The organism is Trinickia sp. Z7, assembly GCF_056498045.1.
Map to the genome: position 1 here is coordinate 57,672 of NZ_JAUEQW010000002.1, position 115,343 is coordinate 173,014.

Sequence of the window (115,343 nt, forward strand, 5' to 3'; positions counted from 1 at the left end):
ATTGACCTGAACGAGCATGCCCGCCTCGCTCGATTCCACGAGCTTGAACTTGCCTAGGCCGAATTGATTGGCGTCGATCATCTTCTTGATGAGCGCATTGCCGTCGTTGCCGGGTTCGATACCGTAAATGCGGCCGCCGAGCTTATCGGCATACTTTTGAATATCGGCGAATGTCTTCAAACCGCCGTTATAGACATAATCGGGCACGGCGAGCGTGTATTTGGCTCCGGTCAGATTCGGCGTGGAAAGCACTTCGATTTGCTTCGCTTTGACGAACGGTTCGATCATCGGGTCCATGGTTGGCGACCAATAGCCGAGAAAGACGTCGATTTGTTTGCTCTTGATGCCGGCGAACGTGATCGGCACCGAGGCGATCGTCTTCGTCGGGTTATAGCCGAGCCCTTCGAATACCGTCGATGCGAGTCCCGTCGTCGCGGCGATGTCCGTCCATCCCACGTCGGCGAATCGCACGTTGCGACATGCGGCCGGATCGGCTGCAAAGGCGCTCGTCGTCATCAGGACCGCGGCTGCAGCAGCCAAACCGCCTTTCATCAAGCGATGGTTCATATACTCTCCTCAGTTTGCACAGTTATGTCGGCGCTTCGCCGTTTTCGAGAACATCGACCAAAATTAAAGGGACGCCTGAACCTTCGCGGCCGCAATCAATGCGCTTGCCGGCGCTCCCGGCTTGGCGCATAGCCGAATTGGGCGCGATATGCCTTGCTGAAATGACAGGGTGATTGAAACCCGCAAACCGAGGTGACGCGCGCGATCGACGTATCGGTCGTTCTGAGCAAATCGCGCGCGCGCCGTAGCCTCAGCGAAAGGTAGTAATGCGTTGGCGATACATCGAGGTACACCTTGAACATGCGCTGAAGGTGACGCTGCGAGAGCCGCACGAGGCGCGCTAATTCCTCGAGTGACAGTGGCTCTTCGATGTTGGCCTCCATCAGGCGTACGACTTCGATCAATTCGGCTCGCGAAAAACCGATGCGCGCATCGACTGGAATCGGCTGATGATCGGACGCGCTGCGAATTCGTTCGAGAATGAACTGGGCCGAAACCTGCGCGGCGAGATTGCGGCCGCACCGCTCGCCCACGAGATGCAGCATCAAATCGAGCGGGGCCGTTCCGCCGGTGCAGGTCAAACGATCTCGATCGATGACGAAGAGTTCATCGGAGAACTTCACGCGCGGAAATTCCGCGTGCAACGCCGACATGTCCTCCCAATGCACGGTGCAGCGATAGTCGTCCAGCAAGCCGGCGCTCATGAGCGCATAAGCGCCCGTGCACAGCGCCCCGAGCGGCACGCCGCGCGCACCGAGATCGGCAAGCAGCGCCTTCACGCGCGTATCGACCGCGCTGCGAATTTGCGTGCCTCCGCAGACGATCAGGACGTCGGGCACGCCGACTTCCTCGAGGGTACGCGTGGGCGTGACCGTCACGCCGTTGCTGGCGCGCACAGGCACGCCATCGGCCGAGATGACCGACCAACGATAGTGCGAGGCGCGGCCCACGTAGTTCGTCATTCTGAGAACTTCGACGGCGCTCGTAAAAGCGATCATCGAAAAGTTCGGCAGCGTCAGAAACCCGAAGTGGACGGGTGCGAACTGAGCCGCTTCAGGCTGCATCACGGTGGCGGGCGTCATGCTGGCCTCGCTCGTCTCAGCTTTGGGCCGCGGGCTGCTGCGCGCCTGCGCGCAGCCGCATCACACTGCGCAACCCTTTGAAACGCGGCGCGGTCGCCATCCCGGGCGTGCGGCCGAAGCTTTCGGTAATGCGGTCGAGAATGATCGCCAGCAACACGACGGACAGGCCGCTTTCGAACCCGAGGCCGATGTCGAGCCGTTGAATACTGGCCAGCACGTCGTTGCCCAGGCCGCCCGCGCCGACCATCGACGCAATGATCACCATCGAGAGCGCCATCATGATCGTCTGATTGACGCCCTGCATGATCGAGGGCAACGCATTCGGAAACTGCACTTTGTACAGCAGTTGCAACGGCGTGCAACCAAACGCCTGCCCCGCTTCGACGATTTCGCGATTGACGTGGCGAATCCCGAGGCTCGTCAGTCGCACCGCGGGCGGCATCGCGAAGATGACCGTCGACAGGATGCCGGGAACGCGGCCGAGGCCAAACAGCATCGCCGCAGGAATCAGATAGACGAACGCCGGCATCGTCTGCATCAGATCGAGAATCGGCCTCACGACGAGGGCAACATGCTTGTCCTTGGCCGTCCAAATGCCCAGCGGAATGCCGAAAACGAGGCTGATCACCGTCGAGGACAAGGTCAGGCCGAGCGTGATGACCGTCTGATCCCAGAACCCCGTCGCGTAAATCAACAGCAAAGACAGCATGGTGAAGAGCGCAAAACGCCAGCCGACCCGCCACAGCCCTATGCCGATGAAGAACGCCATCAGCGCCCACATCGGGATGATTTGCAAGCCGTGTTCGACGAGCGCGGCAAAGGCCTCGATGCCGCGGCCGATCGCATCGAAGGTACGGCTGTCGTGATCGAGCAGGTAGTGGACGGATTGATCGACCCAAGTGCCGAGCGGAATGAGTTCAGACATGGGAGCCTCGCGTGCGGGTGATGGCTTGAAGGACGACGGCCCGATCGACCGAGCCGCAATAGCAGCCGTCGTCGTCGACGACGGGCAAGGCGCGCGCGTTGGCTACGACACGCGAGACGACCTGGTCGAGCGGCGCGTTGCGCGCGATCGACTCGACATGCGTGAGCTCGGGGCTGCTCGCGCCAAGCGCCTCACGCGTGACGAAGCCACGAAACTTGCGCCGGGCATCGAGCACGAATGCGTAATCGGCGCTGCCGTTCAGGGAAGCCGCGATACCGGCGGCATTGAACTGCTTGACGAGCGGCACCGCATCGGTCTGCATCAAATCGCCCGCCGTCAGATAGCGGCTCGTGTCGATACCCTCGAAAAAGGCGCGCACGTAATCGTTCGCGGGGCGGGTGATGATTTCCTGCGGCGTGCCGAGCTGCACCAGGCAACCGCCCTCCATGATCGCGATGCGATTGCCGATGCGCAGCGCCTCTTCCAAATCGTGCGAGACGAACAGAATCGTGCGGCGCTGCTCTTTTTGCAATTGCAACAACACGTTCTGCATTTCCTTGCGCTTGAGCGGATCGAGCGCCGAGAAGGCTTCGTCCATGATCATCAGCGACGGGTTCACGGCAAGGGCTCGAGCCAGGCCGACGCGTTGCTGCATACCGCCCGAGAGCTCGGCTGGCAGCTTGTGGGCGAACGGCGCAAGCCCGACTTGCTCGAGCACCGTCATCGCGCGTGCTTCCCGCGCCTTGCGCGAGAGCCCGGCCACTTCGAGGCCGAACGCCGCGTTCGACAGCACGGTGCGTTGCGGCATGAGCGCGAAGGACTGAAACACCATGCTCATGTCGGTTCGTCGCAACGCGGTGAGCTCGCTGCGCCGCGCCGATGCGATGTCGCGCCCGTCGATCAGCACGTGGCCCGCGGTGGGGTCGACGAGCCGATTGATCAGGCGAATCAGCGTCGACTTGCCTGAGCCGGATAGCCCCATGAGGACGAAGATTTCGCCCTCTGGCACATCGAACGAAACGTTATGCACGCCGACGATCTGACCGGTTCGCGCGAAGATTTCATCCTTCGTGGCGCCGGTGGCCAGCATCTCGAGCGCTTGCTTGGGGTTCGTGCCGAATACCTTGCAGAGCCCCTGCACCCTTACCTTCGGTGAACTCATCTCTTCCGTCTCCTTGCGGCAGGCCGACGCCTGCACAGTCTGCCTACATGGTTGCGAGAAAAATCCCCGGGTGGCCGACGAATTCCGACGCACGCTTGCGAAAATGCGACACGGGCGTCGCCCCGGAACCGCCCTTGCCTCCCGCCGAGCGCCGAAGCATAAGGCCGCGCATCCCAAATGCAAACCGTGCATGCGACCGGCATGTCGCGAAAGCACAAATTTCCGTCCAAAAACGCCTCGGCACGGCGCATATCGGCTGGCAATACTCAGGCAACCGGATCCGCACCCGATAAGCATCCGAGAGAGCTGGCCGGCCATACCGATTACAACGACGACGGAGCGCCTCATGACTCACCCGAAAACGAAGTCACGCTTGAAATCCGCCGCACTGGGCGGCGCGACGCTGTTGGTCGGCTCTTTCTATGCGCACAATACGCTTGCGCAGACAGCAGAGCCAAGCAGCGCGAGTGTGCCGGCCGCAACGGCCACGGCGGCCGATCCGGCGGCAACGGCGGCGAGCGCCCAGCCGGCGGCTCCGGCCGCGCCCGCTGCTTCTCCGTTCACGGCCAACGTCACGCTCGCGTCGCAGTACGTCTCACGCGGTTTTCGGCAGACGTGGGGCAAACCGGCGATTCAAGGCGGGTTCGACTACACGCATTCGAGCGGGCTGTTCGCAGGAACGTGGCTGTCGAGCGTCAGCAGCAAGTTCATCGAAGGCGGCAGCGTCGAGTGGGATTTGTATGGCGGATACGGCGGCGCGCTCGGCGATCTGTCGTACACGGGCACGCTTTACTACTACGTGTACCCGGGCGCGCGCATGTCGGCAAGCAACACGAGCTACAACTATGGGGAGTTCGTCGCGGCATTGACCTACAAATGGTTCACGGCGAAGTATTGGCTGACCTATACGCCGAATTACTTCGGCTATGACAGCCAATCGCTCGGGATCGGCAGCGGTAAGGGCAGCCGAGGCTCCGGCTACCTCGACTTGAATACCAACATCGATCTGACGCACGGCTTCTCCCTGCTCTTGCATTACGGCTGGGAGCGCGTGCAAAACTTCTCGGCGTACAACTGGCAAGACGCGAAGGTTGCCGTATCGAAGACGTTCGACGGCGGCTGGACCTTGACGGGCGCGGTGACCAAGGGCTGGGGCGCAACCAACGTCTACGATCACTACACCACGGGCGCGCCGGATTCCTCGGGCAACATCGCCGTGTCGAACCCGCTGCAAACGACGTTCTTTGCGACGATCACGAAGGTGTTCTGAAGCTAGCCGCGTTCCGTCGCGGCGCACGGACGGCGCTGCGCAGTTCCGCGCCGTCCGCCCGGCTTACATGACACAATGGCCGCGTCTCGTCATCCGCATCTACGCGACAGGCCATGTTCAATTCGATTCGCCGCAGCACGTTGGCGCTAGCCGCTGGCGCCACCCTGATTGCGTCAGGTTGCTCGGTGCTCGCGGCAGCCGATCCCAACGCGCTCTGGCAAATCGTCGATTTCGACTGCGTGCCGGCCGCGCGCACGACGGGCAAGCCCGGCATCTGCGCAACGGTCGACCTGCCGGGCCGCTTCGCCATCTTGCGCGATCGGCAGGGTGTGGCGCAGCATCTCTTGATCCCGACCGATCGAATTTCCGGCATTGAAAGCCCTAGCCTGCTCGCCCCCAACGCGCCGAATTATTGGGCCGATGCGTGGGCTGCGCGAAGTTTCGTCGAAGCCAGGCTGAAGAGCGCACGCCGCGCCCCGCTCGCCGACGACGAAATCGGGCTGGAGATCAATTCGGCGATGCGCCGCTCGCAAGAGCAGTTGCACATCCACATCGACTGCATGCGCGGCGATGCCGTATCGGCGCTCGCTGCGCATCGCAGCGATCCGCCGCGCACGTGGGCTCGCCTCACGATCGACGGCACCCGCTACCGCGTGATGCGCGTGCCGGGTCCCAGCTTCGACTTCAATCCTTTCGACGTCGTGGCCGGCGACAAGACGAATCCGGACACGATGGCCGGCCAGACGATCCTCGTCACCGGCGCCGGCCCTTCGGCCGAGCAGGCGGGTTGGTTGATCGTCAACAGCAGCATCGACACCGAAGGTGGAACGGGCTCGGCTGAAACCCTGCTCGATCATCGTTGCGCCAACGCTTCCTAAATCGGATTTCTGCTAACTCGTCGCGCCCCCGTAGCGATTCGCTCACCCTCGCCAGTTTGCAATTTTTTGCAATTTTCGAATGTCCTTTTTGAATCCATTGCTGCAAAATGCCGCGGCGTCGCGCGCGGCGCGGCGCGGCGCGGCGCCGTATGAAGGGCTGAGGCGCGGGCGAAGCGCAAGGCGTGCTTCATGCTGTCAGATCGTAATAAGCAAAGAGCTATGGATAAAAAGGCAGCGGATATGCAAAAGACAATGCGCCGATTCGCGGCCGCCGCGCTCGTCGCAGCGGCCATGGCCGATTTGAGCGGCTGCAGTTCCGTGTACACGGAAAGCGCCTCGGCAGGCGCCGGTATCGCCGGCGCGGCGCTTGCATCGAAGGTCACCCGCAATGCAGCCGTCGCGACCGGTATCGGCCTGGGTGCAGTCGCCGCCGCCAAAGCGGGCGTGCAATATACGGAGCGGGTCGTGCACCGCGACACGCAGAACACGATTGCCGCAGCGGCCGGGCCGTTGGCCGTAGGCGCGGTCGCACCGTGGACGACTCGGCACAGCATCCCCCTCGACCCCGACGAGCACGGCCGCGTCACGGTTAGCCGCACGATCAGCACGGGTGCGCTGGACTGCAAGGAAATCGTGTTCTCCGTCGATCGAGTCGCGACCAAGAACGACGCAGCTTCGAGCGCGTTTTACGTCGCCTCCGTGTGCCGCGACGGCAATACGTGGAAGTGGGCGTCGGCCGAGCCCGCCACCGAACGATGGGGCGCCTTGCAATGAGCCCCCGCGTGATTTTCGTGGCGCTCGCGTGCGTCGGCGCGGGCGCCCTCGTGAGCGGCTGCGCGTCGATCGGCGCGGCGAGCGGCGCGGTCGCGGGCGTCGCAACGGGCGCGGTCACGGCCAACCCGGCGGTCGGCATCGGGGTGGGCATCGCGGTGCAATCGGCAACCGACGAAGCGGTGAATCGCTACATGCGCGCCATGCATCGAGACCAGCAAGATGCGATTGCCGCCCTAGTCGGGCAGTTGCCCGTGGGCGCCGCGCAACCATGGCGCGTCGAACACACGCTCCCTGTCGAAAACGGTCACGGCGAAGTGCGCGTGACGCGAGAAATCGACAGTGCACTGGCCGCGTGCAAGGAGTTTGCGTTCTCGGTCGTGGACGGCGACAAGCCCGATTCGAAGGTGTACTGGTTCACGGCCAGCGCTTGCAAGCAGGGCGCCGAGTGGAAGTGGGCTTCGGCCGAACCGGCAGTGGAGCGCTGGGGCACCCTGCAGTAGCGGACTTCGCCGGCCCCGGGCACGCGCGCCGAGCGTTTATTCGCGTGAGGAATAAACGCGTTTTATGCCTGTGAAGAATATTCGTGCTGGCGCGCTTATCCAGCACAGCTGGGCAAGCAGCCACGAAGCGAATTGGCGGGCTCGATATTCCTGACACGAATATTTGCAGTTTATGTTTGTGAGGCATATACTGCGTTTATTCCTTATAGGAATATCAACGATGATCAAGGTCAGCACATCGCCACAGCTTGCCCAAGTTTTGCTCTCTGCCCGCAAGGCCAAAGGTCTGACGCAGGCGCAGGCAGCCGTTCATGCCGGCGTCGGGCAGCCGCGGCTATCGTTGCTCGAGACGACTGCCACGGGCACGCTCACCGTGGACCAAATGCTCTCCCTTTTTGCGCTCTATGGGTTGGAGTTGTACATTCAGCCACGCGAGGCGCGGCCCTCGCCAGGCGCGCCTGCCGCTCCGCCGGAGTGGTAACCCATGGGCCGCAAGTCACACGCACGCGCACTATCGGTCTGGGCCAATGGCGAGCACGTCGGCGTATGGGAGATTCCCGCGCACGGCGAAATGCAACTGCGCTACGCCGAGAGTTGGAAACAATCGGCCGTCGGACGGCCCCTTTCGCTTTCTTTGCCCTTTGGCATAAGCAATCTCCCGCTGAAGGGAGCGCGCGTCCAAAACTATTTCGACAACCTGTTGCCCGACAGCGCCGAGATTCGCAAGCGCATCGCAACGCGCTTCAAGACAGAGACGCAAGATGCATTCGATTTGCTCAAGGCGATCGGGCGCGACTGCGTCGGCGCCGTGCAGTTACTCGATGCCGATGAAGCGCCTGCGAACGTCGAGAAGATCGAGGGCAAGCCGCTTTCCCCGGTCGACGTCGAGCGCATCTTACAACGCATGCTCGGCACGGAGCCCGTTTGGCCCGACGATGACGAAGACGAGTTCCGCATTTCACTAGCCGGGGCGCAAGAGAAAACCGCCCTACTGCATCACCACGATCAGTGGTTGCTCCCGCATGGAGCCACGCCGACGACGCACATCCTGAAATTGCCGCTCGGCCTGCTCGGTCGCAAGAAGATCGACTTTCAAACGTCCGTCGAAAACGAATGGCTGTGCCTGGCCCTCCTCGGTGCATATGGCCTTCCGGTACCCAAGGCCGATATCTTGACCTTTGGCGCGCAGAAAGTCTTGTGTGTCGAACGGTTCGATCGCATCGTGGGCAGGAGCGGCGCGTTGCTGCGCTTGCCCCAAGAGGATTTTTGTCAGGCCCTGGGCATTTCCCCGCATCGCAAATACGAAGCGGACGGCGGCCCAGGCATACGCGACATCGCCGCCATTCTGCGGCAGTCGGAACACGCCGAGGAAGACATCTCGAACTTCCTGCGGGCGCAGATCCTTTATTGGATGCTCGCCGCGCCGGACGGCCACGCAAAGAACTTCAGCCTCTGGCTGCTGCCCGGCGGGCGTTTCCGCATGACACCGCTCTACGACGTCATGTCGATTTGGCCCGTGGAAGGAGACGGACCCAATCAGTGGTCGTGGCACAAGGCGTCGCTCGCGATGGCGGTCTGGGGCGCAAGCAAGCACTACCGAATGCGCGACGTCAAACGCAGCCACTTCAACGAGACAGCCCGCCTGTGCCGCTATGGGCGCAATGCTGAAACGCTTATCGCCGATATTCTCGAGCGCACCGAGCCGGCGATCGATTCGGTAGCGAGCGCTCTGCCACCGCATTTTCCAGAGAAGGTAGCGGGCCGGATCTTCAAAGGCTTGCGCCAAGCCGCGCAACGCCTTCACGTCATGAGGGCCGAACGCATCGCCTAACGAGTAGCGACGATTGCCGCGTTATCCAATTTCGTCTTCGCCGTTCGCGGCTTCGATCCCGCAGCGTTGCCAACCGTCCGGTTCGACCGCCCTACTGCGCTTCCATCACGAGCAACTGCGCACCGTCGGCCACTTGATCGCCCACCCCGTAGAGCACCTCGGCAACCTTGCCCGCGGCCGGCGCACCGATCGTATGCTCCATCTTCATCGCCTCCATCACGATGAGCGGCGCGCCTTTCTCCACCACCGCGCCCCGTTCCACGAGCACGGCGATCACTTTGCCCGGCATCGGCGCGGTCAACCGCCCTTCGCCGTGCTCCGCGTCGGCCGCATGAGCGAGCAAGTTCTGCCATTCGAACGCCACCGCCGCACCGAGACAAAAAACATGGAACATATCGCCGTCGACGAACACGCGCCCCGTGATGCGCTGCTCGCCCAGACGCGCCCCGAACGTATGCGGCTCGCCGCCGCGCCACCAGTCGAACGTATCGCGCCCGCCGTCGTGCTCCAACTCGCGCACGTCGCCCTCGCGCGTGTAAGCGATCCTGAAGACGCTGTCGTTTTCAACGTCGCGCCATTCGATCGTTTGACGGTAACTGCCGTTCAAGCACCAATGCGACAGCGCATCCCACGGCGAAGCGCCATGTGCGACGCCGCCCTCGCGCGTGAGCAGCGCCGCGCACGCCAATGCCATCGCCGCCTTGAACGGCCGCTCCACCGGCGCGAACAAAGCATCGTGATGGCGCTCGATGAGGCCCGTATCGAGATCGGCGCTCGCAAACGGCTGGCTTTGCACGATGCGCTGCAAAAACGCCACGTTGGTTTGCGGGCCGACCGCCTCGAAGGCTTGCAACGCACGGCTCAAGCGCGCGAGCGCTTCGTCGCGGTCGGCCCCGTGCACGATCAGCTTGGCGATCATCGGATCGTAAAACGGCGTGATCGTATCGCCTTCGCGCACACCGCTATCGATCCGCACCGGCGCGCGCTCGGGCGCGCCGATCGCAAACTCGACGCTTTGCGGCATGCGCAGATATTTGAGCGCGCCCGTCGACGGCAAGAACCCGCGCGCCGGATTCTCTGCATACACGCGCGCCTCGATCGCATGGCCGTCGATGCGCAACTGTTCTTGCGTAAGCGGCAGCGGCTCGCCGGCGGCCACGCGCAACTGCCATTCGACCAGATCCTGCCCCGTGATCATTTCGGTGACCGGATGCTCCACCTGCAGCCGCGTGTTCATCTCCATGAAATAGAACGCGCTGTCGGTCATGATGAATTCGACCGTGCCCGCGCCGACATAGGAGACCGCCCGCGCCGCTGCCACCGCCGCCTCGCCCATCGCGCGTCGCACGGCGTCGGAGAGGCCGGGCGCAGGCGCCTCCTCGAGAACTTTTTGATGGCGCCGCTGCACGGAGCAATCGCGATCGAACAAGTAAACCGCGCCGCCGTGCCGATCGGCGAACACTTGAACTTCGACGTGACGCGGACGCGTCAAATACTTTTCGATGAGCACGCGATCGTTGCCGAAGCTGCTAGCGGCCTCGCGCTTGCACGATGCCAGCGCGGAAGCGAAGTCTTCCCGCTTCTCGACCACGCGCATGCCCTTGCCGCCGCCCCCGGCGCTCGCCTTGAGCAAAACCGGGTAGCCGATGGCATCGGCTTCACGCTGCAGGAGTTCGGCGTCTTGTTCGTCGCCGTGATAGCCCGGCACGAGCGGCACATCCGCCGCCTGCATCAGCGCTTTGGCCGCCGCCTTCGATCCCATCGCCGCGATGGCCGACACCGGCGGCCCGATGAAAACGAGCCCGGCCGCTTCGCATGCTTGCGCAAATGCTTCGTTCTCCGAAAGAAATCCGTAGCCCGGGTGAACGGCCTGAGCGCCCGTGCGCAATGCCGCATCGATGATGCGCTCGATGCGCAGATAGCTCTCGCTCGCCGCCGCACCGCCGATATGGACCGCTTCGTCGCATGCGGCCACGTGCTTCGCATTGGCGTCGGCATCGGAATAGACGGCGACGCTCGCAATCCCGAGCCGCTTGCACGTCGCAGCCACGCGGCAAGCGATCTCGCCGCGATTCGCAATCAAAATCTTGTTGAACATGGAGTGTCTCGCGGTGAAGTGGCTAGCGGATTGCGCTCAGTGCGCCGCCCAAGCGGGCGCGCGCTTTTCGAGGAACGAGGCGACGCCTTCGCGCCCCTCCTCGCTCGCGCGAATTCGCGCGATGCGGCGGGCCGTGTCGTCGATCAAGGTTTCGTCCAACCCGCGGCCGGCGACGTCCAGCACCAGGCGCTTCGATTCGCGCACCGCCTGAGGACCATTCGCGCACAGCGCGGCAGTGATCTTTCCGATCCGGGTATCGAGCGAATCGGCGGCAACCACTTCATGCACGAGCCCGAGCCTTAGCGCGGTCGCGGCGTCGAACGGCTCGGCCGTCGTGAAGTAGCGGCGCGAGGCGCGCTCGCCCAGCGCACGAACGACGTACGGTGCGATCGTCGCGGCTATGAGGCCAAGCCGCGCTTCCGAGAGGCAAAAGCGCGCCGTGTCCACGGCGACGACGATGTCGCTTGCCGCGACGAGACCGACGCCGCCCGCGAAGGCATCGCCCGATACCCGCGCGACGACCGGTTTCGAAACGCGATAGATGGCCGACAACATATCGGCGAGACGGCGTGCGTCGACACGATTCTCCTCGTCGGAGAACGCGGCCATCTTTTTCATCCAGTTCAGGTCGGCCCCTGCGCAAAACGCCGGACCGTTGGCCGCCAGCACGATCGCGCGCACGTCCTCGCGCGCGTCGAGCTGCCTGAACACATCGGTCAACTCGGCAATCGTCGTCTCGTTGAACGCATTGCGAACGTCGGGGCGATCAAGCGTCACCGTCGCCACATGAGCGGCAAACCGAACTTCCAACATGCTGTACTGCATTGAGCGTCTCCTTGCCTTGGGCTAGGCTGCGTTCGCAGCGAATCCGAGCTTGCGAACGCGCCTTGCCCGCATCACATTCTGAACACGCCGAAGCGCGTCTCCTCGATGGGTGCGTTCATCGCCGCGGAGAGCCCGAGGCCCAGCACATCGCGCGTTTGCGCCGGATCGATCACGCCGTCGTCCCACAGCCGCGCGCTCGCGTAATACGGATGCCCTTGATGCTCGTATTGCTCGCGAATCGGGCGCTTGAACGCTTCTTCCTCGTCGGGGCTCCACGCGCCGCCTTTCGCTTCGATCCCGTCGCGCTTGACCGTCGCGAGGACCGAAGCGGCCTGCTCGCCGCCCATCACCGAGATGCGCGCGTTCGGCCACATCCATAGGAAGCGCGGCGAATAGGCACGGCCGCACATACCGTAGTTCCCCGCACCGAACGAGCCGCCGATGATGACCGTGAACTTGGGCACCTTCGCGGTCGCCACGGCAGTGACCATCTTCGCTCCGTTTCTCGCGATCCCTTCGTTCTCGTACTTGCGGCCCACCATGAACCCGGTGATGTTTTGCAGGAACACGAGCGGGATTTTGCGCTGGCAGCAAAGCTCGATGAAGTGCGCGCCCTTGAGCGCGGATTCGGAGAACAAAATGCCGTTGTTCGCGATGATGCCGACGGGGTGGCCCCAGATATGCGCGAAGCCGGTGACGAGCGTCGTCCCGTACCGCGCCTTGAATTCGTCGAACTCGGAATCGTCGACGATGCGGGCGATCACTTCGCGCACGTCGAACGGCTTGCGCGTATCGACGGGAATCACGCCGTAAAGGCTTTGGGCATCGTAGCGCGGCGGCTTCGGCGCGCGCAGGGCAAGGGGGGCCTGTTTCGTCAAGTTGAGCTTGCCGACGATGCCGCGTGCGAGCGCCAATGCGTGCGCATCGTTCTGCGCGAGATGATCGACCACCCCCGACAAACGTGTATGGACGTCGCCGCCGCCGAGATCCTCGGCGCTCACTTCCTCGCCCGTCGCCGCTTTGACGAGCGGCGGGCCGCCCAGGAAGATCGTGCCTTGATTCTTGACGATGATCGATTCGTCGCTCATCGCGGGCACATAGGCGCCGCCCGCCGTGCACGAGCCCATCACGACGGCGATCTGCGCGATGCCCGCGGCCGACATGTTCGCTTGATTGAAAAAGATGCGGCCGAAATGATCGCGATCGGGAAACACCTCGTCTTGATTGGGCAGGTTCGCACCGCCCGAATCGACGAGGTAGACGCACGGCAACCGGTTTTCGAACGCGATTTCCTGCGCGCGCACGTGCTTCTTGACGGTGATCGGGTAGTAAGTCCCGCCCTTGACCGTCGCATCGTTGCAGACGATCACGCACTCTTGTCCCGCGATGCGGCCGATGCCCGTGATGACGCCCGCGCCCGGCGCCGCGTCGTGATACATGCCGAACGCGGCCAGTTGCGAAAACTCGAGAAACGGCGTGCCGGGATCGAGCAACTGCGCGATCCGATCGCGCGGCAGCAGCTTGCCGCGCGAGACGTGCTTGTCGCGCGCGGCCTGGCCGCCCCCCAGCGCGACATGCGCGACCTTCGCGCGCAGATCGGCGACGAGCGCTTCCAATGCAGCGGCGTTCGCTCGAAATTCGTCCGAGCGTGGGTTCAACTTGCTTTCGATGATCGGCATAAGCTCGGTGCTCCGTCTCGCGGCTTGTGACTCAAAGGTGGATCGAGACCGGTGTCAAACCGTCTCGGCGAACAGCTCACGGCCGATGAGCATGCGGCGGATTTCGCTCGTGCCCGCACCGATTTCGTAGAGCTTCGCATCGCGCCACAACCGGCCGACGGGGTATTCGTTGATGTAGCCGTTGCCGCCGAGAATCTGAATGGCTTCGCCGGCCATCCACGTGGCTTTCTCGGCCGTATAGAGAATGACGCCCGCGCAGTCCTTGCGCACTTGCCGCACGTGCTCCTTGCCGAGCGTGTCGAGCTGGCGGCCCACCGCGTACAAATAAGCGCGGCATGCTTGCAGGGTCGTGTAAAGATCGGCCACCTTGCCTTGGATCAACTGAAATTCGCCGATCGCCTGCCCGAACTGCTTGCGATCGTGAATGTAGGGCACGACGGCGTCCATGCAGGCGAGCATGATGCCGGTCGGGCCGCCCGCTAGCACGGCGCGCTCGTAGTCGAGGCCGCTCATCAGCACCTTCACGCCGCCATGCAGGCTGCCGAGGATGTTTTCCTCGGGCACTTCGACGTCTTCGAACACTAGCTCGCCCGTATGCGAGCCGCGCATGCCGAGCTTGTCGAGCTTTTGCGCGACCGAGAAGCCCTTCATGCCCTTCTCGACGATGAAAGCCGTAATGCCGCGCGGGCCGGCTTCGACATCCGTCTTCGCATAGACCACGAGCGTGTCGCAATCGGGGCCGTTCGTGATCCACATCTTGGTGCCGTTCAAGACGTACCGGTCGCCGCGCTTGTCGGCGCGCAGCTTCATGCTGACGACGTCCGAACCGGCATTGGGCTCGCTCATCGCGAGCGCGCCCACGTGCTCGCCCGATACGAGCTTGGGCAGGTACTTGCTCTTTTGCGCCGGCGTGCCGTTGCGGTGGATTTGATTGACGCACAGGTTCGAGTGCGCGCCGTACGACAAGCCGACGGACGCCGACGCGCGCGAAATCTCTTCCATCGCCACCATGTGCGCCGTATAGCCCATGTTCGCGCCGCCGTATTCCTCCGAAACGGTCATGCCGAGCACGCCGAGTTCGCCGAACTTGCGCCACAGGTCCATCGGGAATTGATCGGTGCGGTCGATTTGCGCCGCGCGGGGCGCGATTTCCTTCGCCGCGAAATGGGCGAGCGTATCGCGCAGCATGTCGATGTCTTCGCCGAGCGCGAATTGCAAACCAGGCACATTGCTCATGGATGTCTCCTCGAATTCCGATTGGGGCCGGACCGCCCCGCGAGCGGCAAACGCGCCCGATCACCGCGCATTTCACGCCACATTTACGTAAGCGTCAATAATTTTTTTGAGGAATGCTCATTTTTCTACGCACCCGCATGCTGCGCGACGATGCCGGTGCTACTATCCCACCCATCACCCGCGCCGATCCGTCGAAATTGAACATGACTCAAGCCGTTGAAGAATCGAAGGCCGAAGTAGGCGCCGCCCGTCGCCAGCCGGCCGGACGCAAGTCGCAGCAACGCGTGAAGGACATTCTTCGGGCCGGGCGCGAAGTGTTCTCCGAAAAAGGCTACGAACGCGCGACCACGGCGGAGATCGCCCAACGGCTCGGCGTGTCCGAGGCGACCGTCTTCAGCTACTTTCGCGGCAAGCGCGAACTGTGCGCGCGCGTGATCGCCGATTGGTACGACGAAATCATCGCAGCCATCGAGACGGGGCTGCCGAGAGAAAGCGGCCACCGCCAACAATTCGCCTTCATCGTTCGCACCCATTTGCGCTTGATGCTCGTGCACGGCACCGGCATGTGCTCGCTCGTCTTGTCCGAAGGCCGCGCGAAACATCACGAACTGAGCGCCGAACTGACGGCGTTGCAGCGCCGCTATACAGCCCCGCTCATGCGTGTGCTCGCGCAAGCGCAACAGGCAGGGCAGATTCGCACCGATGTGCCGCTGCGCTTGATGCGCTCGATGGTATTCGGCCCGATGGAGCACGTGCTGTGGGATGCCACGCTGGGGCAGCGCACGCCCGATATCGATGCGACGGCCGAACGCCTGGTCGACGTTCTCTGGACCGCGCTGCAGCCGCCCGCGCCCGCCGTCACGTCGTTGCTCCGGCTCAAAGACGATTTGAGCGAGGCCATGCGCCGCTATCAAGCGGCCCCCCAGCTCGAGCGAGACGAAAATGAGGCGTGGGCCGCCGCCGACGGCAAGCGCAAAACGCGTCGGGTCAAAACGGGCGATTGAAATGGGGCCGCCGTTGCCTCTATCGTCGAGCGGCCATCGCTCGTCGAATCGTTCCCGCTCATGGCTTGCCGAAGCTTTTGCACCGGACTATCGTTAGCGCACCGGATCTACTGCCCGCCTCGATGACTACCCGACTCACGCCCGCGATCGCCGCCAAGTTCGCCGCCCTCGCACTGGCCCACCTCACGCGCGAATACCCGAACAAGCTCACCCATTCGCTCGCAGGCCCGCAAGACGTGCAATCGCCGCGCGAACTCCATCCGATTTTCTACGGCAGCTACGACTGGCACTCGTGCGTGCACGGCTATTGGTTGTTGTTGCGTCTGCTCGATCGGTATCCCGATCTGCCGCAAGCACCGCAGATTCTCGCCGTCGTCGACGCGCATTTCACGCCGGCCAATGTGGCGAGCGAACTCGCTTACTTGAGTCTGCCTCACAATCGTGGGTTCGAGCGGCCGTATGGCTGGGGCTGGTTGCTCGCGCTCGCCGGCCAACTCGACGCCATGCGCTCCATCGAGGCCGCGCGATGGGCTGCGACGCTTGCGCCGCTGACGGCCTGGTTCATCGAGCGGTTTACGGAGTTTCTGCCGAAGGCGACTTATCCGCTGCGCGTCGGCACGCATTTCAACACAGCGTTCGCACTTGCGCTCGCGCTCGATTTCGCACGTGGAACGGGCAGAACGTCGTTCGGCGCGCTGATCGAAGCCACGGCCCGGCGCTGGTACGAGGACGATGCCGACTGTCAGGCCTGGGAGCCGAGCGGCGACGAATTCCTCTCGCCCGCGCTGATGGAAGCCGAACTGATGCGGCGCGTATTGCCGCTCGACGCGTTCCTCGTCTGGTTCGATCGATTCTTGCCGCGTCTCTCGCGACGGCAACCGGCCACCTTGTTCGCCCCTGCCACCGTCACCGATCGCACCGACGGCAAGATCGCGCATCTGGACGGACTGAACTTGAGCCGCGCGTGGTGCCAACGCTCGATCGCAACCGCCCTGCCCGCGGGGGACCCGCGCAAGCTCGCGCTCGAGCAAGCAGCCGAAACGCATCTGAATGCGGCGCTCGCTCACGTCGCCGGCGATTACATGGGCGAGCACTGGCTCGCGACCTTTGCTTTGCTTGCGCTCGAAGCCTGAGCGCCCCGCGCGCCCTTCTCCGGAACGGGCCAGACCGGTGCCATGCGGTTTCTTTTTAAGCTTTTTTTAAGCGTCGCCGCCTAGATTTCATGCGCATCGGCGTGCGGCGACGAACGATTCGACCGCGCGCCGCACTGCGTTGCTGCTGCGAAGGCAGCAACGCTTTCGCTCATCACGATGAGGTCCAGCCATGTCTCATCCGCAGATTGCATCGCTCAGCCTCGCCTGCCTGGTCGGCCTGTTTCCGCTTGCCGCCCACGCGACCGAAGACACCGCATTGGCCGCACCCAACCCGCTCCTTTCATCGACGCCGCTCACACCCGGCAGCTTCACCGTGCTGCACGTGAGATCCGGCGCGGCCAATGCCAGCGCACGTATGGCGCCCGTCATCTACGGACCCGACTTCGTGCCCAAGTGGCAGATACGCGCAGGCACGCCTCGCACGGGCGCCTCCAAACTGGAAGGCGAACAATTTCGCTTTCGCTGAAGCCCCGCGCGGCGCGCCGCTACAGTATCGCCACGACGCGTGCGTTGCCGTCGCTGGTGGACGGCACCACCTTCTCGCCGACGCGCCGGAACGTGATCGACACCGAGCCTTCGCCGACACGCAGATTGCGCAATTCGAGCCAGTCGATCCCTTCCGGCAGCGCCGGCTGGTCGATGCGCACCTCGCCGTGCACAGCGTCGATGGTCACACCCAGACACGCTTCGAGCATCATGAACGGCGCGCCCGCGGCCCAAGCTTGCGGCAGACAAGCCACCGGGTAGGCGGTGGGCGGCTCGCCGCGCTCGCGTGTGAAGCCGCAGAAAAGCTCCGGCAATCGCATATCGAAGCTGACCGCCGCTTCGAACAGCGCCTGGAGCAAACGCACGGCGGCCTGCTTGTTGCCGTAGCGCGCCAGCCCGCGCGCGCACAGCGCGTTATCGTGCGGCCAAACCGAGCCGTTGTGATACGCCATCGGATTGAAGCGCGCTTGCCCCGCGGCCAGCGTGCGCACGCCCCAACCGGTATGGAACAGGGTCGATTGCAGTTGCCTGGCAACCGCTTCTCCGCGCCCGCGCGAGGGCAACCCGAAGGCGAGCAAGTGCCCGGCGTTCGACGCGAGCACGCGGCATAGCTCGCCGTGCCCGTCGAGAGCAATGCCGTAAAAATCCTGATCCGGCATCCAATACAGCGCCTCCACGCGCTCTCGCAGCGCCGCTGCGCGGGCGGCGTAACGCGCCGAGTCCTCGGCAAGCCCGCGCTGCGCCGCGAATTCGGCCATCGTATCGAACGCGGCACACGCGTAAGCCTGCACCTCGACGAGCGCGATCGGACCGTCGGGCATTCTGCCGTCCGCGTGAAAGACCGAATCGTGGCTATCCTTCCAGCCTTGATTGGCCAAACCGCGATCGGACTCGCACCGATAATCGACGAGCCCGTTGGGATTCTTGTCGCAGACATTCGCGACCCACTGGGCCGCCCGCTCGAGCGCCGGCCACAACTCGGCGATGAAGGCATGGTCTCCCGTGCGAGACGCATAAGCGCCCGCGAGCACGATGAACAGCGGGGTGGTGTCGACGCCGCCGTAATAGAGCGCAAACGGCACCTCGCCCGTGGCGGCCATTTCGCTCTTGCGCATTTCGTGCATGATCTTGCCCGTCGCCGCATCGCGAAACTTCGAATCTTCGCGGGCCTGATGTTCGGCAAGAAACCGCAGCACGCCGCGCGCGAGCCACGGCTGCAGCCATAAAGTCTGCAACGATGTGATGACGGCATCGCGCCCGAACGGCGTCGAGAACCATGGGATGCCCGCATACGGATAGGGGCCCGTCGGCAGATCCGTCGTGAGCAAGCTCAGATCGGCGAACGAGCGCTCGAGCCACGCGTTGAACAACGGATTGCTGGAACGCAGCCGGGCCGTCGCCCGCCGGCGTTCGCGCATCGACAAGTGTGCGTTCGCCAGCGCCGCGCGCACCGCCACCCGCCCCACGCGCGGCCGCATGGCGTCGATCTGCGTCAAGTGCGCCGGATGCGAGCTATGCGGCGGCTGTGCAATTTGCGCATTCGGCGGCTCGGCTCCTTGCTGGGCCGTCAACGCACGGGTATGGGCCGCGACCGACAGGTAAATCGAAACGCAAGCGTGCGCCGACAGTTCGATCGTGTAATCGGCGCGATCGGCGAACAAGTGATTCGGCGTCGGGGCGAATGCGACGTCGACGTGCCGTTGCACCCGATCTAGCCCGACATAGCCCAGCCGCACGTCGTCGCGGCCGACCTTCGGCGGCTCGGTGGTGCCGTGTTGGGTGCGCTTCAAGCCGCGCACTTCGAACATGTCTTTGAAATCGCTGGCGAACGAGATCGACAGCGGCACCACCGCGTCGCTGTAGCCGTAGTTCGTCAACGTAATCGCTTCGTAAAGGATCGTTCCACTCAGAATGCGCAAGCGTTCGACGTGAATCACGCCCTCGGGCGTCCCTTCCCCGCCGATAGGTGGCAGCGGCCGATTCGTGAGATGCGCCGTGAACGACGCATTGTCGTTGCTGACGTTGCCCGAGAGCAGCGATGGCGCCCTGCCGCCGAACGTGAGCCTCAATTGCGACAACATACGCGTATCGTTGACGAAGAGGCCGTCGTCGAGACCGTTGATGTCCCCCAAGGGATCGTTGACGACGAAGGTGTCGCCCGACTTCAAGACATACTGGCTCGTCCGGGCGATGTACGGGTGCTCCGGCGCGATGAATGCGCCGTCCGGTTCGCCCTGCAACGGGGCGCCGGTTTGCGTTGGGGTGTCGCTGAGTGCTTCGGTGTCGAGCATCGTTTAGCTCCTTTGCTCCAAGCCCATGCTTTGCGGTCGTCGGCCTGCCTCGATTGTAGGCGACGCCTGCATAGAACGACCGCACAACCCAAAGTTTTCGCGTTCAGGCAGCGGCGCAAACCAAATGCCTGCGCTGCGCGCCCACCCAAGCGGCGCGCTCAATCCAATTCGCGCAAAAATTCGTCGACGTGGCGATTGAAGGCGCTGGGGTGCGCGAGATTCATTCCATGCGAAGCGCCGCGTATCGTATGGCGCCGCACGTCGGGCAGCCAACCCTCGAGCATGGCGACGTTGCGCCGGAACAAGTCGGGGCTCTTCTCGCCGTCGATCAGCAGCGTCGGGCACCTCAAACTCCATGCGTCTTCCCGCCGATAAGCGGGCAGCGGGTCCTTGAATTGCAGCGGCAGCGTCGAAGCATTGTCCAGCGCCATCGCACGAAATGCCTGCGTGCTCTTGGCCCACGAGCCGACCCGGCTTACCGAATCGACGAATAGCTGCACGCCGGGCTCGGTGTGCCCCTGTTCGATCAAGTGAGCGGCACGCGCACGCAGCGCATTGACCGTATCCGGCAGCACGGCATGGGGCTGCCCCGGCGCCGATAGCGGGCCGCCGGGATCGGCGAGCGTGAGCGTTTGCAGGTGCTGGGGATGGCGCACGGCGAATTGAAACGCGACCGCGCCTCCGCGCGAGTGGGCGACAACGTGCGCAGGGCCGCCGCCGAGCTCTTCGAGGAATTGGGCGAGCTCGTCGGCGTGCCGGCTCCAACTGAACGGAAACGTACGCGGCAGCTCCGGCAGCGGCCAATAGTGCGTCAAGCTCACGGCGACGCAACGGTAGCGGCCCGACAACCCCGCAAGCTGCGGCTGCCAATACCGATAGTCGCAAAGCGACCCGTGCACGAATAGAACGAGCGGGCCGGCGCCGCGCTCGACGTATGGCATACGCAAGCCGTTGTCGAGGGCAATCGAGCGGACTTCATCGACCGGCGCCGCGGATACGCGGCGCGCGCCATCGGAGTGAGCGGTCATGAGCGCGGCCTCGCTCATGCGTCGAATCGCAGTTCGGCGTCGACCGTTTGGCCGACCTCCAATGTACCGCCTACGCCGGCGAGAATGATGGCGTTCTGTCCGAATGTGAGCGCGCCGTCCATGCGGCTGTCGGCGCGGTAGGTGCGCAGCGTATCGGTCGGTTCCGTCGGCCAGCGCGGGTCGGGCATGCCGCGGGCCTGATCGATCGTGGGAATCGGGCACCGCGTGCAAGGCTTGACGATGCGCAGCGCGATCGCTCCGCCCGCCGCGGCAATGGACAGCGACTCGGCATAGTCCTCTTCGTAAGCGGGCATTCCCTCGATGACGAGGTTCGGCCGAAAACGATTCATCGGTATCGGGTCGACACCCTTGCTTGCCAAACGCGCGTTCAAATCGTCGAGCGAGGCCTGGCCGAGTACGAGTAGCGGAAAACCGTCGGCAAACTGTACGTTCGCCGTGACCTCTCCCGTCCACTCGCGGCTCGCCTCCCGTTCATAGCCTGGGTCGAAGCGCACGAGTCGCACCGGCTCGCCGAGGAAATCGGAGAACCAGCGTGCAGCTTCTTCCCCTGCATGCAGCGCCGGCACCGTATCGCCCCAGACCGAAGCGGCCACGACGGGCGAGCGTTCGAGCGCGGCGGCATGAAGCGCAAGACGGAGCGTGTCCATGCCCGGCGCGCCGACAGCCAGCGCGTCGCCTTCGAACGTCGGCTGAACCAGCGCAAGACGCGCATGGGTGCGTTGCGAGATGAAACGGCTGCGCGCATCGATCACCATCCAGTTGCGATCGTACTCGAGGCCGTAATGGGTGAGACGCACGGCGTCGCGCGCAATGGCGGCACACGACTTGATGGGATAAACGTTGAGTTGGCTGATCGAAGGCATAAACGGCCGGCGCACGCGAACGCGAAAAGCGAAATGGGGATGGTACCACCGGCTCCGCCATCTCGCGGGCGCCGCTCCGCCCGGCCCGAATCGGCCCGAATCGGCCCTATCCGGCCGCGCAGCCGCGCGAAGCGCGCCCGAGCGGCACGCGTCCGATCGCGCGTCGACCGCGCGGAATGTCCCGATTACTGCAAGAACGAGGCCGAATCGACGTAGTCGGCCGCCGCGCCCGCCCCACGTACGGCGCACGTGAGCGGCTCGTGCGCAATGCGCACGGCCAGTCCGGTTTCCTCGCAAAGCCGCTTGTCGAGATTGGCCAACAAAGCGCCCCCGCCCGTCAGCACGATTCCGGTATCGGCGATATCGGTAACGAGTTCGGGCGGCGCGTTCTCGAGCGCATTCTTGACCGCGCCGATGACGGTTTTCAGCGGCACGGCCAGCGCCTCGGCCACATCGTGGTTGGTCAGCTCGACCGTGCGCGGCAGGCCGTCGTTCAAGCTGCGCCCGACCGCGCGCATCCGCTGATGCGGCACATCGAGCGTCGCCGTGCCGATCGTTTTCTTCACGAGTTCGGCCGTTTGGTCGCCGAGAATCACGCCGTAAGTGCTGCGCACGTGACTGATGATCGCCGCATCGAATTGATCGCCCCCCACCCGCACCGAGGTTTGGTAGGCGATGCCGCCCAGCGAGACGACCCCCACCTCCGTGGTGCCGCCGCCGATATCGACGACCATCGAGCCGCGCGCTTCGGAGACGGGCAGCCCCGCCCCGACCGCGGCAGCGAGCGATTCGCCGATCAGCGTCACTTTGGCGGCCCCGGCGGCCAGCGCCGCCTCGCGGATCGCGCGCCGCTCCACGGCCGTCGCATTCGACGGGACGCAAATCGTGAACTCGGCTCTGCGGCCGAACAGCGAGCGCAGTTGCGCCATATCGATGAACTCGCGGAACATGCGCTCGGCCGCGGAAAAATTGGCGATCACGCCGTGGCGCATCGGCCGCACGGCTTCCAGGTTGCCGGGCGAGCGCCCGAGCAATTGCTTCGCTTGATCGCCGACCGCGGCCACCCGGGCCTGGCCGGCATCCGCGTTCTTCTGGAAGCAGACGACCGACGGCTGGTTCAGGACGATGCCCTTGCCGCGCGTATAGATGAGCGTGTTGGCCGTGCCGAGATCGACCGCCACGCCTTGCGGGAACAGTCGATCGAAGAATGCATGATGCGACATCGTTGACTCTCTCATGGATGACAACAACGACGTACGTCCCGTCAGGGCAGCCGAGGCGCACGCTGTGCTCGTTGCGGGTAAGCACCGACGGGCCGATGCCCCCTTTACGGCAGGCCGAAGCATAACTTTAGGGTCGGTAGAGCTTTTCTCATTGTGCAGCGCCGCAATCAGCCGCCTTCCGTCGAGCTTTCAGTGACACGCGTGCCTGCACACGGCGAGCGGCTCGTGGCATGCTTGCCGTCCGTAACCATCGAAACGCCTCCGCCCCTTTCATGCGCACTACGTTACGCCGGCTACGCTTACTGTTTTTCGCGCTGCGCTACGGCGTGCGCCTGCTGTGGTCCACAGCACCGCATGAGCGGCGCGTGCATTGGATCGCCACGCTGGTGGTCCGGCTGCACGCGTCGCCGGATGCAAGAGAGGCGCTGCATAGAGCGCTCCCGCTGCTGGGGCCGCTCGCCAGCGCGTTTGCCGCTCAATCGGTGCGCAATCCGCAAGGACTCAGCCGCTCCCTGCACGAAGCGTTCGATTTGATCGCTCGCACCGAAAAGGCGCTCGCCACTGCGCTCCCGCCCGACGCCGTGCTGCCCGCGCTGCGTGCGGCGCTGCCCCGGCCGCCCGAGCTCGCTTTCGCCGCCATCGATCTCGTCGCGCGCGACAGCAGCATCGGCGAGCAGGCGCATGCCGCCCGGCTGGCCCGGGCCGAGCGCACCACGCGCGAAGGCCGCCGTTATAACGATGTCACAATCAAGTTGCTCAGGGTGAAGGAGATCGAGCGCATCGGCGACGACATCGCCGTGCTCGGATGGGTCGCACGCTGGCTCGACCGCTGCCTGCCCGCGGCGCGTGCGCTGCAGTTGCATACGCTGGCACAAGCCCTTGCAGTCGACGTGCAACGCCGCTTCGACCTACGTGCCGAGGCGGCGAATCTGTCGCAGACGGGGCAACATTTCCGCGACGACGAGCGTGTCGTGGTGCCGGACGTCGTCTGGGAGTTGAGCAGCGACCATGCGCTCGTCATCGAGCACATCGAAACGCTGCCGGTGAACGACCTCCAAGGCCTGCGCCTGCGCGGCATCGATCTGGAGCAGTTGGCCGAACGCGTCGTCGAAGCGATCATCGAACAGGCGTTCTCCCGCGGTTTTTTCCATGCCGCTCTCGACGCCGAACGCTTGCGGGTGAGCGTCGAGGCCGCCACGTTCGGCAAGCTCGTGTTCGGCGACGGCAAAACCATGACGACGCTCAGCGAGCCGGAGCGCGAATTCTTCGTTCACGGCGCTTGCGCGTTGTTCGAGCAGGAGTACGGCCAGTTGGCGGCGATGCACCGGCAAGCCGGTCACGTTGCCCCCGAGACGCGCGGCGAAGTATTGGAAGCGGAGTTGCGCACGCGCGCGGAGCCTCATTTCGCCGCAACGATCGACGGACGTTCGGCCGCCGCGCTCTTGCAACATCTGCTCGGCGCGCTCGAGCCGTTCGATGGCGAGGTTTCCGCGGCGCTGGGGCTCGCGCATCAAGCGCTCGCGCGGGCCGAATCGATCGCGCGCACGCTCGCGCCGAGTCTGGACACCTGGGCGATCGTCAAAGGCTCGCTCGAGGCGCTGGCCCGAGAGGATGCCGGCCACCGCGGTTGGATCAAACGCCTTTCGCGCGAATTGCCCCATCTCGCGACGATGCCGCGTCTGCCGACGCTGCTCGCGCAACGCCTTCAGCATTGGCACGAGCACCACGAAGGGCGCGATTCGCTCGTTTGGCTCGCGCAACTGCGGCGCGAGCAGCTTCGCACGCGCCGCTTGCTGTGGGCCTGTGCGCTGGGCGGTGTGCTGCTGGGCGCGGGAGCGATCTGGTTGGGCCGGTGAGGCATGCCGGGCGAGTCGCGGCTTCGTCGGGTTGGGTCTGCGGCCGCTCAGTCGGCAGCTCAGTCGGCAGCTCAGTCGGCAGCTCAGTCGGCGCTCGGTCGGCGCTCGGTCGGCGCTCGGTCGGCGCTTAGTCGGCGCTTAGTCGGCGCTGAACCGAACCTCGGTCACATCCTTAGTCGGCCGTATCGGCGCTACCCTGCATCCGCGCCCGCAGCTCCGGTCGCGGCAGCGCAGACCATGCGGGCCGGGCATGCACTCCCGAATCGATCACGACCAAATAGCGTCCGGCCCATGGGGTGACCGCGCGGTCCGAATGCAAGACCCAAAGGCCGATGCCGGCATCGGCCACCGCCTCGTACTCAGCGTCGAGCACCCCGTGATGATCCAGGAAGCGATCGAGGGAATTGGGGATTCTCACGCACCCCTTCGAGTGGCGGATGCCGAGCAAAGGTTCGAGCTTGTCGGGGTCGGTGGCATGCATTTGAAAACGGATCGACGATATTCCGCCCTTGCCCCACCCGCGTTCGGCGTCGGTCCAGCCAAAATCGAAAATTCGCATATCGCGTGCGCCATAGCCTCGAATGCCGTTTTCGTTCAGCGTGCCTTCGGCCCGAAAATCCATGTTGCTCGGGGTATGCTCGAACACGCCCACCGGCGTGACGAAGTGGTCGTAGCGACCCGGCCACCCCGTGGAGACCGGCGAGGCGCCGATCAGCATCCACTTGCCGGCCGGGTCGCCGCGGAAATAAATGAACAGTGCTTGCACGTTGGGATTGCGGTCGACGAGCACCACGTACTGTCGCGCCAGTGCGCCCAGCCCCTTGCCGGCCAACGCGGCTTGCAACCGCTCCCCGTAGGCCGATTGGTCGGACGGCGGGACCGCCAAGCGCCGCGTCACGTCGCTTTCGAACTGGCTGGCGAGTTTGAGCGCGTCGCGCGGGTCCAGGCGAGCGGCGACGTCGGCCGCCCGCTTGGCGGCGGCCGATACCGCCGCGGCTGCAGCGGAAGCCGCCTCGGCGATAGCGGCGGCTTCTGCTTCGGACGCTGGCGATGCCGTCGACGCAAGCGAGGGCGCGACTGCAGCAGATGCTGCCGCGGTTGGGTGCGTCGTGGACCCCGATGACGATTTGCGTCCCGCCGCCGTTGCCGTCGTCGCCGCTGAAGCGGGATGCAATCTCGATTGAGCAGATGCTGGATACGCCATCGACGCCGACGAACTCGCGTGCGCTGCCGAAGCCGCTGTTGCTGCGTGCGTCGACGATGGCGCTGCGGGTGCGGACGCAGGAGACGTCGCAGATGTTGCTGAAGCCGAACGGGCGCCGGATGCAACGGGCGTGGGCGCTGCGGCGGCCGCCGCAGCCGCGGCCAGGACGGCTGATCGAGCCGCCGCCACGGCCGAAGCGGATGCGGATGCGGATGCGGATGCAGATGCAGATGCCGACGCAGCCGATGCAGATGCCGATGCGGAGGAGGCCATCTCCGCACTCTGGGCAAATAGAGGCCAAGTCAGCAATACGCCGGTGGCCGTCCGAACGGCCACGGCCGAGTAGCGCGATCGTTTGTGGTTTCCTCGATAACTTTGCCTATCCGAGCCTTGGTTGCTCGATGCTCTGCCGTCCAGACGGGACTCCGGACGCCAGCCCGCCATTCTTCCATCGGTCATCAATGTTCATCGCCAAAAGTGCTTACCCTTGGCAACGAAGCAAGAGGCGTGCTCATTGTCGACCCAACCGCACCAGCCGACTCGGCGCCACTTGCCAGCATAAAAAACCGGCAGCGCCGATCAGTATCGGCCCTGCCGGTTCACGCGCCGGCGGGAACTTGGCGACGTCCATTCGATCGCATCTTGCCGCGTCGCTTGCCGTGCTTGCCGTGCTTGCCGTGCTTGCCGTGCTTGCCGTGCTTGCCGTGCTTGCCGTGCTTGCCACCTATGACTTTCTGCTCACCGACGGCCGCTTATGAGCGATTGCGTTGCTGCAACGTCCGCACTCGCGCCATCGCGGGCGCATCGGCGCTCACGGTGTCGTACATCTTTGCAAGATCGGCCTTGAGCGCGGTGCGTGAGCCACCGTCGAGATAAACCATGTGGCCCGACGGGTAAAACCGCGCCGACAAGTTATTGCGGACGGACTGTTCGATCAGCGGCATCTGCTGCAAATCGATCACCGTCTGATAGAACGGCGTCACGAAATCGTAAAAACCGTTGGCCGACAACACCTTCAGATCGACATTGAGCGCCATCACGGCAGCCAAGTCCCCCGCCGTGTACAGGATGATGTTCTCATGCGCGTCCTTGCCCTTTTGCTCTCCCGTCGGGTCCGTGTGGCTGAAATCCCAATACTTGAAGGCCTGATCGTTCAAGTCGGTGAACGATGACGTGGACGTGTACTTCAATTGCTCGTTGAGGTACTCGTTCCACATAGTCGTGTAGACGCCCGAAACGGCCGTCATCGTCGGATCGTTGCCGCCGGAGTTGGGATCGATCTGTCCCGCGATGCCGGTGTCGATCGCCGTCACGCGCCCGTCGTAGGCGCCGAGCGCCATGCCCTTGGACTTGAGCAGCGTCGTCAAAAACAGCGAATTGCCGCGGCTATCGTAGCCGGCAATGTCCAAACTCCACGCAAGCAGCGTCGCCTTGTCGATACCCGTGTACTGGGACAGTTTTTCGACCACGGTGCCGTCGGTCTGCGGGAACTTGCGCAGGGCGGTAAGGTAGTCGGTGCGGGCGAACTGCGCCACTTCTTCGACGAACGCACCGAGATCGGACGGCCGCGGCGCGATACCGAGCCGCTTGTGGTACCAGGCATCGGCCGCCGCGGTCGGCAACGCGCCGACAGGATTGCCCGCTTGCGCGTAATCGAGGATCGACGACTGCAGCGTCACGCCGTTCAAATCGATGCCGTCCTCGTGCAGCATGTACGCGAGCACGCAACTGCGTGCAGTGCCGTACGACTCCCCGAACAGGTACTTCGGCGAGTTCCAGCGATCGTTCTTGGTCAGAAAACGCTTGATGAATTGCTTGATCGAGCGCGCGTCCTGATCGACGCCCCAGAAGTCGCGGTTCTTATTGGGCGCGATCGCCGCCGAGTACCCCGTCCCGACCGGATTGATGAAAACGAGATCGCTGCGATCGAGCAAGCTGTCGGGATTGTCTTCGAGCGTATAAGGCGCCGGAGGCGTGAAACTGGGCATCGACGTCTTGATGCGCTTAGGCGCGAACGAGCCGAGCAGAACGAAGACAGCGGACGAACCCGGGCCGCCGTTATAGAAAAACGTGACGGGCCGCGTCTGTTCCTGCTGCTTGTCTTCGGTGAACGCAACGTAGAACATTTTTGCGTTCGGCTTCGAACTCGATTCGTCGACCGTGACCAAATGGCCGGCCGTCGCCGTGTAGTCGATCTTCCTGCCGCCGATCGTGATGGAGTGGTGGGTGATCGCCGCCGTTTCGCTCGTATCCGTGACGAAATCGTCGGGCCCCTTCCCGTAGGCGAGTTCGTCGTAGAAAGGCTGGTCGCCCTGCTGACGATTCAAGAAAACATGCGGCATCGAGGCTCTGCCCGGCGACGGCGCATGAGCGTTGTGCGGCGACGGTTGCGGGCTGCCCGTATCGGAATTCATCGTAATCGCTCCATCGGTTATGGCCGGCACGCGGGTCCGAGCACATGCACCGGCTGCGTTGGCGAACTACTCCTGCTTGCCCGCGCGACGCGACCCGACGCGCGAACGAGAAGACCTACACCAGAAAACCCATTGATTCGACCCGCTACCGCTTGGCGCCGGATGTGCCACCCGCTGCCGGCGCCGACGTGCCCAAGGCGTCGGCGATGCGACGGCCGTTGGGGCTGCCCAGGCCCGTGCAAGCGTCCCACCCCGGCCCGGCTGCATAGCTGCCGTTATTGCCGGAAGTGATGTCGTTGAACGCATACGCCGATGCATAGAGCTTCGCGTTCAGAAACCCCGCCGCGTTCCCGGCATTCGCGTTGATCCGGGCAACGAGCCCCGCGAAGAGCGGCGCCACGGCGCTCGTCCCTCCGACGGGCGCCCTCCGACCGTCGATGAGCACCTCGTAACCGGAACTGGGCGACGCATCCGCGGCGATGTCGGGCACGCCACGGCCCGTCAACGGCGCCGCCGCGCCATCGACGCGCGTCGCCTTCAAACCTTCCTGCCAGCTAGGCAGCGCAAACCGCGCGCTAATGCCACCACCCGTCGCGCCGCCCGAAGCGCCGTCGTTCCACACGACCTCTCTGGTAATCGACGTCCCCCCCGAGGCCGTCACATGCGTGCCGCCACACGCAAGCACGTAGGGGCTCGCCGCGGGGAAGTCGACGTTATCGGCGCCGTCGTAGGCGCCGTCGCTCGAACCGCTATCGCCCGATGCCGCGCAAACGGTCACGCCAAGCGCCACGGCCGAGCGCAGCGTGTCGTTGAAACTGGTGATCGCCTGCTCCGTCCATGAATGCTCGGGGCCGCCCCAACTGATCGACAACACCGATGGCTTGTTCGAGGCATCGTGCAGCGCGTGCGAGACGGCGTCGATGAAACCGGCATCGCTGTTCGGCGAGAAGTAAACGGCGATCGTCGCCTTCGGCGCAACCGCGCCCGCAATCTCGATATCGAGCGTCACCTCGCCATCGGCGCTGCTCGGATCGCCCGTGGGGTGATTGCCCCCTCCGTCGACCGGCACCGGCACGACGCGCGGGCTCGGCACGCCAAGCCCGCCGAAGTAGGCAGACAAGTCCGACGCGGCGTAGCCTCCGCCCAGTTCGATCAAGCCGATGCATTGGCCCGCGCCGTCACCGTCTGGAAAACCGTAGAGCTCCGCCAACTGCAACGGCGTGAATGCCTGCGCGGCAGCGTGCGCCGTCACGGGGCCGGACACCGGGCGCAGCCGAAAATGCGGTCGCGCTTGGGGCCGGTTGTCGAGCCCCAGCACGGCCGTGACGACTCCCGCAACGGATTGGGGAAGCGTGATCGCGCCCGTGCGACCGCGAAAGCGCCCGAGCGCCGGATGATCATAGTCTGAAAGTTCCACGCCGAAGGCAGCTTGGAAATGCTCGGCGGTCCCGGCCAGCACGGCTTTGGCTGCGCATGGGTCTTGCCGCTCGACCCGTAATTGGTATTCGCGCGCAAACGCTTCGAGCTTCGCGAAATCCTCGGGTGCAACGGCGAAACGCCTTTCGAATTCCTCTCGCGAGAGCGGCTCGGCATGGTCTTGAGCAATGCGCCGCACCAAATCGTCAAGTTCGCGTTCGCTGCGGCGGCGCAGCGTGACGACTACGTGCAGGGTTTCGTTCGGGTCGATGGGACCGAGGCACTTCGAATCCGCAACGGCTGCACGATCGCTGCCGGCAAGCCTCTGTCTCGCTTGGGTCATGTGTGACGCTCCTCACGCAATGGGTACGTCGAAGCTCCGACACGCGCCTTGGCCGCACAGTTCCTGATGCCGCGCGCCACGCTGGCGCGCCACGAAAAAGCGGCCACGCGCCAAGGAAAAGCATTCGTCGGACGACTCATCGAAGTGTAGTGCATCGAAGGCCGTGCGCGGCATGCGCCACGCGACCGTTGGCCGTTCGGTCTACCCTCCGACCGCCCGGCGCGGGCTATGCCATTTGCACTCCAGCAAACATTGCGGCGCCGGCATATGATTGCCGCGCGGCGGCGCAAATCGATTGCCACGCCCCGCCGCCCGGCCCCGCGGCCGACCGTTCGGAAATGCCAAATAAGAAAGGAAGACTCCCGACATGACTCTGTCTATGTACCAAGCATCGGTGCCCGTGTTCGCACGCGGGCTGACGAACCTGCGCGCCGTCCTGCAAAAAGGGCACGACCATGCTTTGACGCAGCACTTCGAGCCGTCGATCTTGCTGTCGAGCCGGCTCTACCCCAACATGCACCCGTTGACCCGGCAGGTGCAGATCGCCTCCGACGCAGCAAAGTTCTGCGTCGCGCGGCTGGCGGGAGTCGAGCCGCCCAAGTACGAGGACGTGGAGACGACGTTCGACGAGCTCTACGCGCGCATCGATAAAACGCTCGCTTATTTGCAAGATTTCGATGCGGCGCAACTCGAAGGCAGCGACTCGCGCACGGTCACGCTGACCGTGCCGAGCGGCAAGCACGAATTCATCGGTCACGCGTACCTGCTTCACTTCGCCGTGCCGAACTTCTTCTTCCACGTGACTACGGCTTACGCCATCTTGCGCCACAACGGCGTGGAGTTGGGCAAGTTCGATTACCTAGGCCGCGCGTAAGCGCACAAGGGTCGGCGCCGTCATGCCCGATATGCTCCGGGCTATCGGGCATGACGGCGTGCGGCCTGCGCAATCGTCTTGGGCTGTCTCGCGGGCTTCAGTCGAGGGACAGGCGCACGGCGAAGCCCAGCAAGGCAGCAGAGAAGGTCCAGCGCTGCAGCGTCTGCGCGAGGGGGTATTTGCGCAGCAATACCGCGATGCGCCCCGCGCCGACCGCATAGAGCGCATCGAACAGCATGCCGACGATCAGCAGCACGATTCCGAGTTCGGTCACCTGCAGTGCGATGGGGCCGGCGGCCGGCCGCAAGAATTGCGGCAGCAGCACGGAGCAGAACAGCAGCGCTTTCGGGTTCAGCAAGTTCGTGAGCAGCCCCTTGGCGAAGGCGTGCCGAAGGGCGCCGCGCTCGTTCGCCTGCGCGCTGGAGGCGCCGCTCGCTTGCAGCGCGAACATCGGCGAACGAAAGATTTGAAGCGCGATGTAAGCAAGATAAACCGCGCCGCCGTATCGAACGATTTCATAGAGCCACGGCGCGGCCTTGAGCAGCGCCGCCACGCCGCATGCCGAAAGCGTCACGTGCGTCGCACGCGAGACGGCCAGCCCGCAGGCGGCGGTCAACCCGGTGCGCGTGCCGCGAGCGATGCTGGTTTGCAGGATCAACGCCATGTCGGGGCCGGGAATCGCGTAGACGACGATGAGCGCGACGATGAAGGTGATGAGCAATTCGGCGGAGACCACGGCAACCTCGGGAAATCGTATGGGGTTCAGGTGCATTCAGGTGCATATTGTGCCGCGCGATGCGGAGCGATTTTCGGCAAAATTCAACGCACACCCAAAGCTGCTGAGGGCTTTCCACCACTAGCAACCCTCTTTTTCATAATTTTCCGCCCCTATGAGTGCGCTTCGTCAAAGATTGCACCGATGCGAACAGTCCCTATCAACCCCTTAGCGAATGCGGGTTTTGCTTATATCGTCAAAACACGATATAAGATTCTGTCAACGGCGATCCTGCCATCGAGTTTTGTGCCCGCTGCACGGACGCCCGGACGTTTGAAATGACGATAGACATAGACGCCATCCACAAGGCCCTGGCCAACCCGGTCCGACGCGAGATTCTCGCGTGGCTGAAGGAGCCGGAGGCTTACTTTCCCGCGCAAGAGGTACCGCTCGAATGCGGCGTGTGCGTCGGGCAGATCAACGCGCGCTGCGGCTTGTCGCAGTCGACCGTATCGGCCCACCTCGCGACGCTGCAAAGCGCGGGACTCGTCACGGTGAAGCGGATCGGCCAGTGGAGCTTTTTCAAGCGAGACGAAACCGTCATTCAAGCGTTTCTCGCATCGCTGCACAACGACCTGTAGGGCCGAGGTCCGATCATCAGCCGGCGCAGCGATGAACCCTTTTGACGCTAGCACCGCGACGCGTTCGACCCGTCGCGCTTATGAGGAAAACTTGCCATGCCCACATTGTTCGATCCGCTCGTCGTCGGCGATTTGACCTTGCCCAACCGCATCATCATGGCCCCGCTCACGCGCCAGCGCGCGGGCGACGAACGCCTGCCGAACGGTTTGATGGCCCAGTACTACGCGGAGCGCGCATCGGCCGGACTGATCATCAGCGAAGCCACCTCCGTCAGCCCCCAAGGGGTCGGCTACGCAGCCACCCCGGGCATTTGGTCGTCCGACCAAGTGGCTGGATGGAAGCACGTCACCGAGGCCGTCCATGCCGCTGGCGGCCGCATTTTCCTGCAGTTGTGGCATGTCGGCCGCGTCTCCGATCCCATCTTCCTGAACGGCGAACTGCCGGTGGCGCCGAGCGCCATCGCGCCGAGCGGCCACGTGAGCCTCGTGCGCCCGCAACGGCCGTTCGTCACGCCGCGCGCGCTCGAACTGGATGAAATCGCCGACGTCGTCGCGGCCTTCCGCAAAGGCGCCGAAAACGCGAAGGCCGCGGGTTTCGACGGCGTCGAGGTGCACGGGGCCAACGGCTACCTTCTCGATCAGTTCTTGCAAGACAGCACGAACCGCCGCACCGATGCCTACGGCGGCCCGCTCGAAAACCGCGCACGGCTTTTGCTCGAAGTCGTCGACGAATGCATTGCGGTATGGGGTGCGGGCCGCGTCGGCGTGCATCTCGCGCCGCGCGGGGATGCCCACACGATGGGCGATTCGAATCCAGCCGAAACCTTCGGCTATGTCGCGCGTGAACTCGGCAAACGGCGCATCGCGTTCATCTGCGCACGCGAATCGCTGGGCGAGAATCGCCTCGGGCCTCGGTTGAAGCAAGCGTTCGGCGGCGTTTATATTGCGAACGAGAAGTTCACGAAGGAAACGGCGCAGCACACGCTCGACGCGGGCGAAGCGGATGCCGTGGCGTGGGGCCAGTTGTTCATCGCGAACCCCGACCTGCCCACGCGCTTCAAGCTCGATGCGCCGCTGAACCAGCCGAACCCCGAGACCTACTACGCCGCGGGCGCTACCGGTTATGTCGACTATCCCGCTCTGGAAACGGCTTGAGCCACGACTGAAAAGACCATGACGCCTCCTTCGGACCGCCTCTCCAAAGCCATCGTCACGGGGCACACACGCGGCCTCGGTGCGGCGATCGTCGATGCACTGCGCTCGCGCGGCATCGACGTGCTCGGTGTCTCACGCTCGCCCGCCTTACCGGCGGCGCGGGCCGCGCGGCGCCCGGGCGGTTTCGATGAGGTGGAGCTCGATCTGTCCGACAGCGAAGCGGTTGCTCAATGGCTCGCCGGCGATCGACTGGCCAAGTTCGTCGGCGGCGCACAGCGCGCCTTGCTCGTCAACAATGCGGGGACGCTGGGACCGGTAGGCCCTTGCTCCGTGCAGCCGCCGCTCGACGTCGGGCGTGCGGTCGCGCTGAACGTCGCCGCGCCGCTGATGCTTTCGAGTGCATTTTGCGCCGCCACGGTGGGAATCCCGGATCGCCGCATCGCGCATGTATCGAGCGGCGCCGCACGCAATCCGTATCCGGGATGGAATATCTATTGCGCGACCAAAGCCGCACTCGATCATCACGCCCGCGCGGCCGCCCTCGATGCCGAGCCCGGCTTGCGCATTGCAAGCGTCGCCCCTGGGGTCGTCGATACGGATATGCAGGCGCAGATCCGAGGCGTCGACGACGCGCGCTTCCCGATGCGCGAACGCTTCGAGCAAATGAAGCGCAACGGGCAATTGACGTCGCCCGAAGAGGCCGCCGGCAACTTCGTCGGATATCTGCTTTCCGAAGCGTTCGGTCACACGGCGGCGGCGGACATCCGCTCGCTGTGATCGATGCTGCGGCGTGCGCGTGAAAGCGCGTCGCCGGTATCGGCGATAATCGCCACGATTTGCCCGATACCGCACGCGCCGCTCGCAGCACCGAACCGTCACGCCCATGAACAAGCCCGGCAGCCCACGCCATATCGATCAACTGCTTCGCGAAGCCATCGAACTTCAGCAAAACGGCGCATTGGCCGAAGCTGAAGCTGTCTACGGCGAAATCCTCGCCCTGCGCCCTCGTCATTTCGACGCGCTGCAACTGTTGGGCGCGCTCGCATTGCAGGCGGGCCGGCTCGAGGAAGGTGTCGCGTGGCTGAGCAAAGCGCTCGCGGTCGATCCGCGGCAAGCCCATGTGCATTCGAACTTGGCCTTCGCACTGAACGCACTCGGCCGCCACGACGCGGCGCTTGCCGCCGCCAACCGCGCACTTGCGCTGAAGCCCGGTTTTGCCGATGCACTGAACAACCGCGGCATGGCGTTGGCGGCGCTCGAGCGCCCCGGCGAGGCGCTCGCCAGCTTCGAAAAAGCGCTGGCTGCCAAGCCCGAGTTTCCCGAAGCGTGGAGCAACCGCAGTTGCGCGCTGCGGGATCTGGGCCGGCCGCAAGAGGCCGTGGCCAGTTGCGACCAGGCGATCGCGCTGCGCCCCAATTATGCCGAAGCATGGAGCAATCGCGGCAACGCATTGTCCGATCTGAATCGTCCGCTCGAGGCGCAGGCGAGCTACGAGCGTGCATTGTCCGCGGCATCGAACCTTGCGGATGCTTGGAACAACCTGGGGCTGACTTACGTCGACATGAATCGGCATGCCGATGCGCTCTCCTGCTACGAGCGCGCGCTCGCGCTTGCCCCCGATGCAGCGGAAACGCATTGGAACCGGTCGCTCGTCTTGCTGCAAACCGGCCAGCTCGCCGCAGGATTCGCCGAATACGAATGGCGCTGGCGGCGCAAGCGCATCGCGCCGAGCCGGCGCGACTTCGACGTCCCGTTGTGGCTCGGCGATACCCCGCTCGCCGGCAAGACGATCCTGCTTCATGCCGAACAGGGCCTAGGCGATACGCTGCAGTTTTGCCGGTACGCTCGACTCGTCGCGGCGCAGGGTGCGCGAGTAGTGCTCGAAGTTCAGCCCGAGCTCGGCCGCCTTTTGGCCGGGCTCGACGGCGTGAGCGAGCTCGTGACCGCTGGCGCGGCATTGCCTCCATTCGATTGCCATAGCCCGTTGCTCAGTTTGCCGCTCGCACTGCATACGACGATTGCAACGATCCCCGCGCGAACGCCTTACCTCTTCGCCGATCGCGCCGCCTCGGCGCGCTTTCGCACCCGCATCGAGCAAGCGGCCTGCACGCCGTCTTTGAAGGTGGGCCTCGTATGGGCGGGCGGACACCGTCCACACGTGCCCGAGCTGCGCAAGAACGATGCGCGCCGTTCGCTCGCTTACGAGCGTTTTGCGCCGATCGTCGAAGTGCCCGGCGTGCAGTTCTTCAGCCTGCAAAAGGACGAAAACGCTGCACCGCAATTGAACGCGATGCGCGAGCGCCACGAGCCGAGCCGGCGCGTCATCGATTGGAGCGCGGAGCTGACCGATTTCGCCGATACGGCGGCGCTCGTCGACAACCTCGACTTGGTGATTTCGGTCGATACGTCGACGGCGCATTTGGCCGGCGCCATGAACAAACCCGTGTGGATTCTGAACCGGCTCGACACCTGCTGGCGCTGGATGCTCGAGCGCGAAGACAGCCCATGGTACCCCAGCGCGCGGTTGTTCAGACAACCCGCGTTGGGCGATTGGGACAGCGTCATCGAATCGATCGCGAGCGCCTTGAGGGGGCTCGCCGCTACGCACGGACGTTGAAACGCGCGCTTGGTCCGGGCGAAGGGATGATCGGCCGCACCGCGGGCTGGCTCGACGAAGGCTTCGCGCTCGCCAAGTCAACTGCGCCGCGGCGCGAACTCACGCCGCGGCCAAATCATCGGCCAGCGCATCCGCCAGCGTGCGCGTGAGCGCCTCGCTCGCCGGCGTCATCGGCGAGCGCAGTTCGTTTTGCAGCCAGCCTTGCGCGGCCAAAGCGGCCTTCACGGGCGCGGGGTTGGGCTCGGACCCCAGCGCCCGCACAAGCGGTGCCAAGCCGTGATAGATCGCACGGCCTTCGGCCAGATCGCCACGCGCCAATGCCCGATACATGGCGACGAAGCGCTCGGCGCGCACATGAGCCGCGGCCGCGATCGCGCCCGCGCCGCCCATGCACAGCGTCGCGAACATCGCGTCGTCGTTCCCCGCGAGCACCCGGAGGCGCCCGTCGAGAATCAATGCGAGGGTGGTGTCGGGGCTGCCGGAACAATCCTTGATCGCCTGGATGCGCGGATGGCCCGCCAACGCGAGCAGCGTCTCGAGTTCGATGCGCACGCCCGTGCGGTGGGGAATGTCGTAAAGCACGATGGGCTTAGCGCTTGCGTCTGCGAGCGTCGAAAAATGCTCGAGAAGTCCCTCTTGCGAGGGCCGAATGTAATAAGGCGCACTGATGAGCAAACCCGCGATCGGCTCGTCGTTCAGGCGCAATACCCGCTCGCGCACTGTGCTTGCCCGATTGCCCGCCACACCGGCCACCACGGGCAAGCCCTCGGCCGCGCGCAGCACGGTCGCCAGCACGGCGTCCTGCTCCTCGCCCGAAAGCGCCGCCGGCTCGCCGGTCGTGCCGAGCGCGGCGAAGCCTGCGACACCCGCGTCGCGGTAGCGTTCGACCAGTGCGGCAAGCGCGCGATGATCGACAGCTCCCGCAGCAAACGGCGTGACCAGCGGAATCCAAATACCAGAAAAAATCGACATCACTTCACCTCGTGAGAAGACCGAATCGAAACCGAGGGAAGGCGCCGGGCAGGCTGGATAAAACTGAAGAGGCGGTGTTGCTGTCCCGTCGCGCGTCCGACGGCACAGCGCACCGGTCAGACGTGCGGCTGTTTTTTGGCTTTGGAAACGGCGAACGCCAGCGCGTCGCTGTACACAGCGCGCACCGCAAACGTCGCTACAACCGACGAAAAATAAACGGGGTTCGTTTCCATTCGGGGAGTGTACACGGCGATCCCGCCGGAAGACAACCATTTTGCGGGCGATTCCTTGACTTCCGCACAGGACGAAGTACTATACGCAACGCGCATACACCGCCCTTTATCGAGGCCGCCCATGACCGTTCCCCAGCAAGCCTTCCTGCGCGACGCCATGCGCCGCATGAACATGACGCGCGATGCGTTCGCCAACCGCATCGGCGTCAGCCGGCGCGCGCTCGATACCTGGCTTCTGCCCGAAGATTCGCAGGAATCGCGCTCCATGCCGGAGATCGTCGAGCGCTTTGTCTCGGAGATCATCGTCAGCGGCACATACGACGGCGAATATACGCATCGCGCACATCTCCCCTCGCTCGCAAGCCAAATCCTGTTCGAGGGCAAACCGCAACTCCTTTCGGTCGATCAGTTTTCGCGCGAATCGGTCGAGGCGCTGTTTCGCGTAGCCGATGTCATGCAGCCGATCGCGCGGCGCCAAAAGATCTCACGCGTGCTCGAGGGCGCCGTGCTCGGCAATTTGTTCTTCGAAGCGAGCACGCGCACGCGCGTATCGTTCGGTGCAGCGTTCTGCCGCTTGGGCGGGTCGGTTTGCGACACGACCGGTTTCACGTTTTCGTCGATGGCGAAAGGCGAATCGATCTACGACACGAGCCGCGTCATGAGCGGCTACGTCGATGCGCTCGTGGTACGGCACCCGGAGCAAGGCTCCGTCGCCGAATTCGCGCGGGCGACGAACCTGCCGGTGATCAACGGCGGCGACGGGCCCGGCGAACATCCAAGCCAGGCCCTGCTCGATCTTTATACGATCCAGCGTGAATTCTCGCGGCTCGGCAAGATTGTCGACGGCGCTCATATCGCGCTGGTCGGCGACCTCAAATACGGTCGCACGGTTCATTCGCTCGTGAAGTTGCTCGCGCTGTATCGGGGGATCAAGTTCACGCTGATCTCGCCGCCCGCGCTCGAGATGCCTGAGCACATCGTCGATCAGATCTCGCGCAACGGCCATGTGATCGAGCAATCGAACGATTTGGCGACGGGACTTCGGGGCGCCGATGTCGTCTACGCGACGCGAATTCAAAAAGAGCGCTTCACCGACGAATCGTTCGAAGGTTACACGCCGGAATTTCAAATCAACCAGCCACTCGTCGATGCAACGTGCGGCCGCGACACGCTGATCATGCACCCGTTGCCGCGCGACAGCCGCCCCGGCGCGAACGATCTGAGCACCGATCTCAATCACGACCCCCGGCTCGCGATTTTTCGGCAAACCGATAACGGCATCCCCATCCGCATGGCGATTTTTGCGGTGCTGCTCGGCGTCGAGCACCTCGTTCAGCATTCGATGCGCGACGCGGCCTGGCGCCCGCCGGCGTTCCTCGGGCCGGACGACGCGGTCTTTCACGGCATCGATTGACATCCGGGCGGCCGCCCGGCCGCCTCGCTGCTCCCGGCAAATTTCCCGCTAGCTGCTATAACGACAGGCACGAGGCTCGCCCGCCCCTGTGCGCGAGCCGACGCGACGCGCCTTGACGCGTCCCTCGGCGCGGCGGCACGCGCGAGGTCGCGCTCGACGGCGACATCGGCGCACGGCGGCTCATCGAAGCGAACGACGTCGCGTCGATCGAAGTCGACGATGCGGGGATCCTCGCCGACATCGATACCCACGCCGACCTGCAACGGCAGCGCTGATCAGTGCACTTCGATTACGAGCTTGCCGAAGGCGCCGCGCTTCAGATGCGCGAGCGCCTGCGGCAATTGCCCGAACGCGTAACGGGCGTCGACAACGGGCGTAAGGCCGATGGCGTCCACCGCGCGCACGAGATCTTCCAGCGCGCGCCGATGCCCTACCCCGATCCCTTGAATGACCGGACGGGTCAAGAACGACGGCACGCTCGGAAACGTCATGGTCTGCTCGCCGAGCACGCCGATCAGAGAGATCCGCCCGCCCTGGCGTAGCGCACGCAGCGACGCGGCGAGGTTCTCGCCCCCGGCGAGCTCGAAAATGTGATCGACGCCGCACCCGTTCGAATACTCACGCGCCAACAGCTCCCATTGCGGATGGGCGTTTCTGTCGATGACATACGATGCGCCCAGATCCAACACCGCGCGCCGTTTCTCCTCGCTGCCGGAGGTAACGATCACTTGCGCGCCATGCGCGCGCGCGATCTGCACACCGAACAAGGCCACGCCGCCGGTGCCTTGCATCAATACGGTCTGTCCCGCGTGCACATGGCCCATTTCGACGAGCGCGAACCACGCCGTCAATCCCGCGCACGGCAGCGTGCTGGCTTGCGCCGCATCGAGCGTGCGCGGCGCATGAACGAGCCAGTCCTCGTGAAGCACGACGTACTGCGCCAGCACGCCCGGAAGTGAACCGCCAAGAACGCGAGCCGTCGGCGGCCAATCGCCGTCGAGCCATCCTGCCCAAAACGTCCCGAGCACGTTGTCTCCGTCGCGAAAGCGCGTGACTCGCGGCCCGATCGCCACCACGCTGCCCGAAAAGTCCGATGCCGGTGTGCAAGGGAACGGCATGGCAGCGCCGTCGTCGCCCTCGATGACACCTAGATCGCGATAGTTCAGCGAAACCGCGCCGACACGAACCAGCACCTCGTGCTCGCCGGGCGTGGGAACCGGCACCGTCTCGAGCGCCAAATGCTGCACACCCGGGCGGGTTACGGTCCATCTCTTCATCGTCGAATTCGTCGAAGTCATCATGTCTTCATCTCCCATCAGTCGATTGAGACGAAGCATACCGACGATCAACTTTCGCCAGTGACGGCAAATATTCGTTTGATTGTAGACTTGCAAGCACCAATCGATTCGCCATGAAATGAGACTTATGCCAATGACCCGCAACACCTCGATCAGGACCGATCGTCTGACAGGCGTCGCCATCTTCGTTCAGGCGGCCGAGGCCGGCAGTTTCGCCCTTGCGGCCGAGCGGCTTCGATTGACGCGCTCAGCGGTAGGCAAAAGTATCGCCCGCTTGGAGGAGCGGCTGGGCGCCCGGCTCTTCCTGCGTACCACGCGACGGCAAACGCTGACGGCGGATGGGCAGGCGTTCTACGATCACTGCGTACGCGCCTTGGCCGAGCTCGATGCGGGCGAGGCCGCCTTGAGCGATGCGCGCCTATCGCCGCAGGGCCGCCTGCACGTGAGCGCGCCGGTCCTGTACGGCCGCTTGTGCGTCGCGCCGGTACTGCTCGAATTGGCATCGCGTTACCCCAAGCTCGAGCTGCAAATGAGCTTGACGGACCGCGTGGTCGATCTCGTCGACGAAAATGTCGATCTCGTCGTGCGCAGCGGCGCCTTGCGCAACGCGCCGGCCGATTTCGTCGCGCGCAAACTCGGCGAACAGACGATGCGGTTATGCGCCAGCCCGGACTATTTGGCGCGCCATGGCACGCCGCGAACCGTGGCGGAACTCGACGGGCATCATGGCGTGTTGTACGCATCGGGCCGTCGCGACGTCGCGTGGCCGCTCAGCGACCACACCGGGTCGATGCGCACCGTCACGCTGCAGCAACGGCTTCGCTTCGACGACCTCGAAACGATCGTCACGGCGATCAAGGCCGGTGCAGGCATCGCGCGGCTGCCTTGCTGGCTGATCGCGGACGATCTGCGAGCGGGGTCGCTCGTTGCATTGCTGCCCGACACCGCGGGGCCGCGCATCGAGGTGAACCTTGCGTGGCGGCGCACTCGGCACTTGCCGACGCGTGTGCGCCTTGCCATCGATTTATTGTCGGAGCGCCTGCCCGCCACGCTCGCAACCGGCGGTTAGGCGGCGGCCCGCCACGCCCGCGTCGGCACCGCTTCGGGCACAGCGCATGCTGCGCGACCCCATTTCGAACGCGCCGCGCAATCACGGCATCCGTGTCCAGCACAAACGGCAGGCAGCGCACTGACGGATGGCCTATAACTGAGTGACGCCGCCGTCCTTTGTACCGATCCCCTCGTCGCCAATATCGATACGCATAAGACCATGGACTATCGCATGCACACCGTACCGATCCCCGATCCCCTCGCCGATCCCACCCGCGATCCGGAAGGCGAGCCAGTGGTGCCTCCCGCGCCCGGTCACCATAACGATGAGCCGCAGCGGCCGGAAGGGCCGCCCGACAAGAATCCGTCGCGAACGTAAGATCGAGCGGCCCTCGACGCCGCGGCGCAACGCCGCGGCACGGCGAACCGCGACAGCGTGCCCTACGCGCCCGCCCCTCAGGGTTTCCCCCCCTACGCCCCTTTAAATGCCGCGTCGTTAAACCGGGTACGCGCGGCTTCGGGGATTTGCTCAGACGAAGCCGTTGAATGACAGATCGACCCTTCGTGAGCGACGCAATGCAGAAAATGACTTTGAATCGAAAGCTCGGATCGATGATCGCCGTCCTGTGGGCCGGCCTCATCCTGATCGCGGTAGCGGGTGTTTGGCAGAACCGCGCATCGATGATCGACGACCGTAAAGACCGGCTGGTGGCACTCGTGCAAGAAGCCAATAGCGTCGCCCAGCATTATTACGACGCAGCACAGCAGCACGCGATGAGCGAGGAAGACGCCAAGAAGCAAGCGATGCAAACGATCGGGATGCTTCGCTACGGCACGGACGGCTACTATTCGATCAACGATTCGCAATCGGTCATGCTGATGCATCCGATCAAGCCGCAGTTGGTCGGCAAGAACTTGGCCGGCTTCACCGATCCCGCGGGCAATCATCTGTTCCTCGATATCGTCAAGGCAGGCAATCAAGAACACGGCGGCTTCGTCCCCTACCTCTGGTCCAAGCCCGGCAGCGAAGAACCCGTGCCGAAGCTGTCGTACGCACTGCGTTTCGCGCCGTGGGATTGGGTGATCGTCACCGGCATGTACATGGACGACGTCAACGCCGCGTTCGTCACGAACGTGATTCGTTGGGTGTCGATCATCGGCGTGCTCGGCACGCTCGCCACGATCGCCATGGTGCTGGTCCTGCGCAGCGTGCGGCGCTCTTTGGGCGGCGATCTCGAAGTGGCGGTCGCCACGGCGCAGCGCATCGCGAACGGCGATCTGACGGGACGCATTCCGGTTCGACACGACGATGAAACGAGCCTGATGGCCGTGCTGGCGCATATGCAATCGGGTATCGCCAATGCCGTCATGCGCGTGCGCTCGGGCACCGAGAACATCAACGTCGGCGCAAGCGAGATCGCCGCGGGCAACACCGACTTGTCGCAGCGCACGGAGCAACAAGCCGCCGCGCTCGTCGAAACGGCCTCGAGCATGGATCAAATGACGACCAACGTCAAAATGAACGCCGATAGCGCCTCGCAAGCGGCCAAGCTCGCCGAGCAAGCGGCCGATGTCGCAACGCGCGGAAGCAGCGTGGTGGACGATGTCGTGCGCACCATGAGCGAGATCACGTCGAGCTCGCAAAAGATCGGCGACATCATCGGCGTGATCGACGGCATCGCGTTCCAAACGAACATCCTCGCGCTCAACGCGGCAGTCGAAGCCGCCCGCGCCGGCGAGCAAGGCCGCGGCTTCGCCGTCGTCGCCTCGGAAGTGCGCAGCCTGGCGCAACGCTCGGCCACGGCCGCCAAGGAAATCAAGGCGTTGATCGAATCGTCGACCAACACGGTCGATCAAGGGGCCGCGCTCGTGGCCAACGCCGGTTCGACGATGGGCGAGATCGTGCAGTCGGTGCGCCGGGTCAACGAGATCCTCGAAGAAATCAGCCATGCGTCTCGCGAACAAAGCGCGGGCATCGAGCAAGTCAATCGCGCAGTGGGCGAAATGGACAAGGTCACGCAGCAAAACGCAGCACTGGTGGAAGAAGCCGCCGCTGCCGCCCAATCGCTGAAGGACCAGGCCACGGTGCTGCGCGAAGCGATCTCGGGCTTCGCCCTGCCCGCCTAGCCGCGCCGCTCGCCGCGGCGCAGCGGCGCCACCGCTCGAGCGCCGCGGCCTCGAGCGAACGCCGCCCTCTTTTTCCGGACCGCCGCTCTTGCGGCGGTTTTTCTTTCGGCCGACAGCGCTCGCGCCCCCTGCACCACGCGTCACGCGCGCATTGACGAAAGTTCGTCGGCCGTTTTTTTACATTTTCATTACAATGACGAGCTTGCGCCGCCCGGCGCGAGATTTCAAACGCTCGTACATTTCGATGACCGCATCGCCAAAGAGACGCCCGGCTCCGTACTCGCCTTCCTCGCTCGCCACTCAGCCCGCGCTCGCTTCGCGCCTGCACTCTAAGCGGTCGGCGCTCGTCATGGGCGTCGTTTCGCTGGCCTTCGCCGGCCTCGCGGCACGCGCCGGTTGGATCCAAATCGTCGAGCATGACTTTCACGTGGCGCAGGGCGAAAAGCGGCATCGCCAAATGCTCGAACTGACCGCGAAACGCGGTCCGATCGTCGATCGCCACGGCGCATTGCTGGCCGTGAGCCTGGCCACGTATGAGATTTGGGTCGAACCCAAGCGCTTCGATCGCGCCGCCGCCCAACCGCTGGCGCAGGCGCTCTCGCTCTCGCCGGAAGCGCTGCGCGAACGCCTCGACACCGGGCGCGTCAACGTATTGATCAAGCGCCACGTCGATGCGCAAACCGCAAGCCGCATCGCAAGCCTGCATGTTCCGGGCGTCACGCGCGTGGTCACGTCCAAGCGCTACTATCCCGAGGGCGAATCGGCCGCGCACGTCGTCGGTTTGACCGATACCGACGACGTCGGCCAGGAAGGCGTCGAGCTCGCCGCCAACGCCCAACTGACCGGGGAGTCCGGCGAACGCGAAGTCATTCGCGACCGGCTCGGCCGAATCGTGTCCGACCTGCGCCCGCTCACCCCCGCGCGCCATGGGCAAACCGTTCGCCTCACCATCGACCGCCGCATTCAGCAGCTCGCGTTTGCGCAACTGAACGCCGCGCTCGAACGCCATCGCGCACAAGCAGGCAGCGTCGTCGTGCTCGACGCGAGCACGGGCGAAATTCTCGCGCTGGCCAATGCGCCCTCGTTCGATCCGAACGCGCGCACCGCCTTGAGCGCACAGTCCATGCGCAATCGCGCGCTCGTCGATACGTTCGAACCGGGCTCGACCATCAAACCGCTTGCGATCGCAACCGCCCTCGATGCCGGGCATCTTCGACCCGATTCTTTGATCGATACCGAACGCGGCCGTTATCGCATCGGCAAGCATATGATCCACGATACGTCCGACCACGGGACGGTCAGCGTCGCCCAAGCGCTGGCGACATCGAGCAATATCGCGCTTGCGAAAATCGCCATGACGTTGCCGCCCGAAACGCTTTGGGCCGCTTATCGTCAATACGGCCTGGGGCTCGCGCCGCAGCTGCCGTTTCCGGGCGTCGCGGCCGGCAAGCTCAGGCCTTGGCAAAAATGGAGGCCCGTGGAGCAAGCGACGATGGGGTACGGCTACGGCTTGTCGACGTCGCTGCTGCAAATGGCCCAGGCCTACACGGCGCTGGCCGGCGACGGCACTTTGCGGCCCGTGACGCTCGTTGTCCCGGACGAGCTTGCCCGCAGCGAGGACGCGGACGCTGGCGTGCGCGTCACGAGCGAACGCACGGCCGCGACGCTGCGCTCGATGCTGGAAGGGGCCACGCTCGAAGGCGGCACGGGGCGCCGAGCGCAAATCGACGGCTATCGCGTCGGCGGCAAGACCGGCACCGCGTGGAAACACGCGGGCGCGGCCACGGGCTACGCGCGCCACAAGTATCGCTCGCTGTTCGTCGGCATTGCGCCCATCGATGCCCCTCGGCTCGTCGTGGCCGTCATGATCGACGAACCCGCGGGCGCGTATTACGGCGGCGCGGTGGCGGGTCCGGTCTTCTCGGCCGTCGCCGCGGGTGCGCTGCAGTTGCTCGGCGTGCCTCCGAGCATGCAAACCGCCCCGCAAACCTAGCGTTCGCATCCGCATTCAACGCGCAAAGAAGCGCTCGCCATTTGCGCCACGCCGCCTAAAATCTGAAAACGAGCACACGGTAGCGCTGCGTGCAAGGCGCTCATCGAGGACATCGATCATGACGACGGCCGCCAGTTTTCAAATCGAGTACACCCAGTTCCTCGATCTTGACGGCGTACCGACGCAACCCCTTCCCGCTTTTGCCAAAGACACCGAAACCCTCGTGGCGTTTTATCGCGCCATGGTGCTGACCCGCGCATTCGACAGCAAAGCCGTTGCGCTGCAGCGCACAGGCAAGCTCGGCACCTTCGCCTCTTCCGTCGGACAAGAGGCGGTCGGCGTGGGACTCGCTTGCGCGATGCGGCCCGAAGACGCCTTGTTTCCGTCGTACCGGGATCATGCCGCGCAATTGCTGCGCGGCGTCACGATGACCGAAAGCTTGCTCTATTGGGGCGGCGACGAACGCGGCAGTTGTTTCGCCGCGGCGCCGCACGACTTTCCGAATTGCGTGCCGATTGGCACGCAGGTGGGCCATGCGGCCGGGGCGGCCTATGCCTTTCGTTTGCGCCGCGAGGCGCGCGCCTGCGCGACGATCGTCGGCGACGGCGGGACATCGAAGGGGGACTTCTACGAAGCCATGAATATGGCGGCCGTGTGGCAAGCCCCGCTCGTGATCCTGGTCAACAACAATCGATGGGCCATCTCGGTGCCGCGCGAACGTCAAACGGCCGCGCAAACGCTGGCACAGAAGGCGATCGCCGCCGGCATCGAAGGCCGCCAAGTGGACGGCAACGACGTGATCGCCGTGCACGAAGCGGCGCGGGCGGCGCTCACCAAGGCGCGAGCCGGCGGCGGCCCGACGCTCATCGAAGCGCTCAGCTACCGTCTGGGCGATCACACGACGGCCGACGACGCCACGCGCTACCGCGATCCCGAACTCGTGGCCAAGATGTGGCAGGCGGAGCCGATCGTGCGCCTGCGTAAATATCTGCTGTCGCTCGATGCTTGGGACAAGGCGCGCGAAGAGGCGTTGATGCAGGCGTGCCAGCGATCGGTCGAGGACGCGGTTCAAGCGTATCTGGCCGTCGAGCCGCCGGATGTATCGTCGATGTTCGATCATCTTTACGCGTCGCTACCGCACGCGCTCGCCGGTCAGTTGGCGAGCGCACGGCAATTTGCGGATCGGCCGGAGAACGGCCATGTCTGAGCTCGCGCTCGTCGAGGCCGTGAATCTTGCGCTCGCTCACGCGCTCGAGCACGATCCATCGGTCGTGCTGCTCGGCGAGGACATCGGCGTGAACGGCGGCGTATTTCGCGCGACCCAGGGTCTGCAAGCGCGTTTCGGAGAAGAGCGCGTGGTCGACACGCCGCTCGCCGAAAGCGCCATCGCCGGCACGGCCATCGGCATGGCCGCGATGGGGCTGCGCCCCATCGCCGAAATCCAATTCACGGGCTTCATCTACCCCGTCATCGATCAGCTTCTGAACCACGCCGCCCGCTTGCGCCACCGCACTCGCGGCCGTCTTTCCTGTCCGCTGGTGATGCGCTCGCCTTGCGGCGCGGGCATCCACGCCCCTGAGCATCATTCGGAAAGCCCGGAGGCGTTGTTCGCGCATATTCCGGGGTTGCGGGTGGTGATGCCGTCCTCGCCGGCGCGAGCCTACGGGTTGCTGCTCGCGGCCATTCGCGATCCCGATCCGGTCGTGTTCCTGGAACCCACGCGGCTTTATCGCTTGTTCAAGCAGCGCGTCGACGACGATGGCGAAGCGCTACCGCTCGACACTTGCTTCACCTTGCGCGAAGGCTCCGATGTCACGCTCGTTTCGTGGGGCGCGATGCTTCAGGAAGTCCTCGAGAGCGCCGATCAATTGGCCGAAGCAGGCATCGCGGCCGAAGTGATCGACGTCGCCACGCTCAAGCCGCTCGACATCGAAACCATCCTTGCGTCCGTCGCCAAGACGGGCCGTTGCGTCATCGTGCACGAAGCGCCGCGCACTTGCGGCCTAGGCGCGGAAATCGCGGCGGCCATCGCCGAGCACGGGCTTTATTCGTTGCTGGCGCCGATCGAGCGCGTGACCGGTTACGACGTCGTCGTCCCGCTGTTCAGGCTGGAGACGCAGTACATGCCGAGCGTCGCGCGCATCGTTGGCGCCGTCAAAAAAACGCTCGAGGCATCCACGTGAATATCTTCAAGCTGCCCGATTTGGGCGAAGGCCTGCAAGAAGCGGAAATCGTCGAATGGCACGTACGGTCCGGCGATGAAGTGAAAGCCGATCAGCCGCTCGTATCCGTCGAAACGGCGAAGGCGATCGTCGACATTCCCGCGCCGCAGGGCGGGCGCATTGCCAAGCTTTACGGCAAGAAAGGCGACATCGTGCATCTGGGCGCGGCGCTCGTCGCCTTCGAGGGCGAAGGCGGCCAAGCCGACACGGGCACGGTGGTCGGGCGGATGGAGACGAGCGAGCGCGTCGTGCATGAAACGCCTCCATTCTCGCCTGCACCGATGGGAGGGATGAGCGTCGGCACCGCGGCGGTCAAGGCGACACCGGCCGTGCGGGCGCTGGCGCGCAAGCTGGACATCGATTTGACGATGGTGATGCCGACCGGTCCCGACGGCATCGTCACATCGAGCGACGTCGAGCGCACGGCAAAGCTGTTGACCGAGCTAGGGCCACCCGAAGCGCTGCGCGGCGTGAGGCGCGCGATGGCGCTGAACATGGCGCAGGCGCAAAGCGAGGTTGCGGCGGCCACCGTGATCGACGATGCGGATATCGACGCATGGAAAGCCGGCGCCGATGTCACGATTCGCTTGATTCGCGCGTTGGTTGCCGGGTGCCGGGCGCAACCGGGGCTGAACGCCTGGTTCGACGGGCGCAGCGCGCGGCGGCGCGTGCTGGCGAAAATCGACGTCGGGATCGCAGTGGATTTGCCCGATGGTCTGTTCGTGCCGGTGCTCAGAGACGTCGCGCATCGCGATGCGGCCGATCTGCGCGCGGGGCTGGACCGGATGCGTGCCGACATGCGCGCACGCAAGATCCCGCCGGAAGAAATGCGCGGCAATTCGATCACGTTGTCGAACTTCGGCATGATCGCCGGCAAGTATGCGGCGCCGATCGTGGTGCCACCGACGGTGGCGATTCTCGGCGCGGGACGCGTGCATGACGGCGTGGTGGCGCACAACCGCCAAGCCGTCGTGCATGCAATCTTGCCGCTCAGCCTGACCTTCGATCACCGAGTCGTAACGGGCGGGGAAGCAGCGCGATTTTTAGCGGCGGTCATTCAAGATTTGGAATCGCCCGATTAGCGCCGCCTAGGATGCCTTGTGAGTTGACGATGGCGCGGGGTTCGAAAATCATCGCTGCTGCAGCGCAATGTTCGAAGCAGGTGGAATGTCGTCACGCCTAAGCCGTTTGTAATGTCGACGAACGGACGGCATCGGCGGCATCCGACAAAAACGACGCAACGCGGTCCAGCCAACGCGTCCGAGCGAAAGCGACCCACCCGGCATACAAGTTGCGGACTTGTTCCCAAGCGGCTCGCGCCGCCTGTCTTCAACCATTTCAAGGGAGGGCGCTATGTTGGGCACGATCTTGCTTGTCATTCTCATTTTGCTTTTGATCGGCGCATTTCCAGCTTGGCCTTACAGCCGCGGCTGGGGCTATGCGCCAACGGGAACGTTGGGGCTTATCGTCATCATCGTCGTCATTCTCGTCGTACTAGGCCGAATATAGCCTGCACGCACTAGCCGGCTCGTCGAAGCATCGCTTGGCCTCACCGGTGGAGCGATGCCGCGACGGCTTCCACATTTGCCCACTGCATCGGGTGCCGATACGCACCCCGTCGTTGCCGCCGATTCGGCCACGTGAGGTCGATGATCGCCGCGCTCGAACTGAGACGACGTGTCGTTCAATCGAGCATCGACCATTGCACCGTGATAGCGCCGCTGGCGCGGCCTAGCGAGGTGAACGACGGCGCCATCAAATGCACGTCGAACGCCTCCTTCCATCGCACGAGAAAGCGCGATTCATACACGCCGTCTTGATCGCTGACGCAGTCGCCTCGCGGCTCCACGGCGCAGCCGATTTCCGCCAGTTGGGCCGTCATCCGGTGCGGACAGTCGGAGCCGATCGGATAACGCAGCGTCAGCCATGCCGCTTTGCGCCGTTCGAGGCGGTGCTCGGCCGCCCCCAACGCCCACAGCACGATCAAGCCCAGCGCCACGCCGCAAGCGCCGAGCGTGTATTGCCCCCCTCCGAAGCACAGCCCGACGACCGTGATGAACCACAACATCGCCGCCGTCGTCACGCCCGTCACGAGTCCATCCTTGCGCAGCACGGCCCCTGCGCCTATGAAGCCCATCCCAGTCAGAATGCCGAGCGGCAATCGCATCAAGTCCAGCACGGCAAAGCTTTCCTTGCCCTTACCGGTTTGATCCAGCAGCGCATTGGCCTGAAGCATCGCGAGGCAAGCGGCGAGACAGGCGAGAATCGTCGTGCGCAATCCGGCGGCCTTGCCCGATTCGCTGCGGTTGATGCCGAAAACGGCCCCCGCCGCGAACGCGCACAGCAGACGCACGGCGACTGTCGGCCAATCGAGTGTGAGCGGCATCGTCTCCATAGGCGTACGGCATCGAACAAATTCGTGCCGCCTTCAGATTCGTCGATGCGAACGAGCGAGCAAGACCCACTCCCGATTGGAGCCACGCCGTGCACGGGTACGTCCCTTGCCAGCCGGCAAGCGGGTCGAACCGGCGATTGCGCCGTACATCGCATCCGTCACCGCATACCTCGAGAGGAGCCCCTATGAAGCGAATCATGCCGCCACCACACTTTGCTGGAAATTCTACTTCTGATCCCGCCTACTGAACGGGGGTATTACCGCCAGAGTGCCTCACCATTCACCAGCTCGATCGGTTTATCTTTCGCAAATTCGATCGCTTGTCGAGTGAACTTTCCTGTGCAGACAACCGACCCTGACGTCGCAGAATGATGCGGGATCAGGCCCATCATTTCTCGTACGATCGGCGCTCCCACCGACGTCGTTCTCCAGTGCTTGCACTGGACCAGTACCGTGGTGTTCCCACGCCGCAAAATGAGATCCACTCCTCCATCTGCGCCGCCTTGAGATCGAGGCGTCACCGCGTACCCCTGGCGGCGGAACAGTTCTTCCACTAGCGTCTCGAACTCTGCCCACGTCAACTCGGCCAAGGACTCGACGCCGCGCTGTCGCTCTACAAGTGCGTTTCTCGCCCGCACCCGCGCTCGACGCTTGGCCAGGATGCCGGCGACGACCGCCATCAAAGCCGCTATCGCAGCGAGCGAAAGCATCGCGATTGCACTGGAATCGAGGTGCGAGCCAAGCCATAAGAGGGCACCCAATCCCACGACACAACCCAGTGCCCGAGTCGCGCTGGGCGACAAGCGACGTCCGTCCGGTAAGCGGATTCCGATGGGCCTGCTCCTCCTACCGCGACGAGATTGTCGTCTCATGACTTTTCCGATCAATCAACGCGCTGCATGTGCGGCAAGTCGAGTCGGCCAGATGCGACCGCCGGATCGTAGCTCACCGCACACTGCAGTTCACCGCCCAGTTTGCTGAGCGAAAAAACGCTGCCACAGGCGACGCAGCTTAAGCGCCGGTCGCCAGACTCGGAAGCAAAGCCGTAAAAACGCAGCGCTTGAGCTGTGCAGTTCGGGCATGCCCCCAGCGGGCGAGGTTTCAGGCCCAGGCGGACGCGCCTTTCCCACTCGCACGTCGGGTCGAGTTCGCGCAACCAAGCTCGAAACTTGGCCGTCCAGTTCGCGATCGCAGTGTAGTCGACGCCCAACTGGTCGGCCGCTTTCGCATACGAAATCTGTTGAGAAAGCAGCCTTACAAAGGCCGGTAGCTTCGTCTCGTGGCGCAGACGTGCGAGCGGCGTGCCTGTGAGACGGTTATAGCGTCGCCGACAGTCGCGGCACAGGAACGTCGGACGGGGCAGGCGCGTATGCGGGCGGCTAGCGAGAATGGTCTCACGACTCCCACAGTGCGGGCATACTGGGGGCACCTCGCTCTTTGAGCGCGCGTCACGCAACGCGCGCAATACGAAGGCGCTAAATGTCCGGTCCTCCGTATCAGGAGGCGGTCGGCCACCCTTCGTGTAGAGGGGCGCGCTCGGATCGAAGCAACGTATTGTCGGCGTCACCTGGCTTTTCCTATTCGTGCCCGCGCAGCTGCTTGAGCGATTCATCCAGCACAGCGGCCGCGCTCGCGTGCAGCTCGGCCGTTGCCTTATCCAGCTCGATGCCCGAGGGCATCTTGTGCGACCCGGCAACGTCCCGTAGCGCGTTGATCGCGAGTCGAATGGCATCGGCAACCGTCAAATCGGGCATAGCGGGTTTCCAACCTGTTCATGGGCCGCCGCTACTACGGCAACGCGCAACACAAACGCCAAGCACGCGCACAGGCCTTCGCGGCCTGGGAAAAGGCTTCGTGCGTCCGCATGCCCGCGTAAGCCGATCCATAACCTTCTCCATTCGCCCTCGCTCCTCCGCCTACCGAACAACTTGACAATACCGTCCTGGCACTACCCCTTGAACGGGTTCAGCACGCGGGCACCTGTTCCGGCGAAATCATCGACGTTCCGCGTCACCACAATCAGGTCGTGAATCAACGCGGTTGCCGCGATCAACTTGTCGAGCGAGTGTTCGGGATGAGGGACGCGCAGGCGTCCCCATAGTTGCCCTATCTCCTCGTCCACCGCCAGAACGTTCGAAGCAAACTCCCGACGCACGCCATCGAGCCAGTTTTCAAGGCGCGTTGCCTGGGGCTTGTCGCCACGATGACGAATGATTTCCACACCGCGCCGCAGTTCGCCAATCGTTACCACCGAGAGGTACAGATCGGCGTCATCCTGCGCCGCCTTTCGGAAGAAGGCCATTACGCCCTTGTCCGCTCGATCCCGCTTCCGTATTTCGCTGATGACGTTGGTATCAACCAAATACATTCGTTGCCTCACCGTCATCCACGCGCGCAAAATCGGCATCAGTTCCGACGTTCGGAATGCTCATCAACACTTCTGCGAACGTCTTGCGCTGTGGAGCGCGTAGCGCCTTTGCCAAAATCTCGCGATGCTCGGCTTCGGCGCTGCGCCCATGGGCTGCGGCCCGCTCACGCAGGCTTTGGACAAGTCTCTCATCCACATTTCTAACCAGGAGATTTGCCATGATTTACCCCAACATTCGAATTGATATCAATGATAGCACTCCGCGCGCGAAGTGCAAGCATTGATAGCAAATTCAGGCGACACGCCATCACGCGCTGCGCGCGAGTGCCAACCTGACAAGTAACGGCTGCAAACGGCTGCGCCTTTAGCGCTCCGCAGGCCAGCCTAGATCACCCCGCTCACAATCGCTGCCAGCCGCACCGGATCGGCCTCGTTGAGGTTTTTAACGGCAGACAGGCTAGAAACGCCGATCAGCGTCCGGATGAGTTTCAGCGACCGACCTTGCCGGTGAAGTTGGACAGCAAAGCTGCGCCGGGCAGCCGAAGCGTTACCGCCCGCGATGCCCGCCTGCTGGTGCAATCGCCGGACAATCTCCGTCAAGGACTCGCATGAACAGCTGATCGCGCCGCTTCCAGTGACGCGCCGCGTGAACGTGAATGGCTCGCCGTCGCCAGCCCTAAGCAGAGGGCTATGAGGGTCGAGCCCGCGATACGCGGCAGGAGTGGTAGTGACGCCATGCCGCGCCACAAGTCGGTACGCGAGGTATTCATCGATCGCTCGGCAGAGCTTCGCGTTTGACCAGATCAACGGGCGACCCTTGCCGTTGAAGGCAATTTCGGGACGCACCGCCGAATCAACGCGGACGGTCCCGTTCCCCTTCAAATAGTCGCTCACAAGTAACTTGCCCGCCTCATTCGGCATCAAGCCAGTGCCGTAAAAAAGTAGCAGGAGCGCCACGTCGCGGATTGGATTTTGGCCCGTCACTGCCGCAACCTTCACCGCATGGCGCAACTGATGTGATTCGATAACTGGAGGCTTTGCCATCGGGTTATTCGTCGGCCCTGCAAAATTCAATGCGCCGCCTTCATTTGCGCCGCTGCGGCAATCGTCGTCGCCAGCAACTCCTCGACGCCGGCCTCGCCCAAGGCTTGCCGAAAGCGCGCGAGATTGGTCAAATCGCAGGGCATGCGCGCCTGAAAGTACTCCTCGCCGCAAAAGAACTGAAAGTACACGTCCTGCGCCCAGCGCTCGCACACCGACTCGTCGCTCTCGTTGTGCGCATGCTTCAGATACAGCAGCCCCACCATCAAGCGGATCGGTAACCGAGGGCGGCCCGCCGCGCTTGCACCAGCGCCGGCCAGCACCGCCGTCGTACCAACAGATCGACGCCTTCCATCATGCGGCCTTCGCGCACTCGGCGCTCGAACATCGGCGCCAGCGTCGCTTCAATCGACGCCCACGGCATGCGGGTGGCCAACACTGCCAGCGGATGGCGAAGGTCGATCATCGTATCCAGTCGGCTGCGGAAAAAGTCGGGGGTGCTCATCGGCGTGGCTCGCAAACTCCCAGAAAACCCATCAGATCAAAGTCGATTATGGGAGTTCGATAAATCGCAATCTCCCTGCAACGTCTTGCTGCGCTTGCCTCGGCTACCTTGTGCAGGGCCGACTTATTAGCGATTTGAGGTATTAAACGCAATGCCGCTAAGCGGACTTAGCGGCATTGATAGAACGCCTAAACGCCCCGAATGGGTCGAGCGCGACGCCCACGGTGGCTCCTACGCCGCTGCGACGCTGGGGCTTCAACGACGCTCCGTTGCCCGGCTAGCGAGCTCGATTCGTCCGTCGACGACGACAAACCGTGGCGCATAGGCCTTCACCCGCACCCGTGCGGCGATCTGGTTGGGCGGCACGGGCGCCGCGATAGGCAATCACCGCGCGCTTACGGTAGTGCGTCAGCCGCAATCCGGGCAGCAGATCGTCGCGGGGCACGCCCCGCGCCGGAAAGGTCGACAAGATGGTGCAGAAGCCCCGAAGCTCGGCGATTCAATCGCCGTGCGTCCATTCGACGTTTGCGCCCACCGAGCGTAGATTCTCGACGAAGTGCGGATGCGCGCGGCGAATCGGCAATGCATTCGTGATCACCGAGCGCCCCTCGATGCTTGCGGCCACCATGAGCAGTGCGATTGCGACGCGAATGATGTAGGGGCTTTCGACCTTCGCGGGGCTCAGGGCGATCCCACCGAACGTAATGAGGCGATGCGGGTCCGACAGGAAAACATGCGCCCCGAACTTCGAGAGTTCGACCGACCAGCCCATCGCGCCGTCATACACCTTGTTCCAAAACATTGCGCTGCCCTCGGCGCGCACACCGAGCGCGATGAAGATGGGCAGCAGGTCGACGGGCAGATACGGCCATGGCGCGGCCTCGATCTTCGTCAAGATGTTCGGGGTGAACGGACGGCGAACCCGCATCGGCCCGTCGCGCAGCGCGCGCGACCACCCGTCGCGATGGACCAAATCGATGCCGAACTTTGCGAACGTGCGATCGATCAACGGGAACTGCTCAGGCGCGCTGTTCTTGACGACGATGTCGCCGCCCGTGATCGCGCCGAGCGCGAGAAACGTCGCGATCTCGTGGAAATCCTCGCTGAAGCGAAACTCGCCGCCGCCCAGCCGATGACCGCCTTCGATGATCAGGCGCGAGGTGCCGATGCCTTCGATCGGAACGCCGAGCATCGCGATGAAGCGGCAAAACTCCTGCACGTGCGGCTCCGAGGCGGCGTTCACGAGCGTGGATGTGCCGGTTGCGCCCGCCGCGCACAGGACGAAGTTTTCGGTGGTGGTGACCGATGCGTAATCGAGCCAGTGATCGTTCGCCCCCATGCGCGAGTGCGCGCGTACGATCAGCGAATCGGGCGAGCGTTCCACCGTCGCGCCGAAGCGCTCGAACACTTCCACGTGCGGATCGATCTCGCGCACGCCGAGGGTGCAGCCTTTCACGTCGTTTTCGAGTCGCGCAACGCCGAAACGAGCAAGAAGCGGCGGCACGAGCATGATCGACGAGCGCATTTCCTCGGGCAAACGGTGTTTGACCGGGTCGAACGACGTGGCGTGATGATGCAGTTCGAGAATGCCCGTGGAGAAATCCATTGCGACGCTGCTGCCAAGCGCGCGGAAGATGTCGAGGATTTTCTTCACGTCGGTGATTTCGGGCACGCCGATGAGCCGCAATGGCTGGTCGGTCAACAGCGTAGCGCAAAGTATCGGCAAAACCGCGTTCTTATTGGCGGAGGGCGTGATCTCGCCGCGGAGCGGGAGGCCACCATGGACGATCAGATCGGACATATTCGGGGGCGAAACAGAATGAAAGGGGTGCGGCGCAGAAACGCAGGCGCATATCATGCCATCGTCCGGCCCATCTTGGTCGACAAAGTTCGCGGCGGATCGCGCGTGGCCCCTTTCCGGCTCGGGCGCCGTGGCCGCACTGCTCGAATGCGACAGTCCGCCACGCGTGTGTGCCCCAAACGCGGACTCGAGCGCAAGGGGCTTTTGCATCAAGGACTTGCGTAGCCTATGAGCAGGTTATTCACAGCCTTGCCAACAAATTCTGTGAATAAGTTCCCGTATGCATGCAGCGCCTTGTCCAGCGCAAGGCTCGCGAGACCGATCGCGGCATAATCGCGAGGTTAACGGGCGCGACCTGCCCCAGGTGACCGATTTTCGCGGCTCGCCCAACCTGACCTGGAAAAACTTCGTCTTGCCTAGCTTCACACTTGCCGCCGCCGTGACGGCCGAACTCGAGATTCGCAAGAGCCGCTTCATCGCCCACGCGATCCCCGTCGCGGATCGCGAAGCGGCCATGCTGGAATTGCGTCGTCTGCGGGACGCGAACCCGGGCGCGACCCATGTTTGTTGGGCGCTGCTCGCAGGTGGTCAGTCCGGGATGTCCGACGACGGCGAGCCGTCCGGCACCGCGGGGCGCCCCATCCTCGAAGTGCTGCGCCATCACGATCTGGATGGCGTGCTGGCGGCGGTGGTGCGGTACTACGGCGGGGTGAAGCTCGGCGCCGGAGGCCTCGTGCGCGCGTACACGGATGCGATCGCGACTGCCTTGCAACTGGCCGAGCGCGTCGAGCGCATCGCTCAGGCGCAACTCGTCGTCGAGATGAGCTATCCCGACGAAGCGCGGGTTCGACGATGGATGGAACAGGAGAACGTCGAACTCGTCGATAGCCGCTACGGGCTGTCGGTGCGGCTATCGCTGCGCATGCCGGCCACGATGCTGGATGCAGCCCGGTTAGCCCTGCGCGATTTGACACAAGGACGCGCGACTTTTCCCGAAGCCGATGAAAACCAGGCCGGCGATCCCACGCTTGGCTAGCAATCCACGCGATGCCGCTTGGGGCAGTTGAGCCCCTTCCCGGTCGCTTTTTTTTGCCCACCTGCGCCTCCCGCGCAATAGCCGCCGCCGATTCCTCGAATTGGGCGCAAAAACGCGCTCCTTTCATCCAATTGGTTTTGGTCGAGCGGACCTACACTGCTTTCCATGGAGCGAGACATCGGCTCCATCCACAAAGCCCTCGCGAGGCCACGTGGCGCCGGACGGTCTTAGCAGTAGCTGTGCAGCGATTCCACTCAGCAGACAGGGTTATCGCTGGTTGGGTCAACACTGGGGTTCGAGCAGAACGTTGTCGCAGTACGTAGTAGTTGAGGGTAGTTCGCCTGAGCAGCACGTATAACCGAGCAGTACGCATCACCGAGCAACGCGTATCACCGAGCAACACGCATCACCGAGCAACACGCATCACCGAGCAACACGTATCACCGAGCAACACGTATCACCGAGCAGCACGCATCACCGAGCAGCACGCATCACCGAGCAGCACGCATCACCGAGCAGCATGTATCACCGAGCAGTACGCATCACTAGCAGCATCGAGTACCTGATGGGTAGCACCGTAGTTTGCAATACTTGAAGTACCACCTCGGATAGCAGCACCTAGCAGTTGCAGCACCCTGGAAGTAGAAGCACCCTGGCAGTAGACTCACCTCACCTCGAAGTTGCAGTAGACGGGCCCTACCTCTTCCCTGGGTGGGGCCCATAGTTTTTGCGCGTGGCTTGCCTCGAGGCGCTCAGTCGTACTTGCGCGCAAACATGGCGTATTCGCTCTCGTTCTTCGTGGCAGACGCAAAGCGAAACGTCGACGATCGTTCGCCCTTGGCGGCGTACATCGCCGCATCTGCTGCGTCGATCAGTTGCCGCAAGTGCTTCACCCGGTCGGGAAACGTCGCGATTCCGATGCTCAGGCCGATGTCGAACCGGCCAGCATATTCGGCTTGCGCCACCGCGTGAACTTGCTCGATCAAGCGGCGCGCAAGCTGCCGAAGATCATCGTCGCCGGCGTGATGCGTAACGAGTGCGACGAATTCGTCGCCGCCCACTCGCGCCAACGTATCCTCGCGCCGCATCACCGCCGACAGCCACTGCGCAAGTCGCCGCAAAAACGCGTCGCCGGCGCTATGCCCGAGCACGCCGTTGACTCTCTTGAAACCATCGATATCGAGAAACAGCAACGCCACGCGCAGCGCGCCGCTATCGGGCCTTGAAGCCAGCGCATCGATTTGAGCGAGCACTCGCCGGCGATTGGGCAAGCCTGTGAGCGGATCGCACCCCGCCTCCCGGTCCATCGCCTGCGAGTACGCGCTGATGTTGGCAAATGCGCGCTGCTCGATGATCAACGCATAGACCAGAAGCCCGCCGACGAAGACCGCGAACACCCCCAGGGCCGCGGCGCAAAACAGCAATCGGCCGCGCGCGTCGTCGGCAACGCGGCGCCGGCGCGCTTCCCAGCGCCCGCGCAACTGGTCGAACTCAGCGCGCAGCTTGTCCATTTCTCGCTTGCCCTGCCCGAGGTTCACGAGCGCGATGGCTGCGCTTCGGTCGCCGCCGCGCGCAAGCTCGATCGTTCGCGCCAGCTCGCCCAACTTGCTTTCGCGCAGGGGGTCGATGCGCCTCAGGATCTCGAGCGAAGGCGCATCGGTCGCCACGAGTTGGCGCAACCGTTGCATCGCATCGCCGACGTCGCGAACACCATGGTCATAAGGCTGCAAGTATGCCGCGGAGCCGACGAGCAAATACCCGCGCTGGCCCGATTCGGCGTCTTGCAAATCGTCGAGCGCACGGTTTGCAACGTCGAGGACTGCAAAGGCCTCTTGCTCCCCGGCGCCATCGCGAACAATGATGCGCGCTTCCCACACGAAGGCAGCAGCCGCGAGCAGCAAGCCCGCGACGAGCACGACATACAACAGGACGAAACGGTTGCGATCGCGACGGGCCGATCGAAAGAGCCTCGCAGGCAAAGCGTTCTCCGCAAAAAGACGTTTGGCTCGGAAGACTTAAGCATAGTCGAGCATCACCGCCGCGCACGAACCGCAGTCAGTTCGCTTGGGCGATCCGCTCGCCGGGTTCGTCGTCCGCCGAAGCCAAGACGACGCAATCGCGCCCTAAGGCCTTGGCCGCGTACAGGGCCGCATCGGCCCGCGCCATGACGTTTGCGAGGGTATCGCGCGGGCCGAATTCGTCAATTCCGGCGCTGAACGTATTGAGCGTGTGCTCGCAAGGCGCAGCGGCGATAGCTGCGCGTAAGCCATTCGTCAGTTGCCATGCTTCGTCTTTGCGCGTCCCAAGAAAAAGGATGGCGAACTCCTCGCCGCCCAGCCGACCGAACAAGTCCCCCCGACGCACCGAGCGCGACACCACCGTCGCGAAGTGCGACAGTGCGCGGTCGCCGGCCGCATGACCATAGCGATCGTTGACGCTCTTGAAATGGTCGATATCTAGTATCGCCAGTGCAAGCGGCTTGCCTCTCGCGTTCGCAGCGGCAACGGCCGCCTCGGCCTTCTCGATGAACGCCCGCCGGATCAGAGCGCCGGTCAGTTCGTCCACCGTCGCCAAGCGTTCCATCCGCTCGGTCAATCGATCATGAGCCAGCATCACCATGGCAATCGACATGAACGGGAAGCTCAAGATGCCGAGCCCCAGAAAGCCGACGTTCAGCGGCGAAGGCTCGAGAAACGCCGTTTGATGAGCGAGCCCGAAGCCGTAGGTGATCGATCGAGCCACATGCAGCATTGCTCCGGCGAGCGCGGCGATACCCAGAAAGTAGTAGTTGTATCGCGGGCGGTGCGGCGGGCGATACCGCAAAGCGGTCCACCCGATCGCGATACGCACATAAGCGAAGTAGGCGGAACTCACGGCAACGCGAGCATCCAAATTCGGCCTAAAGCACGTTAGATAAACCAATGCGACCAATGCGGCTGCGGCGACCGCATACTCGAAGACACACGCCGGCTGCCGTCCGAAGAACTCGCGAGTGCCTTGAAGGATGATCAAACTGCCCGCGACGAAAATCGGGTACGCAACGATTGCGCCGAGCGGCGCCGGCACACGTGGCTCGACGAGCACAACCGCGACGCCGACGGCGAAAAGAGCGTAGGAGGCGCACCACCGCGGCACGCCGCGCAAATGCGCGCGCAACAGCGAGGCGAGTACCGCCGCGCTCATCACGCAAGACATCAGCGCGATGCCGAGGAGGGCAACGGTACTGGGCATGAGTGGGTGAATCACTAGAATTGATCGATGGCGTGGTGCAGGCGACCATGGCGCGCACCCGCACGGCCCCCTCCCCGAATGCGCGTAATCGTATCGCACTCTAGGGTCGGACTGAATAAGTGTTGCGTGCCGGCACATCATCACGGGAACGCCAGTGTTCAGCCAACGGACTTAACAGTCCGGCCAAACTGTTTGCGACTGTGCATGTCGTCGCACTCCCTTTACCGCAACAATCGCGACTGCTTCGGCGCCGGTGCAAGGCCTTTCGCCTTTCGCCTGTCCCGGCTCGATCTCGTCTACCGCCCTACCGGCACTCAAAGGAGCCATTGCCGATGGACACCTCGCAGTCGCGAATGCAAGCCCCAATCCCCTTCGGCCCTGCCGTCAAAATCGGAGCGCTCGTCCCCTTGAGCCGCCCCGGCTGGGTCGACGCGGGCCGACACCTGCTCACAGGCTTGGAGCTGGCGGTTGGCGAAGCCAACGAAAATGGCGGCGTTCTCGGAAGGCCGCTCGAGCTGATCGTCCGGGACACCGCCGCGACCCCGCCAAAAGCCATCGCCGCCGTGGATGAGATGGCGCACCTAGGCGTGGTTGCGCTGGCGGGTGAATATCACAGCGTCGTCGCGCGCGCCGTATCGGCCCGGGCCGATACGATCGGCATTCCATTTCTGTGCTCGTCTGCAGTTCTCGATGCATTGACCGACCAACCATCGGACTGGGTCGCGCGGCTCTGCCCCGTGCAGTCCCACGGCTGGCGAATCTATGCCGACTTTCTGTTGAATACCGGCCATCGCCGCATCGCGGCCGTCGCCGAGCCGAGCCTGTATTGGACATCGGGCATGCGCATCCTACGGGAGCGATTCGCCGAGCAAGACGGCGCCGTTGTCGAACTCGACGCGAGCACGCTTTCACCGGCGGCCGTGTGCGACGGCGTGGCCGGGAATGAGGCAACGGCGCTTCTGCTATTGACCGGCCATCCCGAACCTGCGGTGTCGCTCGTCAAAAGCGTTCGTCGCGATCGGCGGCTCGCGGCGCTACTCATCGGCGCGCCGGCCGGACAGCCCGAGTTTTCCGAGTGGACGGCATTGCTGGGAAACGACGGCCTCGGAATTCCGTTCCTGCGCTATCGTCCGGAGCGCCTCAACGCGCTCGGCGTTCGCGTTGAAGCGGCGCTGCGTCGGCGCCTGGGCGAACCACCGTCGTTCGTCGCGCTCGAGGGCTACGACACGGGCGCCGTCCTCATCGAAGCGCTGCGATCCCACGGGATCGATCGGGCGCTCGGCCCAGGCTCATGGTCTAGCGTCGTGGTGGAGGGAACGCGCGGGACCATCGCGTTTTCCCGCGCGCCGCAGATGCGCGTGTGGCAGTGGGCATGGCCGCCGGTGGAAGTCGTCGATCGCGATCCACAGCAACCCGACCGCCTTCGGTTACTCCACCGCGGCTAAGACGCGAGCGAGTCCCTCACCGGCCGATATGCGCGCCGAAGCCTGCCTGCCCAGGCGCAATATCCTCTTTCAGCGTGCATTCGGGAATGTCGTAGTCGCCGCCATTCTGCCGCCGATAGGGGATCGGGCGCGTACTCCAAAGCTCGTCGAGCCGCCGCCCCAATGCATCGCAGGTTTGCGCAAACCTCGCCTCGTCCATCTTGCTCGTTCGATAGACGACGAACGGCGGCAGCACATCGAAGCCCGGATAGAACAGCACGCCGTGATTGATCGGAAACAACACGTCGTCGATCGGGCCGTTGATCCCGCGCGCGCTGTAGTGGGGCTCCCACCCTCCGGCCGACACCACGAGCATGGCGCGCTTGCCGGCCAAGGATCCCTCGCCGTAACGATCGCCCCATCGATGGTCGGAGTGTTCCCCCACGCCGTACGCGAAACCGTATGCGTACACCCGCTCGACCCATCCCTTCATGATCGCCGGCATCGAAAACCACCACAGCGGAAATTGAAAGATGACCGCATCGGCCCATTTGAGCTTCGCCTGCTCACAGGCAATGTCTTCGCTCTGCGTGCCGCTCTCGAACGCCTGCTTGGACTCCTTCGAGGGATGAAACACGGCCCCGGGCACGTGCTCGGTGCTGTCGCCGGCGTCGAGCACCGCCTTCCACTTCATTTCGTACAGATCGGACACGCGCACCGTATGACCCGCGTCTTCCAATCGCTTCACCGCAAATGCCTTCAGCGCTCCGTTGAAAGACCTGGGCTCGGGATGCGCGTAGACGATTAGAACGTTCATCGCCCTACCTCCTAAATTATCGAAGGCCCAGGCTACGACGCCGCAAGGTATATTAGAAATGAATTCCTAAAATTACAGCTATTGCCGTGGATAATACACTTCGACGCCTCGATCTGAACTTGCTCGTCACCCTTGACGCCTTGCTTAGGGAGTTGAACGTAACGCGGGCCGCTCAGCGCCTGCATTATTCGCAACCTTCGGTCAGCGTCCAGTTGGCCAAGCTGCGAGATGTATTCGACGATCCGCTGCTCTTACCCGGTCCGCGCGGCATGCGTCCGACGCAACGCGCCGAGGAACTGCGCGAGCCTTTGCGCGAAGCGCTCGATGCGCTGGAGCGGGCGGTGGCGCCCGCCCGGCCTTTCGATCCATTGCAAGCCAACCATACCTGGAAGCTCGCCGCGACCGACTACGCGGAATCGACCATCGTGCTACCGGCCCTGCACGGATTGCGTACCAGCGCCCCCGGCTCGCGCCTGGCCGTGGTGGAAATGGCGCCGCCGCGTTTCGAAAAGCAAGCTGAACAAGGCGACATCGACATCGCTTTTCATACGACGATGGGGGTGCCGGAAGGGTTGCGCCGTCGCATGTTGTTCGCGGAGCGTTATGTGTTGATCGGCCGCGCCGGTCACCCGCGCTTGAAACGGCGTCCGACTCTGGCGCAGTTCTGCAAGCTCGAACATGTGATCGTGTCGCCGGACGGCGGCGGGTTTCGTGGCGTCACCGATGAAGCGCTCGGCGAAGCCGGGCTCACACGGCGGGTAGCGCTTTCGGTTCCGCACTTTCTGTTTCTCATCGCCGCCGTGGCGCAGACCGATCTCGTCGCGATGGCGCCACATCGCCTCGTGCGAGACAACGCGGCGCTCACCGTGGTCGAAGCCCCCGTGAGCGTGCCCGGCTACGAGATGTGCATGCTCTGGCACGAACGCGCGCATCGCGATCCGGCGCATCAGTGGCTGCGGGATCATATCGCCGCGTCGGTTCGATAGCCGCTCAGCGGCTGGGATGCTTGCGGCTTGGACGGGTTTTTGGGTGCCAGACGCGATGTCGGCCGCAGTTGCGGTCAAACAGGCCAGATCCCAAGGACCAGCTTCGTCGACACATGGTCCATCTCGGATCTGCTCTAGTGGGCGGCTCGCCAAGCGGCGACGACATCGTGCTTTGCGCGTCCCTATCCTCCCACCCTCAGCGCGGCCACATCCGCACGGCGAGCGCACCGAGCGACGACACCACGGCGAGCGCGATTACGCCGGCCCAGCCCCATTGCGCCAACGCCAAGCTGCCGATACCCGCGCCCGCCGCCATACCGATGAACATCCCGACGAACAACACCGCATTCAACCGGCTACGCGAGGCAGGGTCGATGCCATAGACGATCGTTTGATGCGCGATCAACGTGGCTTGGACGCCAAGATCGAAACCAACCGTCGCGAGCGCAAGCAACACCAACTGCGTATGAGGCGCCATCGTCAAACCCAAAGCCATCGCCGCGAACGAAAGCGTTGCGATCGCGATGCCGAGCCGCGTCACCAACTCCGGCCCGCGGCGGTCTGCCAAGCGCCCGGCAATGGGCGCGGCCAGTGCGCCGGCCGCACCGGCAAGGCCAAATGCGCCCGCCGCCGCACTGCCCAGATGAAACGGAGCGCCGTGCAACATGACGGCCAACGTCGACCAGAACGCGCTGAAACCCAATGAAAGCAGGCCTTGCGCGAATGCGGCGCGGCGCAACGCGCGGTGATGCCACCAAAGATGCGTGAGCGAGCCGATCAGCGCGCGATACGGCAAATGCGTCGTCGGCTTGAACGACGGTAATCCGCGCCAAACAGCCACACCGATCGCGGCCACGCTCGCCGCGGCTGCGAAGAACATCGCCCGCCAGCTCGCATGTTCGGCGACGAAACCGCTGACCACGCGCGACAGCAAGATCCCGAGCAATAACCCCGTCATCACCGTCCCGACGATCTTGCCGCGGCTCGCGTCGGGTGCGAGCGTGGCCGCTGCGGGGACGATGTCCTGCACCATCGTCGCGGATAAGCCGATCGCGAAACTGGCGGCCAACAAGTACCCAATCGAGGGCGATATCGCGGCAAGCAACAAAGCGCCGACGAGCGCGGTCGCCTTGACGAGAATCACGCGGCGTCGATCATACCGATCGCCGAGCGGCGCAAGCAGCAAGATGCCGAGCGCATAGCCAAGCTGTGTCAGCATCGGCACCATCCCAACGGCGCGTGCCGACGCGCCGATATGGGTTTCCAGAATGCCGAGCATCGGCTGGCTGTAGTAAAGCGGTGCAACGCCAAGACCGGCCGCGGCCGCGAGCAGCAACACGAGGCGAGGCCTCAGCGCCACCGCCGCGGCGGGTTCGTGCGCGGTTGGCGACAACGCCGAGGGCGCTGCATGGAGCGTCTGTGAAGTGGACATCGTCAGGTCCTTATTCGTGTGTCGAAGGAATGGACGCGAGTGTGACGGTCCTGTCCCAGTCTCGGTAGTACCGCAGGGCGCAAATTTGTTATACGCTGCACGCATGACCACAAAACCCCGGCATTTCGCCACGCCAAGCCCCCGTTCCCGTGCGCCGGAGAATTTCTCCGAAGGCGCGAGCCAGCGTTTCGAGCTCATGGAAACGTTCGTGCGTATAGTCGAGGCCGGCAATTTGTCGGCCGCCGCAGCCCAACTGCGAACGACGCAACCCACGATAAGCCGCCGCCTGCAAGCGCTCGAGCGCTCGCTCGGCGTGAGGTTGCTGCAGCGCTCGACGCATACGATGCGGCTGACGGTCGACGGAGAACGGTGCTTCAAGCGCGCCAAAGAGTTGCTCGCGAGCTGGGCATCGTTCGAGGCGGACGTGCGCGGGGCGCAGGAGGAGCCCGAGGGCCTGCTTCGGGTTGCGGTGCCCCATGCGTTCGGGCAACACAGATTGGTCGAACCGCTCGCGACGTATTTGAACGATCACCCGCGCGTCTCGGTCGAGTGGTTGCTGCGAGACGATGTGCGAGATTTCATCGCCAACGGCATCGATTGCGCGATCCAAGTGGGCGAACCCAACGATCCCGCCGTGGTGGCGATCCGGCTCTCGAACGTCGCCAGAATCGTGGCCGCTTCGCCGTCGTTGCTCGAGAACGGTCGCGTGCCCACGGAGCCCGAACAACTCATGTCCCTGCCGTGGCTCGCGTTGCGCACGTACTACCGAACCGAGCTGACACTGACGCACGAAGAGACGGGCGAGAGGCGCCGCATCACGATCAGTCCACGCATGAGCACCGACAACCTGTACGCGCTACGCAACGCGGCACTGCTCGGCATTGGGGCATGCGCGAGTTCGGCATGGCTGCTCGCCGACGATCTAGCCGAGCAGCGCCTCGTCCATCTCGCGCCGAAATGGCACGCCGCGGCGCTGCCCGTCTACATCATCTACCCGCACGCGCAGTTCTATCCATCGCGTTTGCTGCGGTTCGTCGCCCTGATGCGCGAGGCCGTTCCGCTTGCGATAAGCCCCGCATAGGGGGGCCTCACGTGCGCGGCCCCTTTTTCTACTGCAGGTTCTCGAAGATAGCGGCAATGCCTTGGCCGCCGCCAATGCACATCGTCACCAGGGCATAACGGCCGCCGATGCGCTGCAGTTCGTCGATCGCCTTCACGGTGATCAAAGCCCCCGTTGCGCCGATCGGATGCCCGAGCGAAATGCCCGAGCCGTTCGGATTGACCTTGGCCGGATCGAACCCCAGCTCTCGCGTGACCGCGCACGCCTGCGCGGCGAACGCTTCGTTGGCTTCGACCACGTCGATATCGCCCACCGCCAGGCCGGCTCGCTGCAATGCAAGCCGCGTCGCCGGCACGGGGCCGATGCCCATGTGCAACGGATCGACGCCGGCATGTGCGTAGGCGAGCAGGCGCGCCATCGGCTTGGCCCCATGCCGCTCGGCCGCCTCGCGCGACATCAGCAAAACGGCCGCGGCGGCATCGTTGATGCCCGAGGCGTTGCCCGCCGTGACCGTGCCGTTCTCGCGGTCGAAAACCGGCTTCAGTTGCGAGAAGTCCTCCAGCGTCGCACCGAGACGCAAGTGCTCGTCCGTGTTGAAGACGACATCCTTTCCCTTGACGCGGCGCGTGATCGGCACGATCTGGCGCTCGAACCGGCCTTCGGCAATCGCACGTTCGGCGCGCCGATGCGATTCCAGCGCAAGCGCGTCTTGGTCGGCGCGCGAGATCCCGAATTTGCGCGCGACGTTTTCCGCGGTCACCCCCATCGGCACGCCGTGGAATGGGTCGTTCAGCGCGCCCAGCATCATATCGACCATTCGCATGTCGCCCATGCGCGCGCCGAAGCGTGCATCGCTCGCGATATACGGCGCACGGCTCATGTTCTCGGCGCCGCCGCCGATCGCGATTCCGGCGTCGCCCAGCAGAATCGTCTGCGCGGCGGACACGATCGCTTGCAGACCGGAGCCGCACAAGCGATTGACGTTGAACGCCGGCGTGGTTTCCGGGATCCCCGCGTTGATGGCGGCAACGCGCGAAAGATAAAAGTCCTTCGGCTCGGTCGGGATGACGTTGCCGAACACGACGTGCTCGACGTGCGCGGCATCGAGGTGCGCTCGCGCCAGCGTTTCGCGCACGACGATCGTCGCGAGCTCGGTCGGGGGCACGTCCTTGAGACTGCCGCCGAATTTCCCGATGGCGGTGCGTACGCCGCCGACAACGACCACTTCCTTGTTCATACGTTCTCCTAAATATCTCGTCTCGCTTGAACGCTGGCCGGCCTCGTGCGCCGCCAGGCAACTGCGCTTCTTCGTCGCGGTTAGAACTGTTCGGCGGTCAAACCGATCCCGTCGCCTACCTGCGCGCTGACGATCGAGGTTTCGAGCGCCGCTGCGTGCGGCAGCAGATGCGTGGCGAAGAACGCCGCAGTGGCGACCTTGGCGCCGTAAAACGAAGGATCCGCGTCGTGTTTGTCCTGCGCAACCAGCGCCGCTCTCGCCATTTGCCACCCGGACAAGACGAGCCCGGCCAATTTCAGGTAAGGCACGCTGCCCGCGAAGACGGCATTCGGGTTGCGTTTTCCGTGTTCGACGACGAAAGCCACGACGCGAGCCAAGGCATCCCGGCCGGCTTCAAGATGCGTCGCGATCGTGCGCAACGGCTGCGCGGCATGCGCTTGCAACGCTTCGATCGTCGTGTCGATTTCGCGCAGCAGGCCCTGAGCCACCGCGCCGCCATCGCGCAGCGTCTTGCGGCCCACGAGATCGTTCGCTTGAATTGCAGTCGTGCCTTCGTAGATCGGCAGAATGCGCGCATCGCGATAGTATTGGGCCGCGCCCGTCTCCTCGATGAATCCCATTCCGCCGTGCACTTGCACGCCCAGGCTCGTCACTTCCAGCGACATCTCGGTGCTCCATCCTTTGACGATGGGCACGAGGTATTCGTAAACCGCCAGGTGTTTGGCCCGCGCCTCTTCACTCACGCCGTGATGCGCGATATCGCTGTGCCCCGCCGCCACGTAGGCGAGAGCGCGCGCGCCTTCCGTCAAGGCGCGCATCGTCGCGAGCATGCGCCGCACGTCGGGGTGATGAATGATCGTCACCGCTTGCTTGGCCGAACCGTCGACGGGACGGCTTTGCACTCGCTCTTTGGCGTAGGCGACGGCCTTTTGATAAGCGCGATCGGCAACCGCGACCCCTTGCATCCCCACCGCGAAGCGCGCCGCGTTCATCATGATGAACATGTATTCGAGCCCGCGATTCTCTTCGCCGATCAGGTATCCGACCGCCCCGCCGTGATCGCCGAACTGCAACACGGCCGTCGGGCTCGCCTTGATGCCGAGCTTGTGCTCGATCGATACGCAATGGACATCGTTACGATCGCCGAGCGCGCCGTCTTGATCGATCAAGAACTTCGGCACGATGAACAGCGAGATGCCCTTCACGCCTTCCGGTGCATTCGGCGTGCGCGCCAATACGAGATGGACGATGTTCTCGGCCATGTCGTGTTCGCCCCAAGTGATGAAAATCTTGGTCCCGAACAGGCGGTAGGCGCCGTCGCTCTGCGGCTCGGCGCGCGTGCGCACGAGCGCCAGGTCCGAGCCCGCCTGCGGCTCGGTCAAGTTCATGGTGCCCGTCCACTCGCCCGACAGCAGCTTGGGCACATACAGTTGCTTCTGCGCTTCGCTGCCGGCCGTCAGCAGCGCTTCGATGGCGCCATCGGTCAGCAATGGGCACAACGCGAAGGACAGATTCGACGCATTGAGCATTTCGATGCAAGGCGTCGCGATCAGTTTCGGCAGCCCCTGCCCGTCGTATTCGATCGGGTGCTGGACGCCCTGCCAGCCGCCGTCGGCGAACTGCCGGAAAGCCGCCTTGAAACCGGGGGTGGCCGTCACGACACCGTCCTTCCAAGTGCTGGGGTTGCGATCGCCCTCGACGTTCAGCGGGGCCAGCACCTCACCGCATAGCTTGGCCGATTCTTCGAGCACCGCTTGCGCGGTATCGATCCCGGCTTCCTCGAAGCCGGGCAGTTCTGCGATCTTGGCGATATCGGCCAATTCTTCCAAAACGAACAGCATGTCCTTGATCGGGGCGGCGTAGCTCATTACGGACTGTCCAAATGAAGAGAGGGAACGTTCAGGTTGGCGGACATGACAATTGCGGCCAGCCTGAAATGGCAATTCTCCGATCGTACCGGCAAACGGGCGTCATGGACTGGCTAAACCGGACCGGGTACTGACATATCTTGCCACCATTTCGATTACCGGCACGTGGACGCGCAGGGCGGCGGCCCTGCGGTGCAGCAAGCGCGGATCGACGGGGAGCCGCGCTAAGCGCGGCGCCGATAGGTGCCGGGCGTGCTGCCGGTCCAGTGGCGGAACGCGCGGTGAAATGCGCTGGGATCGTCAAAGCCGATGTCGCCCGCGATTTGGGTGATCGTCTCGTCCGTTTCCGTCAACCGCGCAATGGCGACGTCGCGCCGCAATTCGTCCTTCAACGCTTGAAACGTCGTATCTTCGGCGGCCAAGCGACGGCATAGCGTGCGCACCGAGCAATTCAGGTTGGCTGCCGCTTGTTCGATCGTCGACAGATCGGGCAAGCGAGCCGCCAAATATTGGCGCACCCGGTGACTGACCAACTGCTCGCTGAACGAACCGAAAATCCAATCCCCCGGGGCGCGCGCGAGAAAGCGGCGCAAGTTGCGCTTGCTCTGCCGAATCGGCAAATCGAGGTAGGCGGCGCTAAAGCGCATCAACGTGGCCTGGCGATCGAAGCTCACGGGGCCGGAAAAGAAATAACGATGATCGAGGGCGTGCGCCGGGCGCGCGCAAGCGAGGTCGACTTGCAGCAGAGGAATATGCTGGCCGATGAGCCAAGAGGCCACGCCATGTGCGAGCTTGAGCATCAGCTCATGCCCAAGCGGCCGGATGCGTTCGAACGCCGGATTCGGCGCCAAGGTCAACTGCGCGATAGGCCCATCGCGCCGCGACGCGATACGGAAATCGTCCAGAACGATATGAAAAAACTGCGAGAAGCGATGCAGCGCCGTTTCGAGGTTGCGCGCGTCGAGCAGGCTCAGGCATAGGAATTTGAGCGTTCCGCTGCGCAGCGGCCGGCTGAAGAAACCGGGCATCTCGTCGTCGAGCGCAATCGCCAGTGCTTGGTACAGCGTCGAAAACTGCTCTTCCGTCACGCGCGCACCGGGCTCGGTCAGCAACTGTTCCGCGATGCCGGCCCGCTCCAGATAGCGGCGAATCGTATCGGGGCGTGCGTCGGCGCCGGCGAGGAAAGCCTTCACCAAGGAGATGGGAACGGTGGCGCTCGGCGGTTCGGGCACGGCATCCAAGGACGGCACGCCCGAACCGCCGCTGACGGGCGAATACATAGGCAACTCCAATGCGAGCGCCAGCAGTATAACGAGCTACGTTTCGCTGTGAGCGGGCACGCTCGCGGGCATGTGGCACAAGCTGCCGATGCGGGCCTCCCGTGCGAAGCCAAGCGCTTCGTAGATGCGCAACGCGTGGTACGACTCGTCGGCAACGATCACGAGCCGATCGCGCATGCCCGCCGCGCGTTGGGCGACTTCCGTCAAGAGCGTTCGGCAGACGCCTTTATTGCGCTGGTCCGCGCGCGTGACGATCGACTGAAAGCGGCCGATGCGCCCGAAGAAGAACAACCCCAAGCTTCCTACGAGCTCGCCGCCGATGAATGCGCCCCACCAATTGCCCAACTGCTTGTCGATCAGCCGGCGATAAGCGGTGCGCTGATATTGGACGCACCGGCGCGACGTCTCGCTTGCCGGATCGGGCATCTCCGCGAGCGAAATGCGCGCCCAATCATCCCAGTCGCGATCGGACTCGAATAGCCGAACCTGAACTGCGGAGTTGACCGCGGCCGCGCGCAACCCTGCGCGCTCGGCGACGAGCACGCTGCAGACGGATGCCGTATAGCCGTGATCGAAGTACGCGTCGAGATCGGCGGGACCGGCGGCATCCTCCGGCCACGAGAAGCCGCAGTGTGCTACCTCTGGCGGCGCGCCGACCAACCGCACGAAATCGGCTTCCAATCGTCCGCGCTCGTCATTCGACGGCCGGTGCTCCAGCACGAGCGCGTTGCCCGCGAAATATTCGGGCGCTTCGGGGGTGCGCATGACGACATACGGCCCCTCGCGCGCCACAACGCCGATTTCCGCATGGAGCAAGAGGTCCGTCGCCAATCCTAGGTTTTGTTCTATTTTTCTCTGCATTTCAAAAAATCGACCGCTTCTTTGCCATTTACGCTCGGCGAGCATAAGACAGGCAATGATAGCGGTCCATCGTCTTTTCCGCTCTTATTCTCATTGCGCTGCAAGCGCGCTCAATATTTCATACGCCGCGCGCACACGCTCGTCGATCGGGAAGTTCTTATTCGCGAGCATGACGATCCCGATTTGCTTTTTCGGAATGAAAGCGACATAAGCGCCGAAGCCATTGGTCGAGCCCGTTTTGTTGATCCACACATCCGAAATCGGCGCCTGCGGCGGAGACAAGCGCGATACCGGCGTGGGATGAAGGATCACGGCGGCCGAGTTGCCTTCCAGCAAGGCACTGAGCGTCACGGGATAGGCGTACTGCTCCCATATCAAGTCCTGCGTCATGGGTCCGACTTGGAAGTAGCCCGTATGGGTGCGCGTGACGGCGCGCTGCAACTTGTCGTCCAGCTCGACGAGGTTCATGTTCGCTTGCATGAAGCGCAGCATGTCCGCAGCGGTCGTCTTCACGCCGTACGCTTGCGCGGACAACATCCCCGGCTTCATGCGAACGGGGGCACCTTGCTTCGTATAGCCTTGCGCATAATCGACGGTCCGGGCTGCGGGCACGTCGATATAGGTCTGCTTCATTCCCAACGCAGGGAAGAGCCGCCGCTGCATCAACGATTTGAAATCCCCGCCCATGGTCGTTGCGGTAATCGCGCCGAGTAGGCCGATCCCGAGATTCGAATAAGTGCGATATGTTCCGGCGGCATAACTCGGTCGCCAGGCTTTCAAGTAAGCGATCAAATCCGCCTCGTTCTCGATTTCATCCGGCACCTGTAACGGAACGCCGCCAGGGGTGTGCGTGCCCAAGTTGACGAGTTCGACGTCGCCGAATTTCGTGCCCGCCAACGACGGCATGTGCTTGCTCGTCGAATCGGACAGCGATAAATCGCCGCTGACCTCGGCATACGATGCCAGCGTCGCCGTCAGCGTCTTGCTGATGGAGCCCAGTTCGAACAGCGTATCGTCGGTCACGGGCCGCCGCGTGTCGATGGATACCACGCCGTAATCGAAGACGTACGACTTGCCCGCTGCGATGACGCCGACCGCCATGCCGGGAATGCGCTCTTTTTGCATCATGGGCTCGATGAGCGCATCGACGGATCGCCTGAGCTCGCTTTGCGTGCCGGCGGCCGCCAAGCCCGTCGACGGGGATAGGCTCGCCGCAAGCGTCGCGGCTGCGATGACACGCAGAACAATACCTTTCATTTCGATAGTTTTCCTAGATGATTGGGACGGAACGAGGTGACTCGGCGCGCGATCGATGCGCTTGCGAAGCCGCATGCACTGCCGGTAATAGGCTGACATGCGCAAGCGCGTCGGGAGGCAATATCCGCCAACTCGGCGGCGCTGACAAACGACGATTAGTTGAGCGAGGGTAAAGAAAATCTAGGACACGGCGCACCGTCAATGCTGCTTGATGAAGTCGATGAACGACCGTAACGGCGCAGGCACGTGCCGATGGCCTGGATAATAGAGAAAAGGACCGGGAAAGGACTGCCACCATGGCTCGAGTACGCGCTCGAGCCCGCCGCCGTCCAAGTGAGGGCGCAGCACGTCTTCGAACAGATGCACGATACCGCCGCCCCGGAGCGCAATGTCGACCGCGAGCGCAAGCGCCGCGACCGGTTTGACGAGCAACGGCCCGGGTGGATCCAACCGATACACTTCGTCGCCGCGCTCAAAATTCCACATCGCCATCGCACCGCCTGAAAATTGTCCGCGCAAGCAAGCGTGCGACAACAGCTCGCGCGGGTGCTCCGGCCGGCCATGCGCATCGAGGTAGCTCGGCGCGGCGGCCGTCGCGAATCGCTGCGTGCGCGGGCCTATCGGGATCGCGATCATGTCTTGCTCGAGCCGCTCGTCGTAGCGAATGCCTGCGTCGCATCCGATGGAAAGCAGATCGACGAAACCGTCCTCGACGATGACTTCGACCCGAATGCCGGGGTACGCCTTCATGAACGAGGCAACGATGTCGGGCAGGATGACCCAGGCGGCGCTGGCCGATACGTTCAGCCTCAGCGTGCCGGTAGGCTTGTCGCGGAACACGTTGAGCACGTCCAGCGCAGCTTCCATTTCACCGAAAAGCGGCGTGATGCGCTCGAGCAAGCGTCTTCCCGCTTCCGTCGGTGCGACGCTGCGCGTGGTCCTGTTCAGCAAGCGTAAGTCGAGCTTGGCCTCGAGGCGGCGCACGGCAGTGCTCAAGCTCGATGCCGAGACGCCGCTCGCACGGGCTGCTTCGCGAAACCCGCCCGCCCGGACGACAGACGCAAAGGCTGCAAGGTCGTTGAAATCCATGTCATCGTGCAAAATTTTGAACAACCCGTGCAACTTAAATCGGATTATCGAATGGCGCAATCACAGCAATACTGGGGCTGACGCAATCATTCATTGGATCAACCCAGGAGAGCGCGATGTTCAAGCTTGCAACCAATGACACCTTCACGCTCGGCGACCGCCGGGTCCGGCGCATGGGCTACGGCGCGATGCAATTGGCCGGCCCCGGTGTGTTCGGCCCGCCGAAGGACCGCGACGCGGCCCTCGCCGTTCTGCGCGAAGCCCTTGCCGCGGGCGTCGATCATATCGACACGAGCGACTTCTACGGGCCGCATGTCACGAATCAGCTAATCTGCGAAGCCTTGCATCCCTATCCGGAATCGCTCCTCATCGTCACCAAGATCGGCGCGATTCGCGGGCAAGACGCTTCGTGGCGGCCGGCGCAGGAGCCAGAGCAACTGCGCCAAGCCGTGCACGACAATCTGCGCAACTTGAAGCTGGAAGCGTTGGACGTCGTCAATTTACGCGTGATGGGCTCGCCCCATACGCCCACGGAAGGATCGATCGAGAGGCAGATGCACGCGCTGGCCGAGCTTGCGCAAGAAGGGCTCGTTCGGCACATCGGGCTGAGCAATGTCACCGCGAAGCAGATCGAAGAGGCGCAACGCATCGCACCTATCGTCTGTGTGCAGAATCACTACAACCTGATTCATCGAGATGACGATGCACTCGTGGATGCGCTTGCGCAGCAGGGCATCGCCTATGTGCCCTTCTTCCCACTGGGCGGATTCTCGCCGCTTCGATCCGCGCAACTGTCGCACATCGCCGAAACGATCGGCGCCACGCCGATGCAAACAGCGCTTGCATGGCTGCTGCATCGGTCGCCGAACATTTTAGTGATCCCTGGCACGTCGTCGGTCTCGCATCTGCAAGAGAATCTTGCCGCGGCGACGATCCGTCTGTCGAATGACGTCTACGCGCAACTCGATGCGATCTCGGCACTGACCGAATGAGTGGCAGGAGCCTGCCCGCGCCTGGATCACTCGATCATAGGTACCGCTGACGCACCGCACTGAGCGGCGCCCGCTGCCGCCCTTGCTCGTCGAAGTTCTCGGGGCTGAGCCATGCCTCGAATGCTGGCTTCAGCAAAGGCCATTCGCTGTCGAGGATCGAGTACCACGCCGTATCGCGGTTACGCCCCCGGTAGACCAACGCCTGCCGGAAAATTCCTTCGAACTTGAAGCCCAACCGTTCGGCCGCCGCGCGCGAAGGCGCGTTCAAGCTGTCGCACTTCCATTCGTAACGACGATAGCCGAGTTCGTCGAAGGCATATGCCATCAACAAGAATTGCGCCTCGGTCGAAATCGGCGTGCGCTTGAGCAGGCGCGAAAACGTCACCGATCCTACCTCGATGACGCCGTTGTTCGGGTCGATGCGCATCAACGCCAACGTGCCGACCGCCTTGCCCGTTCGTTTGTCGATGACGGCATAGTGTCTCGGATCGGCGCTGCGCTGCGCGGTCTCGGCATGCTGCCGGTACGCCCGAGGATCGTCGAACGGCCCGACATTGAGATAAGTCCAATCGCTCGCATCGGGCGCGGTGCGATAGGCCGCATAGAGGTCGTCGGCATGACGTTCCGCGCTCAAACGTTCGAGGCGGCAAAAAGCGCCGTCGAACGTTTCCGCCGTGGGTAACGGCCGCGGCGACCAGCCGGGCATGGGCGAGCCGATCGGCTGGCCGTATTCGTTCGTTGCAGTGGACATCGCTTTTCCCGGTTGCATATGGCAAGGAAAACTTTAGAATTCCCGTGGACTGCTTGGAAGTGCCACGCAATACCCATTCTATGGTGCCACGCGCTGTGCGCCGTCGAGCACGATCCATCCTAGCCCTTATCCTGCACCCCGCTATGTCCGCCGTCGACGAACTCGTCAGCCCCGTGACCGATTTTTTGCTCGCAATGCCGCTCGTCAGGGATCGGGGTGGCGTGTCACTGCAGAAGCAATTGCACGAGCGCATCCGCGACGCCATCTTGGACGGCCGCTTCCCCTCCGGCTGCCGCCTTCCCGGCTCACGCGCGCTGGCTGTCGCGCTCGGCATTTCGCGCAATAGCGTGACCGCAGTGTACGAGCTGCTCGGCGCGGAGGGTTTTATCGAGCCGAGCCGCCAAGGCACGCGCGTAACGGAGCTCGAACAACGAAACGGCGCGCGGCGTAACGCCCGGCGCCCGCCCGCATCGAAAGTTTCGAACCGCGCCACGCTGATTCGCGGCACACAATTGGGCGCAGCCGATACTTTGTCGTTGCGGCCCGGCGTGCCCGCATTCTCGCGTTTCCCGTTGGGCGCGTGGAAGCATTGCCTGGACCGCGCCATCCGCACGGCGGGCGCGAGCGGGCTCGGGTACGGCGATCCGCAAGGGGAGTTGGCCCTGCGCAAGGCGATCATGCGTCACCTCGCCGTCGCGCGCGGCGTGCGCTGCGCGCCGGACCAGGTGGTCATTACGGAGGGGGCGCAAGAGGCACTGTCGTTGTGCGTGCGGCTCGTGACGAATCCCGGCGATCACGCGTGGGTGGAAGAACCGGGCTATCGTGGCGCGAAATCCGCGTTCATCTGCGGCGATCTCCGAATCGTGCCGATCCGGGTCGATCAGGACGGGGTGTGCATCTCCGATCATGCATGGGAGACGCACACGCCCAGGCTGATCTATACGACGCCTTCTCACCAATACCCCACGGGCGCGGTGCTGACCGTATCGCGGCGCCTCGACCTCATCGCCAAGGCGCAAGCGCACGGCGCATGGATCATCGAAGACGACTACGACAGCGAATACCGTCACTCGGGCGAACTCATCGGTGCGATGCAAGGCCTCGTTTCGCACTCGCCGGTGCTTTACGTCGGGACCTTCAGCAAGACCTTGTTTCCGTCGCTACGGCTCGGTTTTCTCGTCATGCCCGAGGCGTTGCTCGGAAAGGCCGGCGGGTTGCTGCGAGAAACGCTGCGCGGGGGCCATCGCTACGAACAACTCGCATTGGCCGAATTCATCGAGAGCGGGCAGTTCGGCCGGCATCTCGGGCGGATGCGCCGTCTCTATCGGCGCCGGCAAGATGCGCTGCGCACGGCATTGACCGAACACTTGACCGTACCGCATACCCTTACCGGGGGCGATAGCGGCATGCACTTGACCATCAAGCTGCCCGCCGACTGCTCCGACGTACGCATCGCCGAGGCGGCGCGACAATACGACATGGCGCCGATGCCGTTGTCGCGCTTCGCCCTGAAGCCGCAAGCGCAAGACAACGGCCTCGTGCTGGGGTATGGGAATACGTCGGAGTCTTTGTTCGTTCCGCTCGTCAAACAGCTCGCGCGCCTGATTCGAGCCGACAGGCGCGACGCGAATCCTTGAGCCGCGCCTATTCGGGGGCGGCGAGGTTGGCTCTGCGTACAATACGCACTCGTCGATCCCAACCGCAGGACGTGTTCCATGGCAATGAAGAAAACCGACCTTGAAAAGAACAAGGCGCTCAAACTCACTCAATCTTTGAAGCAAGCGCACTCGGAGCGTTTCGGCAAAGGCGCGCTAGATTCGGCCGTCAATCGCCGCGAGCAGCGCAAGCTCGATCAAGCGAAAGGGCTCGTGCCGTTCGCCTGCAAGCTCGACGGCGAACTCGTCGCGACCCTCAAGGAGCGCGCCGCGGCACACCCGGAAGGGATGAACGGCCTCATCGACGCGTTGTTGCGGCAGGCGCTGGGACAAGCGTAGCGCCGCACGCACGCTCCACTTGCACTGAAGCGTTTCGATCGGGGGGATTCTGAAAGAATGCGCTGCCACAGCGGCCGCGCGACCCGCATAAGCAAGCCCGTAATGCAGCGTTACGAATCTCGCATGCCGCTTTCACATGTATCGCGGGTCCGCTTCTACACTGCGCTCGTCTTCCACAGAAACGAGCGCATGCAGCGCGCAAGGAGTACCAAATGAACAAGAAGCTCGTCGCAGTGATGTTCGGCGTAGGTATCGCCGCGCTCGGGATCTCCAAAGCGGCATCGGCACACGTCGATCTCGCCGTCGGCATCGGCATTCCCTCGCCGGTCTACGTCGCCCCCGAGCCCGTGTATGTCGCACCGCCTCAGGTCGCCTACGCGCCAGCGCCGGTCGTCACCGGGTATTGGGGTGGCGACGACGGCTGGCGTGAACGCGAATGGCGCCGTCGTGAGTGGCGCGAGCATCAATGGCGCGAACACGAGTGGCGCGAACATCACGGCTGGGGCCGAGGCGACGACTGATACATGAATCGCAGCCCGGGCGTCGCGAATCACGGCGCCCCAGCAGCCCCTCGCTCCGGGCTGCCCAGCCAGTGAACGCTAAATAAGCGCGCCTCGTCGGTCCAGACAGGCCCGGGTTGAAATCCCGCCGTCACGGCAAGCTTACGAAAGCCTTCTATCGTGAACTTCTGCGAGCTCTCGGTATGTAGGCTTTCTCCTTCCTCGAAGTCGAAGCTTTCTCCCGCCACGCGCACGGTTTGCGCACATTGGCTCACGAGGTGCATTTCGATCCGGCGCTTACGCGGCTCGTAGAAAGCATAGTGAGTGAATGCGCGCAGGTCGAAATCGGCCGATAGCTCGGTATTCGCGCGCCGCAGCAAATTCAAATTGAACGCAGCCGTGACACCCTGAGTGTCGTTGTAGGCCCGATGCAAGGTTTGCGGATCTTTGACGAGATCGACGCCGACGAGCAAGCCTCCGCCTTCGAGCAACCGCGCAGCCAAGCGCAAGAAGACCATCGCTTCGTATTCGTCGAAGTTGCCGATCGTCGAGCCCGGGAAGAATCCGACGCGGCGCCCCGTCGCCGCATCGAGGCCCTTCAGCTGTGCTTCGTTCATGTAATCGGCCGCGACGGGCCGCACCTCCAGCCACGGACATTCGGCGTGCATGCGCCGCGCGGCATCTTCCAAATGCGACGCCGAAATATCGATCGGAAAATAGCGGCGCGGCAGCATCCGTGCTTCGAACGTGCGCAACAAGATGCGGATTTTCTCGAGCGAGCCCGCGCCGAATTCGATGATGTCCGCTTGCGGGCCGATCACTTCAGCCATTTCGCGCCCGTATCGCTCGATAATGCGCCGTTCGGTGCGGGTCGGATAGTATTCCGGCAGTTCGCAAATACGGTCGAACAGCGCGGAGCCTTGCGCATCGTAGAAATACTTTGGCGCGATACTTCGCGGCGAGCGCGACAGTCCGGCCAGCAGGTCGCGGCAAAATGCGCTGTCCGAAAGATCGGCATGCGGGCGTCCCGGAGGCGCCGCGCCCACCAGGGCGGATGCGTCAGTTGTCTCGTACAAGGCGTACTCCCGTAAACTGCCAGCGCGCCGCCGGCGGGAAAAAGTTGCGATACGTCGGGCGGGTATGTCCCGGCGGCGTCGCAATGCTGCCGCCGCGCAGCACCTGCTGCCCCACCATGAACTTGCCGTTGTATTCGGCCGCCACCCCCGGCAACGGACGAAAACCCGGATAGGGGTCGTACGAGGAGCGCGTCCATTGCCAGACGTGCCCCGTCATCTGTTCGAGGCCAGGGGCATCGAACGCCGCCTCCCACTCGAACTCCGTCGGCAGCCGCGCGCCGGCCCACTCGGCATACGCCGCAGCCTCGTAAAAACTCAGGTTCGACACCGGCGCATCGGGATCGAGCGCATGCAAGCCCGATAAGCCGAAGACGCGCCAGTTCTCGCGCCCGGCATCGTCGGCGGGCATCCAGTAAAGCGGCGCACTCCAGCCTTCGCGTTGCACCGCGGCCCAACCGTCCGATAGCCAGAGCTCTGGCCGCCTGTATCCGCCGTCGGCGATAAACGCCGCGTATTCGCCGCACGTGACGAGGCGCTGAGCGATCTCGTAAGGCCGCAACAGGTACTGGTGCCGCGGCCCTTCGTTGTCGAAGCAAAAACCTTCGCCGTCGTGCCCGATCTGCGCGACGCCGCCCGCTTGGGGCAGCCACTCCAGCGGCTGCGAGTGCAGCGGCTTGTGCGCAGCGTCGTTGCGCTTGGCACGGTACACGGGCAACAGCGGATTGCAGGAAAACGCATGCAAGATGTCGGTCAGCATCAACTCTTGATGTTGCTGCTCATGCTGCAAGCCAAGCGTAATCAACGGTTCTACGATCCCGGCCAGCTCGCCGTCCGCCGAACCGAGCAACGCCGCCACCGATGCGTCGACGTGACGACGGTAGGCGTGCACTTCCCGCACTGACGGCCGGGTCAACAGGCCTCGTTGCGGGCGGGCATGCCGCGGGCCCAAAGCTTCGTAATACGAATTGAAGAGGTATGCGTATCGTTCGTCGAACGGCCGGTACCCCAGCGCATGCGGCGCGAGCACGACGGTTTCGAAGAACCAAGTCGTATGCGCCAAATGCCATTTCGTCGGGCTTGCGTCGGGCATCGACTGGACACCCTGATCTTCTGCGGAAAGCGGTTCGGCGAGCGCGAGGCTGTAGCGCCTAACCTCGTCGTAAGCTCGCTGCAATCCTGATACGACGACGCTCATCGGATCGCTCCTGTCCATGGGTGGGACGGCCGAACATAAGATCGGCCGCGATGGCGGTACGCGCTGCGGTAGTGCGCAAGCGTTCCACTTTAAGTCGTTTTCGGCGCGACTGCTTTAGCGCGTGCCGGGCGCGGCCGCTGGGCGGGCGCCGGCATGGGCAATGGGTCGATGTCTCCGCTCAGCCGCGCCTTCAATCTTCGAGCATCGAACGGCGCCTCCACTTTCTGATCGTTGTCGAAATAGCAAAACACGTCTCGTCTCTCACGGGCAGGCCGCGCGGTCGATAGCCGTTTGGCGTCGCACGGTTCTTCGCCAACCGACCATGCCTGAATGCGTTGGGCCCAGCGATCGAGCGCAGGTTCCGAATAAGCGCCGCTGTATAGCGTTTCCGTGCGGTGCAGCCGCATATAGACGAAGTCGGCCGTGACGTCCTCGAAGTACGGCCATCCCACCACCGAATCGGATATCACGAGCGACGCATGATGGCGCCGCAAAATGTCAGGAAATTGAGCGCCGCAAAAACTCGCATGCCGCACCTCCACCGCATGGCGCAGCGGGCCGTGCCGCTTCGTTTCGCACCAGGGACGTTTGACGCGCGCATCGTGCCTTCGGGCCAGGGCGATCGCATCGTCGATCGAGCGAGGGAGCAGCGCCAAGAACCGGTCGAGCCGCTCGGCATCGAACGAAAAATTCGGAGGAAATTGCCAGAGGAATGGGCCCAGCTTCTCTTCGAGCGCCAACACGCCCGACGCGAAAAAATTCGCAATCGCCGGCAACGCCGTGTCGTCGCGAAAACGCAGCATGTGGGTTAGATACCGAGGCCCCTTCACGCTGAAGACGAAATTCTCCGGCGTCGCCTCATACCACGATCGATAGCTGCCGATGGTCTGCAACGAATAATGCGAGCCGTTGATCTCGATGGTATCGACGACGCGCGACGCGTGCTCGAGCTCCCGCACCTGCGCCAAGCCCTTCGGATAGAACACGCCGCGCCAGCCCGCATAGCGCCAGCCCGATATGCCGATGTGGATCGTCATCGTCCCGGTATGGTGTTTATCGAAGCTGCATTGCAGCAAGCACCGTTCCCGACAGACCTTCGTGGTGCGAGACGGCCGCTGCGGGCGGCGGGCCGTCTCCAACTGATCGTGCGCAGGCTTACCGCACCTTCACCGCACCTTCACCGCACCTTTACCGCACCATTACTGCACCGTGCGCGTCACCCCGCGGCCGCGCGGATCGGCCACGGCTTCGGGCGAATCGCCGTCCACTTTGATAACCTGAATGTCGCCGTTGAAGTTTTGCCCCTTCAAGACATAGCCTTTTGCTTCGAGCGCCTGCGCGAGATCTCCCTCGATCGGCTTGTACGGCTCCCAGAAGATCGTGTTGGGCGGCAACAACTGGTGATGGAAACGCATCGCGGCAACGGCGGCAGGCAACGGCATGCCGAAGTCGTAGACGTTCGTCATCACTTGGAAGATGGACGTGAAGATGCGCGAGCCGCCGGGCGTGCCGATCACCATCGCGACCTTGCCGTCTTTGGTCAGGATCGTCGGCGTCATCGACGATAGCGGCCGCTTCTTCGGTTCGATCGCATTCGCGTCGCTGCCCACCACGCCGAACATGTTCGCGACGCCCGGCTTGGCGGAAAAATCGTCCATTTCGTCGTTCAACAGCACACCGGTGCCATCCACCACCTCGCCGGAGCCGAAGTAGCCGTTCAGCGTGTAGGTGTTCGAGACGGCGTTGCCCCATTTGTCGACGATCGAGAAATGCGTCGTTTCCGCCTTCTCGGGCATGGAGGTGCCGAGCCCCGGTTGCACGGCTTTCGTGTCCGTGGGCTTCTCGGGATCGACTTCCGCGGCTCGCTTCGCGATGTAGGCGTCGTCGGTCAATTGGGCGATCGGCACTTTGTAGAAATCGGGATCGCCCAGATATTGCGCGCGATCGGCGAACACTCGCTTCTCGATTTCCGCGACGAGATGGACGTATTGCGGCGAATTGAGTTTCACGCCCGCGAAATCGTCCTTGAGATCGGCCTTCATGTTCAGCAACTGCACCAACCCGATGCCGCCGGAGCTCGGCGGCGGCGCCGTGATCACGCGGTAGCCGTTCCAATTGGCCTGAACCGGTTGGCGCCACACGGCTTTGTATTCGTGAAGGTCCTCTTTCGTGATGAGGCCGCCGCGCGCTTTCATCGATGCGGCGATCAATTCAGCCGTTTTGCCCTCGTAAAAACCTTTCGCGCCTTGATTGGCGATGCGTGCCAGCGTGGCGGCCAATTCCGGTTGCTTGAACATCTCGCCGGCCTTCAATTGCCCGAAGTATTGGCCGAAGTTGGTTTTGTCGTTGAGCTCTTTGGCTGCCGCGTCGCGGCGCTGCTGCAGTTGCTCGCTGACTTCGAATCCGTCGCGCGCGTAGTGGATCGCGGGCGCGAGCACCTGTTTCCATTTCAGCTTGCCGAATCGCTTTTGCACTTCCCACATACCTTCGACGGTGCCCGGCACGCCGACGGCACGCATGCCGACCAAGCTCATGCCTTTGACGACGTTGCCGTCTTTGTCTAGATACATGTCTTTGGTCGCAGCGAGCGGCGCGCGCTCGCGATAGTCCATGAAGTACGGCTTGCCGTTGACGTAGAGCGTCATGAAGCCTCCGCCCCCGATGTTGCCCGCTTCGGGATAGGTCACAGCAAGCGTGAATGCCACCGCGACCGCGGCGTCGACCGCATTGCCGCCTTCCTTGAAGATCCGTTCGGCCGCATCGGCGCTGAACTCGTCGGCCACGGCCATCGCCGATGCGGACAAAACCGGCTGAGGCGTGCCCGTCTTGGCCCACGCGGGCGCACCGGGCGCGAAGCCGAGCGAGATGGTTGTTGCGAGTACCCACCCGCACACGCGGGTAGCCATGCCGATCCCACTCGTCGCTTTCATGCTCGATCCTCCATGGTCGTCTCACTCGTCTCACAGACGCAAGCCAAAATGACCGCCTCGCCGCTTATAGCACGCGCAAATCATAGAGGGAATCGAGCATTTGCGTAGGGTCGGATGGGGCCGGGGGTCGAGACACGCGTTGCGGCCGATGTTCAATACGGTCGGCTGCGGCGCGCGCGGTGATCGGGGACGAGTGGATTTCCCGCAGGACGATGCGGACAGCCTAGCACTCAACTGTGATGTAGAACGAACTCGGGAGCCACGGTCGAGGCGACATTTCAATCGAAAAGTCGCACCCGGAACGAGGGACTTGCAAAATTCACTTCCCTGACATTAGAGGGATCCCGGTATAGCCGATCTCTTAAAATTCTCTTCCGGTCCGATCTCGCCCGAAGGCGATAAACTCGAGATTAACATTACCCCCTTTCATACAAATATTCGCCATGAGAAATCGTTTCATTATTTCTTTCGCAACCACTTACAACGACCGAGATAAATCAATTTTCACACGAATAGCGGATTGTGTCGATTCAACAGAGAGAACCGCATAAGGCAGGACTCAATCGATCAAAGCATGACGCACAAAGCAAGACAACCGCTCAAAGTGTCCGAAACCTTCTTACAGCGATTCTCTTGAAATCATCATCTCGCTCCTAAGCCATATGTTCCCGGGTGCGGCGCACATCGAGCCCACCTTTAGATTACTTTTTTCCGTTCTCAGTTCTCGCCCGACCCTGCGGAGGAGCTGCCGTCAACGAACTCAATCGATCGCAAAATCGCTTTCATTTTCGGTAACTCGTTGATATTTTTGTGGACGAGGTATTCGACGAATGTACCAGTTTTGATACACCAACAATATTATCCGTTGCGCACCCGATGTCAGATAGTTGCAATCCGTTTTTGCGAACAGCAGTAACAGCCGGACATGCCCAATAAAACCCCGCGCTATCGGCTGCATTGTCGACGTCAAAATGACCATCGTCTAGCACTAACAACATCGGGGTTCCAACCCACTTCGGGGTATCGCGCTGTCCCGACCTCCGTTTGGGGAAATGCGCGGAAATTTCCGTAAACCTTATGTTCCCGGGCGAAGGTTATCTGAATCAAACCGCGCCCGTAATAGGGGATGTATATCCTACGCTCACCGTCACCCTCTTTAACCAATCTGAGATACCCGGGTTCCACAATGGATTGAGCAAGGAAATGCAATCCCCGCTGGGCAGTCGAGGAAATCCCGAATTTTTCTGACCATACGGCTAAACGGTAACACCCAGGTTTTGGCTCGGCCGTACGCCACGCTCCATGCAGCAACGGTTTGCTCTCGAAATTCGGTGTGAACAAGATGTCGATTGACGCGCGGGATGCATTGCGCAAGCTCGTGTTCGGCGAACCACCCGCACTTCCGAAACTCCCGAATAAACCTAACCGGGTGAAAATGCCAAACATTCGAATCTTCCAGCCCGGCATCGCCCCACCACTGTAGCGCCTCGACGAAACGCATGCCACCGTCCTAATCAGTACGCACGCAGCTGGAATCGCCTGGGATCCGGCATTCTATTTGTCGATCCGGGTCGGATCGATGACTCGCGATTATCTCGGACAGATCTTAGGTAAAACGCATTCACACCGATGCGCGCGAAGAGAGTTGGGGCAAGTATTGCCGCGAATGAGCCCACTTCCGGTGAAAATCGGAAATTCCTCCCTCTCCGTCAGCACACCTGCAGCAACCGCGCCATAATTGCGCATAGGTTCGACCGCTTTTCCCCCCGCCTTTCAATTCGGAGGAGTCTTACATGCAAATGCGCGCGGTCCCCGCACGCCAGGGCACGCGATGGTTCGCCGAGGGCTGGACGCTATTCCAGCAACGCCCCGGGATGTGGATCATGCTCGGCCTCATCGATCTGCTCGTCACCGTCCTGCTGGTCGAATTGCCCTACGCGAGCGACCTCGCGGCCGTCTTCACCGTGCTCTGGACCGGTGGCATGATCTACGCCGCCGATCATTGCCGAACGACCGGCGCGGTTGGGTTGGCCGATGTGATGCGCGGCATCCGCGAGCATTTCGAACCGCTGTTCGCGGCCGCCGTGTTCGGGTTGCTGATCACGATCGTCTGCGACCTGACGGGCGAGCGCGCATCGAGCGCACTGCGTCTATTGGCATTCGGCGGCGCGACCGGCGATGCGCGAACCGTGCTCGCTTTGATAGCGGGCGCGCTGTATCTGGCAACCGCTGCGGTCGGCACGATGGCCTTATGGCTCGCCCCGGCATTGATCGTGCTGAACGGCGCAACGGCAGCCGATGCGCTACGAGCCAGTTTCGCGGCAACATGGCGCAATGGGTCTGCCGCGCTCGTGTACGGCGGCATCACGGCCGGCCTTTTGATCGCTTGCGTGCTGACGCTCGGCGTCGCCACGCTTGTCGTTGCTCCACTCATCTATCTATCGACATATGCGGCAAGCCTCGACATGTTTCCGCCCGATCCAACGATCGGCTAAGTACCCCGGCCCCGACACGCACGCCGAAATCGTTAGGTGTCCTTGATAATCGCGCGCCCATCGCCATCTTGACGACATGAATGCTCCCTCGGCTGTCGACCTGCTGGCCACGTTTCACCCGGCCGTCGCCGCATGGTTCGAGTCGGCCTTCAGCGCACCGACCGACGCCCAAATGCGCGCGTGGCCGCACATTCGCAGCGGCATACCGACGCTCGTCGCCGCACCGACAGGCTCGGGCAAGACACTCACGGCATTTCTTTGGGCGCTCGACGAGCTCGTGCGCGACGGGCTCGCCCATGGCGGCACGCTGCCCGACGAAACGCTTGTTGTATACGTGTCGCCGCTCAAAGCGCTATCGAACGATATCCACACCAACCTCGAACGCCCGCTTGCGGGCATAGGCGAAGCGCTGGCGGCGCAAGGGCTGCCGCGCGTGGAGATCCGCACGGCGGTTCGCACCGGCGACACCACCGCGCAAGAGCGCAACGCGCTCAAAAAACGGCCCGCGCATATCCTCGTCACGACGCCCGAATCACTCTATGTCTTACTGTCCTCCGATTCCGGCCGCCGCATTCTTTCGACCACCCGCACGGTCATCGTCGACGAAATCCACGCAATGGCCGGCAGCAAGCGCGGCGCGCATCTCGCGCTATCGCTCGAACGTCTGGACACGCTTTGCAAGCGGCGTTTGCCGCGCATCGGGCTATCGGCCACGCAAAAGCCGATCGAGGCGGTGGCGCGCTTTCTCGTGGGCGTGAGCGACGATGCGCGCTGCGCCATCGTCGATGTCGGGCATCACCGAGCACGAGACCTCGCGCTCGAACTCCCGCCCGTGCCGCTCGAAGCTGTCATGCCCAACGAGGTTTGGGAACGCGTCTACGATCGGCTGGCCGAACTCGCCAGCACGCACGCCACCACGCTGATCTTCGTCAATACTCGCCGCATGGCGGAGCGCGCCGCGCGCCATTTGACCGAACGCCTAGGCAAGCAGGCCGTAGCCGCGCATCACGGCAGCATGGCGAAAGAGCATCGGCTCGATGCGGAGCAGCGTCTGAAGCGCGGCGCATTACGCGTGTTGATCGCCACCGCATCGCTCGAATTGGGCATCGACATCGGCGACGTCGATCTCGTCTGTCAACTCGGCTCACCTCGCGCCATCGCGTCATTTCTGCAGCGCGTCGGGCGCTCGGGGCATCAGGTCGGCGGCATGCCCAAGGGCCGCCTCTTTCCCACCTCGCGCGACGATCTCGTAGAATGCGCCGCCCTCATCGACTGCGTGAGACGCGGCGAGCTCGACACATTGACGGTGCCGCATGCGCCGCTAGACGTACTGGCGCAACAAATCGTCGCGGAAGCGTCCTGCGAGGAATGGAGCGAAGGCGCCCTGTTCGATTGTTTCAAACGCGCCGCGCCCTATGCCGATCTCCCGCGCGAGCAGTACGACGCGGTATTGCGCATGCTCTCGCAAGGCTATACGAGCCGCCACGGCCCGCGCGGCGCCTACATTCACCGCGACGTCGTGACGGGCATGCTGCGCGGGCGGCGCGGCGGGAAGATGACGGCCGTCACATCGGGCGGGACGATCCCCGACAACGCCGACTATGCCGTGCTGCTCGAACCGCAAGGCTTGAACATCGGCACCGTCAACGAAGACTTCGCCGTGGAAAGCCTTGCGGGAGACATCTTCCAACTCGGCAACACGTCGTACCGGATCCTGCGTGTCGAACCGGGGCGCGTGCGCGTCGTCGACGCCCAAGGGCAGGCGCCGAACATCCCGTTCTGGCTCGGCGAAGCGCCCGGGCGCAGCGATGAGCTTTCGGCCGCCATCTCCCGCCTGCGGATGCGTATCGACGCATTGATCGGCGGCACCAAGCAATCGAACGACGCGGGCGAGAACGGTCAGGCGCTCGGGAGCGTCGTCCAGACGCTGATGCATGAACTGGTCATCGATGAAGTCGCCGCGCGTCAAATCGTCGAGTATCTCGCGCGCGCGCGAGCGGCACTCACGGTCCTGCCCTCGCAAAACACGCTCGTCATGGAGCGGTTCTTCGACGAATCGGGTGGCACGCAACTCGTCATTCATTCGCTCTTTGGCAGCCGCATCAATCGCGCATGGGGCCTTGCGCTCAGAAAGCGCTTTTGTCGAACCTTCAATTTCGAGCTGCAGGCCGCGGCCACCGAAGATGCGATCGTTTTGTCGCTGACGGGCAGCCACAGCTTCGCGCTCGACGAAGTGTGGCGCTTCCTCCATTCGAATAGCGCCGAGCATGTATTGATTCAAGCATTGCTCGATGCGCCGCTGTTCAACGTCCGCTGGCGCTGGAACGCCACCACTTCGCTCGCGTTGCCGCGCTTCACCGGCGGGCGCAAAACGCCGCCGCAATTGCAGCGCATGAAGAGCGAGGATTTGCTCGCCGCCGTGTTCCCCGATCAGGTGGCGTGTCTGGAGAACATCGCGGGCGAGCGGGAGTTGCCGCATCATCCGCTCGTCGATCAAACGATCGACGATTGCCTGCACGAAGCGATGGATTGCGAGGGGTGGCTCGCCCTGCTGCGCCGGATCGAGCAAGGCGACATCGCGCTGGTGACGCGCGAGCTCACCGCCCCCTCGCCGCTCGCGGCCGAGATTCTCAATGCGCGGCCCTACGCCTTCCTCGACGACGCCCCCCTCGAGGAGCGCCGCACGCAGGCCGTTCTATCGCGGCGCTGGAGCGATCCGCAAGACGCGTCCGATCTGGGCGCGCTCGATAGGGACGCGATCGCGGCCGTGCGCGAGGAAGCCTGGCCGCAGGTGCGCAGCACGGACGAAATGCATGAGGCGTTGACGGGGCTCGCTTGCATCAACGAGACGGAGGCGCGATCGAACGAGGGGTGGCTCGCATGGCTCGACGCGCTCGCACGCGCGGGGCGAGCCACGCGCATGCAGATCGCCGAGAACGAAGCGCTCTGGCTGCCCATCGAACGCCTGACATGCCTGCGCGCGATCTACCCCGATGCTGCGTTCGCCCCGCGACTCGTTGCGCCGCCGGGCTTCGACGACGAATGGGCGGAGGCCGATGCGCTCGTGGACGTGTTGCGCGCAAGGCTCTCCGGCCTCGGGCCCGAGCCGGTGCCGGTGCTTGCGCGCTCGCTCGCGCTGCCCGCGTCGAACGTAGCCGCCGCACTCGTGAAGCTCGAAAACGAGGGCTACGCCATGAGAGGCCGCTTCACCCCGGGCGCGGAGCAGGACGAATGGTGCGAGCGGCATCTGCTCGCGCGCATTCATCGATACACGATCAAGCGGCTGCGCCGCGAGATCGAGCCGGTCGAACGTGCCGACTTCGTGCGCTTTCTGCTCGAATGGCAACGTCTCGCCCCGGCCGCGCGCGGGATGGGACGCGAGGCGCTTGCCGCGACGCTCGAACAACTCGAAGGCTTCGAAGCCGCGGCGGCGGCGTGGGAGGAAGACATCTTGCCTGCGCGTCTGCGCGACTATGCCGGCACGACGCTCGACGAACTCTGTCGCTCCGGCCAATTCGTGTGGGCTCGATTCGCAGCCGATGGGCGCGGCGCTTCGGCCCCGGTGCGAACGACGCCGATCGTCTTACTGCCGCGCCGCACGCTGCCAATTTGGCACGGGCTGATCGATCGCCGCTCGGCCGAGCCCGCACCCGCCGATACCGCTGCGCTTTCGCCCCGCGCGAGGCTGCTGTTCGACGCGCTGTCGCGGCACGGCGCGATGTTCTTCGACGAACTGCTCGGCGAAGCGCACGCGTTGCCGCTCGAAGTCGAAACCGCGCTCGGCGAACTGGTGGCGGGCGGGTTCGTCAATGCGGATAGTTTCGCGGGGCTGCGCGCGCTGATCGCGCCTGCCGCGGCGCGCCACCGCGGCTCGCGCGCCATGGCGCGGCGCGCTGGGCATCGTGGCGCGTTCATCGGCGGCATGCAAGATGCCGGCCGATGGGCGCTGCTGCGGCGGCCGACGAGTTCGGGACGACCGGCCGAGAGCGATACGCAGCCAAGCGCGAACGGTGCATCGGCTATCGCTACGTCATCGTCTCCCTCCGCGTCATCGCGCATTGGCGCTCCTGCGCTGCCGCCCGATATCGCCGAGCACGCGGCCATGTCGTTGCTGCGCCGCTACGGCGTCGTCTTCTGGCAACTGTTGGAGCGCGAAGCAGGATGGCTGCCGCGTTGGCGCGACCTTTTGCGCGTGTTCCATCGCTTGGAAGCGCGCGGTCTCGTTCGAGGCGGCCGCTTCGTCAACGGCCTTTCCGGTGAACAGTTCGCATTGCCCGAAGCGCTAGCGTTGCTGCGAGACGTACGCAAGCGCACGCCGGACGGGCAGTTCGTCTGCGTTTGCGCTGTCGATCCGCTCAACGTCGTCGGCACGGTGTTGCCGGGCGAGAAGGTGCCCGCTTTGGTCGGCAACCGCATTGCCTTGCGCGATGGCGCATGCGTCGCCACGCTGATCGGGGGCAAGTTCGAGTTCGCGGCGCAGCTATCGCCCTCGGAACAAGAAACCGCACGGCTTTGCCTTGCCCGCCGCGCGTGAACGCTTCAGGCCAGATGCCTGGACAACCCTTCGAACAAGATATCGGCGCCGAGCACGAAGCCATGCTCGCCCATGCGCACGAACACCGACAAGGTCACGCATAAGTTCGTCGAACTCGACGACATATAGGGCTCGCTGACGATCGTCTCGCCCGGCCGAAGCAATGCATCGCGAAAATAAGCGCGCTTGGACCAATTGGCGCCCGCCCTGCGCGCGAGCAACGGAAATGTCGCACAGCGCCGCTCGCAATGATGCTCCGATTCGACGTTCTCGCCGACTTGCCGCCCCGTCTCGTCGAGCACGAACACACGCAACGCCCATTCGCATTCCAAGAAATGGCGCGCGGCATACGCCAGCGGTTGCTCCAAGCACCAGGCATCCTTGAAGCGCCCGAACGCGCGCCGGTATGGCGCGAGTTCGTCCAGATCGGCGATGCGGCGCAATTTGCGAGCGTCGCCGGGCCGCGCATCGAGCGGCGGCGCCGAACCGGCGCCGAAGGGAACGAGTGCTTCGACCTCGATCGCCGGCCGCCCGAAAAAGTAGCCTTGAACGAAATCCGCATCGCAGTCGGCGCTCAGCCTGGCCTGCTCTTCGGTCTCGATCCCTTCGATCACGACGAAGGTACCGATGTCGTGCAGTAAATCGACGAGTCGCAGCAAGCTGCGCGCATTCCGGTAGCTTTCGACCGCCTTGCAAATCAACTCGCGATCGAGCTTGACCACGTCGGGGCGCAAATCCCACACGCGGCCGAGATTCGTCAAACCCGCGCCGAAATCGTCGAGCGCAATCAAGAATCCGCGCGCTCGCAACCGCTCGACGGCGTCGATCAGCGCGGCGGGCGTCTCTTGGCGCGCCTCGAGCACTTCGATCACGATGCGATTGGGCGCCACCGCGCTATCGACGAGTTCTTGCGCCAACGCCGGACCATGGACCGGATCGGCCAGCACGTCCGGGTGCAAATTGGCGAAGAGCACATGCTGCTCATGAGCGAACTGCGCGAAACGCGACACGTGGCGTTGCAAGCAGGCGCGCTCGAACTCCCCGCAACGCCCCGCGTGCCGCGCAGCGGCGAACGCGGCTTCGGGCGAGCACGATTTCCCGTCGGCATGCCGGGCGCGCAGCAGCGCCTCATAGCCCACGGCAGCGCCGTGCGCCAGCGAGAGCACGGGCTGAAAGGCGCTTTCTATATACGGTAGGTCGGGCGCTGAGGCATCGATCATGAAGAGAATCGATTCGTTGGGGTCGGGAGCAAGCGTCGGTCGAGCGCCTCGGACACAGCTCGTGTGGCGGTCCTTGGCAGGATATAACGTCAGATGTTTGCGCCAACTTGATAGTTTTGTCGGGGGAAACACGGAGCCGTATTAATTTTTTGGGCGAAACGCCGTTATCAGCGTTATAGCCCGTGCGGCCTCGGCGCTCGCCTTCCGGAAAAGGTGCAACCGCTGCTCACGGGCGCAACCCACGAGGAAATTTCGATGGCCGCTGATCATCACTCGATCGACGAACGCACCAACCTGACGAGCACGAACAAGTTCGAACTCCTGCTGTTCCGCCTGGGCGCCGCGCCCGGCAACGACGACTCGCACGAGTTGTACGGCATCAACGTGTTCAAAGTGCGCGAGATCATGACCATGCCGGCAATCACGCCGATCGCCGGGGCCTCGGATCACATGATCGGCGCTGTCGACATCCGCGGCCAGATCATTCCCGTGATCGACCTGCCCAAGCTCATGGGCTGCAATCCGACGCGCGGCTTGAACATCCTGCTCGTGACCGAGTTCGCGCGCTCGACGCAGGCGTTCGCGGTAGAGGAAGTCGACGACATCGTTCGCCTAGAGTGGAATCAGGTGCTTTCGGCCGAAGGTTCGGCGGGCGGCGGCTCGGTCACCAGCATTGCCCGCATCGACGGCAATACGGGCGATTCGCGGCTAGCGCAGGTGGTGGACGTCGAGCAGGTATTGCGCGACGTATTCCCGGCGCAGCATCCCAGCGTGGAACCGGCCGACGTGGGCACGTCGGTCAAGATGACCGGCGGAGCCAAGATTCTCGCCGCCGACGATTCGGGCTTCGCGCGCAAGCTCATCGAGCAGAGCCTGGCGGCGCTCGGCGCACAGTACATCATCACGAAGACCGGGCAAGAGGCCTGGGATACGCTCACCAAGATTGCCGAAGAAGCGCAGAAGGAAGGCGTTCGAACGCGCGACAAGGTGGCGCTCGTGCTGACCGACCTCGAAATGCCCGAAATGGACGGCTTCATGCTCACGCGCCAAATCAAGGCCGACGAGCGCATGCGGGACATCCCCGTCATCATCCATTCCTCGCTCACGGGCACGGCCAACGAGGCGCACGTCAAGAATGCCGGCGCCACGGGCTACGTCGCGAAATTCGCAGCGGGCGACTTGGCCGAGGCGATCCGTCAGGCGCTCGCCGCTTAAGCATTCGCGGTTTTGCGCGGTTCCCGAGGCGAACTTCGAGCGCTCGCTCATCGCCCTCACACGACGCGGGCCCGTCGGCTCAGAGTAGCGGCAGGCCCGCGTCGCGTTTCACTTCGCGTAGCGACAGCACCGATTCCACCGACGTGACTCCCGGCAATGCGCGCAGCACGTCGCGCACGAACGCGCCGTAATCCTCGAGATCGCGTGCGACCACGTGAAGCAGGTAATCGGCGCTGCCCGAGACGTTGTGACACGAGACGATGCGCTCGATCGCCTGTATCTGCCGCTCGAACTCGTCGGCAAGACGCCGGTCGTGAACGCCGAAGCGCACGAGTGCGAACGCCGTCACGCCAATGTGCAGCGCCGATCTCGACAGCACGGCGCGATACCCCTCGATATAGCCGTCGGCTTCCAACCGCTTCAAGCGGCGCGCGCACGGGGTCTCGCTCAAGCCGACCGCTTCGGCGAGACTCGCGTTCGTGATGCGGCCGTCCCCTTGCATCGCCATGAGGATGGCTCGGTCGGTCTTGTCCAAAGTCATGCTCGCAGCCCGTCGTTCCGAAGCTGCGATGTTAGCGCATGCATATGGGCATCGTGTTTGCTCCGCGTTGCGACATGCGAACGCGCCTACCTTCGATGCGGCAGCCTGCCGCGCCCTGCCTCGTCGTATCGCCGCATCTGGACGACGCGGTCTTCAGTTGCGGCTTGCTGCTGGCAAGCCGGCCGAACACCGTCGTCTGCACGGTCTTTTGCGGCGAGCCTCAGCCGCCGATGCACACGCCGTGGGACAGTAGCGCGGGACATCGCGATTCGAGCGAAGCGATGCGGGCGCGAATCGCCGAGGACGAATGCGCCCTGACGATCTTGAGCTCGCGCCCGATTCGACTGTCGTTCCTCGACAGTCAATATGGCGCAACGCCGTCGGCGCAGGAAATCGCGTGCGCGCTGGCCGAGGTTTGGCGGCATGCCGGCGCCCCGCCGCTCGTCGCTCCGCTAGGCCTTCACCACTCCGACCACGTGCTCGTGGCCGACGCGTGCGCGATGCTGGCGCAACGGCAAAGCATGCCTGCCTTGATGGTTTACGAAGATGCACCCTATCGAGCGATGCGCGGCGTCAGCAGGCTTCGGTACGAAGCGCTGGCGGCGCAAGGCTGGCGCATCGAGCGGATCGATTGGCCCGGCGGCGGCGCGGCACCGTCGCCTCGCGCGGGCGCCGCCAATGCGAAATGGCGGGCCGTGCATGCATATCGTAGCCAACTGCGCGCATTCGCCGATCCACATCCGCACGATTTGACCGAACCCGAGCGCTATGCGCGGCTCGTGCCGCATGAGGCGCAACGCTAACGCAATCGATCGGGCTCGACCGCCGCTTCGGCGATAGGCGCGATCCCGGCCGCCGCGGCTTCCGCTGCGCGCACCTGCCGCCGCATTCGCAACACGCGCTCGCCCACGACACGCCGTCGCGGCAGCGCCCATGCGATGCCCGCAATCAATGCGAGCGTGTCGCCGACTAACGCCCCCTCTTTCGTAAAAACGGCCAACGCATGCCCCGACGCGGCAACGGCCGCGGACAAGGGAAGCCGCAGCCATGCAACGAGCGCGGCATTGCGCGCAAGCATGCGCCGACGCAAGTTCGCATCGCGCGCCGGCGAGGGACGGTGCGTCACGGTCGATCCGTCGCAATAGACGATGGCGTGGCCGCGCTCGAGCACATCGAGCGACACGAGCGACTCCTCCCCTCCAATGAACAAGCGCGGTTCGTATCCGCCCACGTCGCGAAACACCTGCGTACGAAACACGCATGCGCCCGCCATGTAGCCGATGAGCGCGGGCCCCGGCAAGCTCGCGCGCTCGAGCGGGCTCGCCCTCATCCGCTCGCAGGTCGGGTCGATGCGCTGTTCATCGCCCACCAAAACGCGCGCGGACAGGACCGCGACATGGGGCGAAGCATCCAATACCCGCACCGCATGGGCCAGCGCCCCGGGCGACCAGCGCGTGTCGTCGTCGCTGAACGCGACATACTCCGTGTCCACCTGCGCGACCCCGAGGTTTCGGCCCGCAGCGCCCAAATTAGCGTTGCACGCTACCACCCGCGCCTGCGGAAAACGTTGCCGCACTCGTTTTGGCGTACCGTCGCGCGAGCCGTTGTCCACCACGATGACTGGTGGCCTCTCCGGCAGCGCGAGCAGATGCTCGACGGTTTTCGACACTTCGGTGAGCCGGTTATGGGTCAGCACTACCACGGAGATACGGGCGCTCATGCGCTTGAATCCTCCCAGAACGTCGCGCACATCGGCGCACAACGCGCGCGACGCTCGCGGCCTGAACGACAGCAATAATCACTCCCATTGAATTGGGGCGAATGCCATCGCCGCACGCTTGGCCGCGGGCGCATCGCTTAATTACACGCCCCCCTGTAACACCGCCATATGCGAGCGAATCGTCGAATAAAGATCACGACGGTGTCTCGCACCGTTGCAACGCTTCTGCAGCTTTGACCGATCGCCCAAAACGATGGGCACACCACGTGCTCGACGGACAACGCGCGCTGCGCCGACGCTCTGCTCCGATGCGTCTTTCCAGCGCCTCGGCGGTCTTTCAATACAAAGGATTCCTCATGAAAATCGCACTCGTCAGTGAACATGCGTCCCCGCTCGCTGTCGCGGGCGGCGTCGACAGCGGCGGTCAGAATATCTATGTCGCTCACGTCGCGCGGCAACTGCACCGCGCCGGCCATCAAGTCGATGTGTTCACGCGACGCGACCGCGCGCTGCTGCCGGCCGTATCCGACATGGACGGCGTGCGCGTGATTCACGTCCCCGCGGGGCCGCCGACGCAGATGCCCAAAGAGCACCTGCTGCCGTTCATGCCGGAGTTCGCCGATTTTCTCGTGGGCTTTTGCCGGCGCGAGCGTACTCCGTACGACGTGATGCACGCCAACTTCTTCATGTCGGGACTCGCTTGCCTGAAGGTAAAGGCGGTGCTCGGAATTCCGCTCGTCACGACCTTTCACGCGCTCGGCAAAGTGCGCCGGCTGCATCAGGGCGCCGACGACGGGTTCCCCGATGCGCGCTTCGAAATCGAGGACACGCTAGTGCGCGAATCGGACGTGATCATCGCCGAGTGCCCGCAAGACGCGGCCGATTTGCAGGCGCACTACGGCTCCGATCCCGCGCGCGTCGAACTCGTCCCCTGCGGCTTCGATTCGGCCGAATTCGGCCGCGTCGATCGCGCCGCGGCGCGCGCTGCGCTCGGCTGGCCGGAGCAACGGTTCGCCGTGCTGCAGCTCGGCCGCCTCGTGCCGCGCAAGGGCATCGATACGGTCGTGCGCGCGCTCGCCAAGCTGCGCGAGCAAACTCGCATCGACGCGCATCTTTATATCGTCGGCGGCAACGCCGATCTGCCCAACGAAATCGCGACGCCCGAGATCGCACGCTTGCGCGGGATCGCCGCCGGGTGCGGCATCGCCGATCACGTCACCTTCGTCGGGCGGCGCGGTCGCGCGCAACTGCGGGAGTTTTACGGCGCAGCCGATGTGTTCGTGACGACCCCGTGGTACGAGCCGTTCGGCATCACGCCGATCGAAGCGATGGCCTGCGCCCGGCCAGTGATCGGCGCGGATGTGGGCGGCATTCGCTACACCGTCGTGGACGGCAAGACCGGGTTTCTCGTGCCGCCGCGCGACCCCGATACGCTGGCCGACCGTTTGGCCCGAATCGCGCACGACCCCGCACTCGGCGAACGCATGGGCGAGGCGGGTTTCGAGCGTGTCCACGCGAGCTTCACTTGGGTCCGTGTCGCGAGGTTGCTCGAAGATGTCTATCAGCGCGTCGCGCGTGCACCGGTCGAGGCCGACGTCCAAGCCGATCTCGAGCAAGAGCGCACGCCGCGCGTGCGCCGAGCCGGGCAGGCACGCGCAGCGGCGAGCCGCGCTTGACGACGAGGCCTGCATGACCGGTGCCTTTTCGATCCGCCCCCACGCCGGCGCCCCGGCCGCCGTGCTGTTCGACAAAGACGGGACCTTGCTCGAGGACGTGCCATACAACGCGGACCCCGAGCTCATGCGCTTTGCTCCAGGAGCATGCGAGGCGCTCGCGATGTTGGCCGAGCGCGGCTTCCGCTTGTTCGTGATCAGCAACCAAAGCGGCGTCGCGTTGGGCCGTTTCCCCTATGAGGCGTTGGCCGGCATGCAAGCCCGCCTGCGGCGCATGTTCGAAGCTTGCGGCGTCACGCTCGCCGGCGCCTATTGGTGCCCGCATCACCCGAATGGCGTAGTCGCACGCTACAGCCACCCGTGCGCCTGCCGCAAACCGGCTCCTGGGATGTTGCTACGCGCGGCGCGCGAGCAGGGGATCGATCTGTCGGCGAGTTGGTTCGTCGGCGACATTCTCGACGATATCGAAGCGGGCACCCGCGCCGGGTGCCGCACGGTGCTCATCGACAACGGCAACGAAACGCAATGGTTGCACGGGCCCGAGCGTGTGCCGACGCTGCGCGAGCCGGACCTCGTTCGCGCGGCGCTCGCGATCATACGAGAGAGCGAGGCCGCGGGCGAGCACCGGGCAATGAGCGAGCGCAACCGCGCGCGCACCGGCATTCGGCCAAATCCAGACACGACGACGGACAGGCAATGAGCGCACTACCGTTTACGATCGCCCCGCTGCTGTCGCAGGCGGCCGAACGCGAGACGCCCATTTCGCCCTGGGGCGAAGACGTGGAGCGAATACTCTGCGTGCGGCTCGACCGGCTAGGCGACATTCTGATGACGACGCCCGCCATTCGCGCGCTACGCGCATCGATGCCGCGGCGGCACATCACGTTGCTGACCTCGACGGTGGGCGCCGCGGCCGCACCGTTTTTGCGCGACGTGGACGAGGTGATCGCCTACGACGCGCCATGGCATGGCCTCGGCGAGACAGCCTCCCCGGAAAGCGATCTCGCCATGCAACGGCGGCTGGAAGCAGGGTGCTTCGATGCAGCCGTGATCTTCACCGTCTACAGTCAAAGCGCGCTGCCGGCCGCGATGCTCTGCTATCTCGCCGGCATCCCGCGCAGGCTCGCCCATTGCCGCGAGAATCCTTATGGACTCCTAACCGATTGGGTATGCGAGACCGAGCCTCACGGCGGCGTCCGCCACGAGGTGGAGCGACAGCTCGCGCTCGTCGCCAGGGTGGGCGCGACCTGCGCCGATACCCGGATGCGCTTCGCATTGGATCCGAAGGCACGCGTCGCGATCGCCGAACGCCTGGCCGCACGCGGCGTCGCGCCCGAGGGCCCCTGGTTCGTCATTCATCCCGGCGCGAGCGCGCCGTCGCGGCGCTATCCGCCCGAACGCTTCGGCGCGGTGGCTGCCCGCCTCGCGCAATCGACGCACTGGCCGGTCCTTTTAACCGGAAGCGCAGATGAAGCGCCTTTGATCCGCGAGCTGATCGCGGCCGCAGGACCGGCTGCGCATCCGTATCTACATGATTTCTCAGGACTCCTAAAGATAGAGGAATTCGCGGCCTTGATCGAACGAGCGACGGTGCTCCTCTCGAACAACACGGGGCCCGTCCACCTCGCATCGGCGCTCGCCACTCCGGTGGTCGATTTGTATGCGTTGACCAATCCGCAGCACACGCCCTGGCAAACGCCGCACCGCGTCCTCTTTCGCGATGTCGATTGCCGTTGGTGTTACCGCAGCGTGTGTCCGCAAGGCCATCACGAATGTCTGCTCGGCGTGCCCAGCGAGGAAGTGGCCGACGCCGCGCTCGAACTCGCCGCCGGGCGCGGTCGAGACATCGCACAACCGCTCTCCCGAGCCGATGCGGATACGGCATCGGCGCCCGCCCCGATTCCACTCTGACCGTTGCCGGGACTTCGCCATGTACACACTCGGAATCAATGCCGTTTATCACGACAGCGCAGCCGCGCTCATCGAAGACGGTGTCGTGATCGCCGCCGCGGAGGACGAGCGATTCACTCACGTGAAGCACGCCAAACGGCCCGTGCCGTTCTCGACGTGGCAAATGCCGTTCGATGCGATCGACTACTGCCTCAAGGAAGCGGGCATCGCGCTGGCCGAGCTCGACCACGTCGCCTACTCTTACGACCCCGCACTGCTACCCACGATGCCCGGTCCCACGCGCGGTGCGGCGACCATTACGCTGCCGCTCGAACCAGGCTTGCAACGCGCGAGCCATCCCAACGAATCGCCGTGGGATCCGTTGTTCGTCAGTTATATCGTCAATGCTCGCGCGCAACTCGTCGACGGCGCCCCTCATCATCTGGCAAAGCGTTTTCGCGCGCCGGAAAGCGGGCACCGCTTCGTCTGGCACTATGTCGAGCATCACCTCGCCCACGAGGCGAGCGCGTTCCTCGCAGCCCCGATCGGCGACACCGCCGTGCTGACGATGGACGGCCGCGGCGAGGGCGTAACGACGAGCCTCGGTCAGTTCGTCGACGGCCAGTACAAGCGCATCAAGCAAGTCGAACTGCCGCATTCGCTGGGGCTGCTCTACGAGGCGGTCACGAGTTGGCTCGGGTTCCTGCATTCGTCCGACGAGTACAAAGTGATGGCGCTGGCGGCATACGGACGCCCCACCTACGCCGATGCCTTCCGCGAAATCGTTCGTTATCGCGGCAATGGCAGCTACACCGTCGAAGAGCCCAACCTCGTGGCGCGCTTCGGTCCCGCACGCGAGCGCGGTGGGCCGCTCGAGCAGCGTCACTACGATATCGCACGCTCGCTGCAAACGGTGCTGGAAGAGACCGTGCTCGAGCTCGCCCGCTGGCTGCACGAACGCACGGGCTTACCGCGGCTGTGCATGGCCGGTGGGGTCGCGCTCAATTGCGTCATGAATGCGCGCATCCGCGATGAGGGTCCGTTCGACGATGTATGGGTGCAGCCCGCCGCGGGCGATGCCGGCACCGCGCTCGGCGCAGCGCTGTGGATCGACTGGCGCGAGCGCGGCCTCACCGGCGACAAGTCACGGCGGTGGACGATGGACCACGCGTACTTGGGGCCGTCGTACCCCGACGCCGAAATCGAATCGTTTCTGCGCTGGTCCAAGGTTCCGTTCAAACGGCTGAACGACGTTGCCGGAGAAACAGCCGGTCTGCTGGCGGCGGGCAACGTGATCGGGTGGTATCAAGGACGCACCGAATTCGGGCCGCGCGCCCTCGGAGCCCGTTCGATCCTCGCCTCGCCGGTCGATCCGGGCATGCAGGCCAAGCTCAACGAGATCAAGGACCGAGAAGACTTTCGGCCCGTCGCGCCCGTCGTGATGGAAGAGCACGTGGAGCAATGGTTCGTCGATGGGCGGACCGCACCGTTCATGCTGTTCATCTTCGACGTGCGCCCGGAATTGGCCGAGCGCATTCCAGCCGTGCGCCACGTGGACGGCACCGCCCGCGTGCAAACGGTGAATCGATCGCAGCATCCGCTTTACTACGACCTGCTCGCCGCCTTTTACGCTCGCACCGGCGTGCCGATTCTCGTCAACACCTCGTTCAACACGCGCGGCGAACCCATGGTCAATTCGCCGCGCGATGCGCTCGAATCGTTCTGGACCTCGCCGCTCGACGCGCTCGTGATCGGTCCGTTCCTCATCACGAAGCAAGGAGCCGCGACGTGAGCACGCAAACGGCTACGCGCACGCAACCGGCATGCGATGCAACGGCACAGCACGAGGACGCGACGGCGCTCGCCCCCGATGTCTCGGTCGTCGTGCCGACGTGGCGGCGCCCGACGTTGCTCGAACGGTGCCTCGAAGCGCTCGTGCGCCAGACGCTGGCGCCGCGGCGCTACGAAATCGTCGTCTGCGACGATGGTCCCGACGAACCCACGCGCTCGCTCGTCGAACGCATTGCCGATGCGCATCGCGGGCGCGGGCTGCAACTGCGCTATTTGCCGGTCACGGCGACGCAGGGGCCGGCCGGCGCACGAAACGCAGGCTGGCGCCACGCACGCGCGCAAATCATCGCGTTCACCGACGACGACACGATTGCCGATCCCCGCTGGCTCGAGGTGGGACTCGCAGCGCTGGCCGGCGGCGCATGCGCCGCCGCCGGCGCCATCGTAGTGCCGCTTCCTGAGCGGCCGACCGACTACGAAGCCGATGCGAGCGGGCTCGAGCGCGCCGAATTCGCCACCGCCAATGCGTTCGTCACGCGCGCGGCGCTGACCGCCGTCAACGGTTTCGACGAACGTTTCACCTCGGCCTGGCGCGAGGACTCCGACTTGCAGTTCTCGCTACTGAGCGTGGGGGGACGGCTGGTCAATGCGCCCCATGCGCTCGTCGTTCATCCCGTACGGCCCGCCCGGTGGGGCGTAAGCGTGTCACAACAGCGCAAGAGCGCCTTCGAAGCGCTGCTCTATCGCAAGCATCCGGCGCTTTACCGCAAGCGCATCGCACGCACTGCGCCCCTCGCCTATTACGCGACGGTTGCGGCCGCGGGCGCGAGCGTTCTCGCCGCCGCGGCCGGCGCCGCCGCCATCGCCGTTGCGGGCGCCCTCGTCTGGTTTGCGTTGACCGTTCGATTCTTTTTACTGCGGATGCGCGGCCGAAGCCGAAGATGGACGCATGTCGCCGAAATGGCCGCCACTTCGGCCGTCATTCCATTTCTTTCGATCTATTGGCGATTGCGCGGTGCGATCCGCTATCGGACCTGGTTCCTCTGATGCGTGCTCCCCTTGCTTTCCCTCATGGTTCCCAGCCGCGACGCGTTGCGATTTTTCGCGCGTTGCAACTCGGCGACATGCTTTGCGCAGTCCCAGCCCTGCGCGCATTGCGCAGCGCGTGGCCCGAAACGCACATCACGCTGATCGCGTTGCCTTGGGCGGCGCGTTTCGTCGAACGTTACGCCTCGCTGATCGACGAGCTCGTCGTCTTTCCCGGCGCGCCGGGATTTCCCGAGCAGGAGGAAACCGGCGCCGGGCTACCGAAATTTTTCGCCGCCATGAAAGAGCGGCGCTTCGACCTCGCCATCCAAATGCACGGCAGCGGCGGGCCGGCGAACGACATCGTGAAGCGCTTGGGCGCGACATCGTGTGCCGGCTTTCATCAACCTCATGAATCGCCCGAGGCGGGCTTCATCGCATGGCCCGACGACTTGCCGGAACCGCACCGGTACCTCGCGTTGGTGCGCGCCTTGGACATCGACGCGCACGACGATGCCCTGTGGTTCCCGCTCACGGCGCACGACCGCTGCGAATATGCGGCCTTGGAAGCGCAGCACGGCATCGAGGCGGAGCGGTTGATCGTGCTGCATCCCGGCGCGCAGTTGCCGTCGCGGCGTTGGCCCGCCGAACGCTTCGCCGAGGTGGCCGATACGCTTGCTTCGCACGGTTGGCAAATCGCGATCACAGGCACATCGAACGAGGCCGCGATCACCGCCACGGTCCTCGGCGCAATGGCCGCTCCGGCGCTACATCTAACCGGCTCCACGACGCTCGGCGCGCTCGCCGCGCTGGTCGCGCACGCGCGCCTCGTCGTGTGCAACGACACCGGCATCTCGCACGTGGCCGCAGCGATGCGCACGCCCAGCACCGTCATTGCATCGGGCAGCGACACGCGCCGATGGGCGCCGCTCGATAAGGCGCGTCACCGCGTGCTCGCCGACTATCCGCCCTGCCGGCCATGCGCGTACCGCGATTGTCCTTACGGCCACCCGTGCGCGCTGAACGTGGGCGTTGCGCAGGTAGTGCAAGCAGCGCTAGAGCAACTCGCCTGGCACTCGCGCACTCGGCCGGCCGGCGCCGAGGTCTTGCACGCACACCTGCATCACCGCGCAAAGGAGCCTCGCCATGCAACGTAACAAGCCATTGCGTGTGCTGACTTGGCACGTCCACGGCAACTATCTGTATTACCTCACGCAAGCGCAGCATGAGTTCTGGCTCGTTACGCGGCCGGGCAATCCGCCCGGACACGCGGGCCGAACGGGTGTCTTGCCCTGGGGCCCGAACGTTCACGAAGTGGACGCGGAGCAGGTCTCGCAACGCGAGTTCGACGTCGTGCTCTATCAGCACCGGGAACATTGGGAGCACGACCGCTCGACCGTGCTGTCCGCGGTGCAACGCAAGCTCCCAACGATCTACCTAGAGCACGATCCACCTCAAAACAACCCGTTTTGCGAGCGTCACTGGGTGGACGATCCGGCCGCGTTGATCGTGCATGTGACGCATTTCAACCGGCTGATGTGGGATTGCGGCGCGGTGCCGACCCGCGTGATCGAGCACGGCGTGCTGGTGCGCGAGGACGTGCGTTACACGGGCGAGCTCGAGCGCGGGATCGTCGTGATCAACAACCTAGCGACCCGCGGGCGGCGTTTGGGCGCGGATGTATTCGCCGCGGCGGCCGATCGCGTGCCGCTCGATCTCGTCGGAATGAATGCGCAAGCAGCCGGAGGCCTGGGGGAAATAGGCAACCTCGATCTTGCGGCGTTCACGGCGCGCTATCGATTCTTTTTCAATCCGATTCGCTGGACGAGCCTCGGGCTCGCGATCATCGAAGCGATGACGATCGGCATGCCGATCATCGGCCTCGCCAGCACCGAGCTTCCGACCGTGATCGTCAACGGCGAGAACGGCTACGTAGCGACCGATGTCGATGCGCTCGTCGAACACATGCGCCGCTTGCTGGCCGACCCGCGCGAAGCACGGCGGCTCGGCGATGGCGCGCGCCGCACTGCGCTCGAGCGGTTCGGCATCGCGCGCTTCGCTCACGACTGGGACCGCCTGCTGCGCGAGGTGGCAGCATGACGACGGCAGGCGCCGCCCGCGCCGCTCGGTTCGTCCCAACCCTCATACGCGACTAGCGGAGCAACCGAACATGAAAGAACTCGATCGAAAGCGGATATTGGTCACGGGCGGCGCCGGCTTTCTGGGCTCGCACCTGTGCGAGCGGCTCGTCGAGGCCGGCCATGACGTCCTGTGCGTCGATAATTTTTTCACCGGAACGCGCGAGAACGTGGCCCACCTATTGGGACGCAGCAACTTCGAACTGATGCGGCACGATGTAACGTTTCCGCTCTATGTAGAGGTCGACGAGATCTACAACCTCGCCTGCCCCGCTTCGCCGGTGCATTACCAATACGATCCGGTGCGCACCACGAAGACCAGCGTGCATGGCGCCATCAACATGCTCGGGCTCGCCAAGCGCGTGCGTGCGAAGATTTTTCAAGCCTCGACGAGCGAAGTCTATGGCGACGCACGCGTGCATCCGCAAAGAGAGGACTACTGGGGCCACGTGAACCCGATCGGCCCGCGCTCTTGCTACGACGAGGGCAAGCGTTGCGCCGAAACCTTGTTCGTCGACTATCGGCGGCAGTACGGCGTCGAAGTGCGCATCGCCCGCATCTTCAACACCTACGGCCCGCGCATGCATCCGGCCGACGGGCGCGTCGTCTCCAACTTCATAGTGCAAGCGCTCTCGGGCGAGCCGCTGACGGTCTACGGCGACGGCACCCAGACGCGCTCGCTTTGCTATGTCGACGATATGATCGATGCGTTCGTTCGCCTGATGGATGCGCCCGACGGCTCGTGCGACCCGGTCAATCTGGGCAATCCTCACGAGATCACGATGCTCGAATTGGCCGAGCATATACGCCTGGCAACGCGCTCGGACAGCGAGATCGTCTTTCGGCCCCTGCCGATCGACGATCCATGGCACCGCCAACCCGACATCTCTGCGGCTCGCGCGTTGTTGGCGTGGACACCCGCCACCTCGCTCGAGGCGGGATTGCGGGCCACGGCCGAGCACTTCCGAACCCGTCTCGCGCGCAAGGCCGTCGCTGGCGGCACCCGCGCCGCCAGCGCGCCGCGCGCGTGAAACCACTGCCTCGGGCAATCGGTGCGGCGAGGGGAGTCACGGGATAGCCAACGCTAAGAACCGTTCACGTGCGCCGCGGCCAGCCGCCGGATCGCCCTCGCGAGCGCATCGAACGCCACAGGCTTGACGAAGTGCGCGCCGAAGCCCGCAAGCGCCGTCCTTTCGCGCAGCGAGGGATCGTTGTGGCCGGTCAGTGCAATGGCAGGGGGCGATGCGCCGTCGTACTTCGTCGCCATCTCGCGAATGCGAGCCAGCACCTCGCAGCCGTCTTCTTCGCCTAGTGAAATGTCGCACACGAGCACGCTCGGCCACTGCGAGCGCGGGTTCGCTTCCAACCGCCGCAAGGCATCCGCGCCCGAGGCCGCCAACTGCACGTGCGCGCCGTTCGCCACCAGCGCCGCTTCGAGCGCGTCGCGCGCTTCTTCGTCATCGTCGATCGCGAGCACCTCGATCCCGTCTAGCGGCGCGGCGCCCGGCACGATCGGCGCAACGTCGCCGTCCGCTCCGACCACCGGCAAGAGCGGCAGCATGGCCACATAAGCCACGCGGCCATCGATCGGCGTCGGCAAAAACGTCCCGCCCGCTGCACCCAGAATGCGCTCGGCATCCGCCGCGCGTTCCGCGGTCAGCGGCGCAGGTTCATCGCCTGCGCCCAACACGGCCAGCCAGGCGGCGTTCCCCTCGCGTTGGGCGAGCAGTTGCACGCGCTGGCCCTGCATCGCGTGCGCGATTTCGTTCGAGCAAAGCATGGCGACCACGCGTTGGATCTGTTCCGTCTCACCGGTTACCGGCAGCTCGGGGTCGATCACCCGCAAGCCGAAATCGACGCCTTGTGCATTTGCCTCCGTGACGACCCGCGAGGCGATCTCGGCAGCCAGGTCGCCGACATGCATCGGCTGCGCCGCGAGCTTGCGCTGAGTATGTTCGAGTTCGCCCTGCTCGAGCTGCAGCGCCCACATGCGCGCATAGACGCCCCCGGGGCGCGCCAAAAGTTGCGCGTGCGTGCCTTGCTCGACGATGCGTCCATGCTCCATAACGAGAATCTGGTCTGCGTCGACGACCGTGGAAAGTCGATGGGCGATCACGACCGAGGTCCGGCCTTCCGCCAAACGGCGAAACTCGTTTTGTATCGCGCGCTCCGAACGCGTATCGAGCGCGGAGGTCGCTTCGTCGAACACGATGATCGGCGGATCCTTCAAGAATGCGCGCGCAATGGCAATCCGTTGCCGCTCGCCGCCCGAGAGGCGCAGGCCGCGCTCCCCGACTCGCGTGTCGTAGTGGTCGGGCAGCCGTTCGATGAACTCGTCGAGTTGAGCCGCTCGCGCCGCCCGCACGATGTCGGCGCGGGTCGCCTTCTCGCGGCCGTACCCGATGTTGTAGGCGATCGTATCGTTAAAGAGCACCGTGTCCTGCGGCACGATGCCGATCGCCTCGCGCAGCGAACGCCGCGTGACGTAGCGCAGGTCCTGGCCGTCGATCGTTACTTTGCCGCGTGTGGGCGCGTACAACCGGAACAGCAGCCGCATCAGCGTGGACTTGCCCGAGCCGCTGCCGCCTACGACCGCGAGCGTGCCGCCTGCCTTTGCCCCGAAGTCCACGTCGTGCAAAATCTGCCGCGCCGGATCGTAGCCGAAATCGATATGCTCGAATGCGATTTCGCCGGCCGTCACGATGAGCGGCTTGGCGCCCGGCTCGTCGCGGTCCTCGTCCGCTGCCTCATCGCCGCTCTGAAGGCTGTCGCCCGCAAGCACGGTGAACATACGCTCTACGTTCACGAGCGCATCGTTCGTTTCGCGAAATACGAAGCCGAGCGTGTTGAGCGGCATGCATACCTGCACGATGTACGCATTCACGAGCACCAGATCGCCGAGCGTCATGCGTCCTGCAACGACGTATTGAACGGCCAACAGCATCATCGCGGCGATGCCCAGGCACACGACGGCGCTTTGCCCGAGGTGCAGCGCCGTGAGCGCGCGCTGATTGGCCAAGCGCGCGACGACCCAACGGCTCAGCACGCCCCGGTAACGCGCGGTTTCGAATTCCTCGGCTGCGAAGTACTTCACCGTGTCGTAATTGAGCATGCTGTCGACGAGCCGGCCGTCCGACGCCGCTTCGAGCCGGTTCACCTCGCGCTGCACCCGCATGCGGCGGCGCGTAAAGATCACCGTATACGTCGCATAACTTACGAGCGTCCCGGCGATGATCCAAGTGAACGCGATCGTATAGCCACTCGCGATGATGCCGATCACGGTCGCGATTTCGATGAACGCAGGCAAGATCGTGAACAGGCCCACCCCGAGCAGGTACCCCACACCGTCGGTGCCCTTTTGCACGTCTCGCACGATCGCACCGGTTTCGCGCTGCGAGTGATAACGCGCGCCGAGTCGATGCAGCCGCGCGAATGTACGCTCGGCGAGACCGGCGACGGTATGTTGAGTGACCGTGCTGAACACCACGTCGCGCACTTCGCCCAGGGCATCGCCGATGAAGCGCAACAACGCGTAGGCGAGGACGAGGAACACGGGAAACAGCGCCAACGCCGTGCGGTGTCCGAGGTCGTCGATGATCTCTCGCAGCACGAGGGGCACCGACACGCCGGCCAGTTTGGCGACGACCATCAATACGGCCGCGCCGAACGTTTGGGTTCGGTACTGCCACATCGCCTGCCAGATATCCGCGGCGATGCGTCTTTTTATCCTCGCGCGAATCCGAGGCTCATCGCGCTTCACACTCGCCCTCGTTCGGCTGCATCGATGATCGCGAGCGAGACGGTCATGCGTGTTCCTCCTCTCGTCTTAAAGGCCAGCGAGGCGGCCCGGGAGTGCCGCGCTCACGTTGCGATGCAATGCGCGTTCCCACCGCTTTCAATGCAGACGTGCGCCGTCCGCGGCACGCCCTTTGCAGCATAGGAGATGTGCGTTGAGAAGTTGAAATTGGGCGCGCATCCAGTACTTAGTACACACTCAGATGGAGGACCGTATGAAGACCACGACGAAGACGCTGCTGGTTTCTGCCCTCGCTATCGCATGCGCAGGGGGCGTGTATGCTCAGGGCGCCGGCGGCTCAGCCGGCGCGGGCGCGGGTGGCGCCGGCGGCTCGGGCGCGGGGGTACGCGGCGGCGCGGCCCCGAGCGGCAATACGCTGGAACAGCCGGGCATCCAGCCGGGCATGAACGGCGGCAACACGAGCACGGACGACCAGACCCCCTCGATGCGCAACCGCCGCAACCGGGGCGGCTACGGTAGCCCGGGCGCCACCGGCACGGGTTCGGGCCGCTCGACGGTATCGCCGGGCATGGACCAGCAAAGCCCATCGGGCACGGGCGGCTATTCTCCGCAGCAAAACGATCAAACTTATAAGGGACATCAAGAGTAAGCGGGAGCGCCCCACCGCGAATCCGGCGGCGGGAGCGTGGGGCGGCGCCCGCCGCCCCGCGCGGCTAAAACCCTATCGGACCATCCATCCGCGGGCGCCGCGGCGGACCCCGCTCAATTCCCGCCAGGCAATCCGCTCGAGCCGACGACACGCGCGAGCTGCTGCTTCGCCGCTTCATAAACGTGATCGGGCGTGAATCCAAACTTGCCCTGCAGGTCTCGTATCGGCGCCGATGCCCCGAACGTATGCATGACGATCTTCGCCCCGGTGCGGCCGACGCACCGGTCCCATCCGATCGTCGCTGCTTGCTCGACCGCAACGCGCGCGTCGATTGCGGGCGGCAGCACGGCGTCCTTGTAAGCGTCGTCCTGCAATTCGAAAATGTCCCACGACGGCATCGACACCACACGCGCGGCAATCCCTTCTTGCGTCAAGCGTTCGAACGCTTGCATGCACAGATGCACTTCGCTGCCCGTAGCGATGAGGAGCACTTGCGGCGCGGCCCCATCGGGAGGATCGGCAAGCACATAGGCGCCGCGCCGCAACCCTTCGGCCAGCGCATACCGTGCGCGATCGAGGGTGGGCAACGGTTGACGCGAAAGCACGAGTGCGGTGGGGCGCCGCGCGTTGCTCAACGCGACGCACCACGCCTCGCGCACTTCGTTCGCATCGCACGGGCGCAGCACAGTGAGCCCGGGCACCCCACGCAAGGAGGCAAGCTGTTCGACCGGTTGGTGCGTAGGCCCGTCTTCGCCAAGCCCGATCGAATCGTGCGTGAAGACGAAAACCACGGGGATCTCCATGAGCGCGGCCAGACGGATCGGCGGCTTCATATAATCGCTGAAAATCAGGAACGTGCCCGTATAGGGCCGCAAATTCGCAAGGGCGAGGCCGTTGGCCACCGCACCCATCGCGTGCTCGCGCACGCCGAAATGCAGGTTCCTTCCGCTCGGCGTGTCGGCCGAGAAACTGCCGGCGCCCTCGAATTTGAGCAGCGTCTTCGTCGAAGGCGCGAGATCGGCGGCGCCGCCCAACATCCAGGGTACCCGCGCGGCGATCGCGTTCAACACTTCGCCCGACGATGCGCGCGTCGCCTCGCCTTTCGCGTCCGGTTCGAACGAGGGCAGCCCCGCGTCCCAACCCTGCGGCAACGCATGATGCTCGATCAGCTGCAGCTCGCGCGCCAGTTCGGGATAGCGCTGCACATACGCATCGAGCCGCGACTGCCATTCGCTGCGCGCTTGCTTGCCGCGCGCGCCCACGCCTTCGGCGAAACGCTCTCGAACATGCGGCGGCACGTAGAACTGCTTGTCCTCGGGCCAACCATAGGCGCGCTTGGCGAGGGCCACTTCCTCTTCGCCGAGCGCGTCGCTGTGGGCGGCTGCCGTGCCTTGCTTGTGCGGCGCCCCCCAACCTATGACGCTGTGCACGACGATCAGCGTCGGCGCATCGGTCATGCGCTTCGCGGCCGCGAAGGCCGCCTCCAACGCCGATAAGTCGTTCGCGTCCTCGACGGTCAGCGTATGCCACCCATATCCGCGGAAGCGCGACTGCACGTCGTCGCTATAGGCGAGGTCGGTGGCGCCTTCGATCGTGACGCGATTGCTGTCGTAGATCCATGTGAGATTGGAAAGGCGCAGGTGCCCCGCCAATGAGGCAGCTTCGTGCGACACACCTTCCATGAGATCGCCGTCGCCAGCGAGCGCATAGACGTGATAGTCGAACAATGTGAAGCCCTCGCGGTTGTAGCGCTCCGCATACCACCGCGAGGCGATCGCCATGCCGACGCTGTTGCCAAGCCCCTGACCGAGCGGGCCGGTGGTCGTTTCGACGCCGGTCGTCATGCGGTATTCGGGGTGGCCCGGCGTCTTGCTGTCGAGCTGCCGGAAATGTTCGATATCGTCGAGCGAAACGGCGGCGTCGCCCGTGGGGCAACCGTGCTCGTCCACGGCTTTCACGTTCGCCAAGTGCAACAACGCGTACAGCAGCATCGACGCGTGGCCCACCGAAAGCACGAAGCGGTCGCGGTTGGGCCATAAGGGTTCATCCGGGTCGTAACGCAAGTGGTTTTGCCACAGTTGATAACCCACGGGAGCGAGCCCCATGGGGGCGCCCGCGTGGCCCGAGTTGGCGCGCTGCACGGCATCCATGGCAAGCGTGCGAATCGTATCGATGCAAAGCCGATCGAGGTCGGGGTCTGAGCGCATGGCTTGCGTCCTGTCAAAAGGTGGCAAAAGAGATGGGAAAGAATCGCTCATTCGACGAGCAATGCCCATACCTTGCCGTGTTTGTCGAGCCGCGAGGAAGGTGGCAAAGACTGCACCGTCGCTGCACGATTTACGACCCGCGCGAGGGGGTCCGCACACCGGCGCCAAGCGCGCCGCGCACGCGTCGATGGAACAGTCGTTGCTGGACTCCATGGCGTGTTCAACCTCGTCCAAGGAGGCATACATGGCCCAACATCCGGCCCACTCGCAAGACCATCGGCACCCCGGACAACCCTCGCCGGTCGCCGTGCAAAAAGCGTTGGCGGGCATCGATTATCCGACGACGCGTGAGCGCCTCTCGGAAACGGCGCGCGCGCACCACGCCGACCGCGAAATCGTCGAACTGCTCGATCGGCTGCCGGATAAGAACTATGACAGCCCCGCGGCAGTTTCGAAGGCGATCGCACGAGTGCAGTAGAGATGCAATGGACAAATAGGAGGATCGACCCAATCGGCTCCATCGGCAAACCGGCCGAAGCAGCCAATTCGACAGTTGGGCATAGCGGTCGGCAAAGGCATCGCCCGTAGGGACGAGCGCCACTGCCGGCCCGTATAGATCGATACATGAAAGGAGCATTGCTATGAGCATTTCACCCGATCCCATGAGCGGCCGCGGCGAGACCCGCATCGTCGGTAAAGGCAGCACGACGGCGGAAGGCCCGGGACCCTATGTGATGGCCGCGAGCACGCTCGACGGCGACAAGGTCATGAGTTCCGACGGCGAGGACGTCGGCAAGATCAAGGAGATCATGCTTGACGTCTATACGGGCCGGATTGCCTACGCGGTGATGTCGAGCGGCGGGTTCCTAGGCATCGGCGATAAGCTGCTCGCCATTCCGTGGAGCGCCCTCACGCTCGACACCGATCGCAAGTGCTTCTTGCTGTCCGTGAGTTCCGAGACGGTGCGCAACGCGCCGGGCTTCGATAAGGATCATTGGCCGGTCATGGCCGACGCCGCATGGGCGAACGAGTTGCATACTTACTACGGCAGCTCGCCTTACTGGGACTCGAATGTGGAGAACGTGGACACGACGGGCGTCGCCTCGGGCACGGTGCCGCGGCGCGATCATCACTAAGCTCGCATAGCCGCGCAGCGCGCGCTCACACCGTTGTCGCGCCCGTGCGCGGCGCATCGTCGCAGCGCACGGGGCGATCCGCTATCCGCCGCCGATACCCTGCAGTACTCGTCCTGTTCCGCCGCAGATCGTGCACGGCTGATCCTCGACCATGCCCGTCCCGCGGCAGACGCGGCACGGACTTTCGCCAACTCCGGGCGCCTCGGGCGGCGCTTCATCTCCGGGGTTCTTCGGTTCCTGGCTTTCTTGCATGGGGGGTTCCTCCGTTAGCGGTCGCGATATGCCACCCCAGCAATAACCGGACCGGACGAGGTCGTTTTCGCGCGAACTCAAAAATGTGACGGGAAAATTAAACGATTCGCATTGCGGCGCATAGACATCATGCGAACACATTTGAAAGTTAATGTACACCCTGTCATACCTTTCACACCTGTCAGAACAAATGGGGAAGTAGACATAGATCGCTCTCCCATATTGCGAACTGCGGACGACGGTATTAGTATTGCGCCAACCAAGAATCGCGCCTGGCCGGCGTGAACCAGCCGGGTCACCGAAACAATTACCGTATCACCCGCAGGATGCGTGCCTGCGGCGGGTAATTAGTACCTTGGCCTGCGCAGGGCAAATAAATAATCGAAAACGTTTTATAGCGTCATATGAATAGCCATTCCGTTCGTCACCCGTTTTACGTTTCTCAACCGGAATTCTTTCCGGTTTTTCTCAGTGCGTTTCGTCGACGATGTGATTGATGCATTAAGTACTACTGGTGCAGCCCGCACCGCGCGTCAATTGAGGACACGGACCGACCCTCTTCAGCCGATTGGAGACAAGCATGCTGAGCCCACACGAACTCGCCACTTTGATGCTCGTTAAGGACGCTCCCGATCAGATCGGCGATCGCGCCGAACTCGGCACGTTGCTCGAGCGCCATCTGATCGCGCTCGAGCAAGCCGAGGACATCGGCTTGCTGCGCCCGCGCATCACCGAGAACGGCAATTCGATTCTCGAAGCCTGCTCGCGTTTGCGCTAGTTCGCGGCAGGCCCGGTAAGGCCGTGCGTGCAGTTTGAGAGGCCTGCGCCGCACCGGCCGAAGTTTCACTTCGTCAAACACTCGTCAATGGAGAAAAGACATGACAAAAAGAATTGCCCTCGTCACGGGGGGCATGGGTGGCATCGGCGAAGCGATCAGCATAAGGCTGCATGACGTCGGCCACGCCGTCGTGGTCACCTATTCGCCGAGCAACACGGGCGCCGATGCGTGGTTGGCGCGCATGGAGGCATCCGGAAGGCAGTTCCGCGCCTATCCCGTCGACGTGGCCGATTACGATTCGTGCGTGCGCTGCGCCAATCAGATCAAGAGCGAGATCGGCCCCATCGACATTCTCGTCAACAACGCCGGCATTACCCGCGACGCGAGCTTCAAGAAGCTCGAAAAGGACGGTTGGGACGCGGTGCTCAGCACCAATCTCGACTCGGTGTTCAATATGACGAAGCAATGGTACGAAGGCATGACCGCCCGGGGCTGGGGCCGCATCGTCAACATTTCTTCGGTCATCGGTTGTAAGGGCGGGTTCGGGCAAACCAACTATGCAGCCGCTAAAGCGGGCATGCACGGCTTCACGAAATCGCTTGCACTCGAACTCGCGCGCAAAGGCGTGACCGTCAACACCGTCTCGCCGGGCTTCATCGCCACGCGCATGGTCATGGCGGTGCCGGAAGAAATCATGAACACGAAAATCCTGCCCGAGATTCCGGTAGGACGTCTAGGGCAACCGGAGGAAGTCGCCGCGCTGGTCGCCTACCTGTGTTCTAACGAAGCGGGCTTCGTCACGGGAGCCAACGTTTCGATCAACGGCGGCCAGCATTTGCAATGATGCGCCAAGGCTGGCGTGTCCAGCCCCGAAGCGCCCATAAAGCCCCTTGAATCGACGAGCGGCGCGCTGCGCGCCGCCATGTCGCATCCGACCGGTACCGCCTCTCGCCTCATTCGCTCGGCCCGCTCGGGTTAGCTGCGCGGCTTGCGGGCCTCGCGCCGCAGGCCGTGTCATGAGTCTCGTTCGACGCCCGCGCATGCCGCCGCGCATCGCGGCTCGGCGCTTCTCACCCCAGCGGGATGCGGCATGCGTGTTGCGCTGCCGCGGAACCCCTGCGCTTTCGACCACCCCGACGAGAGGAACCGCCCATGCATTCGGCCTTCGCGCGCCATGCGCTCGCCGCCGCCCTGCTGACTGCCGCTTTCGGCTTTGCCGGTCAGTCCGTCGCGGCGCCCGCCGTGACGGCGCGCGCGAACGCGTCACCGACGGCTTCGATTCGCACGCCGGCTTCCCAGCCGCACGCGCAGTCTTCGCCGGTCGTGCCCACGCCGCCCTCGCAGACGTTGGGCGAGCTTTATCGCGCCGTCGAGCTGGCCCATGTGTTCCCGGACAGCAAGACCTTCGCGGATCGGGTCCCCAAGGAGGACCCCGCACGTATCGCCGCGGCGTACGAAGCGGCCCGGGGCGAGCCGGGCTTCGATCTGCGCAAATTCGTCGAAGCTCGCTTTAGCGCACCGCGGCATGAGGTCCGGCAGTATGTCTCCGACCCGAAGCAAACCGTCGTTGCACATATCGATACGCTGTGGGACGTCCTTCGCCGCGATCCCGAGCCCGCGGCCGGCGCCTGGTCCTCGCTGTTGCCGTTGCCCTCCTCTTACATCGTGCCCGGCGGGCGCTTCGACGAGATTTACTACTGGGACTCGTATTTCATCATGCTGGGGCTCGCCGCCAGCGGCAGACACGATCTGACGCACGACGAGTTGAAGAACTTCGCCGCGCTCATCGATCGCTACTCGCATGTCCCGAACGGCAATCGCACCTACTATCTCAGCCGCTCGCAGCCGCCGTTCTTTGCACAGATGGTCGGGCTGCTCGCGCAACGCGAGGGCGATAGCGCCTACCTGCAGTACCTGCCTGAATTGAAGGCCGAATACGACTATTGGATGGACGGCGCGGCGACGGTCGGACCCGGCCACGCCGCACGGCATGTCGTTCGCCTTTTCGACGGCACGGTATTGAACCGTTACTGGGACGAGCGCGATGCGCCGCGCGATGAATCGTATCGAGAAGACGTGGAAACGGCCGCCTCGATGCCGCAGCGTAACCCCGCCGACTTGTGGCGCAACTTGCGCGCAGGGGGAGAGAGCGGTTGGGACTTCAGTTCGCGCTGGTTCGCCGACAACCGCACGCTGGCGACGATCGATGTCACCTCGCTGGTGCCCGTCGATTTGAACGCTTTGCTCTACGGCCTGGAACGAACACTGGCAAAGGCGTACCGGCTGCAGGGCGACGCCACGCGTGCGGAAAACTTCGAAGCGCGCGCGAGAGCACGGGCCGAGGCCATTCGCCGCTGGCTCTGGGACCCTCGCATCGGAGCGTTCTCCGATTACGACTACGTCCATCGCACGCTGCGCCACCGCCTGACCGCGGCAACGGTATATCCGTTGTTTGCCGGCGTCGCCTCGCGCGAACAAGCCAAAGCCGTGGCCGAAGCGATCAAGCGCGGCTTGCTGCGGCCGGGGGGCATGGCCACGACGCAGGTGGCGACCGGTCAGCAGTGGGACGAACCGAACGGCTGGGCGCCGCTGCAATACCTCGCCGTGATCGGCCTGCGCCGCTATGGCGAAACGGCGCTCGCGCGCACGATAGCAACGCGCTGGATTCGCACAAACGTCGCCTATTACGCGCGCACCGGCAAACTCGTCGAGAAATACGACATCGGCCGCAACGCCGCGCACGCGTCGGCGGGGGGCGGCGAATATCCTCTGCAAGACGGCTTCGGCTGGACCAATGGCGTCTTGCGCGTGTTGCTGCAGCTCTATCCGGAGGCCGCCGATATCCAGGCCGCTACGCCCGCAGCAGCCTCGGCAGCGGCTTTCGCCACTCACTGAGCCACGCCGCCGTCTCCGTCAGGGCTCGATATCCGGGTTCGGGTCGGCCGGCGTGTCGATCCGATCGGGCTCGATATCGGCGTCCTCGCTCAGCGTCGAATCACCATCGGCCGACGAGCGCTCGCCGGTGCCTGTGCGGTCCGTGTCGCTGGCCAGTTCCGCGTCGCCGGTTTCCAGCGCGTGCTGATCGAGCTCGGTGTCCTTGTCGAATTCGTGCCGCTTCGCGCCGGCAATATCGCTCCCGCTGTCGGACGAATCACTCGGTCCCAACGCGCCCGTGTCTCTACCGGGCGCTTCGGAACCGCCGGAAGACGGCAAGCTATCGGGGTCTAATGTGCTCATTTGATCTCCTTTCGACGCCATTGGACGAGACGATTTCGTTCGCGCCGGCGAGCCAGGCCCGCGTCGCCCGACATGAATCGCAGATCGCTCCACATCGGCCATCCCCGGCCGAACATCGCCGCGCGTACCTGCGCAATGCAGCAACAGGCGCGCCACCAACGCGGCCATGGTCATCTCGGGACGGCGCCCCGCCGAGGCACGCTCTATGCGTGCTCGTTCACACAGCCCCGTGATCTTCGAAGGAGGATTCCATGAACGTTCACAGCGGCAAGTCGCAGGACGAGCGCGTAGCCGCACGCAACCCGCAACCGCAAGCGTCGCTCGAGCAGCCCGGCGGCGAAATGGCAGTCGAAGGCACCGAAGCCGACACCACCCATAGCTGCGGCCAACTGTCCGACGCAGGTAGACGCGCCTGGCAGGTGGGAACCGGAATGGACGGCGGCGGCAAGAGCCGCTGACTTGCGGCGCGATCGCGACGGGCGCGGACTCTCGCCAGGCGACAGCGGGCCCGTTCGCA

At 64.1% G+C, this 115,343-nt stretch carries 96 protein-coding genes and 3 pseudogenes (1 of these 99 only partly in view); 51 read left to right on the top strand and 48 right to left on the bottom strand.

The genetic code is table 11. The features are described 5' to 3' along the window. From QQS38_RS04330 to QQS38_RS04345, 4 genes and pseudogenes are all read right to left on the bottom strand, one after another. On the bottom strand, nt 1-552 hold the 5' portion of the coding sequence (locus tag QQS38_RS04330; RefSeq protein WP_479644526.1) for a choline ABC transporter substrate-binding protein. It extends 384 nt beyond the left edge of the window; only the first 552 of its 936 coding nucleotides appear in the window; the start codon lies at nt 550-552; the stop codon falls past the left edge of the window. Nucleotides 553-662: 110 nt separating this feature from the next. After that, nucleotides 663-1,649 (bottom strand): GlxA family transcriptional regulator, encoded by a 987-nt coding sequence (locus tag QQS38_RS04335; protein WP_479644147.1) that lies wholly within the window; start codon nt 1,647-1,649, stop codon nt 663-665. A gap of 16 nt (nt 1,650-1,665) precedes the next feature. Then, complete coding sequence (gene choW, locus QQS38_RS04340; protein ID WP_479644148.1) at nt 1,666-2,574, bottom strand: choline ABC transporter permease subunit; 909 nt, start codon at nt 2,572-2,574, stop codon at nt 1,666-1,668. Next, a pseudogene (locus tag QQS38_RS04345) lies at nt 2,567-3,904 on the bottom strand (quaternary amine ABC transporter ATP-binding protein); the annotation flags it as partial. The pseudogene QQS38_RS04345 and the gene choW, both read right to left, overlap by 8 nt. A gap of 178 nt (nt 3,905-4,082) precedes the next feature. Here QQS38_RS04345 and QQS38_RS04350 point away from each other — a divergent pair. From QQS38_RS04350 to QQS38_RS04375, 6 genes are all read left to right on the top strand, one after another. Continuing rightward, the gene (locus QQS38_RS04350; protein WP_479644149.1) at nt 4,083-5,006 is read left to right on the top strand and encodes a TorF family putative porin; all 924 of its coding nucleotides are present in this window, start codon (nt 4,083-4,085) and stop codon (nt 5,004-5,006) included. A 113-nt stretch (nt 5,007-5,119) separates the two neighbouring features. After that, a complete protein-coding gene (locus QQS38_RS04355; protein ID WP_479644150.1) occupies nt 5,120-5,884 on the top strand; it encodes a CDP-diacylglycerol diphosphatase in 765 nt (254 codons plus the stop codon). 240 nt (nt 5,885-6,124) lie between these two features. Next, nucleotides 6,125-6,658, top strand: coding sequence for a hypothetical protein (locus QQS38_RS04360; RefSeq protein ID WP_479644151.1), 534 nt, complete (start codon nt 6,125-6,127; stop codon nt 6,656-6,658). Continuing rightward, complete coding sequence (locus QQS38_RS04365) at nt 6,655-7,158, top strand: hypothetical protein (protein ID WP_479644152.1); 504 nt, start codon at nt 6,655-6,657, stop codon at nt 7,156-7,158. The genes QQS38_RS04360 and QQS38_RS04365 overlap by 4 nt, the downstream gene beginning before the upstream one ends. A gap of 220 nt (nt 7,159-7,378) precedes the next feature. After that, on the top strand, nt 7,379-7,639 hold the full coding sequence (locus tag QQS38_RS04370) for an XRE family transcriptional regulator (protein ID WP_479644153.1): 261 nt from the start codon (nt 7,379-7,381) through the stop codon (nt 7,637-7,639). Between the two features lie 3 nt (nt 7,640-7,642). Next, nucleotides 7,643-8,989 (top strand): type II toxin-antitoxin system HipA family toxin, encoded by a 1,347-nt coding sequence (locus QQS38_RS04375; RefSeq protein WP_479644154.1) that lies wholly within the window; start codon nt 7,643-7,645, stop codon nt 8,987-8,989. Nucleotides 8,990-9,080: 91 nt separating this feature from the next. On the opposite strand, the gene QQS38_RS04380 is transcribed toward QQS38_RS04375, so the two are convergent. The 4 genes from QQS38_RS04380 to QQS38_RS04395 form a co-directional block, all read right to left on the bottom strand. Then, a complete protein-coding gene (locus QQS38_RS04380) occupies nt 9,081-11,087 on the bottom strand; it encodes an acetyl/propionyl/methylcrotonyl-CoA carboxylase subunit alpha (protein ID WP_479644155.1) in 2,007 nt (668 codons plus the stop codon). Nucleotides 11,088-11,123: 36 nt separating this feature from the next. Next, nucleotides 11,124-11,912, bottom strand: coding sequence for an enoyl-CoA hydratase/isomerase family protein (locus tag QQS38_RS04385; RefSeq protein ID WP_479644156.1), 789 nt, complete (start codon nt 11,910-11,912; stop codon nt 11,124-11,126). Between the two features lie 71 nt (nt 11,913-11,983). Further along, complete coding sequence (locus QQS38_RS04390) at nt 11,984-13,591, bottom strand: carboxyl transferase domain-containing protein (RefSeq protein WP_479644157.1); 1,608 nt, start codon at nt 13,589-13,591, stop codon at nt 11,984-11,986. Between the two features lie 54 nt (nt 13,592-13,645). Further along, the gene (locus QQS38_RS04395; RefSeq protein ID WP_479644158.1) at nt 13,646-14,827 is read right to left on the bottom strand and encodes an isovaleryl-CoA dehydrogenase; all 1,182 of its coding nucleotides are present in this window, start codon (nt 14,825-14,827) and stop codon (nt 13,646-13,648) included. A 203-nt stretch (nt 14,828-15,030) separates the two neighbouring features. Between QQS38_RS04395 and QQS38_RS04400 the strand changes: the two genes are divergently transcribed. From QQS38_RS04400 to QQS38_RS04410, 3 genes are all read left to right on the top strand, one after another. After that, complete coding sequence (locus QQS38_RS04400) at nt 15,031-15,831, top strand: TetR/AcrR family transcriptional regulator (RefSeq protein ID WP_479644159.1); 801 nt, start codon at nt 15,031-15,033, stop codon at nt 15,829-15,831. Nucleotides 15,832-15,953: 122 nt separating this feature from the next. Then, a complete protein-coding gene (locus QQS38_RS04405; RefSeq protein ID WP_479644160.1) occupies nt 15,954-16,964 on the top strand; it encodes a DUF2891 domain-containing protein in 1,011 nt (336 codons plus the stop codon). 190 nt (nt 16,965-17,154) lie between these two features. After that, entirely contained in the window at nt 17,155-17,451 is a 297-nt protein-coding gene (locus QQS38_RS04410; protein WP_479644161.1) for a hypothetical protein, read from the top strand. Nucleotides 17,452-17,470: 19 nt separating this feature from the next. Here QQS38_RS04410 and QQS38_RS04415 read toward each other — a convergent pair whose 3' ends face one another. From QQS38_RS04415 to mreB, 4 genes are all read right to left on the bottom strand, one after another. After that, a complete protein-coding gene (locus QQS38_RS04415; protein ID WP_479644162.1) occupies nt 17,471-19,762 on the bottom strand; it encodes an amylo-alpha-1,6-glucosidase in 2,292 nt (763 codons plus the stop codon). A gap of 158 nt (nt 19,763-19,920) precedes the next feature. Beyond that, a complete protein-coding gene (locus tag QQS38_RS04420) occupies nt 19,921-20,703 on the bottom strand; it encodes an alpha/beta fold hydrolase (protein WP_479644527.1) in 783 nt (260 codons plus the stop codon). Between the two features lie 101 nt (nt 20,704-20,804). Further along, nucleotides 20,805-21,674, bottom strand: coding sequence for an MOSC domain-containing protein (locus tag QQS38_RS04425; RefSeq protein WP_479644163.1), 870 nt, complete (start codon nt 21,672-21,674; stop codon nt 20,805-20,807). 185 nt (nt 21,675-21,859) lie between these two features. After that, nucleotides 21,860-22,897 (bottom strand): rod shape-determining protein MreB, encoded by a 1,038-nt coding sequence (gene mreB / locus QQS38_RS04430; protein ID WP_479644164.1) that lies wholly within the window; start codon nt 22,895-22,897, stop codon nt 21,860-21,862. Nucleotides 22,898-23,169: 272 nt separating this feature from the next. Here mreB and QQS38_RS04435 point away from each other — a divergent pair, with 272 nt between their 5' ends. Further along, entirely contained in the window at nt 23,170-24,753 is a 1,584-nt protein-coding gene (locus tag QQS38_RS04435) for an ABC1 kinase family protein (protein ID WP_479644165.1), read from the top strand. 172 nt (nt 24,754-24,925) lie between these two features. Here the strand turns inward: QQS38_RS04435 and QQS38_RS04440 are convergent, their stop codons facing one another. After that, on the bottom strand, nt 24,926-25,927 hold the full coding sequence (locus tag QQS38_RS04440) for a L,D-transpeptidase (RefSeq protein ID WP_479644166.1): 1,002 nt from the start codon (nt 25,925-25,927) through the stop codon (nt 24,926-24,928). 14 nt (nt 25,928-25,941) lie between these two features. On the opposite strand from QQS38_RS04440, the gene QQS38_RS04445 reads away from it, so the two are divergent. Then, the gene (locus QQS38_RS04445) at nt 25,942-26,715 is read left to right on the top strand and encodes a hypothetical protein (protein ID WP_479644167.1); all 774 of its coding nucleotides are present in this window, start codon (nt 25,942-25,944) and stop codon (nt 26,713-26,715) included. On the opposite strand, the gene QQS38_RS04450 is transcribed toward QQS38_RS04445, so the two are convergent. Then, nucleotides 26,710-28,371: a S10 family peptidase gene (locus QQS38_RS04450; protein ID WP_479644168.1), complete on the bottom strand. Its 1,662-nt coding sequence runs from the start codon at nt 28,369-28,371 to the stop codon at nt 26,710-26,712. The two genes, QQS38_RS04445 and QQS38_RS04450, sit on opposite strands and share 6 nt — an antisense overlap. A 145-nt stretch (nt 28,372-28,516) precedes the next feature. After that, nucleotides 28,517-30,130: a S53 family peptidase gene (locus QQS38_RS04455; RefSeq protein WP_479644169.1), complete on the bottom strand. Its 1,614-nt coding sequence runs from the start codon at nt 30,128-30,130 to the stop codon at nt 28,517-28,519. 367 nt (nt 30,131-30,497) lie between these two features. Here QQS38_RS04455 and QQS38_RS04460 point away from each other — a divergent pair, with 367 nt between their 5' ends. Next, nucleotides 30,498-31,004, top strand: a complete 507-nt coding sequence (locus tag QQS38_RS04460) for a DUF1993 domain-containing protein (RefSeq protein ID WP_479644170.1) — start codon at nt 30,498-30,500, stop codon at nt 31,002-31,004. Nucleotides 31,005-31,101: 97 nt separating this feature from the next. Here QQS38_RS04460 and QQS38_RS04465 read toward each other — a convergent pair whose 3' ends face one another. Beyond that, nucleotides 31,102-31,740: a LysE family translocator gene (locus QQS38_RS04465; RefSeq protein ID WP_479644171.1), complete on the bottom strand. Its 639-nt coding sequence runs from the start codon at nt 31,738-31,740 to the stop codon at nt 31,102-31,104. Between the two features lie 317 nt (nt 31,741-32,057). On the opposite strand from QQS38_RS04465, the gene QQS38_RS04470 reads away from it, so the two are divergent. The 4 genes from QQS38_RS04470 (at nt 32,058) to QQS38_RS04485 (ending at nt 36,132) form a co-directional block, all read left to right on the top strand. Further along, nucleotides 32,058-32,360: an ArsR/SmtB family transcription factor gene (locus tag QQS38_RS04470; protein ID WP_479644172.1), complete on the top strand. Its 303-nt coding sequence runs from the start codon at nt 32,058-32,060 to the stop codon at nt 32,358-32,360. Between the two features lie 96 nt (nt 32,361-32,456). Then, on the top strand, nt 32,457-33,515 hold the full coding sequence (locus QQS38_RS04475) for an alkene reductase (RefSeq protein ID WP_479644173.1): 1,059 nt from the start codon (nt 32,457-32,459) through the stop codon (nt 33,513-33,515). Nucleotides 33,516-33,533: 18 nt separating this feature from the next. Further along, on the top strand, nt 33,534-34,292 hold the full coding sequence (locus QQS38_RS04480; RefSeq protein WP_479644174.1) for an SDR family oxidoreductase: 759 nt from the start codon (nt 33,534-33,536) through the stop codon (nt 34,290-34,292). A 106-nt stretch (nt 34,293-34,398) separates the two neighbouring features. Next, entirely contained in the window at nt 34,399-36,132 is a 1,734-nt protein-coding gene (locus QQS38_RS04485; RefSeq protein ID WP_479644175.1) for a tetratricopeptide repeat protein, read from the top strand. Nucleotides 36,133-36,231: 99 nt separating this feature from the next. Here the strand turns inward: QQS38_RS04485 and dapA are convergent, their stop codons facing one another. Continuing rightward, the gene (dapA, locus tag QQS38_RS04490; RefSeq protein WP_479644176.1) at nt 36,232-37,104 is read right to left on the bottom strand and encodes a 4-hydroxy-tetrahydrodipicolinate synthase; all 873 of its coding nucleotides are present in this window, start codon (nt 37,102-37,104) and stop codon (nt 36,232-36,234) included. Nucleotides 37,105-37,458: 354 nt separating this feature from the next. Here dapA and QQS38_RS04495 point away from each other — a divergent pair, with 354 nt between their 5' ends. Then, nucleotides 37,459-38,751: an aspartate carbamoyltransferase gene (locus QQS38_RS04495; RefSeq protein WP_479644177.1), complete on the top strand. Its 1,293-nt coding sequence runs from the start codon at nt 37,459-37,461 to the stop codon at nt 38,749-38,751. A gap of 275 nt (nt 38,752-39,026) precedes the next feature. On the opposite strand, the gene QQS38_RS04500 is transcribed toward QQS38_RS04495, so the two are convergent. After that, nucleotides 39,027-40,028, bottom strand: a complete 1,002-nt coding sequence (locus QQS38_RS04500; RefSeq protein ID WP_479644178.1) for a zinc-dependent alcohol dehydrogenase family protein — start codon at nt 40,026-40,028, stop codon at nt 39,027-39,029. Nucleotides 40,029-40,182: 154 nt separating this feature from the next. On the opposite strand from QQS38_RS04500, the gene QQS38_RS04505 reads away from it, so the two are divergent. From QQS38_RS04505 to QQS38_RS04535, 7 genes are all read left to right on the top strand, one after another. Continuing rightward, nucleotides 40,183-41,118, top strand: a complete 936-nt coding sequence (locus tag QQS38_RS04505; RefSeq protein ID WP_479644179.1) for a LysR family transcriptional regulator — start codon at nt 40,183-40,185, stop codon at nt 41,116-41,118. A 566-nt stretch (nt 41,119-41,684) separates the two neighbouring features. Next, nucleotides 41,685-43,226, top strand: coding sequence for a methyl-accepting chemotaxis protein (locus tag QQS38_RS04510; protein WP_479644528.1), 1,542 nt, complete (start codon nt 41,685-41,687; stop codon nt 43,224-43,226). 244 nt (nt 43,227-43,470) lie between these two features. Continuing rightward, nucleotides 43,471-45,219, top strand: coding sequence for a peptidoglycan D,D-transpeptidase FtsI family protein (locus QQS38_RS04515; protein ID WP_479644180.1), 1,749 nt, complete (start codon nt 43,471-43,473; stop codon nt 45,217-45,219). 118 nt (nt 45,220-45,337) lie between these two features. Further along, nucleotides 45,338-46,426 (top strand): pyruvate dehydrogenase (acetyl-transferring) E1 component subunit alpha, encoded by a 1,089-nt coding sequence (gene pdhA, locus QQS38_RS04520; RefSeq protein WP_479644181.1) that lies wholly within the window; start codon nt 45,338-45,340, stop codon nt 46,424-46,426. Continuing rightward, complete coding sequence (locus tag QQS38_RS04525) at nt 46,419-47,402, top strand: alpha-ketoacid dehydrogenase subunit beta (RefSeq protein ID WP_479644182.1); 984 nt, start codon at nt 46,419-46,421, stop codon at nt 47,400-47,402. The genes pdhA and QQS38_RS04525 overlap by 8 nt, the downstream gene beginning before the upstream one ends. Then, the gene (locus tag QQS38_RS04530; protein ID WP_479644183.1) at nt 47,399-48,523 is read left to right on the top strand and encodes a dihydrolipoamide acetyltransferase family protein; all 1,125 of its coding nucleotides are present in this window, start codon (nt 47,399-47,401) and stop codon (nt 48,521-48,523) included. Before QQS38_RS04525 ends, QQS38_RS04530 begins: the two co-directional genes overlap by 4 nt. Before the next feature lie 271 nt (nt 48,524-48,794). After that, nucleotides 48,795-48,950, top strand: a complete 156-nt coding sequence (locus QQS38_RS04535; RefSeq protein WP_479644184.1) for a DUF3309 family protein — start codon at nt 48,795-48,797, stop codon at nt 48,948-48,950. Nucleotides 48,951-49,125: 175 nt separating this feature from the next. Here the strand turns inward: QQS38_RS04535 and QQS38_RS04540 are convergent, their stop codons facing one another. The 9 genes and pseudogenes from QQS38_RS04540 to QQS38_RS04580 form a co-directional block, all read right to left on the bottom strand. Further along, nucleotides 49,126-49,836, bottom strand: a complete 711-nt coding sequence (locus tag QQS38_RS04540; protein ID WP_479644185.1) for an MgtC/SapB family protein — start codon at nt 49,834-49,836, stop codon at nt 49,126-49,128. Between the two features lie 257 nt (nt 49,837-50,093). Beyond that, on the bottom strand, nt 50,094-50,546 hold the full coding sequence (locus QQS38_RS04545) for a restriction endonuclease (protein WP_479644186.1): 453 nt from the start codon (nt 50,544-50,546) through the stop codon (nt 50,094-50,096). Between the two features lie 173 nt (nt 50,547-50,719). Next, entirely contained in the window at nt 50,720-51,448 is a 729-nt protein-coding gene (locus QQS38_RS04550) for a DUF746 domain-containing protein (RefSeq protein WP_479644187.1), read from the bottom strand. Continuing rightward, nucleotides 51,414-51,590 (bottom strand): hypothetical protein, encoded by a 177-nt coding sequence (locus tag QQS38_RS04555; protein WP_479644188.1) that lies wholly within the window; start codon nt 51,588-51,590, stop codon nt 51,414-51,416. Before QQS38_RS04555 ends, QQS38_RS04550 begins: the two co-directional genes overlap by 35 nt. A gap of 194 nt (nt 51,591-51,784) precedes the next feature. Further along, the gene (locus QQS38_RS04560; RefSeq protein WP_479644189.1) at nt 51,785-52,204 is read right to left on the bottom strand and encodes a PIN domain-containing protein; all 420 of its coding nucleotides are present in this window, start codon (nt 52,202-52,204) and stop codon (nt 51,785-51,787) included. After that, nucleotides 52,191-52,424, bottom strand: coding sequence for a FitA-like ribbon-helix-helix domain-containing protein (locus QQS38_RS04565; protein ID WP_479644190.1), 234 nt, complete (start codon nt 52,422-52,424; stop codon nt 52,191-52,193). Before QQS38_RS04565 ends, QQS38_RS04560 begins: the two co-directional genes overlap by 14 nt. A gap of 164 nt (nt 52,425-52,588) precedes the next feature. Next, the gene (locus QQS38_RS04570) at nt 52,589-53,248 is read right to left on the bottom strand and encodes a tyrosine-type recombinase/integrase (protein WP_479644191.1); all 660 of its coding nucleotides are present in this window, start codon (nt 53,246-53,248) and stop codon (nt 52,589-52,591) included. Nucleotides 53,249-53,283: 35 nt separating this feature from the next. Beyond that, nucleotides 53,284-53,750 (bottom strand): annotated as a pseudogene (locus QQS38_RS04575) (transposase); the annotation flags it as partial. A gap of 499 nt (nt 53,751-54,249) precedes the next feature. Further along, nucleotides 54,250-55,551, bottom strand: coding sequence for a UDP-N-acetylglucosamine 1-carboxyvinyltransferase (locus QQS38_RS04580; protein WP_479644192.1), 1,302 nt, complete (start codon nt 55,549-55,551; stop codon nt 54,250-54,252). A 412-nt stretch (nt 55,552-55,963) separates the two neighbouring features. Between QQS38_RS04580 and QQS38_RS04585 the strand changes: the two genes are divergently transcribed. Continuing rightward, a complete protein-coding gene (locus QQS38_RS04585; protein WP_479644529.1) occupies nt 55,964-56,587 on the top strand; it encodes an IMPACT family protein in 624 nt (207 codons plus the stop codon). A gap of 752 nt (nt 56,588-57,339) precedes the next feature. Here the strand turns inward: QQS38_RS04585 and QQS38_RS04590 are convergent. Beyond that, on the bottom strand, nt 57,340-58,566 hold the full coding sequence (locus QQS38_RS04590; protein ID WP_479644193.1) for a diguanylate cyclase domain-containing protein: 1,227 nt from the start codon (nt 58,564-58,566) through the stop codon (nt 57,340-57,342). A 76-nt stretch (nt 58,567-58,642) separates the two neighbouring features. Then, nucleotides 58,643-59,833, bottom strand: a complete 1,191-nt coding sequence (locus QQS38_RS04595) for a GGDEF domain-containing protein (protein ID WP_479644194.1) — start codon at nt 59,831-59,833, stop codon at nt 58,643-58,645. A gap of 317 nt (nt 59,834-60,150) precedes the next feature. Here QQS38_RS04595 and QQS38_RS04600 point away from each other — a divergent pair, with 317 nt between their 5' ends. Continuing rightward, nucleotides 60,151-61,263 carry an ABC transporter substrate-binding protein gene (locus QQS38_RS04600; RefSeq protein ID WP_479644195.1) on the top strand — a complete coding sequence of 371 codons (1,113 nt, stop codon included), beginning with the start codon at nt 60,151-60,153 and terminating at the stop codon, nt 61,261-61,263. A gap of 16 nt (nt 61,264-61,279) precedes the next feature. On the opposite strand, the gene QQS38_RS04605 is transcribed toward QQS38_RS04600, so the two are convergent. Further along, complete coding sequence (locus QQS38_RS04605) at nt 61,280-62,059, bottom strand: NAD(P)H-dependent oxidoreductase (protein WP_479644196.1); 780 nt, start codon at nt 62,057-62,059, stop codon at nt 61,280-61,282. A gap of 71 nt (nt 62,060-62,130) precedes the next feature. Here QQS38_RS04605 and QQS38_RS04610 point away from each other — a divergent pair, with 71 nt between their 5' ends. Continuing rightward, a complete protein-coding gene (locus QQS38_RS04610; RefSeq protein WP_479644530.1) occupies nt 62,131-63,045 on the top strand; it encodes a LysR family transcriptional regulator in 915 nt (304 codons plus the stop codon). A gap of 196 nt (nt 63,046-63,241) precedes the next feature. On the opposite strand, the gene QQS38_RS04615 is transcribed toward QQS38_RS04610, so the two are convergent. Then, nucleotides 63,242-64,477, bottom strand: a complete 1,236-nt coding sequence (locus QQS38_RS04615) for an MFS transporter (RefSeq protein WP_479644197.1) — start codon at nt 64,475-64,477, stop codon at nt 63,242-63,244. A 103-nt stretch (nt 64,478-64,580) separates the two neighbouring features. Between QQS38_RS04615 and QQS38_RS04620 the strand changes: the two genes are divergently transcribed. Beyond that, nucleotides 64,581-65,558: a LysR family transcriptional regulator gene (locus QQS38_RS04620; protein ID WP_479644198.1), complete on the top strand. Its 978-nt coding sequence runs from the start codon at nt 64,581-64,583 to the stop codon at nt 65,556-65,558. Nucleotides 65,559-65,586: 28 nt separating this feature from the next. On the opposite strand, the gene QQS38_RS04625 is transcribed toward QQS38_RS04620, so the two are convergent. The 6 genes from QQS38_RS04625 to QQS38_RS04650 all read right to left on the bottom strand — a co-directional run bounded on the left by QQS38_RS04625 (nt 65,587) and on the right by QQS38_RS04650 (nt 73,129). Beyond that, on the bottom strand, nt 65,587-66,774 hold the full coding sequence (locus QQS38_RS04625) for an acetyl-CoA C-acyltransferase family protein (protein ID WP_479644199.1): 1,188 nt from the start codon (nt 66,772-66,774) through the stop codon (nt 65,587-65,589). A gap of 80 nt (nt 66,775-66,854) precedes the next feature. Beyond that, entirely contained in the window at nt 66,855-68,642 is a 1,788-nt protein-coding gene (locus tag QQS38_RS04630) for an acyl-CoA dehydrogenase (RefSeq protein ID WP_479644200.1), read from the bottom strand. 224 nt (nt 68,643-68,866) lie between these two features. After that, the gene (locus tag QQS38_RS04635) at nt 68,867-69,922 is read right to left on the bottom strand and encodes an AraC family transcriptional regulator (protein ID WP_479644201.1); all 1,056 of its coding nucleotides are present in this window, start codon (nt 69,920-69,922) and stop codon (nt 68,867-68,869) included. Between the two features lie 36 nt (nt 69,923-69,958). Beyond that, nucleotides 69,959-70,783 carry a GNAT family N-acetyltransferase gene (locus QQS38_RS04640; protein WP_479644202.1) on the bottom strand — a complete coding sequence of 275 codons (825 nt, stop codon included), beginning with the start codon at nt 70,781-70,783 and terminating at the stop codon, nt 69,959-69,961. A 90-nt stretch (nt 70,784-70,873) separates the two neighbouring features. Beyond that, a complete protein-coding gene (ampC, locus tag QQS38_RS04645; protein ID WP_479644203.1) occupies nt 70,874-72,040 on the bottom strand; it encodes a class C beta-lactamase in 1,167 nt (388 codons plus the stop codon). A 198-nt stretch (nt 72,041-72,238) separates the two neighbouring features. Beyond that, the gene (locus tag QQS38_RS04650) at nt 72,239-73,129 is read right to left on the bottom strand and encodes a LysR family transcriptional regulator (RefSeq protein ID WP_479644204.1); all 891 of its coding nucleotides are present in this window, start codon (nt 73,127-73,129) and stop codon (nt 72,239-72,241) included. Between the two features lie 116 nt (nt 73,130-73,245). Here QQS38_RS04650 and QQS38_RS04655 point away from each other — a divergent pair, with 116 nt between their 5' ends. Next, nucleotides 73,246-74,121: an aldo/keto reductase family oxidoreductase gene (locus QQS38_RS04655; RefSeq protein WP_479644205.1), complete on the top strand. Its 876-nt coding sequence runs from the start codon at nt 73,246-73,248 to the stop codon at nt 74,119-74,121. 49 nt (nt 74,122-74,170) lie between these two features. Here QQS38_RS04655 and QQS38_RS04660 read toward each other — a convergent pair. Next, a pseudogene (locus QQS38_RS04660) lies at nt 74,171-74,872 on the bottom strand (GNAT family N-acetyltransferase); the annotation flags it as partial. A 143-nt stretch (nt 74,873-75,015) separates the two neighbouring features. On the opposite strand from QQS38_RS04660, the gene pdxR reads away from it, so the two are divergent. From pdxR to QQS38_RS04675, 3 genes are all read left to right on the top strand, one after another. Beyond that, entirely contained in the window at nt 75,016-76,509 is a 1,494-nt protein-coding gene (pdxR, locus tag QQS38_RS04665; RefSeq protein ID WP_479644206.1) for a MocR-like pyridoxine biosynthesis transcription factor PdxR, read from the top strand. 78 nt (nt 76,510-76,587) lie between these two features. Beyond that, a complete protein-coding gene (locus tag QQS38_RS04670) occupies nt 76,588-76,866 on the top strand; it encodes a hypothetical protein (RefSeq protein WP_479644207.1) in 279 nt (92 codons plus the stop codon). Between the two features lie 212 nt (nt 76,867-77,078). Next, nucleotides 77,079-77,387, top strand: coding sequence for a hypothetical protein (locus QQS38_RS04675; protein ID WP_479644208.1), 309 nt, complete (start codon nt 77,079-77,081; stop codon nt 77,385-77,387). Between the two features lie 29 nt (nt 77,388-77,416). Here the strand turns inward: QQS38_RS04675 and egtD are convergent, their stop codons facing one another. From egtD to ggt, 4 genes are all read right to left on the bottom strand, one after another. Beyond that, a complete protein-coding gene (egtD, locus tag QQS38_RS04680) occupies nt 77,417-78,412 on the bottom strand; it encodes an L-histidine N(alpha)-methyltransferase (RefSeq protein WP_479644531.1) in 996 nt (331 codons plus the stop codon). A gap of 13 nt (nt 78,413-78,425) precedes the next feature. Then, nucleotides 78,426-79,655 carry an ergothioneine biosynthesis protein EgtB gene (egtB, locus tag QQS38_RS04685; protein WP_479644209.1) on the bottom strand — a complete coding sequence of 410 codons (1,230 nt, stop codon included), beginning with the start codon at nt 79,653-79,655 and terminating at the stop codon, nt 78,426-78,428. A gap of 71 nt (nt 79,656-79,726) precedes the next feature. Next, the gene (locus QQS38_RS04690) at nt 79,727-80,674 is read right to left on the bottom strand and encodes a DUF72 domain-containing protein (protein ID WP_479644210.1); all 948 of its coding nucleotides are present in this window, start codon (nt 80,672-80,674) and stop codon (nt 79,727-79,729) included. A gap of 162 nt (nt 80,675-80,836) precedes the next feature. Further along, a complete protein-coding gene (ggt, locus tag QQS38_RS04695; RefSeq protein ID WP_479644532.1) occupies nt 80,837-82,543 on the bottom strand; it encodes a gamma-glutamyltransferase in 1,707 nt (568 codons plus the stop codon). Between the two features lie 1,817 nt (nt 82,544-84,360). On the opposite strand from ggt, the gene QQS38_RS04700 reads away from it, so the two are divergent. Continuing rightward, nucleotides 84,361-85,062 (top strand): BPSS1780 family membrane protein, encoded by a 702-nt coding sequence (locus QQS38_RS04700; protein ID WP_479644211.1) that lies wholly within the window; start codon nt 84,361-84,363, stop codon nt 85,060-85,062. Nucleotides 85,063-85,138: 76 nt separating this feature from the next. Further along, nucleotides 85,139-89,596, top strand: a complete 4,458-nt coding sequence (locus tag QQS38_RS04705; protein ID WP_479644212.1) for a DEAD/DEAH box helicase — start codon at nt 85,139-85,141, stop codon at nt 89,594-89,596. Nucleotides 89,597-89,601: 5 nt separating this feature from the next. Here QQS38_RS04705 and QQS38_RS04710 read toward each other — a convergent pair whose 3' ends face one another. Further along, nucleotides 89,602-90,816, bottom strand: coding sequence for a sensor domain-containing phosphodiesterase (locus QQS38_RS04710; protein ID WP_479644213.1), 1,215 nt, complete (start codon nt 90,814-90,816; stop codon nt 89,602-89,604). 255 nt (nt 90,817-91,071) lie between these two features. On the opposite strand from QQS38_RS04710, the gene QQS38_RS04715 reads away from it, so the two are divergent. Then, nucleotides 91,072-92,031, top strand: coding sequence for a chemotaxis protein CheW (locus QQS38_RS04715; RefSeq protein ID WP_479644214.1), 960 nt, complete (start codon nt 91,072-91,074; stop codon nt 92,029-92,031). Nucleotides 92,032-92,110: 79 nt separating this feature from the next. Here QQS38_RS04715 and QQS38_RS04720 read toward each other — a convergent pair whose 3' ends face one another. After that, entirely contained in the window at nt 92,111-92,572 is a 462-nt protein-coding gene (locus tag QQS38_RS04720; RefSeq protein WP_479644215.1) for an Lrp/AsnC family transcriptional regulator, read from the bottom strand. A 74-nt stretch (nt 92,573-92,646) separates the two neighbouring features. Here QQS38_RS04720 and QQS38_RS04725 point away from each other — a divergent pair, with 74 nt between their 5' ends. After that, nucleotides 92,647-93,375 carry a PIG-L deacetylase family protein gene (locus QQS38_RS04725; RefSeq protein ID WP_479644216.1) on the top strand — a complete coding sequence of 243 codons (729 nt, stop codon included), beginning with the start codon at nt 92,647-92,649 and terminating at the stop codon, nt 93,373-93,375. Here the strand turns inward: QQS38_RS04725 and QQS38_RS04730 are convergent. After that, on the bottom strand, nt 93,372-94,292 hold the full coding sequence (locus QQS38_RS04730; protein ID WP_479644217.1) for a glycosyltransferase family 2 protein: 921 nt from the start codon (nt 94,290-94,292) through the stop codon (nt 93,372-93,374). The two genes, QQS38_RS04725 and QQS38_RS04730, sit on opposite strands and share 4 nt — an antisense overlap. Nucleotides 94,293-94,648: 356 nt before the next feature. Here QQS38_RS04730 and QQS38_RS04735 point away from each other — a divergent pair, with 356 nt between their 5' ends. The 8 genes from QQS38_RS04735 to QQS38_RS04770 all read left to right on the top strand — a co-directional run bounded on the left by QQS38_RS04735 (nt 94,649) and on the right by QQS38_RS04770 (nt 103,841). Further along, a complete protein-coding gene (locus QQS38_RS04735; protein WP_479644218.1) occupies nt 94,649-95,968 on the top strand; it encodes a glycosyltransferase family 4 protein in 1,320 nt (439 codons plus the stop codon). A 13-nt stretch (nt 95,969-95,981) separates the two neighbouring features. Then, complete coding sequence (locus QQS38_RS04740; RefSeq protein ID WP_479644219.1) at nt 95,982-96,665, top strand: D-glycero-alpha-D-manno-heptose-1,7-bisphosphate 7-phosphatase; 684 nt, start codon at nt 95,982-95,984, stop codon at nt 96,663-96,665. Next, nucleotides 96,662-97,876 (top strand): glycosyltransferase family 9 protein, encoded by a 1,215-nt coding sequence (locus QQS38_RS04745; RefSeq protein WP_479644220.1) that lies wholly within the window; start codon nt 96,662-96,664, stop codon nt 97,874-97,876. Before QQS38_RS04740 ends, QQS38_RS04745 begins: the two co-directional genes overlap by 4 nt. Before the next feature lie 19 nt (nt 97,877-97,895). Then, entirely contained in the window at nt 97,896-99,647 is a 1,752-nt protein-coding gene (locus tag QQS38_RS04750) for a carbamoyltransferase family protein (protein ID WP_479644221.1), read from the top strand. Next, nucleotides 99,644-100,693: a glycosyltransferase family 2 protein gene (locus QQS38_RS04755; protein ID WP_479644222.1), complete on the top strand. Its 1,050-nt coding sequence runs from the start codon at nt 99,644-99,646 to the stop codon at nt 100,691-100,693. The genes QQS38_RS04750 and QQS38_RS04755 overlap by 4 nt, the downstream gene beginning before the upstream one ends. A 77-nt stretch (nt 100,694-100,770) precedes the next feature. Continuing rightward, complete coding sequence (locus QQS38_RS04760) at nt 100,771-101,829, top strand: glycosyltransferase family 9 protein (protein ID WP_479644223.1); 1,059 nt, start codon at nt 100,771-100,773, stop codon at nt 101,827-101,829. After that, nucleotides 101,819-102,772, top strand: coding sequence for a glycosyltransferase (locus QQS38_RS04765; protein WP_479644224.1), 954 nt, complete (start codon nt 101,819-101,821; stop codon nt 102,770-102,772). Before QQS38_RS04760 ends, QQS38_RS04765 begins: the two co-directional genes overlap by 11 nt. 70 nt (nt 102,773-102,842) lie before the next feature. Then, on the top strand, nt 102,843-103,841 hold the full coding sequence (locus tag QQS38_RS04770) for a UDP-glucuronic acid decarboxylase family protein (RefSeq protein WP_479644225.1): 999 nt from the start codon (nt 102,843-102,845) through the stop codon (nt 103,839-103,841). Between the two features lie 53 nt (nt 103,842-103,894). Here QQS38_RS04770 and QQS38_RS04775 read toward each other — a convergent pair whose 3' ends face one another. After that, nucleotides 103,895-106,570, bottom strand: a complete 2,676-nt coding sequence (locus QQS38_RS04775) for an ATP-binding cassette domain-containing protein (protein ID WP_479644226.1) — start codon at nt 106,568-106,570, stop codon at nt 103,895-103,897. A 250-nt stretch (nt 106,571-106,820) separates the two neighbouring features. Here QQS38_RS04775 and QQS38_RS04780 point away from each other — a divergent pair, with 250 nt between their 5' ends. Further along, nucleotides 106,821-107,216, top strand: a complete 396-nt coding sequence (locus tag QQS38_RS04780; protein ID WP_479644227.1) for a hypothetical protein — start codon at nt 106,821-106,823, stop codon at nt 107,214-107,216. Between the two features lie 113 nt (nt 107,217-107,329). Here QQS38_RS04780 and tkt read toward each other — a convergent pair whose 3' ends face one another. Next, nucleotides 107,330-109,423, bottom strand: coding sequence for a transketolase (tkt, locus tag QQS38_RS04785; protein WP_479644228.1), 2,094 nt, complete (start codon nt 109,421-109,423; stop codon nt 107,330-107,332). 244 nt (nt 109,424-109,667) lie between these two features. Here tkt and QQS38_RS04790 point away from each other — a divergent pair, with 244 nt between their 5' ends. From QQS38_RS04790 to treF, 5 genes are all read left to right on the top strand, one after another. Continuing rightward, on the top strand, nt 109,668-109,901 hold the full coding sequence (locus QQS38_RS04790; protein WP_479644229.1) for a DUF2795 domain-containing protein: 234 nt from the start codon (nt 109,668-109,670) through the stop codon (nt 109,899-109,901). 163 nt (nt 109,902-110,064) lie between these two features. Then, nucleotides 110,065-110,559 (top strand): PRC-barrel domain-containing protein, encoded by a 495-nt coding sequence (locus tag QQS38_RS04795; protein WP_479644230.1) that lies wholly within the window; start codon nt 110,065-110,067, stop codon nt 110,557-110,559. An 832-nt stretch (nt 110,560-111,391) separates the two neighbouring features. Further along, nucleotides 111,392-111,589 (top strand): hypothetical protein, encoded by a 198-nt coding sequence (locus QQS38_RS04800; protein ID WP_479644231.1) that lies wholly within the window; start codon nt 111,392-111,394, stop codon nt 111,587-111,589. A gap of 100 nt (nt 111,590-111,689) precedes the next feature. Further along, nucleotides 111,690-112,433: an acetoacetyl-CoA reductase gene (gene phbB / locus QQS38_RS04805; protein ID WP_479644232.1), complete on the top strand. Its 744-nt coding sequence runs from the start codon at nt 111,690-111,692 to the stop codon at nt 112,431-112,433. 308 nt (nt 112,434-112,741) lie between these two features. Next, a complete protein-coding gene (gene treF, locus QQS38_RS04810; protein WP_479644233.1) occupies nt 112,742-114,484 on the top strand; it encodes an alpha,alpha-trehalase TreF in 1,743 nt (580 codons plus the stop codon). Nucleotides 114,485-114,502: 18 nt separating this feature from the next. Here the strand turns inward: treF and QQS38_RS04815 are convergent, their stop codons facing one another. Then, nucleotides 114,503-114,826, bottom strand: coding sequence for a chemotaxis protein (locus tag QQS38_RS04815; RefSeq protein WP_479644234.1), 324 nt, complete (start codon nt 114,824-114,826; stop codon nt 114,503-114,505). A 251-nt stretch (nt 114,827-115,077) separates the two neighbouring features. Between QQS38_RS04815 and QQS38_RS04820 the strand changes: the two genes are divergently transcribed. Further along, nucleotides 115,078-115,284, top strand: coding sequence for a hypothetical protein (locus QQS38_RS04820; protein WP_479644235.1), 207 nt, complete (start codon nt 115,078-115,080; stop codon nt 115,282-115,284). The last annotated feature ends 59 nt before the right edge of the window (nt 115,285-115,343 follow it).

Coding starts and splice junctions, on each gene's coding strand:
- QQS38_RS04385 (WP_479644156.1), bottom strand. CDS start 11,912: ATGCAGTACAGCATGTTGGAAGTTCGGTTTGCCGCTCATGTGGCGACG.
- QQS38_RS04605 (WP_479644196.1), bottom strand. CDS start 62,059: ATGAACGTTCTAATCGTCTACGCGCATCCCGAGCCCAGGTCTTTCAAC.
- QQS38_RS04435 (WP_479644165.1), top strand. CDS start 23,170: ATGCGCACTACGTTACGCCGGCTACGCTTACTGTTTTTCGCGCTGCGC.
- QQS38_RS04425 (WP_479644163.1), bottom strand. CDS start 21,674: ATGCCTTCGATCAGCCAACTCAACGTTTATCCCATCAAGTCGTGTGCC.
- QQS38_RS04505 (WP_479644179.1), top strand. CDS start 40,183: ATGACCCGCAACACCTCGATCAGGACCGATCGTCTGACAGGCGTCGCC.
- QQS38_RS04545 (WP_479644186.1), bottom strand. CDS start 50,546: ATGCTTTCGCTCGCTGCGATAGCGGCTTTGATGGCGGTCGTCGCCGGC.
- treF (WP_479644233.1), top strand. CDS start 112,742: ATGCATTCGGCCTTCGCGCGCCATGCGCTCGCCGCCGCCCTGCTGACT.
- QQS38_RS04745 (WP_479644220.1), top strand. CDS start 96,662: ATGAGCGCACTACCGTTTACGATCGCCCCGCTGCTGTCGCAGGCGGCC.
- QQS38_RS04400 (WP_479644159.1), top strand. CDS start 15,031: ATGACTCAAGCCGTTGAAGAATCGAAGGCCGAAGTAGGCGCCGCCCGT.
- QQS38_RS04780 (WP_479644227.1), top strand. CDS start 106,821: ATGAAGACCACGACGAAGACGCTGCTGGTTTCTGCCCTCGCTATCGCA.
- mreB (WP_479644164.1), bottom strand. CDS start 22,897: ATGTCGCATCATGCATTCTTCGATCGACTGTTCCCGCAAGGCGTGGCG.
- QQS38_RS04750 (WP_479644221.1), top strand. CDS start 97,896: ATGTACACACTCGGAATCAATGCCGTTTATCACGACAGCGCAGCCGCG.
- QQS38_RS04445 (WP_479644167.1), top strand. CDS start 25,942: ATGCTGGATACGCCATCGACGCCGACGAACTCGCGTGCGCTGCCGAAG.
- tkt (WP_479644228.1), bottom strand. CDS start 109,423: ATGCGCTCAGACCCCGACCTCGATCGGCTTTGCATCGATACGATTCGC.
- QQS38_RS04350 (WP_479644149.1), top strand. CDS start 4,083: ATGACTCACCCGAAAACGAAGTCACGCTTGAAATCCGCCGCACTGGGC.
- QQS38_RS04710 (WP_479644213.1), bottom strand. CDS start 90,816: ATGATCGATGCCTCAGCGCCCGACCTACCGTATATAGAAAGCGCCTTT.
- pdhA (WP_479644181.1), top strand. CDS start 45,338: ATGACGACGGCCGCCAGTTTTCAAATCGAGTACACCCAGTTCCTCGAT.
- QQS38_RS04570 (WP_479644191.1), bottom strand. CDS start 53,248: ATGGCAAAGCCTCCAGTTATCGAATCACATCAGTTGCGCCATGCGGTG.
- QQS38_RS04790 (WP_479644229.1), top strand. CDS start 109,668: ATGGCCCAACATCCGGCCCACTCGCAAGACCATCGGCACCCCGGACAA.
- QQS38_RS04540 (WP_479644185.1), bottom strand. CDS start 49,836: ATGGAGACGATGCCGCTCACACTCGATTGGCCGACAGTCGCCGTGCGT.
- phbB (WP_479644232.1), top strand. CDS start 111,690: ATGACAAAAAGAATTGCCCTCGTCACGGGGGGCATGGGTGGCATCGGC.
- QQS38_RS04480 (WP_479644174.1), top strand. CDS start 33,534: ATGACGCCTCCTTCGGACCGCCTCTCCAAAGCCATCGTCACGGGGCAC.
- QQS38_RS04510 (WP_479644528.1), top strand. CDS start 41,685: ATGACTTTGAATCGAAAGCTCGGATCGATGATCGCCGTCCTGTGGGCC.
- QQS38_RS04740 (WP_479644219.1), top strand. CDS start 95,982: ATGACCGGTGCCTTTTCGATCCGCCCCCACGCCGGCGCCCCGGCCGCC.
- QQS38_RS04760 (WP_479644223.1), top strand. CDS start 100,771: ATGCTTTGCGCAGTCCCAGCCCTGCGCGCATTGCGCAGCGCGTGGCCC.
- QQS38_RS04730 (WP_479644217.1), bottom strand. CDS start 94,292: ATGAGCGCCCGTATCTCCGTGGTAGTGCTGACCCATAACCGGCTCACC.
- QQS38_RS04405 (WP_479644160.1), top strand. CDS start 15,954: ATGACTACCCGACTCACGCCCGCGATCGCCGCCAAGTTCGCCGCCCTC.
- ggt (WP_479644532.1), bottom strand. CDS start 82,543: ATGGCTACCCGCGTGTGCGGGTGGGTACTCGCAACAACCATCTCGCTC.
- QQS38_RS04580 (WP_479644192.1), bottom strand. CDS start 55,551: ATGTCCGATCTGATCGTCCATGGTGGCCTCCCGCTCCGCGGCGAGATC.
- QQS38_RS04410 (WP_479644161.1), top strand. CDS start 17,155: ATGTCTCATCCGCAGATTGCATCGCTCAGCCTCGCCTGCCTGGTCGGC.
- QQS38_RS04500 (WP_479644178.1), bottom strand. CDS start 40,028: ATGAAGAGATGGACCGTAACCCGCCCGGGTGTGCAGCATTTGGCGCTC.
- QQS38_RS04705 (WP_479644212.1), top strand. CDS start 85,139: ATGAATGCTCCCTCGGCTGTCGACCTGCTGGCCACGTTTCACCCGGCC.
- dapA (WP_479644176.1), bottom strand. CDS start 37,104: ATGTCGATTTTTTCTGGTATTTGGATTCCGCTGGTCACGCCGTTTGCT.
- QQS38_RS04725 (WP_479644216.1), top strand. CDS start 92,647: ATGCGAACGCGCCTACCTTCGATGCGGCAGCCTGCCGCGCCCTGCCTC.
- QQS38_RS04715 (WP_479644214.1), top strand. CDS start 91,072: ATGGCCGCTGATCATCACTCGATCGACGAACGCACCAACCTGACGAGC.
- QQS38_RS04415 (WP_479644162.1), bottom strand. CDS start 19,762: ATGCTCGACACCGAAGCACTCAGCGACACCCCAACGCAAACCGGCGCC.
- QQS38_RS04700 (WP_479644211.1), top strand. CDS start 84,361: ATGCAAATGCGCGCGGTCCCCGCACGCCAGGGCACGCGATGGTTCGCC.
- QQS38_RS04720 (WP_479644215.1), bottom strand. CDS start 92,572: ATGACTTTGGACAAGACCGACCGAGCCATCCTCATGGCGATGCAAGGG.
- QQS38_RS04650 (WP_479644204.1), bottom strand. CDS start 73,129: ATGGATTTCAACGACCTTGCAGCCTTTGCGTCTGTCGTCCGGGCGGGC.
- QQS38_RS04475 (WP_479644173.1), top strand. CDS start 32,457: ATGCCCACATTGTTCGATCCGCTCGTCGTCGGCGATTTGACCTTGCCC.
- QQS38_RS04565 (WP_479644190.1), bottom strand. CDS start 52,424: ATGGCAAATCTCCTGGTTAGAAATGTGGATGAGAGACTTGTCCAAAGC.
- QQS38_RS04735 (WP_479644218.1), top strand. CDS start 94,649: ATGAAAATCGCACTCGTCAGTGAACATGCGTCCCCGCTCGCTGTCGCG.
- QQS38_RS04640 (WP_479644202.1), bottom strand. CDS start 70,783: ATGCAGAGAAAAATAGAACAAAACCTAGGATTGGCGACGGACCTCTTG.
- ampC (WP_479644203.1), bottom strand. CDS start 72,040: ATGAAAGGTATTGTTCTGCGTGTCATCGCAGCCGCGACGCTTGCGGCG.
- QQS38_RS04460 (WP_479644170.1), top strand. CDS start 30,498: ATGACTCTGTCTATGTACCAAGCATCGGTGCCCGTGTTCGCACGCGGG.
- QQS38_RS04820 (WP_479644235.1), top strand. CDS start 115,078: ATGAACGTTCACAGCGGCAAGTCGCAGGACGAGCGCGTAGCCGCACGC.
- QQS38_RS04360 (WP_479644151.1), top strand. CDS start 6,125: ATGCAAAAGACAATGCGCCGATTCGCGGCCGCCGCGCTCGTCGCAGCG.
- QQS38_RS04675 (WP_479644208.1), top strand. CDS start 77,079: ATGAACAAGAAGCTCGTCGCAGTGATGTTCGGCGTAGGTATCGCCGCG.
- egtB (WP_479644209.1), bottom strand. CDS start 79,655: ATGGACAGGAGCGATCCGATGAGCGTCGTCGTATCAGGATTGCAGCGA.
- QQS38_RS04555 (WP_479644188.1), bottom strand. CDS start 51,590: ATGCCCGATTTGACGGTTGCCGATGCCATTCGACTCGCGATCAACGCG.
- QQS38_RS04560 (WP_479644189.1), bottom strand. CDS start 52,204: ATGTATTTGGTTGATACCAACGTCATCAGCGAAATACGGAAGCGGGAT.
- QQS38_RS04355 (WP_479644150.1), top strand. CDS start 5,120: ATGTTCAATTCGATTCGCCGCAGCACGTTGGCGCTAGCCGCTGGCGCC.
- QQS38_RS04370 (WP_479644153.1), top strand. CDS start 7,379: ATGATCAAGGTCAGCACATCGCCACAGCTTGCCCAAGTTTTGCTCTCT.
- QQS38_RS04690 (WP_479644210.1), bottom strand. CDS start 80,674: ATGACGATCCACATCGGCATATCGGGCTGGCGCTATGCGGGCTGGCGC.
- QQS38_RS04670 (WP_479644207.1), top strand. CDS start 76,588: ATGGCAATGAAGAAAACCGACCTTGAAAAGAACAAGGCGCTCAAACTC.
- choW (WP_479644148.1), bottom strand. CDS start 2,574: ATGTCTGAACTCATTCCGCTCGGCACTTGGGTCGATCAATCCGTCCAC.
- QQS38_RS04470 (WP_479644172.1), top strand. CDS start 32,058: ATGACGATAGACATAGACGCCATCCACAAGGCCCTGGCCAACCCGGTC.
- QQS38_RS04455 (WP_479644169.1), bottom strand. CDS start 30,130: ATGACCCAAGCGAGACAGAGGCTTGCCGGCAGCGATCGTGCAGCCGTT.
- QQS38_RS04365 (WP_479644152.1), top strand. CDS start 6,655: ATGAGCCCCCGCGTGATTTTCGTGGCGCTCGCGTGCGTCGGCGCGGGC.
- QQS38_RS04535 (WP_479644184.1), top strand. CDS start 48,795: ATGTTGGGCACGATCTTGCTTGTCATTCTCATTTTGCTTTTGATCGGC.
- QQS38_RS04380 (WP_479644155.1), bottom strand. CDS start 11,087: ATGTTCAACAAGATTTTGATTGCGAATCGCGGCGAGATCGCTTGCCGC.
- QQS38_RS04450 (WP_479644168.1), bottom strand. CDS start 28,371: ATGAATTCCGATACGGGCAGCCCGCAACCGTCGCCGCACAACGCTCAT.
- QQS38_RS04630 (WP_479644200.1), bottom strand. CDS start 68,642: ATGAGCTACGCCGCCCCGATCAAGGACATGCTGTTCGTTTTGGAAGAA.
- QQS38_RS04625 (WP_479644199.1), bottom strand. CDS start 66,774: ATGAACAAGGAAGTGGTCGTTGTCGGCGGCGTACGCACCGCCATCGGG.
- QQS38_RS04550 (WP_479644187.1), bottom strand. CDS start 51,448: ATGAATCGCTCAAGCAGCTGCGCGGGCACGAATAGGAAAAGCCAGGTG.
- QQS38_RS04495 (WP_479644177.1), top strand. CDS start 37,459: ATGACCGTTCCCCAGCAAGCCTTCCTGCGCGACGCCATGCGCCGCATG.
- QQS38_RS04655 (WP_479644205.1), top strand. CDS start 73,246: ATGTTCAAGCTTGCAACCAATGACACCTTCACGCTCGGCGACCGCCGG.
- QQS38_RS04815 (WP_479644234.1), bottom strand. CDS start 114,826: ATGAGCACATTAGACCCCGATAGCTTGCCGTCTTCCGGCGGTTCCGAA.
- QQS38_RS04600 (WP_479644195.1), top strand. CDS start 60,151: ATGGACACCTCGCAGTCGCGAATGCAAGCCCCAATCCCCTTCGGCCCT.
- QQS38_RS04515 (WP_479644180.1), top strand. CDS start 43,471: ATGACCGCATCGCCAAAGAGACGCCCGGCTCCGTACTCGCCTTCCTCG.
- pdxR (WP_479644206.1), top strand. CDS start 75,016: ATGTCCGCCGTCGACGAACTCGTCAGCCCCGTGACCGATTTTTTGCTC.
- QQS38_RS04375 (WP_479644154.1), top strand. CDS start 7,643: ATGGGCCGCAAGTCACACGCACGCGCACTATCGGTCTGGGCCAATGGC.
- QQS38_RS04800 (WP_479644231.1), top strand. CDS start 111,392: ATGCTGAGCCCACACGAACTCGCCACTTTGATGCTCGTTAAGGACGCT.
- QQS38_RS04390 (WP_479644157.1), bottom strand. CDS start 13,591: ATGCCGATCATCGAAAGCAAGTTGAACCCACGCTCGGACGAATTTCGA.
- QQS38_RS04795 (WP_479644230.1), top strand. CDS start 110,065: ATGAGCATTTCACCCGATCCCATGAGCGGCCGCGGCGAGACCCGCATC.
- QQS38_RS04525 (WP_479644182.1), top strand. CDS start 46,419: ATGTCTGAGCTCGCGCTCGTCGAGGCCGTGAATCTTGCGCTCGCTCAC.
- QQS38_RS04635 (WP_479644201.1), bottom strand. CDS start 69,922: ATGTATTCGCCCGTCAGCGGCGGTTCGGGCGTGCCGTCCTTGGATGCC.
- QQS38_RS04420 (WP_479644527.1), bottom strand. CDS start 20,703: ATGCCATACGTCGAGCGCGGCGCCGGCCCGCTCGTTCTATTCGTGCAC.
- QQS38_RS04620 (WP_479644198.1), top strand. CDS start 64,581: ATGACCACAAAACCCCGGCATTTCGCCACGCCAAGCCCCCGTTCCCGT.
- QQS38_RS04395 (WP_479644158.1), bottom strand. CDS start 14,827: ATGAGCAATGTGCCTGGTTTGCAATTCGCGCTCGGCGAAGACATCGAC.
- QQS38_RS04485 (WP_479644175.1), top strand. CDS start 34,399: ATGAACAAGCCCGGCAGCCCACGCCATATCGATCAACTGCTTCGCGAA.
- QQS38_RS04335 (WP_479644147.1), bottom strand. CDS start 1,649: ATGACGCCCGCCACCGTGATGCAGCCTGAAGCGGCTCAGTTCGCACCC.
- QQS38_RS04615 (WP_479644197.1), bottom strand. CDS start 64,477: ATGTCCACTTCACAGACGCTCCATGCAGCGCCCTCGGCGTTGTCGCCA.
- QQS38_RS04770 (WP_479644225.1), top strand. CDS start 102,843: ATGAAAGAACTCGATCGAAAGCGGATATTGGTCACGGGCGGCGCCGGC.
- QQS38_RS04765 (WP_479644224.1), top strand. CDS start 101,819: ATGCAACGTAACAAGCCATTGCGTGTGCTGACTTGGCACGTCCACGGC.